Source organism: Kribbella yunnanensis, assembly GCF_039529655.1.
Lineage (GTDB): Bacteria > Actinomycetota > Actinomycetes > Propionibacteriales > Kribbellaceae > Kribbella > Kribbella yunnanensis.
The window spans coordinates 345,338-460,680 of record NZ_BAAANF010000003.1 but is presented as its reverse complement, the minus strand read 5'-3'; the positions used below and the strand labels follow the sequence as shown (position 1 = coordinate 460,680).

Below are 115,343 nucleotides of genomic sequence, written 5' to 3'. Positions count from 1 at the left end.
AGGGCCTGACCGGTGCTGGGTACGACGGCCACACCTTCTGGGACACCGAGGGTTTCGTGTTGCCGGTGCTGACCTACACCATGCCGGATGCGGCAGCCGACGCGCTGCGCTGGCGGCACTCGACACTGAGCCTGGCGAAGGACCGGGCCGACGTACTGGGTCTGCGTGGTTCGGCGTTCCCGTGGCGGACCATCCGTGGTCAGGAGTGCTCCGGCTACTGGCCAGCTGGTACGGCGGCCTTCCACATCAACGCGGATATCGCGGAAGCGGTGATGCGGTACCACCGCGCCACCGGTGACGACCAGTTCGTCGAAGAGGTCGGGCTGGAGCTCCTGGTCGAGACTGCGCGGCTCTGGGCCTCACTGGGGCACCATGACCGCCATGGCCGATGGCATCTGCCCGGAGTGACCGGTCCGGACGAGTACAGCGCGGTTGCCGACGACAACGTCTTCACCAATCTGATGGCCGCGCGGAACCTCCGGGCCGCGGCTGAACTGGCTATGCAGTTCCCCGGTGTTGCTCGCACACTCGGTGTCGACAGTGAGGAAGAGGCGGCTTGGCGCGACGCGGCCGCTGCGGTCTACATCCCGTACGACGAGGAGCTCGGCGTACACCCACAGTCCGAGGGCTTCACCAGCTATGCGGATTGGGACTTCGAGGGCTACAAGGACAAGTACCCGCTGCTCCTGCACGCGCCGTACTTCCAGCTCTACCGGATGCAGGTGGTCAAGCAGGCCGATCTGATTCTGGCGGCGTACTGGTGTGGTGACGCGTTCACAGCCGAGCAGAAGGCCCGCGACTTCGAGTACTACGAACGCCTGACTGTGCGTGACTCGTCGTTGTCGGCCTGCGTGCAGGCTGTGATGGCGGCTGAGGTCGGTCATCTGGATCTGGCCTATGACTACGCCTACGAGGCCGCACTGATCGACATGCGCAACCTGCACAACAACACGGGCGACGGGCTGCACATGGCGTCCCTGGCCGGTGCCTGGACCGCACTGGTCGCCGGCTTCGGCGGACTGCGGGACCGGGACGGTGTGCTGGCGTTCGACCCGGCTTTGCCGCAGGGGCTGAGCGGACTGTGCTTCTCGGTCCGGTGGCGTGGTGTCAGATTGACGGTGGACATCGACTCGGGGTCGGTCACCTACTCGGTGCGCGACGGCGAGGACGCCAGCATCACCCTCCGGCACGCGGGGGAGGAGCTCACGGTCACGGCCGGTACGCCGGTCACCCGGCAGCTGGCCAAGCGGATCCCGCTCCTTGGCCGGCCGACCCAGCCGGTCGGCCGCGAACCTCGCCCGGCCTACGCGGGCGAGGACCGCTGAAGCTTCAGATCACTTCTGGCAGATCACTTCTTGGCGGCGAGCCGCTCGGCCGTGCCGACCAGCATCACCGAGGCGATCACGGCGGCGATGAAGCCGAGCACGTTCAGCTCGAAGATGCCACCGGTGCCGAGGATGTTCGCGATCGTGCCGCCGATGACGGAACCCGCCAGGCCGAGCAGCAGCGTGGCGAGCAGGCCGAGCCGCTGCTTGCCCGGGGTGAAGAGCCGCGCCAGCGCCCCGATGATGAGTCCCGCGACGATGAAGCCGATCATGTTCTGTTGCCTCCGAGTCTGAACTGGTCTGAGACCAGTCTGACGGTCAGAGGGTCTCCAGACAGTTGGAGATCACCCTGATCGGCCCCGGAGACCACCCTGGGATCAGGTCGAGGCCTGAGCCTCGAGGAGTGGAGTGTTCTCCTGCAGATGCGGCACTCGCTCCAGCCGGCTCAAGGCCTTCGCCATGGCTCGCTGGGCCGCCGTTTGGCTCGGCAACATCGTCTCGAAGGCCAGTTGGCACGGACTGCCGGTTCTGAGTAGCTCTGCGTAGAACTCGATGTCCTGCAGGTCCACCCGCTCCTTGAGGAGCAGTTTGGTGGCTTTGCCGCAGCGCAACAGCCCGGCGTACAGCGTCTGGGGCGCAGGTGTCTTCACAGCGACCGCCTGGTCGGCCAGGGCCTTCAGGACGAAGTACTCCGCGCTGGCGGTCTTGTCCCGCAGGTAGCGCAGGCCGGCCACCTCGCTCGCGTCGTCGGTCAGACCGCAGACCGCCCATCCTGGCGGCACGATGAGTGCCTGCGAGGACGGGACATTGCCCGGCAGCTTGACCTGCGGCGACAGGATGCCGCTGTTCGAGACCGCGGTCTGCGCAGTCTTGGATGCGTTGTCGGTCGGACTGGCGAACGGTGCAGGCAGCACCCGCGTGTTCCACTTCGCATCCGGTACGACGATCACTGCCAGGTTGCCGGTGTTCTTGAGCAGCAGTGTGGTCCGGGAGACGTCGGTTGCCGCCTCGAGCCGGACCCCGTCCGCTGCGGTGAGCGCCGGAAGCCGACGGGTCGATTTCGTGCAGTCTGTTGCTGCCGGCTTTGTCGTGGGCTTCTTGCTGCCGGCTGTCGGCTTCGGCGCCGCAGTGGTCGGTACGTCTTCACCGACGTACTGCGAACCCGCTGCGTTTGAGCACCCGGCCGCGCCCAGTGCCAGGATCACCAATGCCACCACTGTGGGCATGCCCGCCCGACTGCTTCCCGCCTTCACGATGTCCCCCCTGGATGGTGCCACCGAGCTCACTAGGTCCCCACCTGCCCGGCTCACAGCGTTGTCTTGTGCCCAGTGTCGCACCGTGCCGTAGCTGACGCCAACGTCCGTCCCGGTACCCTGCCCTGTGATGGACGTGACGCGATCGCAGCTGCTGCGCTCCCTGGTGATCCTGGGTGCGCTGATCGGCCTGCTCGCGCTGCACGGACCCGGTGAACAGCCGCAGCCGTCCGCGGTCACTCAGACGGCCGTCACGGTGCCGCTCGGAGTGCATGGTGCTGTGGAGCGGCTCGAGCAGGTAGCCATGGTGGCGCCACTCACTCTGGCTGTGGACACCTCCGATCACCAGCACCTGCTGGTGCCCTGCGCCCTGCTGATCGGCTCTGTACTGCTCCTCGGGCTCGGGCTGCTGCTGTCCCGGCAGCGGTTCGGTGACGTGCCGCCGCGGTCACCGGGCCGACGCCTGCCCTGGCTGCGCGCGGTGGTTCCAGACGCTCCAGATCTGACGAGACTCTGCATCCTGCGGACGTGACGGTCAGCTGCTTTCGCTGCTGATCTCACTCGTTCACGCATCACTGCGTGCTGTCCGGAAGGAAGCCGTCATGCGGCTGTCACTTCGCGGCGTAGTCGCCGCTGCACTCTTCGCCCTCGTCCTGACCGGTTGCGGTACTGCCGAGTCCCCGACCGCGGGCACCCCCAGTACCCCGCCGACCACCCAGCCCACCGTTGCGCCGACGACCGCGCCGACCAAGACACAGTCCAGTACGCCGACCCCCGTCGTACCGGCTGCAGATGTCAGCGTCGACGTGAAGATCGCCGGCGGGAAGATCTCCACCGCCGATGCCGTGGTGAAGGCCAAGACCGGCCAGAAGGTCCGCATCACTGCTGTCAGCGATGTGCCCGAATCACTCCACGTCCACGGCTATGACAAGACGCTGGACCTCAAGCCGGGCAAGTCGGTGTCGGTGGAGTTCACCGCTGACGACAAGGGCGTCTTCGAGGTCGAGACGCACGAGAGCGGCAAGCTCGTCTTCAAACTGCAGGTGACGTGATGTTGCCGCTGCACGGGATCGGCGGCCGCCAGGACCTGCCGATCCCGTTCGGGCTGGCGGTCACCGGCGCTGGCATCGCGATCGCGTTGTCGTTCGTGATCCTGGCCGTCGCGTGGCGGTCGCCGAAGTACCGCGGTGCGGCCAGCGGTACGCCGCTCCCGGCCGGACTGCGCACCGCACTCGATTCGTCGTGGTTCCGCTGGGCGGTCCGGCTGTTCGGCCTCGCCCTCTTCGGGTACGCCGCGATGGCCTTGCTGGCCGGAGTGGACCGGCTGACGAACCCGATCTTCGGATTCGTCTACATCCTGGTCTGGGTCGGCCTGGTGCCGGTGTCCCTGCTACTTGGTCCGGTGTGGCGCACTCTCAACCCACTCCGCACACTGCACCTGCTGGCCTGCCGAGTGCTCCGCCATGACCCGCGGCGCGGTCTGCTTGAGCTCTCACCACGCGTGGGGCTCTGGCCGGCCGCCTTCGGCATCTTCGCGTTCGCCTGGCTCGAGTTGGTCGCACCGGACCGCGCAACGCTGCTGGTGGTACAGGCCTGGCTCGCTCTGTACGTCGTCTATGTCATGTTCGGCGCCGTGTTGTTCGGGGACCGGTGGTTCACCGCTGCGGACCCGTTCGAGGCCTACGCGACCCTGATGGCCAAGCTGTCGCCGTGGGGACGCCGGAGCGACGGTGTGATCGTCCTACGCCGTCCACTGGAGAACCTGGACAGCCTGACACCCAGCCCGGGTCTGGTCGGACTAGTGGCGGCACTACTCGGCTCTACCGCGTACGACGGCTTCTCGCGATCGAGCAGGTGGATCGGCTGGGCCCAGAACTCGGGGTACTCGCAGACTCTGCTCGGAACGCTCGCACTGGTCGGCTTCGTGGTGTTCGTCCTGGTCACCTACTCCGCGGCCACTGTGCTCGCAGGACGGATGTCGGACAGCTCACGGACCAGACTGCCGGGCTTGTTCGCGCACTCGGTGGTGCCGATCGTTCTGGGCTACGTGGTCGCGCACTACTTCACTCTGCTCGTCCTGGAAGGTCAGCGGACGATCAACCAGCTCAGCGATCCACTCAGCCGTGGCTGGAACGTCTTCGGCACTGGCCTGAACGGTGTGAACGCAGGCATCACCAACCACACCACTGCGGTCGCGTGCGTCCAGGTCGGTGCTGTAGTGATCGGCCACCTCCTCGGCGTGATCTCGGCCCACGACCGAGCAGTCGCACTGTTCCCACGTGGCCGCGCGCTAGCCGGGCAGATCCCACTCCTGGTGGTCATGGTCGCGTACACGATGGGAGGCCTACTGCTGCTCTTCTCGGCCTGATCCGAACCTGGCTGAGGCTGATACCGCCGAGGACAAGGGCAAGGCCGAGGACCTGACGCGGGGTCAGGGACTCGGCCGAGAAGAGCAGTCCGAGCAGTACGCCGGTCACTGGGTTGAGCAGTCCGATCAGGCCGACGGTGGCTGCGTCGAGATGGCGTAGCCCGGTGAACCAGGCGGTGAAGGCCAGTGCGGTCGCCACCAGGCCGACGTACGCGAAGCCGGCGATGGCGGGGAGGTCGAGGGTGGGCGGTCGGCCTTCGAAGAGCAGCGCGAAGGGGATGAGGACCAGTCCGCCGGCGATCAGCTGCCAGGACGTGGTGGCCAGTGGCCCGTCGGCGCGGCCCCACTTCTTGGCGAGGACGTAGCCGCAGGACGACATCGTCAGTGCGGCAACCGAAGCTGCCACTCCACTCAAGTTGATCGCGCCGCCGCCGCCCAGCAGCAGACAGACACCAGCGAAGCCGGCCACCGCACCAACCAGTACGGCGGCTGCGGGGCGCTCGGAGAGCAGGGCCCAGGCGAACAACGCCATCGTCATCGGTGCTGCGGACATGATGGTGGCGGCCACGCTGACAGGTAGCAGCTGTGCGGCCAGGTAGACGAGTGCGAAGAACGCGCCCATGTTGCACACGCCCAGCAGGAGTGAGCGCCACCACCACACCCCCTGCGGTAGCCGACGCGCCAGGGCGAGCAGGAGCAGTCCGGCGGGCAGTGCGCGGAACACAGCGCCGTACAGGGGGTATCCGGCCGGCAGGTACTCGTGGGTGACGAAGTAGTTCGTGCCCCAGGCCACCGGTGCGATCGCGGTCACGGCGGCCCACCGGTAGGTATTTTCCATGGAAGACATTTTATCTTCCCGGGAAGATATAGTCGAACCGTGGACCATGTGGCGCGGATTCAAGCGGAGTGGCAGCTCGAACGGCCGGACGTCGACACCAGTCCGCAGGGCGTGATCGGCCGGTTGCACCGGATCGGACAGCACCTGACTGGTGAGCTGACGCTGCTCTACTCGCGATTCGGGCTGACCGAAGGCGAGTTCGACGTACTGGCCGCGTTGCGCCGCGCCGGAGCGCCGTACGAGCGGGCGCCGGGGGAGATCGCCGTACACACGATGGTGACGACAGGTGCGGTCACCAAACGCGTCGACCGGCTCGAATCGGCCGGTCTGGTCGTTCGGCGGCGCAGTGACGACGACGGGCGCGGACGGGTGGTCCGGCTGACCCCTGCGGGCCGTCGGCTGATCGACCGCGCTTTTGCTGCTCACATGGACAACGAAAGGCGTCTGGTCGGCGTCCTAATGCCTGATGAGGCAGCTCGGCTGGAGGAGATCTTGGCCACGTGGCTGGCCCGGATCGAGGACACGGCACAATAGGCGTGCCCGCGGTTCCGGAAATCTTGACCGCGGCATGACATTGCGTCACGGCATTCCGGTCCGGTACTGGGCCGGAGACCCGGTAACCTCCAGGGTGACCACCGCTGCGTTCATGTCCGGTCGGTCCATTCAGTCACAGCAGGAAGGTCAGCTTCACACCATGGGTTCCACTGTTAGCCGGGTGCTCGCGATGCTCCCGGCTCCGGCACGCAAGATCCTCGGGCGGAGCAAGCGGGCCGTGACCGAAGGTGGCAAGACACTGGCCGCGAACGTCGACCGCAAGCGCCGCGAGGCCGCACTGCCGCCGACCCCGGAGGTTCCGAAGTCCGAGGTCCGGTTGTTCGTCGGCCCGGCCAACTTCGCCGGTCAGGGCACCACCTGGGCCCGGGCGGCCGAGCGCCACCTCGAGGGCGTCAAGGCCAAGAACATGCAGTACGCCGGTGGTGCGTACCGGTTCCCGGCCGATATCGAGGTCGAGCGCGAGCTGCTGGACGACCGGGTGTGGCAGGACCGCCAGGTCGAGTACCTGACCAAGGGCAACTACACCCACGTGCTGATCGAGGCCGGTCGCCCGGTCTTCGGCACCCGCTTCGCGCGGAACGCCGTCGGTGACGTGAAGACGCTCAAGGAGGCCGGTGTGAACGTCGGCCTGGTCGCCCACGGCTCCGACGTCCGCCTGCCGAGCCGGCACGCCGAGACGCACCAGTGGTCGCCGTTCCACGAGCGGGACGACTTCTTCGTCCGGCTGGAGGCCCAGGCCAAGCGCGAGGGCACGCTGTTCAACACCTTCGACGGGCCGACCTTCGTGTCCACCCCGGACCTGCTGGTCGACGTACCGGGCGCCAAGTGGCTGCCGGTCGTCATCGAGCCGGACCGCTGGGCCAACGACGAGCCGGTGCTGGAGCGGGAGCGTCCGATCGTCCTGCACGCACCGACCAACCCGCGCTTCAAGGGCACCGAGTACGTCGAGGCGGCCATGCAGCCGCTGCACGACGCGGGCCTGATCGAGTACCGGCGGCTGACCGACATCCCGAGCGAGGAGATGCCGGCCGCGATGGCCGGCGCCGACATCGTGCTGGAGCAGTTCGTGCTCGGCCCGTACAGCGTGACCGCGTGCGAGGCGATGGCCGCCGGCCGGGTGGTCGTGGTGAACGTCGACGAGGACGTGCGCAAGCACGTCAGCTCGGTGACCGGCCGCGACCTGCCGATCGTGCACGCCGACCCGACCACCATCGGCGAGGTCGTCGAGCAGATCGTGGCCGACCGTGAGGCGGCCCGCGCGGTCGCCGCGCGCGGCCCGGAGTACGTGCGCGCAGTGCACGACGGAACCATGTCCAGCGCAGTTCTCGGGACCTGGCTGACGCCGGGCGCGAGCAAGTAGAGAAAGCCAATCATGACTGACCTGCAGGAGTTCGCCGGCGTGGACATCGCTGTGATCGTGCCGTGCTACAACGAAGCCGTCGCCGTCACCAAGGTGGTGACCGAGCTGCGCGCCGCGCTGCCGACGGCCAGCATCTACGTGTACGACAACAACTCCACGGATGACACCGCGGAGCTGGCCCGGGCCGCCGGTGCGATCGTGCGGCACGAGTCCCGCAAGGGCAAGGGCAACGTGGTCCGCCGCGCGTTCTCCGACGTCGACGCCGACGTCTACGTGCTGATCGACGGCGACGACACGTACGACGCCGCCCGGGCGGGCGATCTGGTCCGCGTGCTGCTGCAGGGGCCGTACGACCACGTCGTCGGTGTCCGCAAGCACACCAACGAGGAGGCGTACCGGCCGGGCCACACCCTGGGCAACCGGGTGCTCACCGGTACCGTCGGCGCGCTGTTCGGCCGGCAGATCACCGACATGCTGAGCGGCTACCGGGTCTTCTCGCGGCGCTACGTGAAGTCGTTCCCCGCGCTGGCGCAGGAGTTCGAGATCGAGACCGAGCTGACCATCCACTCGCTGCACCTGCGGGTTCCGGTGGCCGAGCTCGCGATCGGCTACAAGGAGCGTCCGACCGGTGGTGAGAGCAAGCTGCGCACCTACCGCGACGGCATGCGCATCCTGCGCTGGATCCTCAGCGTCACGCGGCTGGAGCGGCCGACGCTGTTCCACGGCATCCTGGCCGCGGTCTTCGGCGTGGTGTCGCTGATCCTCGGTGTACCGGTCATCGTCGAGTACGTCGACACCGGTCTGGTGCCGCGGTTCCCGACCGCGATCCTGGCCTCGACGATGGGCATCGTCGCGATCCTGGTGCTGGCCGTCGGGTACGTGCTGGACGCGATCACTCGCGGACGGCAGGAGGCGGCCCGGCTGGCCTATCTCCGGCTGCCCGCACCGCAGACGATCGACGCTGCACCTGGTGAGCTCCCCGTCCCGGTCGTGCCGGCCGAGGCGGAGCAGGAGTCACCCCAGGTCGTCTGACAGCAGCTTCTTCAGCGCGGCGCGTTCCACACGGAGCGCGTCGCGTTCTGCTGTGACGGCAGCCAACTGCTGCTCCTGCGTCCGCCGGACCAGCCCCTCGACGATGTGCTCGTCAACGAGCCGCAGTAGCGTCCGGCCGGTCAGCGGCCCCGACGTGCGCGAGCGGTCGAGGTAGGCATGCAGCTCACCCACCTCGTCATCGACGCGCCGGCAGATGACGGCTGCGCCCCATGCGGTGTCTGCGAGTGGATGTGCCTCCGTAGCCTGCAGCCCGGCTGTCACGAGCTTCTGGATCAGTGACCCGACTGGCAGCTCGTGGGGCGCCCACGGCAGGAGCAGCAGCACCACATCACCGGGTGCAGTCTCCGACAGGTCGCCATCCGCCGTGACGGCGATCAGAGCGTCCTTGGTCGGCACATCGGCCACCTCCATCAGCGGCGGCCAGGCGTGCTCGGAACCGGTGCGGTCGACGACTGTCCCGCCTTCGGGCAGCCAGGACCGGACGAGTTCGTTGAGCTGCATTCAGAACACCCTTTGCAGGACGAGGAAGCCGGTCGGAGCGCCCCGGAAGCCGTAGGGAACGAAGCGGTCCACCTGCAGCCCCACCGGCTCCAGCAGACTCTGGTACCGCTGCAGTGCGCGGGTGCGCTGGTAGAACGACCAAGTGCGGTCCACATCGGACTCATGGTCCACGACCAGGAGCAGTCCGCCCAGTCGGACCAGTGCGGCCAGATTCAGCACTGAGGCCTCCCACAGCGCGTCGTCCATGATGTGGAAGAGCACATCGATGCTGTAGACCACGTCATACAGGTACGGCGGCTGCCAGTCCGCGAGAGGCGACAGGTGGAAGCTGCTGTGGCCGGTCGCGTTCGCACGGCACAGCTCGATCGCATGCTCGCTGACGTCGATCCCGTCGACCGCATGGCCGAAGCGCGCCATCGAATGCGCGAACCAGCCTTTGCCGCAACCGGCGTCCAGGATGCGCAGCGGGGCGGCGTACTCGGTCCGGTCGCCGATGATGTCGAGCAGCCGGCCGAGCCGGACCGAATAGAAGATCTCGTTGCTGAACTCGTCGTACCCGGCGTCGCCGCCCGAGCGCAGCGCCCCGAGTCTGCGGTGCCGGCGATCCCAGTGCTCGATCGTCTCGTCCGCTCCGAGTTGATCCACGAATTTCACCCTACCCTCGTACCCACAGAACAACCTGACCCTCTGTTACGCTCCTGCTACTGGCCGCTCTGCCCCGAGCCACGAGTACGACGAATCACGGGGGAGCCCTTGCGAACGTGGCGAGCCTGGCGCTGGGCCCCTGTGCCGGCGGCCGCTCTGGCGGCTGCGGCGACGTTCGTCGCGTCGGGCATCATCCGCGGCACGTATCCGTTCGGTGCGTTGCCGCGGAACACCAACGACCTCGGCCAGCAGTTCGTCCCGATGCATGCCTATCTGCGCGACCTGCTCACCGGACAGGCACCGGGTGACTTCCTGCTGAACTGGTCCAGCGGGTACGGCGTCCCGTTCATCGGCGACTTCATGGGCTACCTCGGGACCAGCCTGTCGTGGATGGTGCTGCTGTTCCCGCGGGACCGCATCGACCTGGCGATGTACGTGATCGCCATTGCTGCGATCGGCGCCGCCGCGGCCGCCATGACGGCGTACCTGCGCTTGCTGAAACCTGCCGGGCCGCTGTGGCTCGCGGCGCTCGCCGGAGTGTCCTACGCGACCTGTGGCTGGGCGATCGACGATGCGGCGTACATGACCGAGTGGCTGAACGGTCTGATCGCTTTCCCGGTGATCTGTCTGCTGTGTGAGTGGATCTGGAGCAAGCGGTCGCTGACAGCGCTGGTGGTGACGCCGTTCGTCGTTGCGCTGCTGTGGATGTCGCACTTCTACACGGTCTACATGGCGACTCTGGGCGCAGCAGTGGTTGTGCTGGCCCGGGTGCTGTCTGATCCAGACGGTGGTTTGTTTACCCGTCGGGTTGAGGGCGGGTTCCGATGCCTGGTGGGAGTTGGCGTGGGGATCGCACTGGCCGCTCCGCTGCTGTTGCCGACGTACTGGCTGGTGCAGACGGCGACACCGAGTCCGGACGAGGTGTTCACGCCGCTCGGCTGGACGGAGTTCCTCTCGCGGTTGCTGCCGGGCTCTGAGGGCGTTGGCACGTCACCCGGGCTGGCTGTCGGCACCCTGATGCTCCTGCTCGCGTTGAGCTTCCCGTTCAACCGTGCCGTGCCGGGGTCGGAGCGGTTCATCTGGACTGCGTGTGTGGTGCTCACTGTGGTGAGCCTGCAACTGCAGTACCCGCACAGGGTGTGGCACGGGTTCGACTCACCGAACGGGAGCCCGTACCGGCAGGCGTTCGTGGTGGCCGGGATGCTGGTGGTGCTGGGGTGGATGTCGCTCGCATCCGGTGTGCGGAACCTCCTGGCGGTGGCCGTGCCGCTGGTGCTGGTTGGCGCACTGTTCGCGCAGGTGTCCGACCTGCCGACGATCACACCGACCACGCGCGACGTCGTACCAGTGGTTGCCGGTGTCGCCGTACTGGCGTTCCTGCTGACGCGGTGGCGTCCGGGAAAACAGCTGTGGGTACGACGGATCGCGGCGGGGCTTCTGATCGCTGCCGTGCTTGTCGAGACCACGTTGTCGTCGGTGGCGATCGACGAGGCTCGGTCGAAGTTCATGCGCGACTACCAGCCGTGGGGCGCCAAACAGGAGTCGATTCGCGCACTGGTGCAGTCTGCCGAGGACTGGCCGCAGCAGCGCGTCTCTGCGAGCCAGTACACGACTGTGAACGACCCGATGCTGATTGGCGGTCAGGGCGCCGAGTACTACACCAGCACGATCCAGCAGTCGTTGTCGGAGGCACTGGTCGACCTAGGCTTCGGCTACAGCTCCTATGGCCGGGCTCCGATCGATCCGAAGAACCCGGTGATCGACTCGGTCTTCGCGGTCGGTGCGCGAGTGCAGGAAGGGCCGCGGGGGACGTTCACGCTGATTAAGCGGCAGGCGGGTCCGTTGGTGACACTGCGACCGGAGAAGCCGTGGGAGTCCACGGATCCCGGCGCATTCGGCGTACAGGAGACTGCTCTGGGTGCTGATGTCTACACCGTCCCGAAGGTGCAGGTGCGTGCGTCCAAGGGCGCTACGGCTGCACAGCGGGACTGGGGGATCGGTATGCGGCCGCTGCCGGGTGCTGATGATCCTGTGGAGCTCAGACTGACCGCCTCCTGCCAGCCGGGGGACGGTGTCTATCTGCGCGGCCCGGAGTTCGTCGGCGACGTGATGATCAGTGGTGACGGCTGGCGGCAGGTGCTGAAGCCTTCGGCGAAGCGCCCGGGTACCTATACCGGCGCTCCGGTGCTGTGGGTGGGCAGGGCGCGCCCCAACGGCGTGGCCGATGTTCAGATCCGGGTGTCCGGGCCGACCCGGCTGCCGGTCGGCGCGATCGGCTGTCTGGACCCGGAGCGGCTGAAAGCAGCGGTTACCGCGTTGCAGGGCAGCAAACCGGCTGAGGTCGAGGTCGGCGGGCATGACGTCGTTGCGCGGTTCAAAGCCGGGCAGGCTCGGACCATGGTCCTCGGCGTCGTGAACACACCGGGCTGGCAGTGCTCGGTCGACGGCAAGGCCGCCAAGGCTCCGGAGTCGCTGTCGGGGCTGATCGCCGTACCGGTCGGGCCCAAGGCGCGGAAGGTGTCCTGCAACTACGTGCCACGCGGTCTGGAGGCCGGACTGGTCCTGGCGGTCGGCGCACTGGCTGTTCTGTGCGCACTGGCCGGGATCCTGATGGTCAGTGAGAGGCGTCGACCGTAGGTTTGCAGGTGGATTGCAAGGTCCGCGGACGACTGTGTTCGCATGACGACAGTCAGCGTGGAGCAGCGGCTCTCGTGCCGAGTGATCGGCCCGCTGGAACTCGAGGTGGACGGCGCAGCGTTGGCGCTCAACGGCGTGCAGGCACGACGTCTGCTGGCTGCGCTTGTCCTCGCGGAAGGCCGCCCGGTGTCCGACCCGGAGCTGGCGGACCTGATGTGGCCGAACGGCTGGCCCGAGAACGCGCGGAAGGCGTTGCGGGTGTTGGTCTGGCGGTTGCGGACCGCGCTGGGTGCAGCTGGGGAGCGCCTGGAGCGAACGCCATCGGGGTACTGCTTCGCGGTGCCCACCGACCACCAACAGTTCGCCGACCTGGTCGCATCTGGTCTGTATCGGTTGTCCATCCGCGATGCGATCGGTGCGATCCAGGACCTGGAAGCTGCCCTGGAGCTCTGGCGGGGTGAGCCCTGGCAGGACCTGGCCGGCTCTCCGGCGGTGGTCGGCGCACGGACCAGACTGGTCGAGCTGCACGAGCTGGCCCTGGAGGAGGTCGAAGCTGCCCGCCTGGCCTTCGGCAACCCCTGGGTCGCTCTGCGGTCGTTGACCCGACTCGTTGCCGACAGCCCGTACCGGGAGCGCCGGTGGGAGCTGCTGGCACTCGCCTACCTGGAGACGGGCCAGCCGGAGCGGGCTGCCGCCGAATTGCGCCGGTTCCGGGCACTGCTCGCCGATCAGCTCGGTCTGGATCCCGGACCGGCCCTGGTGGCGCTGGAACGGCGGTTGGGCCCACCACCGCAGGCGCCGCGCCCCCGCCCGGCCGCCTGGCGCTGGAGGTAATGCCTAGCGCGGCCGTCGGGCGCCGCTATGGTGGCCGGGTGCTGGAGTGCCGGGTTCTGGGGCCCGTTCGAGTGCTGGTTGACGGGGCCGCGGTCGAGGTCGGGGGAGCGCTGCCCCGGCGGTTGCTGGCTGCACTCGCGCTGGCGGACGGCAAACCGGTCTCCGACGACCGGCTCGCCCAGGCGATGTGGGACGACCAGCCACCGGCCAAGGCAGCGGCCGCGATGCAGGCGTACGTCTCGAGACTGCGGTCCGCCCTCGGGACGACGTACCGGGATCGGCTGGGCCGCACACCGGCTGGCTACTTCCTGCACGCCGACGAGATCGACGTACGGCGTTGTGGCGAGCTGATCGAGGCTGCGCGCGGCCAACTGGCCGGAGACCGGCCGGAGCAGGCCCGGACCCGGCTCACCGAGGCACTGGACCTGTGGCGGGGTGAACCGTACGCCGAGCTGCCGGATGAGATCGCTGGGGCAGAGCGCGGGCGGTTGACGGAACTGCGCGAGGTGGCGCTGGAGGACTTGGCGGCCTCACGGCTCGGGACCGGGGACGCGGCCGAGGCCGTCGTACAGCTGGAGCAGTTGGTTCGCGAGCAGCCGCTGCGTGAGCGTCGCTGGGCGCTGCTCGTGCTCGGGCTCTACCGGTGCGACCGGCAAGGTGATGCGCTCGCGACACTGCGCAAGGTGCGGTCGTTGCTGGCCGAACAGCTTGGCGTCGATCCAGGGCCTGAACTGCTGGAGCTGGAACGACAGGTGCTCGCGCACGACCCGCGACTGCGGTTGGCCGCGCCGATGCGTGTCGTACGGCCAGTGCCGATCAGGCGGCCGTTGACGACGTTCCTTGGCCGCTCTGCCGAACTGGCGGTCCTCACATCGCGACTGGACCGGCATCGGCTCGTGAACCTGGTTGGCCCGGCCGGAGTGGGGAAGACGCGGCTCATGGTCGAGTACCTGGCCACGCTGGGGCCGGCTGCTGATCCCTGGGCGGCCCGGCTGGCCGACGTACCGGACGGGTCTGGTGTCGCTGCCGCCGTGGCTGATGCGGTCGGTGTGGTGGTCACTGGTGATCCGGTCGCTGCGATCGTTGACGGGATCGGTACGGCGTCGGCGTTGCTGGTGCTGGACAACTGCGAGCACGTGGTTGCGGCAGCGGCCGAGCTGGTCGACCAACTGACTCAGAGTTGTCCGGGGCTGCGGATACTCGCAACGAGTCGTGAGCCGCTCGGTGTCGACGGTGAGATCACTGTGTCGGTCCAACCGTTGCCTTGGACCACTGACGCTGGTGAGCCCGCTGTTGAGCTGCTGGTGGATCGCGTGCGGGCAGTGCGACCTGGCTGGGAGCCGAACCCGGGTGAGCTCGTTGCTGCCCGACGGATCGCTACTGCGCTGGACGGTCTGCCGCTGGCCATCGAGCTGGCGGCCGCACGGGCCCGGGTGCTCGGGCTCGGCGAGATCGCGGACCGGCTCGACGACAGGTTCGCCGTACTGGGACCGGTGCCGCGAGGTTCACTCGCGTGGCACACGACGCTGGAGGCTGCGATCGGCTGGAGTGTCGATCTGCTCGATCCGGCTGACCGTGAGCTGCTGCTGAAGCTCTGGGCGTTTGAGGGTGGTTTCACGCTGGAGGCGGCCGAGACGATCTGGCCGGGCCGGGAGACCGCCGTACTGGAGTCGCTGTCCGCTCTGGTGACGCGGTCGGTGGTAGTGGCCGACACATCGACCGAGCCGACGCGGTACGTGCTGCTGGAGAGCATCCGTGCCTACTGCCGCAGCATCGACCCGGATCCGGCTGAGACACGGCTGGTGCAGGCCCGCTGGGTGCGGCTGCTCGCCGGACGCTGTGCGGACTCGATCCGCGGCACCCAAGCAGGCGCCTTCGTGCGCATGATGAGTCGTGAGCTGCCCAACCTGCGGGCCGGCTTCGCCCATGACCTGTCCGCCGACCCGGACACAGCGCTGCTCACTGCGGTGTCGTTGGGCGTCTACCTGTACCGCGGGGTTCACCACGGCGAGGCGATTCGGATGCTGCGTTCGGCGCTCGCTGCTGCGCCCGACGCCTCGGTGCTCGATCGGATTCGGGCACTCAACACACTGACGGCGCTGACGTACTTCTCGGGCGATCAGGCGGGTACGGCGGAGCTGGTCGACGTGGTGCTCGACCTGATCCCGCAGATCGCGGCTGACGCTTCGCCCCGCGACTATGCCGAGGCCCTGTTCTTCCTGGCGATCGGATGTGCGCTGACTGCGCCGCTGAAGGTCACGCAGGAGGTGACTGGGCAGCTGATCGAGTACTGCGAGCGGTTGGGGATCGAGGTGATGATCCCGGCCGCCATGTCGGTCCGGACCGTCGCATTGCTGAAGCAGACGACCGACAGCGCCGCGATGATCGAGTACGCCGATGTGTTGCAGGAGCAGAGCCGCGGTTGGAACAAGGGCTGGGCCAATCAGGTCGTGGGGGAGCTGTACCTGCGGCACCCGTCGCTGCGGCCGGACTCTGCTGAGCGGGCGCTGGCTGCGCTTCGGACTGCGCTGGCACGGTTCCTGCTGCACGAGGACTACCCGTATGCGCTGAACACGTTGCGGATCGGTGCACTGGCATTGGTCCGGGTCGGACGGCCGCTGGAAGACGCCGTGCGGCTGCTGGCCGCCGTACAGGCGCATGCAGAGCGGCTGGGCCTCAAGACACCGGGGCTCTACATCGTCGGTGAGCCGTGGGTGGAGCGGGAGCTGGGGCCGGTCGAAGCGCAGGAGCCGGTCCCGTGGAGCGCCATGGTTGCGATGCTCGCCGACGACTGACTCTCTGGTGCAAGTGCGTTGCAAGGCGTGCTCGGCAGTCTGTGCGGCATGGAGTTCGTGACTGGGACTGGGGAACGCCGGCTGGACTACGTACGGCGTGGGCGGGGTGCGCCGCTGTTGCTGATCCAGGGCATGGCAGCGCATCACGAGTTGTGGGGGGACGAACTGCTCTCCGCGTTGGAGGCCAGGTTCGACATCGTCGCGTACGACCATCGGGGGATCGGGCGTGGTGACCGGGCGGACGAACCGTTCACGGTGGCGGACCTGGCCGACGACGCGGCCGCGGTGATCGAGTCGGTGGGGTGGACCGACGCGCACGTCCTCGGGGCGTCGCTCGGCGGGATGGTGACGCAGGAGCTGGTACTGCGGCACCCGGGGGTCGTGCGGTCGATCGCCCTCGGGTGTACCTGGGCCGGCGGATCCCGGGGGGTGATCTCGGAGACGTCGCGGCGGATGGTCGACGCGATCGCCACCCGGGACGTCGAGCACGGACTACGCACGAGCTTCGAGGCGAACCTGTCCCGCAGATACGCCGCGCAGGAACCTGGCGCTCGCGAGATCTACCGTCGTAGAGCGCTCTCTGTGAAGGTCCCGGTACCCGTCGTGCTGATGCAGTGGGCCGCGGCTCAGGCGCACGACACCACGGGCCGGCTCGGCTCGATCGACGTACCGGCGCTGATCCTGCACGGCACCGCCGACGCTGGGATCCCGGTAGAGAACGCTCTCCACCTTCACGATCTGTTGCCCGCGGCGCAGTTGGAGCTCTTCGAGGGCGCCGGTCACCTGTTCTGGTGGGAGGACCCGGAGCGCACCGCGGCGCTGCTGATCGCCCATTGCGCCGGCTGATCTCTGGGCACGGTTGCGCGGAACCTATTCCGGTCCAGCTCGCGTCCTTCGGCGTGGGGGTGGTGTTGCGCCGAACGATGGGTGGGTAACCTGCCCTGGTCGTTGGCTGATCGGATAGGAGATGATGCCGACCGTGACCGAACCAGGAAGCCAGCCCAAGCATGACCGGCTGCCGCCGTCGGAGGCCGATCCGGCCGTCGCGGGGCTGACCGTCGGGCTCGGTGGCCGGTCCGGCCGGTTCTCGCGGCTCAGCTCGTCCTGGTGGACGCCGCTGCGGATCGCGCTCGCCGTGTGCACGATCACGTTCGCGCTCGGCGTGCTGCAGAAGGCGCCGTGTATGGACGCCGGCTGGGACCGGCAGAGCTGGCGGCCGTTCAAGGCGCTGTGCTACTCCGATGTCGGCTTCCTCTACCAGGAGCGCGGATTTGCCGAGGGCAACCGGCCGTTCCTGGACACCGGCGACTACCCGGTCCTCGAGTACCCGGTGCTCACCGGCGCGTTCATGGAGGTCGCGGCGCAGCTCACCTGGCTGGTCACCGGCGACCCGAAGACGGACCTCACCGCCGAGCAGAAGCGCGACACCGCCGGTGTGTTCTTCATCGTCAACATCGCGCTGCTGTTCCTCTGCGCGCTGATCACCGTCGGGCTCACGGTGGCGACAGCACGTGGCGTCGCATCCAAACCCGGCGCCGCTCGCGGCCAGCCCCTAGATGCCCTGTACGTCGCCGCCGCGCCCGTGCTCGCGGTGACGTCGACGATCAACTGGGACCTGTTCGCGGTCGCCCTCACGGCCGGGGCGATGTTCGCCTGGTCGCGCGGCAAACCGATCTGGTTCGGCGTGCTGATCGGGCTCGGGACCGCGGCGAAGTTCTATCCGTTCCTGCTGCTCGGACCGCTGCTGATCGTGTGCCTGCGCGGCCGCAAACTGTGGCCGTTCGTCCAGGCGGTGGTCGCGGCCGTGGTCGCCTGGGGTCTCGTGAACGCGCCGATCTACCTGCTCGCGAAGAACGAGTGGCTGTCGTTCTGGACGTTCAACGACGCACGGGAGAGCGATTACGGCTCGATCTGGTACGTGCTGAAGCTGGCCAAACACGAGGTCGCCGACGTCAACCAGCTCAACATCGTGATCTTCGCGGGCCTGTGCCTGTCGATCGCGATCCTCGGCCTGATGGCGCCAAGACCACCACGCTTCGCCCAGCTCGCGTTCCTGGTGGTCGCGGCGTTCCTGCTGATCAACAAGGTCTACTCACCGCAGTACGTGCTCTGGCTGCTGCCGCTGGTCGCGCTAGCCCGGCCGCGGTTGCGGGACTGGCTGATCTGGCAGGCGTGCGAGTGCTTCTACTGGATGCTCGTCTGGATGCATCTCGCGCAGTTCCTGCAACCTGGCAACCCGGATGTCCCCGATCGCATCTACTGGCTGTCAGTCATCCTGCGGATGGCCGGCACGCTCTGGCTGATGCTGGTCGTCGCTCGCGACATCCTGCTGCCTGAGAAGGACCCGGTGCGCCAGGGTGATCTCGTCGACGATCCAAGCGACGGCGTGACCTCGAAGGCTCGGCCCCGAGAGCTCGCTCCCGCCTGATCTCCGCGGAGAGCGCTCTCTGTGATCAGAGGGCGCTCTCTCGTGGTCAGACGGGTCAGCCTCGCGATCAGCTTGGCGGTCAGAGGTTGAGCTTGGCGACGTCCAGGTTGCCGCCGCTGACGACGGCAGCGGTCACGCCGTCGAGCTGGATCTTGCTCTCCAGCAACGCCGCGAACGGCGCCGCGGCTGCCGGCTCCAGCGCCAGCTTGGTGCGCGACATGACGAGCCGCGTCGCCGCGAGCAGCGCGTCCTCACTCACTCGTACGACGTCATCGACGTACTGCTGGATGAGCGGGAAGTTGCGGGTACCGCAGATCGGCGCGGCCAGCCCGTCCGCGATCGAGCGTGCGGTCGGCAGCCGCTGCGGTTCGCCGGCCTCGAGACTCCGGCTCACGACATCGGCCTGCTCCGGTTCGATCCCGATCACGCGGATCCCGGGCTTCACGAGCTTGAGCGCCAGCGCGACTCCGGAGATCAGCCCACCACCGCCGACCGGCACGAGCACGGTCTCGAGATCGGGCCGGTCCTCAAGCAGCTCGAGCCCGAGGCTCCCGTGTCCCGTGATCACCTGCTCGTCGTCGAACGGATGAACCCCGGTGAGATCGCGCTCTCTCCGGATCCGCTCATAGGCCGCGAGCAGATCGCCATCGACGAGTTCGACCTTCGCGCCGTACCCGCGCGCCGCATCGACCTTCGCCGGTACGGCGGTTGTCGCCATCACCACGGTCGCCGGGATCCCTGCGTCCCGGGCTGCCCAGGCCAGCGCCCCGGCCGCGTTCCCCGCTGACACGGTCACGACCCCGCGCTCGCGCTCCTCGGGCGTGAGCTGCAGCAGCTTGGTGAGCAGTCCGCGAACCTTGAAGCTCCCGGTTTTCTGGAACAGCTCGGCCTTGAGCACGAGCTCTCCACCGAACTGTTCGTCCAGCGCAGACGAACTCAGCATCGGCGTCCGGTGGATGCGACCGCGCAGCTGCTCAGAGGCAGTGCGGATCTCCTCGAGTGTGGGCATGGCCCGACCCTATGCCGACGCTGTCACCGGCCCTTAAGTGCAGTAAATTCATCGACAAACGACCGTATTCTGAGACGGGCCGCGGAGAGCGCTCTCGGGGATTTACCGTCGTTGTCATGAGGCCGATGCTGACCGTGATCGTCGATCCCAACGACCGTTGGATGGATCGTGCCGCCTGTAGCGGGCAGGCCGGTGCGTACGACGAGACCGCGACCCGTTTCGAGCAGCGCAAGGCGCGCGAGCTGTGCCTGACCTCATGCCCGGTGCTGAACGAGTGCTACGAGTGGGCGCGCCGGACCCGGTACACGGGCACGGCGGCCGGGATCACGTTCCTGGACGGCCGCCGACGCGGTCACCCCGAGTCGGCGGCCAGCTGACCAGAGTCGGCCAGCTGATCAGAGCCGGGCGGCGATGGCGGCGACGAGGCTGTCGGCCGCCGCCGGGTGCTCGGGGATGAAGAGATAGGGCTCGATCAGTTCGAGCTCCATCAGCAGGAATCGGCCGTTGACGACGACCCCGTCGACCCGGGCGTAGGTGGGCTGAGAACGCGCCGCGGAGAGCGCGATCTTGGCGCTCTCGAGGATCTCGGGCGTCGGTTCCTCGACCGCGACCGCGCCACCGAACATGTGCTGCACCCGGTAGTCACCAGCTGCCGGGCGCTTCACCACCGCGTGGCTGTACTCGCCGTCGAAGAAGAGCAGGGACCACTCGCCGGCGGTCTGGATCTCGGGCAGGAACGGCTGCACCAGGTACACGTCGTCGGGCAGCTCCGTCATCGCCTGGTCGAGCTCCGTCGAGCCGGCCAATCCGCGGACGGTGTTGAATGCCGCCCCGCTCACGGTCGGCTTGATCACGATCTGCTGACCGTCGAGCCCGGCGACGACCTCACGCAGGCACGCACCGGCCGCGACCTGCGACGGGACGATCGCGACGCCCTGTTCGCGCAGTTCGAGGAGGTAGCGCTTGTCGCTGTTCCAGCGGACCAGGTCGGTCTCGTTCAGGACCAGTACGCCGGACTTGTCGAGCAGCCCGAGCCATTCGGTGAACTCGACCTGCCGCTTGTAGTAGTCCCACACCGAGCGCAGCAGCACGGCGTCGTACGCGGACCAGTCGATCGAGGGGTCGGTCCAGACCACCGGTTCGGGTTCGAGGCCGGCCGCGCGGAAGGCGTCGAGGAGCGAAACCTCGTCCGGCAGCAGATCCGGCCAGTCGGCCGAGGTTGCGATCGCGATGCGTTTGGTCACGCTGCTCAGTGTTGGTTGGCGGTCAGCCTCGCGTCAAACTGCTTTCCGGCGACTGAACGGTGACGGAAAGTAGCGGCAGTGGTAACGATAACAACGGCGGCCAGATAGATCAGGCCTTGCCGGCTGTCGTGACCGACAGTCGCGTAGGCCAGGTACGCCGCCAGTGGTACGGCGATCCATTCGGGCCGCCGAGAGAGCGCTGCCAATGCGATCAGCGGTACGCCGTACCAGGGGTAGGTGGGAGTCGCGATCAGCAGTGCGGCGCCGTACAGCCAGCAGCAGGTGACGGCCAGTGGCTCGCGGCCGCGGCGCCAGAACGCGAGCACAGAGAGCGCTCCCGCGACGAGAACGGCGACGAGCTGCCGAGCCTCAGGAGGCAGCAGGAGCGAGAAGATCGCGAACCGCGTGCTGCCGTCGGAGAACCCTTCCTGGGTCAGGTAGCCGGGCAGGAAACCGAGTACCAGGGCACCGGAGGCCACCAGGTACGGGAGGTAGCTGGAGAGGAAGGTGCCGAGGGCAACGACCGACTGACGGATCCGGAACGCGGGCAGCAACAGCAGCGGCAACAGCTTGACGCTCGCGGCCGCACCGAGCAGGATCGCGGCCAGCCGGGGGCGGCGAGTTGCGACCAGCACGGCGGCCGTGATGAGCAGCGCACCGAGAACATCGACATGGGCCGCACTGCCGGCCTCGAGAACCACAATCGGTGACCAACCCCACAGCGCCGCCCAGCGTCTGTCCCGGCCAGTTGCGGCGAGTAGCCAGGTGAGTGCAACCGCGAGCAGACCGGCCGCGATCTGCAGCCCCAGCGTTCCCGCGGACCACGGCGTGACGGCCGCGACCGAGGCGAAGTACACCTGCGCGATCGGCGGGTAGATCGTCGGCACCCGCGGCCGGTTGATCCGGGTCCGCGGATCATCGGCGGCAAGCGCCGACACCGCCGCAGGATCCGTCGGAACGCGCGGGGGAGCGCTCACTCCCGATCTTTGCTCCGGCGACAACCCCGGGAACAGCAGCGGATCCCGCAAGTCCGCCAGTGCGTCATCCAACGGAACATGCGAGTACGGCGAATGCCCGGCCAACTGCACGCGCCCGTCCCACACGTAGCGGTACGAATCCGTGCTCGTGATCGGCGCATGTGTCAGCCCCGGGACCTGGCACAGCGCCGCAACCACAACGACCGCGGCAACCCCGAGCCCGCGCCCAAACCGCCAGATCGCCCCGCCCACCAGCAGACACCCGAGCACCAATGTCAGATTCGGCCACCAGTTGACCGCGTGTGCCCAGATCGTGAGTACGGCGGTCCCAACCGCCGTACCAGCGATCAGCCAATGGCCTGCGGTGCGCCTCTCGGGCCGCCTCAGGGGCGCCGCATCGGGCGGCTCATTGGGCGTCATGCGGTGCGGCGGAGGGTGAGAAAGGCCCGGTGTGGTGTGCGCCAGTCCTCGATCGGGTGCAGGGCGGCAGCGCGCGCGTGCCGGAGCAACGTGCGACTGCCGATTCTTGCCCACGGCAATGGTGTCGACCGGCGGCCGCTGGAACTGCGCAACACGATCGGGGCGGTGTCGTCGAGGTCGTCGTCGGGATCGACCTCGACCAGGACAAGACCGTTGGGCCGCACCAGTTCGGCGCAACGGCGCAGCAGATCAGCCGGATCACCACCGATCCCGATGTTGCCGTCCATCAACACCACGCTGCCCCAGCGCCCCTCGGCCGGCAGCCGATTCTGCACCGGCCGCTGCAGCGCGACCGCACCTCGCGACGTGGTCAACGAGATTGCCTGCGGCGACACATCAACGCCGAGTGCGGGGATCCCCTGCTCGGCGAGCGCTGTCACGATCCGGCCGGGACCGCAGCCGATGTCCAGCACCGGTCCCTCACATCGGCTCAGTGCGAGCCGATCGACCTCGTCCGCCGGGGACTGCCAGCGGTCCAGTTCCGACAGCGATGGCAGCGTCCGCCCATCGATGCCGGTGGCAACCACTCGCGCCGTACCGCCGAGCGCCTGCTCGAACAGCATCGCCGGATGCGCCGTGTGCTCCAGCCGCCGGAACAATCGCGACATTCGCAGCGCCGGATATTCCGCGGCGATCGCCGCCGCATCCCATGGAGTGTCCATGTCCCGCAGAGTCGGTAACTGAAGAACGCGCTTTCCGCGTTTCTCGAGACGCATCAGCTGATCGCGGCCGGTGTGATCGGTCGACATCGGTACGCCGATCAGCGCCTGATCGTCCGGTTCGCGGAGCCCGAGACACCAGTACCCGCCATCCTCGGTCAGCCCGAGAACGGCGTCGTACCCGGGCCAGTTGAAGCCCAGCAGTTCGGCCGGCAACTGCGGTGTGTCCATGCCGACCAGCAGCATCGGCGATCCGTCGAAGGAGTCCTCGAAGGCAGCCGCCAGCCGTTCGTCGAGACCGTCGCCACGCTGCCGGATCACCTCAAATCCCGGCGGCAGCCACGGCCCCGGCCGCCCCTCGAGAACCAGCACCCGCCGCGCTGCCGGAGCCGCCCGAACCGTGTTCAACGTGTCGACCAGCGAAGCCCGCGCAAGTGCAGCCGCCTCCCGCGGCGTGAACTCGCTCTGCAGCCGAGTCTTGACTCGCCCCGCAACCGGTTCCTTCGCGATCACGATCAGCGTGCCCGTCGGGGTCATGCCTTCAGCACCTTCGACATGTCCAACACTGCTCGCGCGGCACCGATCGGCGTACCGGTGACCTTCGAGCGACCCGAACGTGGCAGGTAGTCGACGTCGACCTCGGCGATCCGCCAGCCGGCGTCCGCCGCCCGGACGACGGTCTCGAGGGGATAGCCCGAGCGCCGATCCGTCAGCGCGAGGTCCAGCAGCGCGGTCCGCCGAGCGGCGCGCATCGGCCCGAGATCGTGCAGGAGAACACCCGTCCGTTTCCTGATCCGCCGGGACAGCTCAGCATTCGCCAGCCGCAGATGCCACGGCCAGACCGCCCGAGAAACCGCTCTCCGACGGCCGACCATGAGATCCACGTTCCCGGCCAGAACCGGCGCAGTCACCCGGACGAGCTGGCGCGGATCCAGCGACGCGTCGGCATCCATGAACGCGACCACGTCGGCCTCGGCCGCCTCCAGGCCGGCGTGACACGCGGCGCCGTACCCACGGATCGAGCACCGTACGACGGTCGCCCCCAACCCCTCGGCGATTTCGGCCGAACCATCGGTCGAACCGTTGTCGACGACAACAGCCCGGACACCGTCCGGAAGCCGGGTGAGTACCCAGGGCAGAGCCGCGGCCTCGTCGAGGCACGGCAGTACGAGATCGACATCCACCCTTCGACCGTAGGGACGATCGGGGGTTCCAGGTGGCTGCCGGCGGCTACAGATCGCTTACGGTGAGCGCTCTCCCGGGGTCCGGGTCCAGCGCCGGGGCGGCCGGAAGTCCTACGCTCTGACCGTGGCTACTCGTGTACTCGTGGTCGATGACGACCCGACCGTGTCCAACGTCGTCTCGGCGTACCTGACCAAGGCCGGGTACGACGCTCGCGTGGTCGCGGACGGAACCGCTGCCGTCGAGGTCTGGCAGCAGTGGAAACCCTCGGTCGTCGTCCTGGACGTGATGCTGCCGGGCATGTCCGGCTTGGAGGTGCTGCGCCGGATGCGTGCGTCCGACGACGGCGCCGCGGTGATCATGCTGTCTGCGCGCGGCGAGGAGGAGGACCGGCTGGTCGGCCTCGAGTTCGGCGCCGACGACTATGTGGTCAAGCCGTTCAGCCCGAGAGAACTGACGCTGCGCGTACAGGCGATGCTGCGGCGCGAGGAGCGACTGGCCGGCCTCGACCTCACCCCGACCAAGCTGAGCGCCGGCCCGATCACGATCGACACCGCGGCCCGGATCGCGATGCTGGATGGGAGAGCGCTCTCGCTGACGCATCGCGAGTTCGACCTGCTGGCGTACCTGGTGTCGCATCCAGGAAAGGCGTACACCAAGGCCGAGCTACTGCGCCGCGTGTGGGGCTGGGACTTCGGCGACTCATCGACAGTGACCGTCCACGTACGCCGGCTCCGCGAGAAGATCGAGGCGGACCCGTCCGATCCGCAGCTCGTGCTGACCGTGCCGCGCACGGGCTACCGGTTCGCGGGAGAATCCGAATGAACCGCGACACGATGACGATCCTCGCGCTCACCACCTTGTGGACGCTGGTGGTCGCGGTTGTCGGCGGCGTGATCCTGTACCAGTTCCGGCGCCGTTCGCTACGGGTCACGATGATCGTCGCCGCCCTGGCGCCGATGGCCGCGGCTCTCGCCGCGGTACTCCAGAGCGTGCGGGCGATGTTCATCTCCGAACACGACTCGTGGGTCGTTCTCTGGACACTCGCCTTCGCGGCCCTGCTCGGACTCGGCATGTCCGTCCTGCTCGGACATTGGATCAGCGCGGGATCGCGCGATGTCGGACAACGCTTGCGGCGACTGGGTACGACGTACGAACCCTCGGATCGCCAGACTGGCGCCGTACCGGCGGAGTTGGCTGCGCTGACCGACGAACTCGAGATGACGCGCGAGAAACTGGCCGCGTCCCACGCGAGAGAGCGCGCTCTCGAAGCGAGCCGCCGGGAACTGGTCGCGTTCATGTCCCACGACCTCCGGACGCCACTGGCCGGACTACGAGCGGTCGCGGAAGGCCTCGAGGACGGCGTGATCGACGACGTACCGGGAGCGCTGCGGCAGATGCGGTCCACGGTCGATCGAATGACCGGGCTCGTCGACGACCTGTTCGAGCTGTCCCGGCTGTCGGCGGCCGCCTTGCCGCGAAAGCGGTCCGCGGTGAGCCTGCGCGAACTGGCCGAAGACGTGGCCGGCGAAAACAGCGAGCATGCTCGAGCCTCGGGAGTAGAGCTCACCGTGTCGACCCCAGTAGGCGACGATCGCCTCGCCGTACAAGGCGATCCGGACGAACTGACCCGCGCGGTCACGAACCTGGTCGGCAACGCGATCCGCCACACAACCCGGGGCGGAACAGTCACCCTGGCCGTCGATCGCGAACCCGACGGCCGCGTGCGCCTAGCCGTGACCGACGGCTGCGGCGGCATCCCCGCAGACGACCTGGAACGCGTCTTCGACATCGGCTGGCGCGGCGACGAGCAGCGAACCCCAGTACCAGCATCCGCCCCCGCCTCGACCGAACCCGCATCCTCGGGCGGCGGCGGCGGCCTGGGCCTGGCAATAGCTCGCGGCGTCGTCGAATCCCACGACGGCCAGATCGGCGTCACCAACATCGCCGGCGGCTGCGCCTTCCAGATCGACCTTCCCCCAGTCCCCGCCAACGTCGGCTAACGCGCGTCTCCAGAGACCTGGAGGTTCGCGCGGTCAGGCCGGGGCGATGGATCTTCGGGAGGTCCATGGCCGCCAACGCCACATCACACCAGTCCGTCGCCCAACCGCCCTCGCCCCGCTGCTGTTTTGAGGGCGGAGCGGGCGGCTGTGATTGCGGGGTGGTTGGTGGTGCCTTGGCGGTAGGCGAGGTGGGTTCGGCGGTGGATTGGGAGGGGGGTGAGGCTGACGTTGGGGGGTGGGGTGGTGATGGCTAGGTCTGGGACGAAGGCGGCGCCTTGGTTGGCGGCTACCAGGGCTAGGACGGTGGTGAAGTCGTCGGCGTGGTGGCGGATGTGGGGGGTGAAGCCGGCGGCTTCGCAGGCTCTGATGGTGAGGGTGTGGCAGAGGGTGCCGGGGGTGCCGGCGATCCAGGGGGTGTCGCGGAGGCCCGTTAGCGGCTGGGGATGGCGGGCGGCCAGGTAGACCGCTTCTTCTAGGAGAGGTTCGGTGTGCAGGCCGGGGTGGGGCTGGGCTGGGACGTGGTCGTATTCCTGGACCAGGGCGATGTCCACGGCCTCGGTGCGGAGGGCGTCGGGGACTGAGGCGGGGTCCAGTTCGATGACGGTGAGATCGAGGCTGGGGTGTTCGGCGCTTAGGGCAACTATCGCCGGGGTGACGACGGCCGGGATCGCGGTGGGGAAGGCGCCGATCCGGAGAACGCCGGAGAGCGCTCTCGCTGCGTTCTCCAGGGCGGTCTCTGCTGTTGCCAGCAGCGCGAGGATCGCCTCGGTGTGCTCGACGAGGCCTTGGGCGGCGGGGGTCAGGGTGACTCGGCGGCCGGTGCGTTCGAGCAGCGGTACGCCGGTTTCGCGTTCCAGGGCGGTGAGTTGCTGGGAGACCGCGGAGGGGGTGTACGCGAGCGCCTCGGCGACGGCGGCGATGGTGCCGCGGCGGGCCAGTTCGCGGAGCAGGCGGAGTTTGCGGACGTCGAGCATAAGGGGAGCTTACGCTCAAGGGTAGAAATGTGAACTGGACCTGATGGGCGGTTCCGGGTGATCGTCGGACCATGGCGTTCACAGGACTCTTCGTACCCCTGATCACTCCGTTCTCCGAGGACGGCGAACTCGCCGGAGACGCGCTGGAAGCGCTCTCTCATCGCGTTCTCGACGAGGGCGCGACAGGCCTCGTTGCCCTGGGCACCACCGGAGAGCCGGCCACCCTGACACCGCAGGAGCGCCAGCGCGTTCTCGAGATCTGCTCGGCCGTCTGTACTGAGCGGAATGCCCCGCTGATCATCGGCGCGGGCTCGAACTCGACCGCTGCTTCCATCGAGGAGCTGAGGACGAGCGGTCGTACGGCGAGCGCAGCGCTGGTCGTGGTTCCGTACTACACACGGCCGTCCGAGGAAGGAGTCATCGAGCACTTCCGGCAGCTTGCCGCGGCGAGCCCGGTGCCGCTGGTGATCTACAACATTCCGTACCGGACCGGACGGACGCTGAGTGCGGAGACGTTGATCCGGCTCGCGGAATTGCCGAATGTCGTCGGGTTCAAGCACGCGGTGGGCGGGATCGACGAGGACACCATCACCTTCCTGAGCCGCGTCTCTTCAGACGTGAGTGTCCTGGCCGGCGACGATCTCTTTGCCGGTCCGATGCTGGCGCTCGGGGCCAGCGGGGGAATCCTCGCCAGCGCAAACGTGGCACCCCGGGCGTACGCCGACCTGATCGCGGCCTGGCGGACCGGCGCGCTGGAGAACGCCCGAGAGAGCGCTCACCGACTGGTCCCGCTGGCGCGCGCACTCTTCGCCGAGCCGAATCCGGTGGTGATCAAGGCGGTTCTCGCGGCGCAAGGCCGGATCCCGACTGCCGACGTACGGCTGCCCTTGCTGCCTAGTGAGCTGGCAACCGACCCAGCCAAGCTCAGCCAGGTCCCGGCGCTGGCCGAGTGGTTGCGGCCAAGCTTGCAAGAAGCCTGAGACTGTCAGTGGTCACCGGGTACTGAGGTCAGAGTCGGAGGTCGATGACGAGCTTGCCTGTTGCGTGACGGGATTCGACGAGAGCCAAGGCCTCGTCGGCGTGGTCAAGCGGGTAGGTGGCGGTGATGTTGGGGTCGAGTTGTCCGGTCACCATCAGCTCGGCGACTCGTTCGAGGCTGTCGCGGTCGAGGCGACGGTGGACAGTGACGCCACCGAGTTCGGAGACCGAGGGCTCGCCGACGGCGATCAGGAGTTCGGGCTTCTTCGCTAGGTCGGCGACGCTGCGCAGGGAGTCTCCACCGACCGCGTCCACGACTGCGTCGAAGCCGTCGGGAGCCAGGGACCGGAGCTGAGCGATCACGTCGCCGGAGCTGTAGTCGACGAACTTCGCCCCGGCGGTAGCCACGAGGTCGCTTTTGGCGGCACTGGCTGTGCCGGTCACCACGAGGTCGCGATTGCGTGCGAGCTGCGCCAGGGCGAGTCCGACGCCACCACCGATGCCGTTCACGAGCAGCGATGCGCCGGCAGGCAGTTCGAGTTGGTCGAGAATGTCGAGCGCGGTCGTGCCGGCGACCGGGATCGTTGCCGCCCAGGTCTCCGGCAATGCGTCGGGGATGCGGGCGGTCGACGTACCGAGCAGGAGCGTCGTGCCGACGTACGTGCCGGCGCCGGTCAGGGCGAATCCGGTGACCCGGTCGCCGACCGCGAGGCCGCTCACGTCCGAGCCGAGGGCGATAATGGTGCCGGCGGCCTCCATGCCGAGCACCTGCGGGAAAGGCAGCTCGCCATTCAGCCCGGGGACGTGTCCGGAACGCAGGTGATGATCCAGCGGATTGACTCCCGCGGCCGCAACCCGGATCAGCACCTCGTCCGGACCTGGCGTCGGATCGGCTCGGTCGAAGAACTCCTGAACCTCGGGTCCGCCGAACGCCGTGTACCCCAGTGCCCTGCTCATCGCAGATCTCCTCCTCGCTCCGAGCCCGCCGATCGAGCCGGACGAAGCGAAGCTATTCCCTCACATCAATGTGAGAGGCAATCCGCTGTGATGCAGGACACCTGGACTAGTTGCCGCTGGCAAGCAGATCGGCGAGGCCGGTACGGAGATCGAGAGAGGGCTTCCAGCCGAGCTCGTCGCGGAGCTTGGCGGAGGAAGCAGTGATGTGGCGGACATCGCCCAGGCGGTACTGGCGGGTGACGACGGGCTCTGGACCGTCGTAGGCGCGGGCTAGTTCGGCGGCCAGGTCGCCGATGGTGCGGACGGTGTCCGTGCCGACGTTGTACGCCGTGGAGGGCGGCTGCTGGGGGAGCGCTCTCGCGGCCGTGGTCACGGCGGTGGCGATGTCATGCACGTGGATGAAGTCGCGGCGCTGGCGACCGTCTTCGTAGACCCTCGGTGCTTCGCCGCGTTCGAGGGCTGAGCGGAAGATGGCGGCAACACCGGCGTACGGCGTATTGCGCGGCATGCCGGGGCCGTAGACGTTGTGGAAGCGGAGCGCGGTGACTCGGCCGCCGGTTTCGCGGGCCCAGGACGCGGTTAGGTGTTCGCCGTTGAGTTTGCTCGCGGCGTACGCGTTGCGGGGATCCGGGGGAGCGCTCTCTGCGATCAGGCCGGGGCGCAGTGGGCAGTCGCAGAGCGGGCAGGGCGGGTCGAACTGCCCGGCGTCCAGATCCTCCGGCCGGCGTGGACCCGGCGCGACCTGGCCGTGCCGGTCGCAGTCGTAGCGGCCTTCGCCGTAGACGACCATCGAACTGGCGTAGACGAGGTGGCGGATGTTCGCGCTGGCGAGTTCGCGGAGCAGGACGGCGGTGCCGAGGCTGTTGCTGGAGACATAGTCGTCGATGTCGTTCAGATCGACGCCGAGGCCGACCTTGGCGGCCAGATGGATCACGGTGTCGATACCGGGGAGCGCTCTCTGAAGATCTTCGGCGTTCCGGATATCGCCGACCAGCAGATCGTCGCTCGGGGCCGGAGGCGTCCGGTGAACGTCGGGGCGGAGGGAGTCGAGCACGAGAACGTCGTGTCCCTCGGTGGTCAGCTGGGTGTGCACATGCCGCCCGATGAAACCGGCGCCGCCCGTCAACAGAACCCTCATCGCACAACCACCTCATCACGCCGGCCCGCGTCAGTGGATTCCACCGCGTGGTGGCAGGTGCAGTCGGTGGTGGAGGAGGGGAGACGGGGGATTACTTGGGTGAGCAGGGATTTGAGGCGGTCGATGCTTTCGGCGAAGACCTTGTAGACCTCCGCCTCCGTCACGCCTTCGCCTTGCTGGAAGCCTGCGTCGTGATCGGTGACGACGGCGAGCGAGGTGTAGCAGAGGCCCAGCTCGCGGGCGAGGGCTGCTTCGGGGGCGCCGGTCATGCCGACGACGGACCATCCCTGGGCGGCGTGCCACAGGGACTCGGCGCGGGTCGAGAAGCGCGGGCCGTTGATGACCACCATTGTTCCGCTCGGTACGACGTTGCCGGTGGCAATGATCGTCGCTCGGCCGACCGGACAGTACGGGTCGGCGGCCGACGTGTGCACAGCAGCGTCGTCGTACACGGTCTGCGGCCGGCCCCACGTGCGGTCGACGTACTGATCGGGGACGAGGAAGGTGCCGGGGGTCAGCGAAGGGCGCAGCGAGCCGACGGCGCACGGAGCGAGGACCTGACGGACGCCCAGTGCGCGCAAGGCCCAGAGGTTGGCGCGGTAGTTGACGCGGTGCGGCGGGAAGCGGTGGTCGGCGCCGTGTCGCGGGATGAACGCGACCGAACGACCGGCGACCTCCCCGACGACCGGGGGTTCGCTGGGCGGCCCGAACGGCGTACTGACCTCGACACGGCGCGCGTCCGCCAGGAACGAGTAGAAGCCGGAACCACCGAGCACACCGATATCAGCCATGAATCCGACGCTAAATGCGTCCGGACCGCCGATGACGCGATTCGGCCGGACCGTGAGCGCTCCGTAAGGGGTGGTCCAATGTTGCAGTGAAGGTGACCACGGCATTGCTCGCGATCGGCCTCGTGCTGCTGCTGTTCGGCGGCTACGCGAGCTGGACCGCGGGCCGCCTGGACCGCCTGCACCATCGTGTCGAGCTCTCCCGCGCCGCACTGGAGACGGAGCTCGTCCGCCGCGCCGCACTGGTCGCAGAGCTCGCCGGAGCGGGGATCCTGGACCCGGCCTCGTCGCTACTGCTCCTCGATGCCGCGCACCGCGCGCGCACTGCGTCGCCTGACGACCGCGAGCAATGCGAGTCCGCGCTGACCCGAGCAGTCAACGCGACCGGGACCAACATCGAGCCATGGTCGAGTGAGCTGGCGCTGGCGATGCGCCGGGTCCAGCTGGCCCGGCGCTTCCACAACGACGTCGTCGTCTCCACCCGCGACCTCCGGCAGCGCCGCATGGTCCAGTGGCTCCGACTGGCCGGGCGCGCTCCGATGCCGGGCACCATCGAGCTGGAGGACGGGCGTTGACGGACTTCGAAGCCGAGCTCGAGCGCTACAGGCATGAGCTGCGGGTGCACTGCTACCGCCTGCTCGGTTCGTACGACGAGGCCGAGGACATGGTGCAGGAGACCTTCCTCCGAGCGTGGCGCCGACGCGACACCTTCGAAGGCCGGTCCAGCGTCCGCACGTGGCTCTACCGCATCGCGACCAACGCCTGCATCGACGACGTACGGCGCCCGCAGCGAGTCCTGCCGCACCAGCTTGAGCCCGCGTCGTTCCCGGCCGCGGCTTTGCCGGCCCGAGACGACCTGCCTTGGCTGCAGCCGTTCCCCGATGTGTTGCTGGACCGAGCCGAAGAGCCGGACGCCCAGCTGGTACGACGGGAGACGATCGAACTGGCGTTTCTGGTCGCGATCCAGCACCTGCCACCGCGACAGCGCGCCGTACTGATCTTCCGTGATGTCCTCGGCTGGTCCGCCAAGGAAACCGCAGCGGTGATGGACCTGACCATTGCTGCGGTCAACTCGGCACTCCAGCGCGCACGGCCGGTACTACGCGACCAGCTGCCACCGCATCGGGTCGAGTGGACCGCTACGCCGTCGACCACTGAGGAGCAGGCGTTGCTGCGCAAGTACGTCGATGCGTGGGACTCGGGCGACCTGGATGCGCTGACCGCGCTCATGCACGAGGACGTGCGGATCACGATGCCGCCGTACCCGTTCTGGTTCGAGGGGCGTGAGGTGGCGCGACAGACGATCGCCGTGAACCTGGACCCGGCGTACCGGGGTCACTGGCGCTACCTGATCACCTCCGTCAACCGTCAGCCCACGCTCGCCGCCTACCTGCGCGAGCCGGGCGACACGGTCTTCCGGCCGTTCGGTCTGGACGTCTTCCGGATCGAGGGCGGGCTCATCGCCGAGCTGACCGCGTTCGAACGCACCGACTTCGACCGCCATGAGCTGCCGCCCTACTTGGCCTCCGCATAGGTCTTGACGGTCGCGGTGCTGAACGCGAACCGGGTCGGAGTAGGACCAAAGGTAAGCGTGCCGGCCAGGTCGCTGGCGGTCTGGATCGCCGCAGCAACCTCAGGGGCCTCCTCGGTCGGACAGTGCACGATCACCTCGTCGTGCTGGAAGAAGACGAGCTCTGCCTTGAGCGGACCCAACGCCTGCCGCAGCGCCGCGAGCATCAGCAACGCCCAGTCGGCCGCGCTGCCCTGGACGACGAAGTTCCGGGTGAAGCGGCCGCGGGCTCGCGCATGCCGCGAGTCGGTCTGCGGCTCGTCGACCGGTGGCCCTTCGAGGGTGGCGTCGTCGAGTGGCGCGCCGCCCGGCGGACAGGTGCGACCGAGCCAGGTCCGGACGAGCTTGCCCTCCTCACCCGCGCGGGCGGCATCGTCGACGTACGCGACCGCTTGGGGGAATCGCTTGCGGAGCATGGCGAGGTTCTTGAGCCCGTCACCGGAGGTCTGGCCGTAGATCGCGCCCAGTACGGCGAGTTTGGCCATCGCGCGGTCGCCGGAGAACGCCTGGTCCGACACGGCTTTGTAGAGGTCACCGGGATCACTGGCGACCTCCATCAGCGCGCGGTCCCGGGAGATCGCAGCGAGGATCCGCGGCTCGAGCTGTGACGCGTCGGCGACCACCAGACTCCAGCCGGGGTCAGCAACCACTGCGCGCCGGATCACCTTGGGGATCTGCAGACCGCCACCACCGTTGGTGATCCAGCGCCCCGAGACTGTGCCGCCGGGGACGAACCCGGGCCGGAAGCGGCCGTCGTGCACCCAGTCGTTGAGCCAGGACCACCCGTTCGCCGTGTAGATCCGGTAGAGCTTCTTGTACTCGATCAAGGGCTCGACGGCCGGATGATCGATCGTCTCAAGCTCCCAGCGCCGCGTGGTCTTCAGCTGGTACCCGGCCTGTTTGAACGCCTTCAGTACGTCGGCCGGCAGGTCCGGCCGGACCCGGCGCCCGAACGCGGCCGACACCTCGTCGGCCAGCTCGGTCAGCCGACGCGGCTCACCGGTCCCACCGAACCGCTCACCGAGAAGCTCGGTCAGCATCTCGCGATGCGCCGACGCACTCCACGGGAGACCGGCGCGATCCATCTCGGCGGCGACCAGCATCCCGGACGACTCCGACGCTGTCAGCAACCGCATCCGATCCGGGTGCTCCGCATCCCCGTGCCGCCGGAGCTGATCGGCGTACACGCTGAGCAGCGCCTCGAACGCGATCGGCTCCTCCTGGATCTCGAAGAGCGACGACTGCTCACCCGGTACGACCGCCCGCAGCGGCGGGTCAGGTGGGACCGGCGCACCGCTCATTCTGGCCCAGGCGGCCGCGGCAGACCGTGGTTCGCCGAGGCGGCCGGCGTGACCGAGCAACAGGCCCTCACTGTTCTCGATGTCGTAGCAGCGCTCGACGCGGACGCCGCTCGCGAGCAGGCGCGGGTAGATCTCGGCCGAGGCCCGCCACACCCATCGCGTCACCTGCGGCCGCGAGCCGACCGCGGCGGCGAGATCCGGCTCACGCAGTACCGGGCCGGCAGGCTGCCCGTCCGGATGCAGGGCGACGAGCACCGCCCCGCCACCCTCCTCCGGCGCAATCGCCCACCGCTCATCCATGTCCGCATCCTCACACCTGCCACCGACAGAAAGCTGCTATCAGGCCAATGGTGAGAGACTGGACTTATGTGGCGGACGGGGGATCTGGAACCGGCGGACGGGACCAAGACCGAACAGGTCGAGGCCCTGGTACTGCGGCGGATCGAGCGCGGGGAGTTGTCGATCGGCTCGCGGTTGCCGTCGGAGCGGGTGCTGGCCGAGCGCCTCGGGCTCAGCCGAGTGACGGTCGTGCGCGCTCTCGATCACCTGCGGGCGGACGGCGTACTGGAGACCAAGCGGGGTTCGGGGACGCATGTGCGGCCGACTGACCGACTGCTCGACCCGATTGCGCCGGCGTCGACTGTGAGTGCGGGAGACAAGCCGCTGCTCGATCTGCGGTTCGCGACGACCGCAGCACCGCATGACGTGGTCGAAGCCGCGGCGCAGATGGTCGAGGACGGTCTGCCACAGGCGATGGGTGGTGACGGTCCGCCGTCGGGTGGCTCTCTCGAGCTCCGTACGGCGCTGGCCGAGCGACTCACCTCTGAGGGCGTACCGACTGAGCCGGACCAGCTCACGCTGACTGTCGGTGCGGCGGCCGGTCTGAACGCCGCACTGGCCGGACTGGACCTCGGACCGGGCGTGGCGATCACCGAAACACCGACGTACCCGGCCGCCTTTGACCTGCTGCGGAAACACCGGCTGGACGTTGCCGGGTGGCCGGCTGGGGTCTGGGACACCGATCAGCTCGCGCACCTGTGCAGACGGCACCGGCCGAAGGTCATCTACCTCCAGGCCGACAACCACAATCCGACCGGCCTCAGCCTCCCGGCAGACCGCCGTACGACGGTTGTTGAGATCGCCCGGCGTTATGGCGCCGCGCTGATCAGTGACGAGACCATGCGACCGTTATGGCTGGCCAGTGGGAAGCAGGCGGACCCGCTGAGTCGCTATCCGCGCACAGTGAGCGTCGGGTCGTTGTCGAAGACAGTGTGGGGCGGACTCCGGGTTGGCTGGGTCCGCACTGGTAAGCAGCTCAGGAGGCGGATCAACACGGCCGCACAACTCAGCGTGGCGTCGCCGAGTGCGCTGGATGACCTGCTGGCACAGGCGATCGTGCAGAAACTCGACAAGGTGATCAGCAGGCGCCGTACTCGTCTGCGGGCCAATCTGAATGCACTGGAGGCCGGGCTGAAGACGCTGGACGGCGTGACTTGGGCCACGCCGACAGGCGGTATGACGCTCTGGCTCGAACTGACCGACGTACGGGCCCGTCGGGTGCTGGACGCAGCTCGCGAACACGGTCTCCTGCTCGGTTCCGGCGACCTGTTCACGCCGGACGGGACTGATCGGCGGCACATCCGGATCCCGTTCACCGCTCCGCCGAGCACGCTGCGCCTGGTGGTTGCCCGGCTCGGCGACGCGCTGGCTCAGTCCAGTTGAATCAATGTGGACTGAAGGTCGGTGCCTTCGGCCACCTAGCCTGGTTGACGAGCCCCACGACCAGGAGGAACGCAGTGAGTGAGAACGTGAACCCGCAGACCGGCACCGCGAAGGTCAAGCGCGGCATGGCCGAGATGCTCAAGGGCGGCGTGATCATGGACGTCGTCACCGCCGAGCAGGCCAAGATCGCCGAGGACGCCGGCGCGGTCGCGGTGATGGCGCTGGAGCGGGTTCCGGCCGACATCCGCGCCCAGGGTGGCGTCTCCCGGATGAGCGACCCGGACATGATCGAGAGCATCGTCAACACCGTGTCGATCCCGGTGATGGCCAAGGCCCGGATCGGTCACTTCGTCGAGGCGCAGGTCCTGCAGAGCCTCGGGGTCGACTACATCGACGAGTCCGAGGTGCTCACCCCGGCCGACTACGCCAACCACATCGACAAGTGGAACTTCACCGTCCCCTTCGTCTGCGGCGCGACCAACCTGGGCGAGGCGCTGCGCCGGATCACCGAGGGCGCGGCGATGATCCGCTCCAAGGGCGAGGCCGGTACCGGTGACGTCTCCAACGCCACCACGCACATGCGCCAGATCCGCCAGGAGCTGCGCAAGCTGCAGAACCTCCCCGAGGACGAGCTGTACGTCGCCGCCAAGGAACTGCAGGCGCCGTACGAGCTGGTCAAGGAGGTCGCAACCCTGGGCAAGCTCCCCGTGGTGCTGTTCACCGCCGGCGGCATCGCGACCCCGGCCGACGCCGCCATGATGATGCAGCTCGGCGCCGAGGGCGTCTTCGTCGGCTCCGGCATCTTCAAGTCCGGCAACCCGGCCCAGCGCGCCGAGGCCATCGTGAAGGCCACCACCTTCTACGACGACCCCGACGTGATCGCCAAGGTCTCCCGCGGCCTCGGCGAAGCCATGGTCGGCATCAACGTCGACGAGATCCCGCAGCCGCACCGCCTCGCCGAGCGCGGCTGGTAGCCGACTACACTTCGCCGACGGCGCGATCGAATTCGTCAAGGCGCTCGGGCTCGATCAGGTGGATCTGCTCGGCTGGTCGTTGGGCGGCATCGTGGCGCAGTACGCGACCCGTCGCAGCCCCGCGCTGGTTCGCAAGCTCATCGTGGCCGGCAGCAGCCCGGGCAGCCCCGTCCCGGGGGCCGAGCCGATGAGCGACAAGGTCCGCCAGATCATGGCGAAGCCCGGAGGCGGCGACGACGAAGACATCCTGTACCTGTTCTTCCCCGAGACCGAGCGCGGACGCGCGGCCGGCCGCAAGCATCTCGATGCGGTGGCTCCGCGGCTCGCCACCGGGGTCAGCGCCATCTCGGACGCCGCGGGCAAGGGACAACTCGTCGCCGTTGCCAAGCTGCAGTCGATCCCGTTCGATCAGACCCAAGCCGATCTGGAGAGCATCAGACAACCCGTCCTCTACGCCAACGGCGCCCAGGACACCATGTTGCCCGCGCTCGCCTCCTACGTAGCGGTACAGCATCTCGACTCTGCCGTCCTCGTGCTCTACAGCGACGCCGGCCATGGTTTCCTGTTCCAGCACGCGAACGACTTCGCCACCCAGGTGAAGAACTTCCTCACCAACACTCAAGCCTGACCCGCCACCGCGAGTCTGTGGGTCAGGAGGCCGGCTGTTTGGCGCTTCGGCGCTTAGGGCCTGGGCGCCGTGCGTCCGCCGCGCGAGCCTGCGCTGCCATGCCGGCAACGAAGTCTTCCTTGGTTAGAGGCCCGACGGGCAGCGCGGTCGTCGCTCCCGGCCGGAGTCCGTCAAGCAGCAGTGGCAAGAATCGGCGCCAGGCGTCCGGCGCCACGGGACCGAACAGCCGCACGACCTCACCCAGCAATGTTGCGAGCACCGCGAGATCGGAAACCACCACATCGTCGCGGATGGAGCCCTGCTTCTTGGCCTTCGCCAGGAGCGTGTTCAGGCTGTCGCCGATCCGTCGATGTACCTCCAGCATCGGCGTCGACTCGGGATCGGTGGCCAGAATGTCCCTGAGTACCTGCTGGGTTGCCTGCGGCTCGACCGTAGCCTCGAAGAACTTGGCCAGCCCGGCCCAGCCGTCCGGGACCAAGGCTGCGGCCTCAGCGGCCTGAAGCATCGACTCCAGCGACGATTCCAGCGCCGCGAACGCCAGTTCGGTCTTGTCCGAGAAATGGCGGTAGGCGGTGCCGACACCGACCCCCGCCGCGCGCGCGACGTCGTCGAGGGTCGGCGCGAGCCCACGCTCGTTGAACAACCTCAGTGCTGCATCGACAAGCGCCTGACGGTTCTGGGCAGCATCGCTGCGCACGCGCGTCCCCCTTCGGGCGGAGTGATTACCGGAGAAACATCTCCACTAGGCTAGCGCCGTCCCTTGCGCCAGGCGGGCAATGTGGTCCCACTTCTCGAACTCGGCGATCCTGCTCGCGTACTCCGCTCGCATCGGCTCGATGCCGTTGATACCGAAGAGCACTCGCAGCGGAGGCTCCGGGGCGTCGACGATCGCGAGGATGGCATCCGCAGTGGCCGCGGGATCGCCGGTCACGAACGGACTGTTCGCGGCGCCTGCCATGAGTTCCTGGCGCACCGCGTCGTACTCGGGCATCGGCTTGACCTCCGGAGCCTTCGCGCCAAGGTCAGTGGCGAACGTCAGCGGCTCGACCAGCGTCACGTGGATACCGTGACCGGCGACCTCGGCTGCGAGCGCCTGACTCATGGCTTCCAGTGCCCACTTGGATGAGTGGTAGAGGCCCATGGTCGGGCGCGCGACCAGGCCGCCGTACGACGAAACTTGGATGATGCGGCCGTGGCCCTGTGCTCGCATACCGGGCAGTGCCGCCCGTGTGGTCCACAGCGGTCCGAAGACGTTCACCTCGTACTGGGCGCGAATCTGCTCCTCGGAGACTTCTTCCACCGTCCCCAGCAGAGCCTGGCCGGCGTTGTTGACGAGTACGTCGATGCCGTCGAAGTGATCCTCGGCGGCGTGAATCGCCTGCCTGGCCGCCGCGGCGTCGGCGACATCGAACTCAAGCGCGAGTACCTGCTCGCCGTACTTGGCGACCAGGGGCTCGAGTGACGCGGCGCTCCGCGATGTGGCGGCAACCTTGTCGCCGCGTTCCAGGGCGGCAGTGACCCAGTGAAAACCGAGGCCCCGCGATGCGCCGGTGACGAACCAGGTGAGGGGGGTGCGTTTTGTTGACATTGCGCTGTTCCTTGTCTTCGAACGGTGATCCCGGCCAGCGATCTGCTCAACCGGAGATCAATCTCCATTTAAGGTAACACGGGGCCCGTTGTCCGCATTCCCGCCAGCGCGCTACCGTGGAACTGAAACCGGAGGTAAATCTCCGGTTACTCGAGGAGGCCTAGGTCATGGGATCGAAAGTGAGCCGGCTCTTCGGCTCGAGCAGGCGGCCGGCCGTCAGTGCGCTGGCTCTGTCGCTGGCAGTCGGAGGGACTCTGGTCGCTGTCGCAGGTGGACCGCCCGCAACAGCTGAGCAGGCCTACCGCACCGCCGCTCGCAAGACCGGCAACGACTCGTTGCTGCGCCAGGCGTACGTCGACGCTCCCGGACACTGCAACTTCACCCCCGGCGAGGTCCTGGCCTCGGTCGAAACCATCATCGCCCGCATCGAAACCAACCGCTGGCCGTACACCGCGCCGAAGCCAGGCGCCGGCTACAACTGACGATCCTTGGTCGACGTCAGCCGCGCAGTGGGCGGGTTTCGGTCCAGTCGACCAGGAGGCGGCGTACGGCGAAGTACCAGGTGCCGTCGAGTTTGACGAACTCGTCCAGGTAGCGGATGGAGGCGACCATCAACGTACGGCGGTCGCCGTCGACCGTGACGTGATGGGCAATCGTGTAGCTCTCGCCGGTGGCGTGGTCACCGTCGAGCTCGACGGTGCTTTGACCGTTGAAGTGCGTGGTCGCGGCGTACTGGTTGAGGTTGTCGAACACCGGCGCGAGTGCGTCGCGGCCGTGGAGTTCTTGGGTCGGTACCGAGGACTTGGCGTCCATGTGGACCACGAAGTGGGTGTCCTCGGTGAACAAGGCCATCTGGCCCTTGGCGTCCCGGCGGTCTGCGCAGTGGGCGTAGGCGTCGAACAGTTCGCGGATCGCGAGCCGGTCGGCGGCTTCCTCGGGTGCGAGTGTGGCGTGGGATCTCATCATTTCTCCTCGATCATCTATTTTACACATGTAAAATAGATGCGCTGGGCACGGCGGGACAAGAGCGATGGTGAGGCGATGAGCGAGCAGATGGATCCACGGACAGTGCGCAGTGATCGCGTGCTGGCCGCGGCTGTGGTGGAGCTGGCGGCTCGGCAACCGGTCTCCCGGATCCGGGTCGCGGACCTGGTCGCGGCGGCGGGTGTTACCCGGCCGACGTTCTACAACCGCTATCGCACTCCACTCGACCTGTTGCTGACGGTTCTGGACGCTGACCTGGCAGTCGTCTACCAGCAGGAGGAGCTGTGGCAGGCGACAGCGGACCTGACCCCCGACGAGGCGCTCCGGCGGGCAACGGGTGCGGTCGTCGATCACGTCATCCGGTATGCCGAGGTCTATCGGCAGGCACTCGGGGACCCGGCGGACCGCGGGGTCTACGACGCGCTGGTTCGTCATTTCACCGAATACAGCCTGGCGTTCATGGCACGCGCTGCCACGAGTCCCGGCGTACCGGCTGCCAACCGTGACCTGATGGCGCAGTTCGTTTCCCACGGCTTCGTGGGTGTGATCAGCGCGTGGCTGGCGGCCGGGGGACTGACCAGAGACGACCTGGTTGACGCTGCCGTCGCGTGCGCGCCGGCTTGGTGGCGTTGAAGCGAGTTCAGCGAAGGCTGGTGCCCGTGAGTTCCTCGGAGACTTGCCAGATGCGCTGGGCTTGTCGGGTGCTGTGGAGCCGGGAGTAGAGCTTCTGTTGGGCGGGTGGGCCACCGAGGTGGCCGGGACCGCTGGGGCCGTAGAAGGCGCCGGGCTTGGCATCGGGTGACGTGGCTGCGTAGAGGGCGGGGAGCTGGGCGCTGTGGACGGTGCCGACAAGGATCCCGCGGGCGGACAGGGCGCGGATGACCCGTACGCCGAGGGTGTCGTGGTCGCGCCCGAGTTCTGGACGAGACGCGAGCAGGTTTGTCGGGGCGATGCCGGGGTGGGACAGGTTGCTGGTGATGCCCCAATCGGAGGAGTGGCTGCGACGGTTGAGTTCGAGGCCGAAGAGCCCGAAGGCGATCTTGGACTGGCTGTAGGCCCGGCGGCCGTCGTACTTGCGTTCCCAGTTCAGGTCGTCCCAGTTGATGGCGTGCTGGTTCGCGGCGACGCTGAGCTGGGAGGTCACCCGTGCCCGGCCGGCGCGGAGCAGCGGCAGCAGGTGAGCGACGAGGGCGAAGTGGCCGAGGTGGTTGGTGCCGAACTGCAGCTCGAACCCGTCGGCGGTGACCTGCCGATCTGGAGGAGTCATGACGCCGGCGTTGTTGATCACGAGGTGGATGGGTCGGTCCTCCTCCAGCAGGACTTTGCCGAGTTCTGCGACCGAGGCGAGTGAGGACAGGTCGAGAGTGCGCAGCGATACGTTCGCCTGCGGGACCTGATCGCGGATCGTGGCGATCGCCGCCTCGCCCTTGCGAGGGTTGCGGACCGGCAGGACGACTTCGGCTCCGGCGGCGGCCAGGCGCATCGCGATGCCGAGTCCCATGCCGTCGCTGGCTCCGGTGACGACGGCGCGCCGGTGGGAGAGGTCGGGGACGGTGATGTCGATGGGCTTGCGTGGCATGGTTTCTGCTCCTGAGCGTCGGTGCCGTTGCTAGTACTGTCACCGACCCCGGCAGTGCTATCCAGGACTTCCCGATCCACCGATAAAGGTGCTAGCGGCAACAAATCGGCCAAAGGGGGATCGGCGATCCGTGGTTGCCGGGATCCCGGGCCGGTAGAAAGGAGACATGGAGATCGATCGAGCCGGTCTGGCGGAGTTCCTCCGGCGCCGCCGCGGGTCGCTGCAACCTGACGACGTCGGCCTGCCGCGTGGACAGCGCCGTAGGACCAGTGGGTTGAGGCGTGAAGAGGTGGCCGCGCTGTGCCATATGTCGACCGACTACTACGCGCGGCTCGAGCGGGAGCGTGGACCGCATCCTTCGGAGCAGATGATCGCCTCCATCGCGCAAGGACTCCACCTGTCCCTCGATGAGCGCGACCACCTGTTCCGGCTCGCCGGGCACCACCCGCCGGCGCGTGGCGCCGACAGCGAGCACGTCAGCCCTGGTCTGCTACGGATCTTCGACCGCCTGCACGACACGCCCGCCGAGATTGTCACCGAGCTGGGCGAGACGCTTCGGCAGACCCCACTCGGCATCGCGCTCAGTGGAGATCTGACTGCCTACAGCGGTCCGGCTCGGAGCCTCGGCTACCGCTGGTTCACCGACCCCGCGACCAGGCAGCTGTATGCGCCCAGCGAGCATGCCTTCCTCGCCCGCATGTTCGTCTCCGGCCTGCGTGCGGTGTTCACGGCGCGGGGGCGTGGTTCCCGGGCGGCCCAGTACGTCGACCTGCTGCTCGCCGAGAGCGCGGAGTTCCGGCAGTTGTGGCAGGAGCACGAAATCGGTCTGCGTCCCAACGAGACAAAGCACTTCGTCCACCCCGAGGTCGGTGCCCTCGAGCTGACCTGCCAAACGCTCCTCGATCCGGAGCAGTCGCATCTGCTGCTCGTTTACACCGCGATCCCGGGAAGCGAGAGCTACGAGAAGCTGCGACTGCTGTCCGTCCTGGGGCCGCAGGTGCTTGGCTGACTGCTCGGTTCGACTGGTTGACGTGGTCGTGCCGGCTGTAGCAGGATCGACGGAGGCGTTGACTGACGCCCAGCCTCTGAGGATCTGCCCCAGCCGGGTCTTCGTGATGGCGAAGGGGAATCTGCCCTCACTGTCGCTTGAATGTCCAGGCCTGTTTCGAGTGTCGCGCTGCTGGGGAGCGAGGACATGTCGAGGAGGCTTGTCATCATGACCAAGCAGGGCAGTTTCAAGCGTGCGGTACGGCGCCATGCGGAGCGGACCGGTCAGCGGTACACCGAGGCGCGGGCTGATCTGGAGCTCGCCGAGACGCAGGCGTTCGTCCACGACCGTCCCTTCGAGCACGAGTCGCTGACTGCGCATCTTGAGGCGCGGTACGGGATTCGGATCACCTCGTTGGCGTCGATCGACGATGACCCGAACACGCGTCCGCGGGACTCGTGGCCTGGGCACTACCCGGCCACGCTGCTGGTGAAGCGAGCGGACGGGCCGCCGTGGATCGCCCGAATCTTCTCTTCGCCGGCCGACCAGGTCAGCCGGGTGGAGGGAGATGCGGAGATTCTGCGGTTCCTGGCCGCGCACGATTTCCCGGCCGAGCGGGTGGCTCATGAGGAGCCGGTGTCGGTGTACGACGGCAGTGGTGTGATCGTCACTGAGTTCGTCGAGGGTGGTCGTCCCGACGGGTCGTCGATCCAGCGCGAACTTGGGAGCCTGCTGGGGCGGTTGCACAGTCTTCCTTCGGGGGAGGGGGCGGTGGCTCGGGCCGGCGGTTCAGACGAATCCGGGGGTGGTCGTCATGTCGGTCGGCCCAAGGAGGATCTTGCTGCGGCCATGAGTTTTCTCGTCAGTGTTGAAGACTCCGTCGGGTCTGGGGGGCGAGAAAGTTTCGAGTGGCTGCGTGATCGTGTCGAGAACGCTGATGACGGCGAGGGGCTCCCGGAAGCCTTCACGCATGGGAACTATCACGCCTGGTCTGCGGTGGGGACGCCGGGAGACCTCGTCATCGTCGGCTGGGCCGGATCTGGCCGCGGCCCGCGATTGCCAGCGCTGGCTTGGCTTCTGACGACTGCGGCAGAGTCCGACCTGGCACTCGTCGACGAGGTTGTCCGTGGCTACTCCGAGCACGTCCAGCTCACCGCTGACGAGATCGACAGGCTCCCGCAGGTGCTCGACATCAAGCCGCTGTGGCTGGGTTGCATCGAGTACCGACAGGCTGTGCGCAGCGGGTCCACACCGACCCTGGCAGCAGGCTGGCCGGCATGGGCCGCTGATCGCACCGAACGCAACGAGCACATCGCCGCCCGAGCGGTTGCCGCGTTGCGCAGCTAGCCGGTCAGCCGGCCAAGGAGGCCTTCACCTGGCGGGTGGGTTCATCCGCCAGGACCTCGGTCAGGTCCGCCTCCAGACCGTCCAGTGCGACCCGGATGACGTCGGCCGGGTCGTTCTTCGGTACGTCGTACGCCGCCATCATGTCTGTGTCGGTCGCCGCCAGCAGTAGCCCGCTCACCAGCGTGCCCTGACCGGCGAGTTCGTGCCGGATGCTGTTCGTCAGGCTCCATTCGGCGGCCTTCGCGGCCGCGTACGCGCCGGCCTCGGGCATGCTCACCAACGACAGCACCGACAGCACGTTGAGGACGGCGCCACCGCCGTTGGCTCCGAGCACCGGCGCGAATCCGCGGACCATCCCGAGGGTGCCGAAGAAGTGCGTCTCGAGTTGCCGCCTGACGACTTCGAGTTCGCCGCCGATGAGGTTGTCGTTGCCGCCGATGCCCGCGTTGTTGATCAGCAGATCGACGTCCGGGGCCAGGGCCACTGCCGCTGTCACCGCGGCCGGATCGGTGATGTCGAGGCGTACCTTCTCGACCCCAGGGACGTCGATCGACTCGGGGTTGCGAGCCGCCGCGTAGACCTTCCGGGCGCCTCGCGCCAGCAGTTCCTGGGCGAAGTGGCGGCCGAGACCACGGTTGGCCCCAGTGACGAACGCAGTACTTCCGGACAGCTTCATAAGTTTCACTCCAGGGGATGGTCGATGTTGACAGAGACCACCGTAGGAAGCAGGAGCCGCTACACCCGATGCTCAATTGGTGCAGATCAATATCCGTTTGTAGCACTCAGCTAGATTTGGTGACATGGACCTGTTGGCTGACGCATTGGCGGTGGGCGGCGTGCGTGGAGCACTGGGCGCGCGCGTCGAGGCCGCCGATCCGTGGGGCGTCTTCTGGGACCCGGTCGACCGGGCCGTCATCTATGCCATCACGTCCGGCACGGCCTGGCTGAACCTCGAAGGGCGTGACCCACTGCAGCTCATGCCTGGTGATGTGGTGCTCCTGCCGACCGGTGCAGGCCATGTGGTCAGCAGCGCGCCTGGGACCCGAGCGCCCGCCTGTAGCTATGTGGTGCCCGCAGACGCGAGTGCGAACGGTGCCGTCCTGCGTCTCGGCGAAGGAGAGGTTCGGACGCACCTGCTGGGCGCGTCCTACGAGTACGATCCCGCCGTCTCGATGCCGGTGCTCGGCGCGTTGCCCGCCGTGGTTCACCTGCCGGCCGAGCACAGCGGCACGTGTTTGGACGACACGATCCGGTTGCTGGCAAGGGAGCTCGCGCACCCGCAGATGGGGACCGCGATCGTTCTCGACAGGCTGATCGACATCCTCCTCATCCAGCTGCTGCGGGTCTGGCTCGCCACTCGTCCCGAGGAGGCCAAGCACTCCTGGTTGGGGGTTCTCGACGATCCGCTGCTCAGTGCGGCGCTGACCAGGATCCACGGCGAGCCGGCCAAACCCTGGACGACCGCGCAGCTCGCGGACGAGCTGGCGGTGTCCCGGGCCACCCTGTCCCGCCGCTTTCAGGCCCGCACCGGTCAGAGTCCGGGCGCGTACCTGACCAACTGGCGCATGGACGTCGCCGCCAGCCGGCTGCGCGAATCCGACGACACTCTGGAGACGATCGCCCGTTCGGTCGGCTACAGCTCGGTGTACGCGTTCAGCCGGGCCTTCACCCGCGCCCGTGCGCAGTCGCCAGGGCGCTATCGGACTGCGGTGCGGCAGGTGTAGCTCGTGGCTTGGCGGGGGTCGCCGGTGCCGTTGTAGTAGGACCTCAAGGGATAGCGGCACAGGTCGCGGGAAGCGCCGGTGTAGGTGACAGCGGCGATGGTCTCCGGGGCCTTGCCCTTCTCGACCCAGTCGACCACTGGCTTCAGCTGGTCGGCCGGGGCCGCGCCGGCGGCCGGGCCGCAGTGCTCGGCGCCGGGCGCGAGGAAGACCCGGTAGAACTTGTCCACGTTGGCGGCGCCGCCCATTCGCCGTACGACGTCGTGGCGGTACTTGAGCGTGCCGCCGTAGTGGATGACCGAGTCCTCGGTGCCGTGCCAGGTGACGAGCTTGCCGCCGCTGTTGCGGAAGGCGGTGAGGTTGGCCTCGTCGGTGCCGAGGATCCGGTCGTACTCCCGCTTGGACTGCCGGAAGAGCTGCTCGAACTCGCGATAGCCGACAGTGCTGAAGTCGAAGGCCGGATCCTTCTTGACGAAGTACTTCACCCAGTTCTCCGCGAGCTTGAACGGTGTCGCCGCGGTGGCGGCCAGGCTCGTGCTCGGGTCGTAGCCGGGCCACAGCTGGGCACCGGTCCGGGTCTTCGGCCCGGCCCAGATCTTCCGTACGACGTCGGCCGCGCCCTTGGTGATCGTGATGGTCCTGCCCTTGCACTCGATCTGCTGACCGATCAACGTGCCCGGATCGAAGCGGCACTCGGCGGGCTCGCGGATGATTCCGTCCACCAGTCCGTCGGCGGGATCGCACTGCGCGATCGCGGCCCGCTGGAACGCGTCGAGCTCACAGCTTGTCGGGTGGACGCCCTCGACGTTCATCACGACCTGCGGCCAGAGGTCCGCCATGACGAAGCTCGGCATGCTGATCGCGGGTGCGGCCGCGCTGATGCCGTCGTAGTCGTTCGGGTAGCGCTGGGCGTTCATCATTCCCTGGCGGCCACCGGTCGAGCACCCGTTCCAGTACGAGTACGCCGGCGCCTTGCCGTAGTACTCGCGGGTGACGGCCTTGCCCGCGACGGCCAGGTCGTGCAGCGAGCGGTAGGCGAAGTTCTTCAGGAGCTCACGATTGACGCGTCCCTTGCTGTCGAGCGCCCACTTCGACGGGTCCTCGAAATCGAACCCGACGCCACCGTCGGTCTGCGCCGCGGCGTAGCCGTCCTTCACCGCGAGCGCGAGCGGTCCGTCGCCCTGGTGCATCGAGTACCCACCGCCACCAGTCGCCTGGAAGCGGCCGTTCCAGCCGGTCAACGGCAGCCACAAGCGGACCAGCACGTGATCACCGGCCCCGGGGTGGGTGAGCTCGACCTTGATCTCACAGAACGGCGGTACGCCGGTGATCGGCGGGACGCCCCATTCCGGCGGGTACTCGATCGTGCCACCGGGCTTCGGCGCCGCACTGGTTGCCAGCACCTTCGCACCCGGCACGGACGGCCTCGCGACCGCCGCACACCCAGCGGCCGGTTCGGTCGCGGAGGCCTGGACCGGGACGAGCAGGGCGCCGAGGGACAACACCGCCAAGATCATTCGCCTCATCCCGGAGACGTTAGACGCCGTCAGGGGTCAGCTCGGCTTGCACTCGAAATCGAACTTGTCGGGGTCGGTGGTCTCGTACTTGCTGGTCTGCCAGGTGATCGCCGCGGCTTCGCGGATCGTGAAGAAGTGCTCCTTGAACTTCTCGTGCACGTTCGGGTCGGTGATCCGCAGGATCACCTCGTCGTTGTAGAAGGGCGACTTGTTGTTCAGGTTGTGGCTGCCGGTGAACACGACCTTCTGATCCGGCTTCCCGTCGTAGTAGCCGTCGATCAGGATGTTCTTCTCGTGGGTGCCGCACTGGTTGGTGCTGAACTCCCGCACCTCCGGGCCGTGGTACTTGCCGGTCGGGGCGCGCAGGAGTCCACCGCGCAACGGCCCGTCCTTGGCCTGGCTGAGATCGGTTCCGACGATGTCGACGTAGCAGCCCTGGTTGTCGAGCTTCCACAGCTGATCTGCGACCTCGGTCCCGCCGGCGCCGCGGATGGTGTTCGCGGCGACCCGGACGATCGTCCGGTGCCCGTCGTCGGTCCCGCCGGAGTTGTTCTTGTCGCAGCGCACGTGTTTCAGGATGTTGGCGAACGTGACGTTCCCCTTGGCCCGCGGCGAGTAGTACAGCTTGAACTTCCCGTTCTCCGCCGGCGGGTTGGACTCGTAGTAGTTCGGGTCCTTCTTCGCGGCCCTGAGGTCGTCGAAGTAGTTCTGGTACTGGTCGTAGAGCCAGCTCTCGGCAATCCCGGTGTAGGCGGTGTTCCACATCTTCGGGCCGGAGTGCGTGTTGAGATTCGAGCTGGTCTGGACGACGACGTTCGTCACGCCGTGGGTCTTCTCGAACAGGTAGAACTTGTTGTGCATGATGTGCTCGCCGATACACGAGGTGTGCTTGTTCTTGGTCGCGGGATCCGGATAGCCGCCACCGCAGTGCTGGATCCAGGACGGGCTCTTGGCCGCGGCTTTCACCTTCTGGTACGGGTCGGACGCCTCGTCCACCGAGTCGGCGATCACCCGCACGCGGACGTTGTCCGACTTCATCTTCTTGACCAGGGCCTTGGCGACCTCGCCGTCGTTGAACCGGTACGACGCGATCGTGATGTCGGAGTCCTTCTCGGCTCCTTCGATCAGATTCACCAGGTAGTCGCGGATCCGGTACCGCTCGTTCGTCGTGCCGTTCGGATCGTTGGCGACGAACATCTCGGGCGTCGGGGGTGCGTCGTCGTCCTCCTTGGCCTGCACCGGGCCGACAGCCAGCGCCGACGTCGCCGCGACGATTACGAGGGTCTTGAGCAGCTGTGCTGGTTTCATACCGGCGACCGTACGAAGGCCGGGTATGCCGCCGTTATCGGCCGCAGATAGCCGATCGATAACGCCCACTTCTAGCGTTTCGCCGATCAACCAACGGAAGTGGGGAACGAGATGAGAACTCGACTGGCGCTGGCGTCGGCGGCGACGGTGGCCGCTGTGCTGGTGACGACAGGCGGTGTCAGCAGTACCGCCGCGGCCGGCGGCGACTGCCGGCACACCTCCGAGGGCCTGCCGATCGACAACGACTACGTCTACCTGTACACCAGGGCGAACTGCGCGGGTGCCCACGACGCCAAGGACGACTCCACGAAGGACGAGGACTACGGCGACGGGAAAGGGCAGGTCAAAGACTTCGACAACCAGGCCGGTTCACTGATCAACCACAGCGACTGGACCATGGAGTTCTACACCCGCACGAAGTGGAGCGACCAGGGCGATCGATTCTGCGTTCGTCCGCGGCACTACGTGACCAAGCTCTACATGTACGGCGACGGCAAGCAGGAGGCGGGCAACTGGAGCAACAGCATCAGCTCCCACCGCAAGGTGAATCCGGCGGACTGCAAGCGATTCTTCGGCTGGCGCATCAAAGTGCGCAAGTGACAGGACCCGACCGTCATCTAACCTGGAGTGATGGTCGAAGCTGGGGTGGAGATCAGGGTGCTGGGCCCGGTCGAGGCGACCGTGGCAGGACAACAGGTGAGCCTCGGTGGCCGCCGGTCGCAGCAGGTGCTGGCCGCACTGCTGATCGAAACGGGGCGGCCGCAGTCGGCCGAGCAGCTCATCGACGCGGTCTGGGACGACAACCCCCCGGCCTCGGCGCGCACACAGCTGTCGATCCATGTCTCCACACTGCGGCGCGCCTTCGCCGGGGCCGGGTGCCGTCACGAACTCATCGAAACCACGTCCAACGGCTACCGGCTGGACGATCAGGAGGTCCGGATCGACCTGGTGGAGGCGGAGCGGTTGCAGGCCGAGGCGCAGCTCCGCTCCGATCTGGAGGAGGCAGCCGACCTGCTCCGGGCAGCGCTGGCGTTGTGGCGTGGTGCCGCATTGGAGGATCTGTCGACCCGGGCGATGGCTGCTGCCGTACAGCGAGTGGCGGAGCTCCGGCTGAGCATCGCCGAACAGTTGTACGACATCGAGCTCACACTGGGCCGGCACCGGCAGAGCATCGGTGACCTGACAGCTCTGGTCACAGACCAGCCACTGCGTGAGCACCTGCGCGCGCAGTTGATGACAGCGTTGTGGCGGTCGGGCCGATCGGCCGAGGCTCTGGAGTGCTACCGGTACGGCGCTCAGGTGCTGATCGACGAGTTGGGTATCGAGCCGGGACCGGAGCTGCGTGACCTGGAGCAGGCGGTCCTCAGCGGTTCGGTCCGCCCGGCCCGGCGCGAAACCCTCGTACCGGCGGAGTTGCCGCTGGGCGTGCCGACGTTCACCGGACGGGAGGCCCAGGTCGGCCGCGTTCGCGACCTGCTGACGACCGCTGAGCCCCAGGCGGCTGTGATCGTGGCGGTGGCCGGTCCAGGCGGTATCGGCAAGTCGGAACTCGCGGTGCATGCCGGGCATCTGGTCGCCGACTCCTTCCCGGACGGGCAGTTGTACGTCGACCTGCGCGGGTCCACCGCCGATGTCGAGCCGCTGGACCCGGCCGAGGCGCTCGCCCGGTTACTCCGTTCGCTCGGGGCCCCGGACGGGTCGATCCCGGTGGATCCGGACGAGGCGGCGGCCAGGTTCCGGTCGATGACGAACGAGCTCCAGTTGCTCGTCGTACTGGACAACGCACTAGATGCCGCCCAGGTCGAGCCGCTGATCCCGGCCGGCCGGTCCTGCCGGACCATCGTCACCAGCCGGCGCATCCTGTCCGGACTCGTCGGCGCCGTGCACGAGCCGCTGGAGGTGCTTCCGGCCGCCGAGGCGGTCACGTTGCTGGGCCGCCTGGTCGGTCCGGCGCGGATAGGCCACGGAGGCGCCGCCGCCGAGATCGTCCGGCTGTGCGGCGGTCTGCCACTGGCGATCTCCATCGCTGCGTCCCGGCTGATCTCCCGCCCGTCCTGGTCCCTGCAGACACTGGCCACGCGGCTCGCGGCCGCCCACGAGTCCCGGCGGCTCGCGGAGTTGCAGACCGGCGACCGGGGCGTCCGGGCAAGCTTTCAGGTGAGCTACCAGGAACTGGGCATCGCACAGCAACGGATGTTCAGGCTGTCCAACCTGATCGAGGTCCCGGACGTCGACGTCCGGGTCGCCGCGGCGCTCGCGGACGTCGACACCGCGTCGGCCGAGGCGCTGCTCGAGGATCTCGTCGACGTCCAGTTGCTCGAGAGTCACCGGCCCGGCCGTTACCGGACGCACGACCTGCTGCGCCTCTTCGGCCGTGAGCGGGCCCGCGCGGAGGATGCCGAGCCAGTTCGCCGGCACGCGGTACGGCGTGCGTTGCATGGGTATCTGGCCACCGCACGGACGGCGTGCCGACGGCTGAACGCCGATGCCGTCTGGCGGACCGAGGTCGAGCCGCGGGTGCTCGATGCCGAGGGCATCGAGTTGCGCGATCGCGACGAGGTCTACGACTGGCTCGACGCCGAGGCAGCCAACCTGTCGGCGGTCGTGCGCCAGGCCTCGAACCTGGACCGGTCCGCCGGCCCTGCACTCGCGGCCGCGATCTGCTCGGCAGTCGGCTTGGGACTGGCCCTGCGCGGCCGGCATCGCGACAAGCTGCGGTTGGGTGAGCTCGTGCTGGCGGCCGCAGAGCGGACCGGCGAACCGCTGCAGAAGGCGGTGGCGCACGAGACCATCGGGTCTGCCCTGGTGCGATGTGGTGACTACGGTGTCGGCCTCACTCATCTGACCCGGGCGCAGGCGAGCTACCGGGCGATCGGCAACGAGGCCGGCGAAGCGGTTCAGCTGGCCGCCCTCGCATCGGCGTACCGGCTGCTCGAGCGGTACGACGAGTCGATCGCGCACTCGCGGCAGGCGATCGAGCTCAACCGCCGGATCGGCCGGCCCACCGCGCTGGCCGACAGCCTCACCAGTCTCGGCCTGACCTATCGGCACGTCGGCCGGCCTGCCGACGAGATCCGCGCACACTCCGAGGCCCTGGCCATCGCGGAGCCCCTCGAAGAGACCAACTGGCTGACCAACATCATCTGCAACCTCGCCGAAGCGACCCGGCTGGCCGGAGAGCCCGAGCAGGCACTGGCGTACTTCCAGCGGGCCCATCAGGTCAGCCGCCGTTCCGAGGCGGCCGAGACGTCCCTCGACGCCGAGATCTGGTGGGGGCTCGGACGCACGCACGCCGACCTGGGCTCCGCGCGGACCGCTCGCTCGTGCTGGCAACGATCCGGGGCGATCCTGACCGAGCTCGGCCTGATCACCGCCGGCGAGCAGCAGGCGATCGAGGGCTCCGAGACACCGGTACCGCCGGACCTGATCGGCCGCAATACCTGATCCGAGTCAGTGCCGTAAGCGGTAACGGGCCTGGACTATTCTGGCGGCATGCACAACGCCCTGGCCCTGGACGAGCGGACTGCTCGCGAACTGCGCGGGCTGGCTCGGGTGTTGGTGCGGTCCGGGTATGCGGACCACGCGGCGATCACTGCTGCGCTGACCGAGGCGGTCCAGGAGGACGCTCCGGCTATGGACGCGTCCGCGTTGGTGCCGCTGCTGATTGGTGAGGCGCTGATTGACGTGACCGAGGAGGCCAAGGCGTGGCCGGAGGTCACTGACCCGGACCGGCTGGACGCCGTACTGGCTGAGTTGGAGGCGCTGGGACTGGTGGTGGTTCGGTATACCGCCGACCACCATGAGGCGCGGCAGGTGCTGGAGGCTGCTGCGGATCCGCAGGGGCTGGTGTTCTTCACTGACACCGATGTCTGGCACGCGGTGGACTTCGGCATGCTTGAACTGAAGGTCTGGCACCCGGACACCGCCAACGTGGCACCCGGGGAGCCGTTGCTCGAGGACGTGCTCGCACTGCTCAACGAGCGCGAGCTCCCGGCCGTCTTCGACGAGGGCCGGATCGAGGTCACGCTGGACTGGCAACGGCGGGTGTCGTTGTGACGTACGTGACCGTTGGGTCGGTGGTGAAAGCGGTGTACTGGGAGACCGTCCCGGACAAGTACCAGCCGCCGAGGAAGTTCGCGGTCCGGGCCGAGGCGGCGAAGTACGCCGAGGAAAATGCGCTCTGGTTCGACATGTATGTGCACTTCGATGACGGTCAGGTGGTCCAGCTCAGTGCTGCCGGCGGTGAGTCGGCGGCCGAGGACCTGCACCCGGGCGACGTCGTACTGCGGGAGTCGTACCGCATCCAGGAAGGCAGAGTCGTGGGGACGACTGTCTATCCGGATCTGGCAGCCGCGACCGCTGCGGCGCCGGCGGGGCAGCGGACCGGGATCTACCAGACCGTGTGGGTCGGGCCGAAGGAACACGAGCTTGTCGGAGCGAGTGGCTCGGTGGACAAGACATGACGACCTTTGTCGAGCCGGGCTCCGTGGTGAAGCACGTCGAGTGGGAGGCGGTGCCGGACAAGTACGCCGGGCCGCGGGTCTTCGACAACCCGGCTGATGCCTCCAAGTACGCCGCGGAGACGTACGGTCGGGTCAACGTCCTGGCCACCTTCCCGGAGGGCACGGTCTCCATAACACAGGACGTGGCGCCCGGTGACGTCGTACAGCGGGTGCAGTTCCGCCTTCAGCGCTGGTACGACATGACCGTCCGGGAGCAGTACGACGACCTGCAGGCCGCGATCGCCGCCGTACCGGCTGGTCGGACGATCGGGGTGTATCAGGTGCTGTGGATCGGTGCCCCCGGGACTGACGGCGTACCGGTTGTGGGGGACACACTGCAAGTCAGTGGAGGAGAGCAGGATGAGTGAGCCGGTGATCGGTGTGTTTGCGCTGCAGGGGAATGTGCGGGAGCACCTGGAGATGCTGACGCGGGTGGGGGTGGAGGCACGGCCGGTACGGCGTCCGTCCGAGCTCGCGCAGGTGGATGCGATGGTGCTGCCCGGCGGTGAGTCGACCACGATGGAGAAGCTGGCGCGGGCGTTCGAGCTGTTCGAGCCGCTGCAGAAGCGGATCGCGGACGGGATGCCGGCGTTCGGGACCTGCGCGGGGATGATCATGCTCGCGAACGAGATCACCGGTGGTATCGCCGGCCAGGAGACACTCGGCGGGCTCGACGTGACGGTCCGGCGGAACGCGTTCGGGCGGCAGGTGGACTCGTTCGAGGCGGATCTCGAGTTCGCCGCGTTCGAGACGCCGTACCACGCTGTGTTCATCCGGGCACCGTGGGTGGAACGGGTCGGACCGCAGGTCGAGGTATTGTCGACGGTGAGCTCGGGCCCCGCCACGGGTAGGATCGTCGCGGTTCGCCACGACCGGCTGCTGGCCACGTCGTTCCATCCGGAGATGACCGGGGACGCGCGGCTGCACGGCTATTTCGCCGAGCTGGTCCGGGAGCTCTAAGTCTGTTCGGCGGTAGAAGGGTTGGGTTCGCGATGTCAGGCCACTCCAAATGGGCCACCACGAAGCACAAGAAAGCGGTCATCGACTCGAGGCGCGCCAAGCTCTTCGCGAAGCTGATCAAGAACATCGAGGTGGCCGCCCGGACGGGCGGCGGTGACCTCGCGGGCAACCCGACCCTGTACGACGCGGTCCAGAAGGCGAAGAAGTCGTCGGTTCCGAACGACAACATCGACCGCGCGGTCAAGCGCGGTTCCGGGGCCGAGGCAGGTGGCGCGGACTGGCAGTCGATCACCTACGAGGGCTACGGCCCGAACGGTGTCGCGATGCTGGTCGAGTGCCTGACCGACAACCGCAACCGCGCCGCGGCCGACGTCCGCACCGCGATGACCCGCAACGGCGGCTCGCTCGCCGACCCGGGCAGCGTCGCCTACCTGTTCCACCGCAAGGGCGTCATCGTGGTGAACAAGGAGCAGGACGGCAAGTCCTACACCGAGGACGACGTGATGGAGGCCGTCCTCGAGGCCGGCGCCGACGAGGTGAACGACCTCGGCGAGTCCTACGAGGTGATCAGCGAGTCCAGCGACCTGGTCAAGGTCCGCACCGCGCTGCAGGACGCCGGTATCGACTACGAGTCGGCCGACGCCTCCTTCGTCCCGTCGATGACGGTCGAGCTCGACGCCGAGGGCGCGAACAAGATCTTCCGTCTCATCGACGCCCTCGAGGACAGCGACGACGTCCAGAACGTCTACGCGAACTTCGACGTCTCCGACGAAATCATGGCCGAGGTCGGCTGACCTCCAGCTCCACCTGACCGCCGCGACCCCTGAGGGGTTTGCGGCGGTTGCCGTATCTGATCAAATCTTTTTGCTGAGATCTTTCTTTAGTCGGGAAAGCTGCTTACCGTGAGCAAGTGGACACCCTCCGGGGTCTGCGCTCCGAGTAACCGCCCCTACTAAGGAGTCGCTGTGAGGAAGTTGATCAGTCTTGTGGTGGCGCTGGTCGCGCTGCTGGTGCCGGGAGTCGTTTCGGTTGGTTCGGCGGTGGGTGCTACGACTGCCTGTAGCTACACGAACTGGGTGCAAGGGCAGTGGTATGTGACGGGCAATATCGTGAAGTTCGAGGGCTCGTACTACATCGCCGAGTATGACAATCCGGGGTATTCGCCGACGGTGAGTACCTGGTACTGGGATCCGTACAACTGCGATGGCGGGAGTACGAGTGGGTTCCCGGTGAGTGAATCCCTGTTCAATCAGATGTTCCCGAACCGGAACTCGTTCTATACGTACTCCGGGCTGACGACTGCGATCTCGGCGTATCCCGGGTTCGCCAATACCGGTGATGACACGACCAAGAAGCGTGAGGCTGCTGCGTTCCTGGCGAACGTTAATCACGAGACCGGTGGGTTGGTCTACATCAAAGAGATCAACGAGGCGAACTATCCGACGTACTGCCACCCGGAGTTGCCGTACGGCTGCCCGGCTGGGCCGAATGCGTACTACGGTCGCGGGCCGATTCAGTTGAGCCATAACTTCAACTACAAGGCGGCCAGTGATGCGCTCGGGCTGCCGTTGCTGACGAATCCGTGGCTGGTTGAGCAGGACTCGGCTGTCTCGTGGAAGACCGCGTTGTGGTTCTGGAACACGCAGACCGGTGCCGGCACGATGACTGCGCACAATGCGATGGTCAACAACCAGGGCTTCGGTCAGACGATCCGGACCATCAACGGTTCGATCGAGTGCAACGGCGGTAATCCGGCGCAGGTGGAGGCCCGGGTCAGCGCTTACCGGCGGTTCACCGGGCTGCTCGGTGTGACGCCGGGCGACAACCTCTACTGCTGACACCCCGTCGGGCACCCATGGCGTCTGTGGGTGCCCGGCTCTCCTCAAACCGCGACGGGCTCTATAAGGTAAGGCTTGCCTTATAGGGACGTCGAAAGGAAGAGGCCAGATGAGGGTCGTCATGCTCGGGTATCAGACCTGGGGCCACCGCACGCTGCAGGCGCTGCTGGACTCGGGTCACGAGGTGGCTCTCGTCATCACGCACCCGAAGAGTGAGCATGCCTACGAGAAGATCTGGGACGACGACGTCGCCGAGCTCGCCGAGAAGCACGACGTACCGGTGCTGCTCCGCAATCGACCCGATGACGCCGAGTTGCTGGATGCCATCGCGGCCGCCCGCCCGGATCTGATCGTCGCGAACAACTGGCGGACCTGGCTGCCGCCGAAGCTCTTCGATCTGCCGCCACACGGCACTCTGAACATCCATGACTCACTGCTCCCGAAGTACGCCGGTTTCTCGCCGATCATCTGGGCGCTGATCAACGGCGAGGAGAATGTCGGCGTCACCGCGCACCGGATGAGCGCGGAGCTCGATGCCGGCGACGTCCTGATCCAGCGGTCGGTGCCGATCGGGCCGACCGATACGGCCACCGATCTGTTCCACCGGACCGTCGACCTCATCGGTCCGATCGTCCAGGAGTCGCTCGAGCTCATCGCCTCAGGTGCCGGGAACTGGGTGCCTCAGGATCGCTCTGAGGCGAGCTTCTTCCACAAGCGGTCGCTCGAGGACAGCCGGATCGACTGGAAGTGGCCCGCGGAGCGGCTGGAGCGGCTCGTGCGGGCCCAGTCGGATCCATACCCGAATGCCTATGCGTTCCATCGCGGCGAGCGGCTGCGGATCGTCGACGCGGCCGTCTCAGAGGCCCGGTACGGCGGGACGCCCGGCCGGATCTTCATTCGGGAGGGCGACGGCGTGGTCATCGTGGCCGGTGCCGACGCGTTCAACGGTCGTTGTCCGGGACTGTTGGTGCGCCGGGTGCGGACCGATGACGGAACCGAGTACGCGGCGACCGAGTACTTCCGCACCATGGGTGGCTATCTCACATCACACCCCTGATCGTTCAATTAAGGTAAGCCTTCCCTTAGTATTTCGGTCGCGGCTTCGCTGAGTCGCTGTTCCGGACTGCGATGGGGAGGCACGGCGACTGTGTCGGGCAACTTGCGTACTACTTCGGTGCCACAGGTATCGCTGCCACTGGACTTTCCGCGCCCGTCCCACCCAGACACCCCGGAGCCGCGGGGAGTGCGGACGGCGGAGGTGCCGGAGGCGGACGAGCTGACCGGTCTGACCGCCTTCGCTGCCTTGCTCTACCGGTACGGCGGGGAGCCGACGAGCGTGGTGGCCGTGGCGCACGCCGGGCGGCCGGTGCGCGTGGCTGTCGACGGCGGTCTGACGTTCGCCGCGCTGCGCATACAGATCGCCGACCTGAGCTTCGATGACTCGCACGGCGGCTCGCTGGACCTGGCCCTCTCCAGCTCAGCCGGGCAGGTACGAGCGGACTACCGCACCGACCTGTTCAAGCCCGACACGATCGACCGCATCCTCGGTCACTACCGCACGCTGCTGGCTGACGCGCTAAACCGCCCTGACACCCCAGTCGCGGACCTGAACCTGCTGGCCGACGAGGAGCGGGACCAGATCCTGGTGGGCTGGAACGACACCGAGCACGACGTACCGGCGTTGACCTGGCCGCGGATGTTCGCCGACCAGGTCGCTGCGCGTCCGCACGAGATCGCTCTGATCCATGACGACGTTCAGCTCACGTACGCCGAGCTGGACGCGCGGGCCGCGCAGTTGGCGCACGCCCTGGTGGCGCGCGGCGCAGGACCCGAAAAGGTTGTCGCGCTCGCGGTACCGCGCTCGGCGGACATGATTGTTGCGGAGGTCGCCGTACTGAAGGCGGGCGCTGCCTATCTGCCTGTCGACACGGACTATCCGGCCGACCGGATCGCCTACATGCTCGCGGACGCGCAACCGGTCTGTGTCGTCACCACTGCGGAGGTAGCGGCGGACCTGCCGCCGGACTCGCTGCTGCTGGACTCACCTGAGACGGCTGCCGAGCTGGCTGGCTATCCGACGCAGGACCCCGCAGCCGCATTGACGATCGACCATGCGGCGTACGTGATCTACACCTCTGGTTCCACCGGTCGGCCCAAGGGTGTGGTGCTTTCACACGCTGGTGTCGCGAAGCTGGTCGCCACTCAGCAGGAGCGGTTCGGGATCGGGCCGCACAGCCGGGTACTGCAGTTCGCCTCACCCAGCTTCGATGTGGCGTTCTGGGACCTGTGCCTCGGGCTGCTCTCGGGTGGCCGGCTGGTCGTCGTACCCGCAGACCGTCGAGTACCGGGTGCACCGCTTGCGGACTACGCGAACGAGCACGGCATCACCTTCATGATTCTGCCGCCGGCTCTGCTGGCTGCGATGCCCGACGACGTCCTGTTGCCGCCGACAGCGACCCTGCTGGCTGGGACAGAGCGTGTCTCACCCGAGCTCGTCAGTCGCTACGCGCGCGGCCGGATGATGTTCAACGCCTACGGTCCGACTGAGGCCACCACGAACTCCACTCTGGGTCTGTGCGACCCGGACATCCCGTCCGGCAGCATCGTGCCCATCGGCGTACCTGACCCTGGTACTCGGGCCTACGTCCTCGACGACCGGCTGCGGCCGGTCCCTGCTGGTGTCACGGGAGAGCTCTATCTCGGTGGCGCCGGACTGGCCCGCGGCTACCTCGGTCGCCCCGCACTGACGGCAGAGCGGTTCGTCGCGGACCCGTTCGGTGCACCTGGCGAGCGCCTGTACCGGACTGGCGACCTCGTGCGCTGGAAGGCCGACGGACGGCTGGAGTTCCACGGACGCGTCGACAGCCAGGTGAAGATCCGCGGGTTCCGGATCGAACCAGGTGAGATCGAGTCGGTACTGCGTGCGCACCCGTCGGTCGACCAGGCAGCCGTCGTCGTTCGCGAGGACCGTCCGGGCGAGCGCCGCCTCGCCGCGTACGTCGTACCGTCGCTCGACGGCGGTTCCGACGACGGCGGTGTCGCCGACTGGAAGGACCTGCACGAACTCCTCTACTCCGCTGCCGGTTCCGACGCGTTCGAAGAGAACTTCGCCGGCTGGAACAGCATGTACGACGGCCTGCCGATCCCGCTCGCGGACATGCGCGAGTGGCGGGCGTCGACGCTGGACCGGATCCGCGCTGTGCAGCCGCACCGGGTTCTGGAGATCGGTGTCGGTAGTGGGCTGCTGCTGTCTCAGCTGGCTCCGGACTGTGCGGACTACTGGGGTACAGACCTGTCCGAGGAAGCCGTGCGTGCACTGGAGACGCAGGTGTCCGCAGTGCCGGGTCTGGCCGACAAGGTCAAACTGCTGGCCCGGCCCGCCGATGACCTGTCCGGACTGCCCAGGGGCCACTTCGACACGATCGTCATCAACTCTGTCATCCAGTACTTCCCAACGGGCGAGTACCTGACCGACGTACTGCGGGGTGCTGCCGAACTGCTCGCACCTGGTGGTGCGCTCTTCGTTGGTGACGTGCGGAACCTGCGGCTGTTGCTCCCACTTAGCGCGGCCATTGAGACGCGGCGGGTTCAGGACGGCGACAAGGAGGCGCTGCGGTCGGCAGTGGACCGTGCAATCGCGTGGGAAGGCGAGCTGCTCGTTGACCCCGACTACTTCGCAGCACTCGATGGATTCACCGCCGACATCCGCGTCAAGCGCGGCAAGCATCACAACGAGCTCACTCGCTACCGGTACGACGTCGTGCTGCGAGCTGGCGAGGTTGTCGCACCAGCGGCCGCCGAGTCGGACTGGTTCGCCGTTGATTCGCTCGACGAACTGCTGGCCGGTGTGGCCGGGCCGGTGCGGGTCACCGGTATCCCGAACTCCCGTCTCGCTGAGGACCTGGCTGCGCTCGAGGCCCTCGAAGACAGCAGCCGGCCGGCCATTGCGACGTACGGCGTCGATCCGGAGGAGCTGCACGAGACGGCGGCTCGGCACGGGTACACCGCCGTACTGACGTGGAACGGTGACGCGGAGGACGGCAGTCTGGACGCAGTCTTCGCGCGCGAGGACGTCATTGCGCCGTACCGGGCAGGTGGTCGGCACCCGCTCACCAACCGCCCGGCGCCGTTCCGGAACGCCGCTGCGTTGATGGCTGCGCTGCGGTCGCATGCGTCCGAGTACCTGCCCGACTACATGGTTCCGGCTGCGTTCGTTCCGGTGGACAAGCTGCCCGTGACACCTAGTGGCAAGCTCGATGCGGCTGCGCTGCCAGTGCCCGACTACACACGGCTCAGCGCCGGGCGGGCTCCTTCGTCGGCCCGCGAGCAGTTGCTGTGCGACCTGTACGCCCGTGCGCTCGGTCTGCCGTCGGTCAGCATCGACGACGACTTCTTCGCGCTCGGCGGCGACAGCATCATCGCTGTGCAGCTACTGATCCTGGCCCGGCGCTCCGGACTGGAGCTGACCACACGGGATGTGTTCCGGCATCGCACTGTTGCCGAGCTGGCCACAGTCGTTCGCACGGCCCAGTCCGACGACGCTGACGTACTGGCGTGGCAGCAGCCGGCCGCGGATGAGCTCGCTGCGCTGCAGGGTGAGCTGTCGGTGGATGAGGTCCTGCCGCTCGGACCGCTGCAGGAGGGCTTCTTCTTCCACGCTCTGGTCGATGGCACCGAACACGACGCGTACGTCGTCCAGCAGGTCATCGAGCTGACCGGGCCGGTCGACGGATCGCTCCTGCGCACTGCAGCGCAGCGTCTGCTGGATCGGCACGCGCCGCTGCGTGCTTGCTTCCGGCAACTACCCGACGGGCGTCCGGTCCAGCTCATCGCCTCCGGTGTGGAAGTCCCGTGGCGTGAGACTGACGACGCCTCTGCCGCTACCGAAGAGCGGGCGCAGCGCTTCGACCTGTCCCGGCCGCCGTTGATGCGCTGCGCGCTGATCCGGCTCGGTGCAGAACGCAGCCAGCTGGTCCTGACGTTCCACCACATCATCGCGGACGGATGGTCGCTGCCCGTCCTGCACCGCGAGCTCCTGGCCCTGTACGGCGACAACCCGGTCCCGCTGCCCGAGGTTGCGCCGTACCGCGCCTATCTCGGCCGCATCGCCAGTGCGGACCGTGAGGCGGCTCGGGCTGCGTGGCGGACCGCATTGGAGGGTGTGGACGAACCGACCCGTCTGGTGGAGGCACCCGCGCCGGCTGGTCCGATTGAGCCGGCCCAGGTTCGCATCGAGCTGTCCGAGCGCGTGACTGCTCAGCTCACCGCCCGGGCCCGGGAACGCGCCGTCACGCTCGGAACGATCGTGCAGGGCGCCTGGGGTCTGCTGCTCGGTCGCATGACCGGTCAGCAGGACGTGCTGTTCGGCACCACCGTCTCGGGCCGTGACGTGGCCGTTGACGGCATCGAGTCGATGATCGGTCTCTTCATCAACACGCTGCCGACTCGGCTGCGCTGGTCACCGGCTGACACGTTTGGCGAGCTGCTGGACCGGCTGCAGGAGGAGCAGAGCGCACTGCTCGACCACCAGCACCTGGGTCTGGCCGACATCCAGCGGGCCGCCGGACATGCAGGTGGTGGTGAGCTCTTCGACACGCTGGTCGTGTTCGAGAACTACCCCAGCAACGAGGGCGTCACCGACCCCACCGGCTCGGTTGCCCTTGCTGGACACGCCTTCCACGACGCTGTGCACTACCCGCTCGCTCTGATCGTCAAGCCGGGCCGGCGGCTCGACCTGCGGCTGAAGCATCACGTTCAGCGTCTCGACGCCGATGCGGTCCAGTCACTCGCCGACCGGCTCACACTGGTGCTGGAGGCGCTGGCCGGCGACCCTGCTCGCAAGGTTGCCAACCTCGATCTGCTGACCCCGAGTGAGCTGGCCGGGGCGCATCCGGTGGGGGAGACCCACGCCGTTCCGGCGACCACGCTGGCTGCGGCGTTCGCCGTACAGGTTGCGAAGACGCCGGACGCCACTGCGGTGGTGTTTGAGGGCGAGACGCTCACGTATGCCGAGCTCGACGTACGGGCTGAGGCGTTGGCTCGGCGGTTGCGCGCTCGGGGCGTTGGCCGGGAGCAGTTCGTCGCTGTCGCGGTGTCTCGGTCGGCGGAGCTGATGGTGGCGCTGCTGGGTGTTCTGAAGGCCGGTGCGGCGTACCTGCCGCTGGACCTCGACTATCCCGCGGATCGCCTTGTCTACATGCTGGCTGATTCAGGTGCGACGACTGTGGTCACCACCGATCGTGATGCAGCTCGGGTGCCTGCTGTCGATGGTCTGGACGTTCTGACGACGGACGCGGTGGAGGTGCTGCCCGACACGGCTGTGGTCCAGGCCGAGCCTGACGACGCGGCGTACCTGATCTACACCTCCGGCTCGACCGGTCGGCCCAAGGGTGTTGTCGTGACGCACCGCGCCATCGTCAACCGGCTGGCCTGGATGCAGGGTGCGTACGGTCTCACGGCCGACGATCGTGTGCTGCAGAAGACGCCGTCCAGCTTCGACGTCAGTGTCTGGGAGTTCTTCTGGGCGCTGTGTGAAGGTGCGGCCGTAGTGCTCGCCGTACCGGACGGTCATCGCGACCCCGCCTACCTGGCCCGGCTGATCCAGGCTGAGCAGGTGACGACCATGCACTTCGTACCGTCAATGCTGGAAGCGTTCCTGGTGACCGACGAGGTCACCGCGGATGCAGTGTGGTCACGCAGCCTGCGTCGCGTGTTCAGCAGCGGCGAAGCGTTGTCCGGTACGGCGTCCCGTCGGTGGAGCGAGCTGACCGGCGTACCGCTGCACAACCTGTACGGACCCACCGAGGCCGCCGTGGACGTCACGTTCCATGAGTACGACGGTGCGTCCGACACGACTGTGCCGATCGGCCGGCCGGTGTGGAACACCGGTCTGCGCGTACTCGACTCGTGTCTGCGGCCAGTGCCGGACGGTGTGCCCGGTGAGCTGTACCTGACCGGCGTACAGCTGGCCCGCGGCTACCACCAGCATCCTGCGCTCACCGCGGACCGCTTCGTTGCGGACCCCTATGCGACTGGCGCACGGATGTACCGCACCGGCGACCTGGTGCGTCGCCGTCCGGACGGGACGATCGACTACCTCGGCCGCACCGACCGGCAGGTCAAACTCCGTGGCAACCGGGTAGAGCTCGGTGAGATCGAGGCCGCGCTGACTGCTCACCCAGCTGTCGCCCGTGGCGCTGTAGTGGTGCGTGAACAGCGGTTGATCGCCTACGCGGTACCGGTGTCTGGTGCTGCAGTAGATGTGGCCGAGCTGCGAGCCACGCTGGCTGAGGTGTTGCCAGCATCGATGGTGCCCGAGGCCTACGTCGTATTGGACGACCTGCCGCTGAGCCCCAGCGGCAAGCTGGACCAGGCGGCGCTGCCGGCACCAGAGGCCGAACGCGCGGCGCGCCGGGAGCCGGAAGGACCTGCGGAGCGGCTGCTCACCGGGATCTTCGCGGCCGTGCTCGGCATCGAGGACCTGGGTCCTGATGACGACTTCTTCCACCTCGGCGGCGACAGTATCAGCTCTATCGGAGTGGCAACACGCGCCCGCGCAGGCGGCCTGGAACTGAGTCCACGCGACGTTTTCACGCACCGCACTCCTGCTGCGCTCGCTGCGGCCGCCCCTGCTGTTGTGGAGGCAGTGGCGGACCACAGCGTCGCGTTTGCACTCACGGATGCGCAGCTCGCTCACGTGCGTTCGTTTGCGTCCCCTGCGGTCGTGGAGGATGTCTGGCCGCTCGCTCCGTTGCAGGAGGGACTGTTCTTCCACTCGGCGTTCTACGAGGGTGCGATGGACGTCTACACCGTCCACGAGACCTTCGACTTCGCGGAGCGCCTCGACACCGACCGGCTTCGAGCCGCTGTCCGCACACTGCTGGTGCGCAACCCCGGTCTGCGCGCGGGCTTCACCAGTGAGGGCCTCGATCAGCCGGTGCAGTTCATTGTCGAGGACCCGGCGATCCCACTTGAAGAAGTCGACCTCTCCGGTCTCCCGGTCGCTGAACAGGACGCACGGCTGCGAGAGCTGACCGATGCCGAGCGCAACCGTCGCTTCGACCTTTCGGCACCGCCTTTGTTCCGGCTGCTGCTGGTGCGGCTGGACCAGGGCGACCGGCTCGTCATCGGCCGGCATCTGATTCTGTGGGACGGCTGGTCGGCTTGGCTGTTCCTCGACGAGCTGTTCGGCCTCTACAAGACCGGAACCGCTCTGCCTGAGCCGGGCAGCTACCGCGACTACCTGACCTGGCTGGAGCGTCAGGACGACACACTTGCCACCGCGGCCTGGCGTACTGCGCTCTCCGGTCTGGACGAGCCCACTCTGCTCGCCCCGACCGCACCTGATGGTCTGGACCCCGTTATCCCCGACCAGCTCGACGTACTGCTGCCTGCCGCGCTCAGCGAGCGGCTGCGCGAGGTGGGTCGCGTGCACGGTCTGACCCTCAACACTCTGCTGAATGCGGCGTGGGGGCTCACACTTGCTTCGGCAACTGGCCGCCCGGATGTCGTCTTCGGTACGACGGTCGCCGGCCGCCCGAGCGAGGTTCCGGACGTCGGCGAGATCATCGGTCTGTTCCTGAACACGGTCCCGACCCGCCTCCGTCTCGACGCGGCCGAACCGGTGCTCCGGCTGCTGCAGCGGATCCAGGGCGAGCGCCTGGACCTGATGCCGTACGAGCACCTCAGCCTCGGCGTACTGCAGGCCGAGACCGGCCACCGCAAGCTGTTCGACACGTTGTTCGTGCTGCGCAACAACGACACCGAGGAACGACTGGAGCTGCTGCGCACGCAGCACGGCGCGACCGCCGTCGCCAACGTCGACGCGACCCACTACCCGGTCAACCTCGTCATCACTCCAGGCCGCGAGATCGCTGTCACGCTGACCCACCGGCCCGACCTCGTCCCTACGCACGACGCGCAGGTGCTGCTCGACCGGTTCGCCCTGCTGGTCGATCGGCTCACCTCCGACCTCACCGCGCCCGTCGGCTCCCTCGACCCGCTGCTGCCCGCCGAGCGCAGCGCACTGCAGACGGAGTGGGCCGCGAGCCAGGTCCCGGACCCCGAGGAGACCATCGCCGATCTGCTAGCCACACAGGCGACCCGTACGCCGGACGCTCGTGCACTGGTCTTTGGCAACCGCACACTGACGTACGCCGAACTCGACGCGGCCGTGAACCGCATGGCCCGACTGTTGATCGAACGGGGCGCATGTCCCGAGCAGGTTGTCGCACTGGGGCTACCACGCTCGCTGGACATGGTTGTGGCGCTGTTCGCCGTACTGCGAACCGGGGCGGCCTATCTGCCGCTGGAACTCGATCACCCGGCCGACCGGCTATCGCTGATGCTGGCCGATGCCCGTCCGCTCTTGCTGCTCAGCACGACTGCTGTGTCGGCAACCCTGGACGGCGACATGGGCCGAGTCCTGCTGGACGAGCCAGCAGTGCAGAGCGAACTGGCTGGACTCTCCGACACACCTGTCCAGCGCAGCTTCAGTCTTGAGCACCCGGCCTACGTCATCTACACGTCTGGTTCCACCGGTCGCCCCAAGGGCGTTGTCACGCCGTACCGCGGCCTGACCAACATGCAGCTCAACCATCAGAAGGAGATCTTCGACCCGGCGGTCGCCTCGGCCGGTGGACGGCGGTTGCGTATCGCGCACACCGTGTCGTTCGCGTTCGACATGTCGTGGGAAGAGCTGCTCTGGCTGGTTGAGGGCCACGAGGTGCACGTCTGCGACGAGGAGCTGCGGCGCGACGCCGAGGCACTCGTTGCCTACTGCGAGCAGCACCGCATCGACGTCGTGAACGTCACTCCGACGTACGCGCGGCTGCTGATCGAGCAGGGTCTGCTGGAGGGTCACGTCCCACCGCTGGTGCTGCTCGGTGGTGAGGCCGTGTCGGACACGGTGTGGGCGGCGCTGCGCGACACCGAGGGGACCTACGGCTACAACCTCTACGGGCCGACCGAGTACACCATCAACACGCTGGGTGGCGGCACGTTCGACAGTGACACACCGACCGTGGGCAAGCCCATCCGCGGCACACGCGCGCACATTCTCGACACCTGGCTGCGGCCGGTACCGGACGGCGTACCTGGTGAGTTGTACATCGCCGGTATCGGTCTGGCGCGCGGGTACCTCGACCAGCCCGGTCTGACCGCCGAACGCTTCGTAGCTGACCCGTTTGGTGTGTCTGGCGAGCGCATGTACCGCACCGGCGACCTGGTACGCCGGACCGCCGACGGCAACCTCGACTTCCTCGGCCGCACCGACGACCAGGTCAAGATTCGCGGCTACCGGATCGAGCCCGGTGAGATCGAGACCGTGCTCAGCCGGCACCCACTGGTCGCCCAGGCCGCCGTGGTGGTCCGCGACGAACGGCTGGTGGGCTACGTCGTACCGGCTGCGGCTGACTCCGCCGAGCGACAGGCCGCCGAGGCTGCCCAGGTCGACGAGTGGCAGGAGATCTATTCCGACGAGTACGAGGAGATCGGCACCGCCGTCTTCACCGAGCAGTACGACGGCTGGGACAGCTCGTACGACGGTCAGCCGATCCCGTTCGAGGAGATGCACGAGTGGCGCGAGTCCACGCTGGCCCGGATCGAGTCGCTGCACCCGCGCCGGGTGCTGGAGATCGGTATCGGCTCCGGCCTGCTGCTGTCCCGGCTCGCGCCCGCGGTCGAGTCGTACTGGGGCACTGACTTCGCTGCGCCCGTCATCCGCAAGATCGGCGCCGACCTGCGTGCCCACGACCCGGAGCTCGCGGACCGGGTCGAGCTGCACTGCCGGCCGGCCGACGACCTGCCCGAGCTGCCGACCGGCTTCTTCGACACGATCGTCATCAACTCGGTCATCCAGTACTTCCCGAGCATCGAGTACCTGACCACCGTCATCAACGGTGCGATGGAGTTGCTGGCTCCTGGCGGAGCACTGTTCGTCGGAGACGTCCGCAACCTCCGTCTGGCCCGCACCTTCCACACCGAGATCCAGCAGGCCCGTGGAACCGCGGAGACCGAACTGGAGCGCGCTGTGGAGCGCGGACTGCAGCTGGAGAAGGAACTTCTCGTCGACCCCGACTACTTCACCACGCTGGGCTACGAGGTCGACCTGCGCACCAAGCGCGCGCTGCACCACAACGAGCTGAGCCGACACCGGTACGACGTCGTCCTGTACGCCGGGGACCCGGACCTGCAGCTCGGCGACGTACCGACCGTCGAGTGGACCACGCTCGCCGCACTACCGTCCGACGGGAGAGCTCTGCGCGTCACCGGGATCCCGGATGGTCGCGTCGGTGACGGTGTTGACCCAGAAGACCTGCACACCCTCGGCCAGCAGGTGCTGACGACTTGGGGCAAGGCGGTCGCGACGTACGACGCGGTCTTCGTGCCGGACGACGCGCGGCTGACCAGTGGGCTCTACCGCGCGGGCGGCGGCACAGCGCCGTACGCGAATGATCCGACCGCGGCTCGGGAAGCCAGTGCGCTGGTACGGCGGTTGCGCGACGACCTGGGGCGTGAGCTGCCGGACTACATGGTGCCGGCCGCCTTCGTCACGGTCGACGGTCTACCGATGAACTCCAACGGCAAGCTCGATGTACGGGCATTGCCGGATGCAGAGCCGGCGGTCGCGCTGGGCGGTGGACGTGGTCCGCGGACGCCGGAGGAAGAGGTGCTGTGCCGGCTGTTCGCGGAGGTGCTCGGACTGCCCGAAGTAGGGGCCGAGGACAACTTCTTCGATCTCGGCGGGCACTCGCTGCTCGCCACCCGGCTGGTCAGCCGTGCGCGCACCGAACTCGGTGCTGAGCTCGCCATCCGCGACCTGTTCGAGGCACCGACCCCGGCACTGCTGGCGGGACGCGCCGACAACGGCAAGCCCACGCGCCCCGCTCTGACGGCGTACGGCGAGCGTCCGGAGTACGTCCCGTTGTCCGCGGCGCAGCGACGGCTGTGGCTGATGGAGCAGCTGGAGAGCGCAGGGGCGGCGTACAACTTCCCGTTGGTGTTCCGCCTGCGCGGGGCACTCGACGTACCGGCGTTGCAGACAGCGCTGCAGGATGTGGCCGCGCGGCATGAGTCGCTGCGGACTCTGGTCGGTGAACACGACGGTGTGCCGTTCCAGTGGATTCGTGACGAGGCACAGCTGTCGTTCAGCGCTGTGGACTGTGCCGAGGGCGATCTGCCTGGGCTGGTCGAGTCCGCGCAGCGACGTACCTTCGACCTGACGCGCGAGTTCCCCTTGCGGGCAGAGGTGTTCCGGGTCGGTGCGGAAGACCATGTCGTGGCTGTGGTTCTGCACCACATCACCACCGACGAGTGGTCCGACCGTCCGTTCCTGGCCGACCTCAACACGGCGTACGCCGCCCGCATTGCCGGTGGCGAACCGGTGTGGGACGCGCTACCGGTGCAGTACGCCGACTACACGCTCTGGCAGGAAGAGCTCTTCGAGCAGCTGGGTGAGCACCAGCTCGCGTACTGGAGTGAGGCGTTACGCGGCGCCCCGGACGAGCTGACCCTGCCGCTGGACCGTCCGCGCCCGACCGACCCCAGCGGCCGCGGTGCCATCGTCCGCTACGAACTACCCGTCGAGACGGGGCGTGCGTTGCGCGAGCTGTCCACTACTACCGGCACCAGCATGTGGATGGTGGTGCAGGCTGCTACCGCCGCCCTGCTGCATCGGTTGGGAGCGGGCGACGACATTCCGCTGGGTGCGCCGATCGCGGGTCGTACCGACAGCGGTCTGGATGACCTGGTCGGCTTCTTCGTGAACACCCTGGTACTGCGGACTGATCTGTCCGGCGCACCGACGTTCCAGGAGTTGCTGGCGCGGGTCCGGGAGTCGTCGCTGGCCGCGTTCGAGCACCAGGACGTGCCGTTCGACCGGGTCGTCGAAGCGGTCAACCCGCCGCGAGTCACCGGTCGTAACCCGCTCTTCCAGGTGATGCTCGGGTACCACCATCGTCCTGAGGGTGATCCCGAGGCTCTGCTCGGGCTGCCCGCGGAGTGGTACGAGATGGAGACCGGTGCGGCCAAGTTCGATCTGAACTTCACCTTCGTGGACGAGTCGGACGTATCCGGCCGCCTCACGCTCCTGCTCGAGTACGCGACCGACCTGACCGATGCGGCGACTGCAGAGCTCCTGTGCCGCCGGATGGAGTCTCTGCTCGAACAGGTCGTCGCCGACCCCAGCCGTCGAGTCGGCACGTTCGATGTGCTCTACGACGACGAGCGCGCCCTTGTCCTCCAAGGCTTCAACGACACCGAGCATGCGATCGTCGACACGACACTGCCGGAGTTGTTCCGTGCGCAGGTGGCTCGTACGCCAGAGGCGACTGCTCTCGTCTTCGAGGGCGAGCAGCTGACGTACGCCGCGCTCGATGCGCGAGTGGAGACGTTGGCTCGCACACTCGCCGCCAACGGTGCACAAGCTGACACCACGGTTGCTGTCGCGTTGCCACGTTCGCTTGCGTTGGTGATCACCCTGCTCGCCGTACAGCGTGCTGGCGCTGCGTATCTGCCGTTGGACACCAGCTACCCGGCTGATCGGCTGGCCTACATGCTCGGAGACGCCGAGCCGGTCTGTGTGGTTACCGACACTGACACTGACATCGCCACGGTCCTGGTCGCGCTGGACGGAACGCCTGAGCAGCCGGCCGACGCGCCGCTGCCGCAGTCCTACAACCCACTGCAGGCTGCGTACGTCATCTACACGTCTGGCTCGACTGGTCGGCCGAAGGGTGTGTCAGTTCCGCACCGGGCGATCGTCAACCGCCTGCTGTGGATGCAGGACACCTACCGGCTCGAGCCCACCGACCGGGTGCTGCAGAAGACACCTGCCGGGTTCGACGTGTCGGTGTGGGAGTTCTTCTGGCCGCTGATCACAGGTGCTGCTCTGGTGGTCGCGCGTCCGGAAGGACATCGGGACCCGGTCTACCTGGCTGAGCTGATTCAGCAGGAGCAGATCACCACGACCCACTTCGTCCCGTCGATGCTGCGGGCGTTCGTGGATGAGCCGGCCGCTGCGGCGTGCACCTCGTTGCGGCAGGTCATGGCCAGCGGTGAGGCGTTGCCTGCGCCGTTGGCCGCGCGGTTCGCCGAAGTGCTGCCCAGCAGCAAGCTGCACAACCTCTACGGCCCCACCGAGGCCGCAGTCGACGTCACCTCCCACGAGGTCGCCGCCGACCCGACCACCGTCCCGATCGGGCGGCCGGTGTGGAACACGCAGACCTATGTGCTCGATGCGGCCCTGAACCCGGTGCCCCCGGGTGTGGCCGGTGAGCTGTACCTCGCGGGTGTCCAGCTGGCGCGCGGCTACCTCGGACGCCCCGGGCTGACGGCTGAGCGGTTTGTCGCGAACCCGTTCGCAGTGGGTCAGCGGATGTACCGGACCGGCGACCTCGCGCGGTGGCGGCAGGACGGTGAGCTCGAGTACCTGGGTCGTGTGGACGACCAGGTGAAGCTGCGTGGTTTCCGCATCGAGTTGGGTGAGATCGAGGCTGCGCTGAGTGCCCACCCCGCCGTGGCGCAGGCGACTGTGATCCTCCGGGACGAACAGTTGGTTGCGTATGTGGTGTTGGCAGACCCGGTGGGATCTGCGGAGTTGCGGGCGCACGTAGCGGTCTCGTTGCCGGAGCACATGGTTCCGGCTGCGGTGGTTGCGCTCGATGGCCTGCCGTTGACTCCGAACGGGAAGCTGGATCGGCGGGCGCTGCCGGCGCCGGATTTCGCGGCCGAGGTGGGCGACGCGCGACCGCGTACTCCGTTCGAGGAGACGCTGTGTGCGCTGGTGGCTGAGGTGCTTGGCCTCGAGCGGGTGGGCGTCGATGATGACTTCTTCGCGTTGGGTGGGCACTCGCTGAGTGCGATGCGACTGGTCAGCCGGCTTCGGGCGAGTGTCGGGGAGAAGGCGTCGCTGCGCACGATCTTCGACGCACCCACACCGGCCAAGCTCGCCAGACACCTTGAGGTGGCCCAGAGCGTCGTACGGCCTGCGCTCGACGCGGCGCGGTCGGTACCGGAGCGGCTGCCGCTCTCGTCCTCGCAGCAGGGGCTATGGCTGCTACACCAGGTAGAGGGGCCTAATCCGACGTACAACCTCCCGTCGGTCTGGCGGCTCACCGGTCGACTCGATCGAGCCGCACTCGAGGCTGCACTGAACGACGTCGTCGCACGGCACGCACCGCTGCGCACCGTGTTCCCGGCCGTTGACGGCGTGCCGTTCCAACAGGTCCTCGACCACGCCGAGCTCCCGCTCACCGTGGCGGACTACGCCGACCTCGCGACCGAGGCGGCGTACGCGTTCGATCTGGGACAGGAGATCCCGGTGCGGGCAGTCCTGTGCGAGGTGGGACCGGACGAGCATGTGCTGTTGCTTCTGCTGCACCACATCGCCACCGACGAGTGGTCGGACCGCCCGCTGCTTGACGACCTGTCCAGCGCCTACGCGGCGCGCGTCGAGTGTCGCAGCCCGGAGTGGGCGCCACTCCCCGTGAGCTACGCCGACTACGCCTTGTGGCAGCAGGAGCTGCTGGCGGCGACCGAGACTGGTTTGGTCGAGCATTGGCGCCGGACGCTCGCCGAGCTACCGGTCGAGCTGAACCTGCCCGTCGACCGTCCGCGTCCAGCGGAGTCGGGCGGGCGGGGTGGCACGGTCGGCTTCGCGGTCGCACCGGCTGTGGAGAGCGCACTGCGCGCTCTGGCACGGGAGAACGGCGTCAGCATGTTCATGGTGGCTCACGCTGCTGTCGCGGCGCTGCTGCACCGACTCGGTGCCGGGACGGACATCCCTCTCGGCGCGCCGGTGTCGGGCCGCGGCGACAAGGCGCTCGAAGACCTCGTCGGCTTCTTCGTGAACTCGCTCGTCCTGCGAACGGATCTGTCCGGCGACCCGACCTTCACCGAGTTGCTGATGCGGGTCCGCGAGACCGACCTGACGGCGTTCGAGCACCAGGACCTGCCGTTCGAGCGGCTCGTGAAGGCGATCAAGCCGGAGCGCTCGCTCGCCCGGCACCCGCTGTTCCAGGTGATGGTTGCCCACATCGCCAACCAGTCCGGGGGCCCGCAGATCCCCGGACTGTCCGTACGGCGCGAGTCGGTCGGCCAGGAGACCTCGAAGTTCGATCTCAGCTTCGACTTCGTCGAACAGCCTGAGGGCGACGGTATCCAGGGGTGGATCGAGTACAGCGCCGACCTGTTCGACCGGTCGACCGCAGAACTCCTCGGCCGTCGGTTGGAGTCCCTGCTGGAACAGGTCGTCGCCGACCCCGCAGGCAGGGTCAGTTCTCTCGACGTCCTCAGCGCTGCCGAGCGGCAGGCTGTTCTGGAGACCTGGAACGACACTGCGCTCTCGCCGGCCGAGCGGCTCGAGACTGTGCCCGCTCTGTTCGCCGCGCAGGTCGCAGCAAGTCCAGACGCGATCGCCGTCACCGACGACCACAACACGTGGACCTTCGCCGAGCTGGACGCCCGCACCGAGCAACTGGCCCGGGTGCTCGCCGGACAGGGCGCAGGGCCGGAGCGGCTCGTCGCACTGGCCCTGCCGCGCACAGCTGACTACATCGCGGCGATCCTCGCGGTCATGAAGGCGGGTGCCGGCTACTTGCCGCTGGACCCCGACCTGCCCGAGTCACGCCTCACCAGCATGCTCACGGATGCTGACCCGGTCCTGGTCCTGTCCACCACGGACACCGCCCTGCCTGCCACGGACATCCCCGTACTGCGTCTCGACGCGTTGGCCGGACTCTCGGAAGCGACTCCGACGGCGCCCGGCCCGGACCACCCGGCGTACGTGATCTACACGTCCGGATCGACTGGTCGGCCCAAGGGCGTTGTCGTCACCCAGGGCGGTGTCGCGAACCTCTTCCACAGCCATCGCCACGACCTGCACGATCTGGCGAAGGAGCGGGCCGGTCGCAAGCACCTACGGGTGGCGCACGCTTGGTCGTTCTCGTTCGACGCATCGTGGCAGCCGCAGTTGTGGCTGCTGGACGGGCACGCGCTGCACATCGCGGACGACGAGACACGACGCGATCCGGAACTGCTCACGGCATTCATCCGCGACCGCGGCATCGACTTCATCGAGGTCACGCCGTCGCTGCTGACTCAGCTAGCCGACAGCGGGCTGGTCGGTCCGGACGGCGAGTGCCCGCTCGCAGTGGTGGGCTTCGGTGGCGAGGCGGTTCCGGAGTCGCTGTGGAGTCGGCTGGCCGCACTGCCGAACACCGAGGGCTTCAACCTGTACGGGCCAACCGAAGCGACCGTGGACGCACTGGTCGGCCGGGTCAGCGACAGCGCACGTCCGGTCGTCGGGCGGCCGGTCCACGGCTCTCGCGCCTACGTGCTCGACACAGCGCTGACTCCGGTTCCGCCGGGTGTCACCGGCGAGCTGTACCTGTCCGGTCCGGGGCTCGCGCGTGGCTACCTGGGCCGGCCGGAGCTGACCGCCGAGCGGTTCGTCGCTGACCCGTTCGGTGCGCCGGGTGCCCGCATGTACCGCACGGGTGACCTCGCTCGCTGGACGCGGGACGGGCTGCTGGAGTTCGGTGGACGGACCGACCATCAGGTCAAGATCCGCGGCTACCGGATCGAGCTGGCCGAGATCGAGGCTGTGCTCGACAGCCACCCTTCAGTCAGCCAGAGCGTCGTCATCGCTCGCGACCAGCGACAGCTCGTCGCCTACGTGGTCTCCGATGCGGACCCGGCCGAGTTGCGCGCGCACACCGCGGCAGCGTTGCCCGACTACATGGTTCCGGCGGCGGTCGTCGTACTGGACCGGCTGCCGGTGCTGTCGAACGGCAAGCTCGACCGGGCGGCCCTGCCAGCGCCTGACTTCACCCTGGCGGGTGGTGGGCGGACTCCGGAGAACGAGACCGAGTACGTCCTGCGAGAGCTGTACGGCGAAGCACTGGGGTTGCCGGCCGAGGCGGTCGGAACCGAGGACGACTTCTTCGCGTTCGGTGGCGACAGCATCATCGCCATGCAGTTGGTCGCCCGGGCCCGCGCCCGTGGGCTGCGATTCACTCCACGGCAGCTGTTCCAGCACCGCACAGTAATCGCACTGGCTGCAGTGGCGACGGTCGCCGAGCACGTGGTAGTCCACGACGACGGTGCGGGTACGGTCCCGCTCACGCCGATCATGCGTGCCATGGTGGAGCGCGGCGGTCCGATCGCGGGCTACCACCAGGCCGCCCTGCTCCGCACTCCGGCAGAGCTCACTCAGGCGAGCCTGCGGGCTGTTCTGCAAGCTGTGGCCGACCGGCACGACATGCTGCGTGCCCGCTTGATTCGCGAGCCGGAGCCCGTGCTGTCCGTGCCGACGCATGCAGACGTGAGCACGTGGCTCACCCGAGCCGACGTGCGCGGTGCCGACGAGGAAGCGTTGCGTACGGCGATCTCTCAGCACGCACTGACTGCGCGGGCCGGGCTTGATCCCGATGCGGGCGCCATGGTCCGGGCAGTGTGGTTCGACGCCGGCCCCGAGACGCCGGGCCGGCTGCTGATCCTCGCGCATCACCTGGTGACCGACGGCGTGTCCTGGCGCGTGCTACTGCCTGACTTCGCTGCCGCCTGGTCCGCCGTACGAGAAGGCCGTACGCCGGAGCTGGCGCCGGTGGAGTTGTCCTTCGGTCGCTGGTCCCGTCGGCTCGCCGCGCGGGCCGTGGAGTCGGCGGCTGAGGACGAGCTACCGCTGTGGACCTCGATCCTCGCGGAGGGCGCAGGTCTACCACTGGCCCGCCCACTCGACTCAGTACGAGACACCGTGCGCACCACGAGCTCCCTGTCGCTGACGCTGCCTGCGGGAGTGACCGGTCCGCTGCTCAGCCGGGCACCGGCTGCTTTCGGTGCGGGTGTGAACGATGTGCTGCTGACCGCGTTCGCACTGGCCGTGGGGGAGTGGCGAGCACACTACTTCGGTACGGCAGCCGATGCGCCCGTGCTGGTCGATCTCGAAGGGCACGGTCGCGAGGCGGAACTCGCGGGCGACGCCGATCTGTCGCGGACGGTCGGCTGGTTCACCAGCGTCGTACCGGTGCGGCTCGACCCGGCCGGGCAGGACCTGGAGGTGGCACTGGGCCGCATCCGGGAACACCTGGCTGCACTGCCCACGGCTGGTATCGGTCACGGGCTCCTGCGCCACCTCAACCCGAAGACCGCATCTGTGCTGGCCGAGCTCGACGAACCGCAGATCGAGTTCAACTACATGGGTCGGTTCGACCTCCCGGAAGCGGCCGACTGGTCGCCCGCGGCCGAGGACAGCGCTGCGGAGCTGGATGCGGATCCGGAGATGCCGATGTCGCATGCGCTCACTCTGAACGCTCTGACCGCGGACCGTCCTGACGGCCCCGAGCTGATCGCGCAGTGGGCCTACGCCTCCGAACTCCTCACCGAAGACGCCGTACGGGACCTGGCCGAGACCTGGTTCCGCGCATTGGAAGCAGTCGTGCAGCTGGCAACTGAAAGGCAAGGACAGTGAGCAACCCCTTCGAGAACGCCGACGGCGTCTACCTGGTGCTGATCAACGAGGAGGGCCAGTACAGCCTGTGGCCGAAGTTCGCCGCGACTCCGGCGGGCTGGACGGTCGCCCACGGCCCGGCCGGCCGTCAGGAGTGCCTGGACCACATCGAGACGCACTGGACGGACCTGCGCCCGAAGAGCCTCACCCAGGGGTGACCAATCGCCGTACCCGTGGGTAACATGACCGGTATGGCGACTCAGGTAGTGGAGATGTGGGGCCGGCTCAAGGCGGTTCCGGGCGGGGATCGCGTGTTCTCGCGAGCCTTCACGTGGAAGGCGCCGTACTTCCGGTCGATCCGCCCGCGGTTCGTCCAGGTCGGCCCCAACTACGCGTCCCTCGTACTGCCCAAGCGGCGAGCGGTCCAGAACCACATCGGCACCGTGCATGCGATCGCAGTGTGCAACGGACTGGAGGCGGCCATGGGCGCACTGGCCGAGGCGACCATTCCGACCGGCAAGCGCTGGCTGCCGAAGGGCATGGAGGTCAGCTACCTGGCCAAGTCCACCTCAGACCTGACCTGCTCGGCCGAGACCGACCCCGACGACTGGACCACCGGCCCCGACGTACCGGTCCGCGTCAAGGCCACCCGCGACGACGGCACCGTAGTCGTCGAGGGCACCATCCACCTCTGGGTCACCGACCGCAAATAGCCAGCGAGCGGTACGGCGGCTCACGTAACCTCGGCGGGGTGACGGATGCGCTGCGGGTTGTGGATGTTGCCGAGGAGCATGTGGACTCGGCGTGGCAGGTACGGCAGAGGTCGTTCGGGCCTGGTGGGGACAAGGACGAGTGGCGGAAGACTGCGCTGGAGTTCGCGCAGGACGGCCGGTACCTCGGAGTGCTCGACGGGGACGAGTTGGTGGCGGCTGCGCGGATCTGGCCGTTCGAGCAGTGGTGGGGTGGTCGGCGGATACCTATGGCTGGTGTGGCTGGGGTTGTTGTGGCGCCGGAGTATCGCGGGCGTGGGGTTGCCAGCCTGCTGATGCGTGCGGTGCTGAAGCGCAGTGTGGAGAAGGGGTATCCGCTGTCGGCGCTCTACCCGGCGACCACCGTGCTGTACCGGCATCTGGGGTACGAGTTTGGTGGTGGGCGGTATCAGTTCACCTTCCCGGCGGCCGATCTGCGGACGCTGGGTGGTCGTGGGGTGCAGGTGCGCAAGGCTGGTAAGGCGGATGCGCAGCTGTTTATCGAGCTGGCTTCGAAGCTGCATGCGGCTGAGCGGTCTAACGGTCCGCTGATCTGGCCGCTCAGTGAGGTCGAGTCCTGGCTGGGTGACGACGACAACTTCGCGTACGTCGCTGACGACGGCTTTGTCGTCTATAACTGGTCCGACGGGAACCTGTCCGTCGACGAGATGGTGGCCGGCTCTGAGGAGACCGCTCGGGCGCTCTGGGCGACTGTCGGGTCTGGTGCGTCGATTGCGCGCAGTGTGTACGTCCACACTGCGCCGACCGACCCCGTGCATCTGCTCGCCGAGCACGAGGCCGAAGCGCAGGCACGAGTTCAGCGGTGGATGCTGCGGCTCATCGATGCCCCGGCTGCGATTGCACAGCGCGGGTACGCGGCGGGCGCCGTACTGGATCTTTCGGTGCGCATCGAGGATGCCGATCTGCCAGCAAATGCTGGGGATTGGCGGCTGTCGGTTGCGGACGGCACCGGTTCGCTCGTCGCCGCGGAGCCAGCTGAGGACGCGGTCCGGTTGGGTGCCCGTGGGCTTGCCGCGCTCTATGCCGGTACGCCGGTCGCTGCGCTCCGTGGAGCCGGACTGTTGTCGGGTGGATCGGCGGCGGCCGATGCTGCGCTCGACAACGCGTTCGGCGGGTCGACGGCGTACATGATCGACTACTTCTGAGCGGGCGGCGCGTCGATTTCCCGGCTGTCCGGAGTGGCCGTTAGGGTTGTCGAACAAACGTTCGGAGGTTGTTCATGCGGGTGCTCGGCGTCGACCCTGGGTTGACCCGGTGCGGTCTCGGCGTCGTCGAGGGCACGCCGGGCAGACCACCCACGATGGTCGCCGTCGGCGTGATCCGGACACCGCCCGATTTGGACGTATCCCAGCGCCTGGTGCGGATCGAGGCCGAGCTGCTCGAGTGGATCACCGAGTACCGGCCGGAGGCGGTCGCGGTGGAGCGGGTCTTCGCGCAGCACAACGTGCGGACGGTGATGGGCACGGCCCAGGCCTCCGGGGTGGCGATGGTGGTGGCCGCGCGCAGTGGGCTGCCGGTCGCGTTGCACACCCCGAGTGAGGTCAAGGCCGCGGTCACCGGGTCCGGGCGGGCCGGCAAGGAGCAGGTGACCACGATGGTCACCCGGATCCTGCAGCTGCCCGAGCGGCCGACACCCGCCGACGCCGCCGATGCGCTGGCGCTGGCGATCTGTCACATCTGGCGTGGGGGTGTGGCGAGCAAGCTGCAGCAGGCGGCCGCCTCGCGGTCGAATCTCGAAGCCGCGGCGCAGGCACAGTCCCGCCTGCAGGTGGCCCGGCTGCGGGCCGCCGTGGCGGCGCAGGAGGGCAAGCGATGAGTGCCATGAGTAGTGCCATGAGTTGTGGAGGTGCGCGGTGATCGCGTTCGTGCGGGGGCCGGTGGCGGCCATCGGAGTGGACAGTGCCGTGGTCGAGGTCGGGGGAGTGGGCCTGCAGATCCAGTGTGATCCCGGCACGCTGGCCGGGTTGCGGCCCGGCCAGGAGGCGCGGATCGCGACCTCGATGATCGTGCGCGAGGACTCGCTCACGCTCTATGGTTTCGCCGATGACGATGCGAAGAGCCTGTTCGAGTTGCTGCTGACCGCGACCGGGGTCGGCCCGAAGCTGGCCCAGGCCGCGCTCGCGGTGCTCGAACCCGATCAGTTGCGCCACGCGGTGGCCACCGAGGACCTCGCCGTACTGGTGAAGGTGCCGGGGATCGGGAAGAAGGGCGCCCAGCGGATCGTGCTGGAGCTCAAGGACAAGATCGGTGCACCGTCGCGGACGGTGACCGGGCGGCCGCTGCAGACGCAGGAGGCCTGGCGAGCGCAGGTGCACGCCGGTCTGGTCGGTCTCGGCTGGTCCGCTCGCGACGCCGAGGACGCGGTCACCGCGGTGTCGCCACTGGCCGCCGACAACCCGAACCCGTCGGTACCCGACCTGCTGCGCGCTGCGCTGCGCGCACTGTCGAAGGCCTAGGCGATGGAAGACAACATCCGCCCCCTGGTCTCCGCGGACGCGGTGGACCTCGAGGAGCGCAAGATCGAGTCGGCGCTGCGGCCGCGCACGCTGGCCGAGTTCGGTGGCCAGCGCCGGGTCAGCGAGCAGCTCGAGCTGGTCCTGCACGCGGCCCGCGGCCGGAATCGGACGCCGGACCACGTGCTGCTGTCCGGTCCGCCCGGCCTGGGGAAGACGACACTGGCGATGATCATCGCCAGTGAGATGTCGGCCCCGCTGCGGGTGACGAGTGGCCCGGCGATCCAGCACGCCGGTGATCTGGCCGCGATCCTGTCCGGGCTCAACGAGGGCGAAGTGCTGTTCCTCGACGAGATCCACCGGATGTCACGGCCCGCCGAAGAGCTGCTCTACATGGCGATGGAGGACTTCCGGGTCGACGTGATCGTCGGCAAGGGACCGGGCGCGACCGCGATCCCGCTGGAGATCCCGCCCTTCACGCTGGTCGGGGCGACCACCCGGGCCGGCCTGCTGCCGGGGCCGCTGCGGGACCGGTTCGGTTTCACCGGGCACCTGGAGTTCTACGACGCCTCCGAGCTGGAGAAGATCGTCAACCGGTCGGCCGACCTGCTCGAGGTCGACATCACCCCGGAGGGTGCGGCCGAGATCGCGTCCCGGTCCCGGGGCACACCCCGGATCGCGAACCGGCTGCTCCGCCGGGTGCGCGACTTCGCCGAGGTCCGCGCCGACGGGATCATCACGCTGGCGCTCTCGAAGGCCGCCCTCGAGCTCTACGAGGTCGACAAGATGGGGCTGGACCGGCTGGACCGCTCGGTGCTGGACGCATTGTGCCGCCGGTTCGGCGGCGGGCCGGTCGGCCTGTCCACACTGGCCGTCGCGGTCGGTGAGGAGCGCGAGACGGTCGAGGAGGTGGCCGAGCCCTTCCTCGTCCGCTCCGGTTACTTAGCGCGTACGCCGCGGGGCCGGGTGGCGACTCCCGCAGCGTGGCGGCACATCGGGCTCAAGGTGCCAAAAGGTGCAACTTTCGCGGACACACTGTTCGACGAGACCGAGTAACGTAAACGTGACCCGGTGTTGTGACGCACTTGTTGACGCTCAGGGTTAGACTCCCCGTTGGCCTGACCTGAGGTCATTCCGCTGCGACCTGTGCGCTTCTGCAGAGCGTGCCGGTAGCCCGTTTTCCCCGATCGACGAAGGACTCTGAGACCCGATGCAACTCCTCGCCGTACCGATGGCCTCTTCCGGGGGTGGCGGTATCACGCTGCTCATCCCGCTGATCCTGATCGTCGGAATGATCTGGTTCATGAGCCGCACGCAGCGTAAGCAGCGTGAGCGCCAGGCCCAGACCGTCGCCTCGCTGAGCCCGGGCACCAAGGTGATCACCACCAGCGGCATGGTCGGCATCGTCGAGGAGACCGACGACGAGTACGTGACGCTGGAGATCTCCGACGGCGTGCTGATCCAGGTCGTCAAGGCCGCCATCGGCCGGGTCATCCCGGAGGAGGGCGCGACCGCCGACGAGGCTGCCCCCGAGGAGGCCACTGCCACCGAGGAGGTGGCCGACGTGGTCGAGGCGCCAGCTGCGGACAAGGACCCGGTCGACGTACCGGATGCGGGCCGTGACAAGGCTGACGTCAAGGCGCAGGACGCGCCGAAGACGCCGCCGACGCACACCGAGAACTGACCCCTCACTGACGGCCTGCGGCGCGCCCCGCGTCCACGAGACACCGGGGCGCGCCCAGAAGCACAAAGGTTGAATCTGACGTGGCAACGACGACGACATCCCGCCCCGGTCGGCTCCTGATTGCCCTGGGAGTCATCGTGGTCCTGCTGTTCGGGATCATGGCGCTCACCAAGACCTGGAAGCCCAAACTCGGTCTCGACCTGCGCGGTGGCACGACCATCACGCTGACTGCCAAGAACTTGGCGGGCGGCGGTGAGGTGACCGCCGAGCAGCTCAACGAGGCCAAGAACATCATTTCCCAGCGCGTGAACGGTGCGGGTGTCGCAGAGGCCGACATCACCACCTCCGGCCGGAACCACATCACTGTGGCCGTGCCCGGCGCGACGCGGGACTCCTTGGTGGCCCAGGTCGGCCAGACCGCTCTGCTGTTCTTCCGGATCGTGTACGACGCGCAGCCGGCGAACCCGATGCCGCAGCCGTCGACGACGCCGACCCCGAGCGGGAAGCCGAGTGGCAAGCCGTCCACGACGCCGAAGCCGAGTACGTCGATCAAGCCCAGTGGGACGCCGACCGCGAAGCCGAACGGCCGGGCCTGGAGCAGTGCGCTCGGCCAGGCCACGCCGACGCCCACGCCGAAGCCGAGCACCCCGAAGCCCAGTACGCCGAGCACTCCGCCGGCCGCCCCGGGCGCGCACAAGGGTGACCCGCTGACCTACGTCCCCGATGCGGCCGCGCAGGCTGCCTTCGCGGCGTACAAGTGCGGTGACAAGCAGGACGACGACCCGGCCAAGCCACAGTTCTCCTGTGACAAGGGCAGGACCTACAAGTACCTGCTCGGCCCCGCGATCCTGAAGGGCACCGACCTGTCGGACGCCTCGGCCGGGATCCCGCAGGGTGGCTTCCAGTGGCAGGTCAACCTGAACTTCACCGGTGAGGGTGGCGACAAGTTCCTCAAGGCCACGCAGAACATCTCCGCGCGCGGCGAGGGCCAGAACCTGTTCGCGATCGTGCTGGACGGTGTCGCGATCTCGACCCCGAGCGTCTCGCAGCCGATCCCGGGTGGTTCGGCGCAGATCACCGGAACCTTCACCGAGACCGAGGCCCGCGACCTGGCCAACGTGCTCAAGTACGGCGCCCTGCCGGTCGCGTTCGACACCTCGTCGGTCGCGACGGTCTCGCCGCAGCTCGGTGGCGAGCAGCTGAGCGCGGGCATCTACGCCGGTCTGGCCGGTCTCGGCCTGGTCGTGCTCTTCTCCTTCCTGTACTACCGCGGTCTCGGCCTGGTGGTGGTCGCCTCACTCGCGGTCGCCGCGGTGCTGACCTTCGCGCTGGTCGTCCTGCTCGGCAAGGCCATCGGCTTCACCCTGACGCTGGCCGGTATCGCCGGTCTGATCGTGGCCATCGGTATCACCGCGGACTCGTTCGTCATCTACTTCGAACGACTACGCGACGAAGTGCGCGAGGGCCGCAGTCTGCGGTCGTCGGTGGAGACCGGCTGGGCGCGCGCCAAGCACACGATCATCGCGGCCGACTCGATCTCGCTGCTGGCCGCGCTGGTGCTCTACATCCTGGCCGTCGGCAGCGTCCGCGGCTTCGCGTTCACCCTCGGCCTGACCACGCTGATCGACCTGGTCGTGGTCTTCATCTTCACCAAGCCGCTGGTCACGCTGCTGGCCAAGACGAACTTCTTCGGTCACGGCCACAAGCTGTCCGGTCTGGATCCTGAACACCTCGGCGTCGAACGGCTGCCGGGCCACAGCGCGGGGCCCGCCCCGCGGAAGAAGACGCCGGCCACGCGGAAGCCGGTCGGAGGGGAGGTCTGATGTCGAAGCTCGGACAGCTCGGGAACAAGCTGCACCGCGGTGAGGTCTCCTACGACTTCATCGGCAAGCGCAAGATCTGGTTCGTCGTCTCGATCGCCCTGGTGGCGATCTCACTGGTCGGCCTGTTCGCCCGTGGCCTGGAGCTCGGCATCGAGTTCCGCGGCGGCGTGGAGTACGAGGCCAAGACCCAGATCACCAGCGACACCGTCCAGAAGTTCACCGACGCGGTGAAGGCGACCAACATCGAGGGTCTCGGCGACCCGGTCGTCACCACGATCAACAACGACCGGGTGCGGGTCCAGACCAAGCCGCTGACCCAGGACGACGTACCGAAGATCCGGTCGGTGATCGCCAAGGAAGCCGGGATCAGCCCGGACCAGGTGACCTCGAACCAGATCGGCGCCTCCTGGGGCAACCAGATCGCCAACAAGGCGATCTGGGCGCTGGGTGTGTTCATCCTGCTGGTCTTCTTCGTGATCTGGGCGTACTTCCGGGAACCCAAGGCCTCCGCGGCCGCGATCATCGCCCTGGTCCACGACGTGCTGATCACGGTCGGCGTCTACGCGCTGATCGGGTTCGACGTCACGCCGGCCACGGTGATCGGCGTCCTGACGATCCTCGGGTACTCGCTGTACGACACCGTCGTAGTGTTCGACAAGATCCGCGAGAACACCCGCGGGATCACCGGCTCGAACCGCTACACCTACTCCGACGCCACCAACCTCGCGGTCAACCAGACCATCGTGCGGTCGATCAACACCACGCTGATCGCGCTGCTGCCGGTCGGGTCGATCCTCGTCGTCGGCACCTGGGTGCTCGGCAGCGGTCCGCTGAAGGACCTCTCGCTGGCGCTGTTCGTCGGTATCGCGGTCGGGGCGTACTCGTCGATCTTCATCGCTCCGGCGCTGCTCGCGACCTTCAAGGAGCGCGAGCCGGGGATGCAGGCGCTGAACCGCCGGGTCACCGCGAAGAAGGCGCAGAGCAAGGACGGCGCGACCAAGTCGAAGGCGAAGTCGGCCGAGAGCGAGCTGGTGCCGGCAGCACCGGGCGCCTCGCCGGTTCAGGACACCCCGCGGGCGACCGGCTCGGTGCCGGCCCCGGCGGCGCGTCCGATGAACGCCGGTGGCGCCGGGCGGCCGCAGCCGAGCCGCAAGCCGCGGTCGAAGCGCGGTAAGTGATGTCGCGGACGTTGGAGCAGGTTCTGGCCGACGGCATCCGCGACATCCCGGACTACCCGCAGGAAGGGGTGGTGTTCAAGGACATCACCCCGCTGCTGGCCGACCACACCGGTTTCGGCCAGGTGGTCCAGGCGCTGGCGGCCGCGGGGCAGGACGACGACGGTAACCCGGTGGTCGACAAGGTGGTCGGGATCGAGGCGCGCGGGTTCATCCTCGCCGCCCCGGTCGCGCTCGCCCTCGGCGCCGGGTTCGTCCCGGTCCGCAAGAAGGGCAAGCTGCCGGCCGCGACGTACGAGGAGTCCTACGCGCTGGAGTACGGCGAGGCGACGATCGAGGTCCACCAGGATGCGTTCGCCCCGGGGGACCGGGTGCTGGTGATCGACGACGTACTGGCCACCGGTGGGACCGTGGAGGCCTGTCTGCGGCTGATCCGGCGCTGTGAGGCCGAGGTCGTCGGTACGGCGGTCCTGCTGGAGCTGTCGTTCCTGCCGTGGCGCGAGCGGTTGGCCTCCGAGCGGATCACTTCGCTCCTATCTGTCTGAAATCGGATAAACTCTCCGTGACGGGTCAATGACCCGGCGTGTTGTCCACGGGGTGTTTCTCTGTCGTTGGCCGGTGACCCCTAGACTGGTGCTCTGTCGGCGGAGGGACACAACGTGGGCGAAGACCCGGCGATGACGTCAGCGGTACCGAACGTAGTACCGCAGGAGCCTCCGCGCGCCCCGGCACCGGTGCGCCCGGCTCCCGTGTCACCGCCGCCGGCCGCCCAGCCGCCGCGGATCGCCCCGGCTCGCGTCCGCGCCCGGCTCGCCCGTCTCGGCGGGACCCGGCACCCGAACCGGGCGCCGATGCTCGAGCCGCTGTTCCGGGTGGTGCGGGCGACGCACCCCAAGGCCGACCTGGCGATGATCGAGCGCGCCTACCGGACCGCGGAGAAGTACCACACCGGCCAGCTGCGCAAGAGCGGTGACGCCTACATCACGCACCCGCTCGCCGTAGCCACCATCCTCGCCGAGCTCGGTATGACGGCTCCGACGCTCTGCGCCGCGCTACTTCACGACACGGTCGAGGACACGCCGTACACGGTGGCCGAGCTGACCAAGGACTTCGGCGAAGAGATCGCCATGCTCGTCGACGGTGTCACCAAGCTGGACAAGGTCAAGTACGGCGAGTCCGCGCAGGCCGAGACGATCCGCAAGATGGTCGTCGCGATGGCCAAGGACATCCGGGTGCTGGTGATCAAGCTCGCCGACCGGCTGCACAACATGCGCACGCTGGGCTTCCTGCGCCAGGAGAAGCAGGAGCGGATCGCCCGCGAGACGCTGGAGATCTACGCCCCGCTGGCGCACCGGCTCGGTATGAACACCATCAAGTGGGAGCTCGAGGACCTGTCGTTCTCGACCCTGCACCCGAAGGTGTACGACGAGATCGTCCGGCTGGTGGCCGAGCGAGCTCCGTCCCGCGACGAGTACCTGGCGTCGGTGATCGACCAGGTGCACGAGGACCTGCGCGCCGCCAAGGTGAAGGCGACCGTCACCGGCCGGCCCAAGCACTACTACTCGATCTACCAGAAGATGATCGTCCGCGGCCGCGAGTTCGGCGACATCTACGACCTGGTCGGCATCCGGGTCCTGGTCGAGTCGGTCCGCGACTGTTACGCGGCCCTCGGCATCCTGCACGCGCGGTGGAACCCGGTCCCGGGCCGGTTCAAGGACTACATCGCGATGCCGAAGTTCAACATGTACCAGTCGCTGCACACCACCGTGATCGGACCGCAGGGCAAGCCGGTGGAGCTGCAGATCCGGTCGTTCTCGATGCACCGCCGCGCCGAGTACGGCATCGCCGCGCACTGGAAGTACAAGGAAGACCCGAACGCGCCGTCCCCGGAGGTGGCCGGCCCGCCGACCACCGAGATCGGCGGACCGAACGAGATGCCCTGGGTCCGGCAGCTCGTCGACTGGCAGCGCGAGACCTCCGACCCCTCGGAGTTCCTCGACTCGCTGCGGTTCGAGATCAACAACTCCGAGGTCTACGTCTTCACCCCACGCGGCGACGTGATGTCGCTGCCGACGGGATCGTCACCGGTCGACTTCGCGTACGCCATCCACACCGAGGTCGGGCACCGCTGTATCGGCGCCCGGGTCAACGGCCGGCTCGTGCCGCTGGAGAGCACCCTCGAGAACGGCGACGTCGTCGAGGTCTTCACCTCGAAGGCCCAAGGCGCCGGCCCCTCGCGGGACTGGCTGGCCTTCGTCAAGAGCCCGCGCGCGCGGAACAAGATCAAGCACTGGTTCTCCAAGGAGCGCCGCGACGAGGCGATCGAGCACGGCAAGGACGCGATCGCCAAGCAGCTCCGCAAGGAGGGCTTGCCGCTCCAGCGCCTGCTGTCGCACGAGACCCTGACCGCGGTCGCCAACTCGCTGCGGTACCCCGACGTCACCGGTCTGTACGCCGCGGTCGGCGAGAGCCACGTGAGCGCACAGGCCGTCGTACGGCGGCTGATCGAGACGTACGGCGGTGAGGAGGGCGCGGCCGAGGACCTGGCCGAGGGCCTGCGGTTGCCGGCGACTCGTGAGCGCCGGAAGCGGACTGCTCGGGGCGATGCTGGTGTCATCGTCAAGGGTGCGACCGACGTGCTCTCGAAGCTGGCCCGGTGCTGTACGCCGGTTCCCGGTGACGAGATCATCGGCTGGATCACGCGTGGCGCGGGCGTCTCGGTGCACCGGGCCGACTGTGCGAACGTGGAGAACCTGTCCACCCAGCCGGAGCGGATCGTCGAGGTCGAGTGGGCCCCGACGGCCCAGTCGCTCTTCCTGGTCGCCATCCAGGTCGAGGCACTCGACCGGGCCCGCCTGCTCTCGGACATCACCCGCGTGCTGTCTGACTACCACGTCAACATCCTGTCCGCGGCGCTCACCACGACCCGCGACCGGATCGCGAAGTCCCGCTTCACCTTCGAGATGGGCGACCCAACGCACCTCGGTCACGTCCTGAAGGCAGTGCGATCGGTCGAGGGTGTCTTCGACGTCTATCGGGTGACGCAGTAGTTCCCACTCCGTTTGGGGCACCCGGCAGACTGCTTGGTATGGGTTTCTCGGGTGTGGTCGGGCGGCGGGGGCTGCTGATTGCGGGAGCGGGGTTGCTGGTCGGCTGCAGTTCGTCGAAGGCAGGCGCCCCGCCGACCAGCCCACCACCACCTGCCTCCAGCACGCCGCTGCCCTCCACTACGCCGCCGTCTTCTTCCGGTACGCCGCCGCTGCCTTCCGTGCGCGCGTGGGTGCCGGGACCGAGCGAGGTGGCGCCAGAGGCGAAGCGGGTGGCCGTGGCCGCGGTGGTCGAGGAACTGCAGCGGGATCCAGCGGTCGTCGAGGTGATCGACGCCCAGTACGGCGGCATCCTGAGCAGCACCGCAAGTGTCCTGGTGCCGTGCCGGGTGTACTCGATCACCGACGGACGGGTCGTGACCGGTGGCACGACCGTCGATGTCCGCCTCACCCGGTCCGGCGACAACTGGCGAGTCACGTCGCTGCACCCGGCGAAACCAGGACCGGCGGCGGCGAATCTCTCGGCCGTGGCCCGCCAGGTGCTGGCCAGCAAGCAGATTCTGTTGCCACCAGCATCGATCGCGGACGTCAGGTCCGGCCAGGTCCACGACACCGTGCTGACCGCGATGCTCGAACTGGCGAAGACCTACCGGATCGGCGTCAGCGTGATCCGTTCCGGCCACCCCATCAACGTGTTCGGTACCGACCGGCCGAGTGACCACCCCCGCGGCCGCGCCTTCGACACCTGGCAGATCAACGGCCACGCCGTCGTCTCACCAACCACGTCCCGCAGCCTGATTTCGACGTACATGAAGGCATCCGAACGCGTAGGTTCGTACAACGTCGGCGGTCCCGTCGTGCTTTCCGGCGCCGCCTTCTTCTCCGACCAAACCCACCACGATCACATCCACGCGGGCTTCCGCGTCTAGTCCCATTCCCAGGAGATCCCGAGTAGGCCGGGTTCGGTGGAGGGTTCGATCAGGTGGGCTCGGCCGTCCGGGGTGAGCATCAGGTCTTGCCGCAGTACGTCGGCGCCGTCGGCGTGGCGGTGGCGGAACTCGTTGACGCGGACGGGGAGAGCAGCTCGGTCGAACTGGACCTCGAGCACGTAGTGGGTGCCGCCCCACTCGTCGAAGCGGTAGTAGTTCGACGACGGTAGGCCGGTGAGGTCCTCGATCTCGTAATGGACGACGGCTGTTTCGCCGGTGGCGAGGACGCGGTCGAGGAGTAGTTCGGCGAGGAGTGCGCCGGCCTCGGGAGCGCGGGCGATACGGCCGGTGCGGCAGCCGCTGAGGCCGTGGATGTTGAACTGTGCGATGTCGCAGCCTGGCTCGCCCTGGTGGGCGATGATGATTCGGTCGACGGGCTGGACCGCGACCACGCATTGGGTGACGCGGCGATATTGGACGGCGCGATCGGGGCCGTGCTGGACCTCTTCGAAGACGGTGACGTTGCGGAGTCGCCCGTGGGCGTCGCGGCGGAGACGATCGAGCAGGCGGCCGAGAGCCTCGGCGTACTCGACGACGGCGTACGGGCGGTGGGATGCGACCAGGTCGGATCGGGCCGGTTGAATGCGGACGGTCAACCAGCCGGGTGGGACCTTGAGGAGTTCCTCGAGCGCGGTGATGACGGCCAGGGAGTCGTCGCGGGGGACTCGGCGGCCGCTCTGCCAGGTGCTGAGGGTGGCGATCCCGACGTGCAGGCCGCGGTCGGCCAGGTGGGTGCGGATGCGGTTCAGGGCGAGGCCGCGATGGGCGATCGCCTGGCGCAAGGCCGCGGCGAACGACGTGTCCGGGGTGACGGCGGGGACCGAACCGGTCATGCACCGAAGTGTAAACGTTCACAGCACAGTGCGATATTGCCCAGTCACGCGCTGTTCACGCCGCCTTGGTATTCACAGCGGTTTTCGGGTCGCGAGTTACTCCTTGCCGCCGCTGCGGCAGGTCCTGACCATTGACGCCACCACACCCCATTAAGGAGGGTTCATGAGCAGGCTCCGCCCCCGCCGCTCCTGGTCATTGCTGCTGGCAACCATGTTGGGTCTGGCCACCCTGGTCCCGCTCGCGCCGGTCGCATCCGCCGCGCCCGGTAGCTACTACCTCAGTGTGAACGGACAGTCCCAGCAGAAGTCCAACTGGTGCTGGGCCGCTACCGGTAACAGCATCGCGGCCTTCTACGGCAAGAACTACTCGCAGAACCAGTTCTGCAACTACGCGTTCGGCAACAGCCCGAACGTCACCTGCCCGAACAACCAGGCCACGCTGGGCAACGACCAGCGGGCGTTCAGCGCGATCGGGATCAGCTCCGGCAGCTACGTCTCGCAGACACTGAGCTTCAGCACCCTGGTCACCGAGATCGCCGCCGGCCGGCCGGTGATGACGCGGATCGGCTGGACCTCGGGTGGCGGGCACATGATGGACATCATCGGCTACGACGCGTCCGACTCGACCATCAAGTACTACAACCCGTGGCCGGACGACCCGCGGTACAACTACTCGACGTACAACTGGTACCGGTCCAACTCGCAGTTCACCTGGACGCACTCGCTCTACCGGATCGGAGCCTGAGATGGGCGGCTTCAAGCAGTTCCTGTTCCGCGCGGCCGCCGTAATGACTGCTGGTCTCGGTTTCACGCTGACCACCGCCGCCGTCGCGCACGCCGCCGGCCCGCAGCCGGTGCCCGCGAGCGAGTTGTCCAAGGCAACCAGCGCGGCCGGTTCGCCGACCGCCCTCGGCCTGCTCTCCAAGGCCGCACCGGCGGCTGCCAAGGCAGCGACAAAGCTCGCCGACACCCGGCCCGTCTACGCCCTCAACCCGGCCTTCGTCCGCGACGCCTCCGCACCGGTGGCAACCTTCTGGTACGCCGCCACCACCGCGACCCGCGGTACCGAGCGCCTGACGGTCTACACGGCTCCCGATGCCAAGGGCACGTGGCAACCGGTCAACGTGGCAACCGGTGACACCGAGGCCCGCATGTTCACCGCAGCCCGCGGTGGCCTCGTCTTCACCGAACCGCAGATCGGTGCCTGGTACGCCCTCACCGGCGACCGGATCCGCCCGCTCAACCAGTCCGCCACTCAGTCCATCGGCACCGCGCCCATCACGGTCGCCGCCTACCAGGAGCTGGTCGCCACCCGGTACGCCGACAAACTCCCCGGCAGCGCCTACTCCGACAACGGCACAGCCGGCGGCTACGACACCACAGCCGCCGTCAGCACCACGAACCACAACCTCGCCGTCCCAGCCGCCGCAGCAGGCATCGCCCTCCTGGTGGCAACCGCCTTCGTGATCCGGCGTCGCCGTACCGCCTAACTCTCGACCCGCTCGATACGCGCCGGGACAGTCTTGTGCCAGGGACTGGCGAAGAACTTGTCCCGGCGGGTGTTCGAGGTCAAGGTGTTCAGCGGTACGCCGACGGTGCTGCCGTCGTACGCGAGTCCCATGCCGTTCGGCAGCGAGATGTGGCCGGGCTGCATGATCTCGTTCACCTCCACCGCTGTCCGGGCCGAACCGGTTTCGGTGACGATCCGTACGACGTCTCCGGTCGCGATCCCGAGCGCGGTCGCGTCGGCAGGACAGAGCCGGAGCGCGCCTTGTTGATCGCGGCGGCGCCAGTCGGGGTTGCGGATGATCACGTTGGCGGTGAAGGACCGACGTTCGCCGGCGGACAGGATGAACGGGAACTCCGCGCTGGTGTAGTTCGGCTCGATGTCGTTGATGGCGGCCAGTTCCGCGAGCAGGACCGGGATCGCGGCGTGGATCTTGCGGTCCGGATGCTGCAGGTAGTTCCAGGCATCGTCGTACTCGTCGTCGGCGAACAGCACGCCGCTGCGTTCGGTGCGGAACGCCTCGAACAGTTGCTCGCCGAGGTCGAAGCCGCGCGCGGTGAACCCGGCTTTGGCGACGGCGTCGGGCTGGGCGATCGCGCAGAGGTGTGCCATGCCCCAGATCAGTGCCATCGGTTTCTCGCCGAGCGGGAGGGTTTCGCCGAGCGTGCGGTAGAGGATGTAGGGGACCAGACCGGCGAGCTCGGGATCGTTCTCGATCGCTGCGAAGAAGGCGAGGCCGAACGCCTTCCGGCTGACGCGAGCCGCAGCGGTGAGGTCGGCGATCAGGGTGCGGTCGACGACGCCGAGCCGGTCGATGACGTCGGCGTAGATCTCGGGCTCCGGCCGGGTGCCGGGCAGCGGATCCATCAGCGGTGCGCGGACCTGGAAGGTGTTGTGCGGGAAGTGCAGCGTGAACAGCGACGCTTCGTACTTCTCGAACTGGCTGGCCGCGGGCAGCACGTAGTCGGCACACCGAGCGGTCTCGGTCATCCCGACCTCGACTACGACGGACAGGTCCAGCTTCCGCATCGCTTCGCGGAAGCGCTCCGAGTCGGCCAGTGAATGCGCCGGGTTGGAGGCGTCGATCCACATCGCGCGCAGCCGGTCGGGGTGGTCGGTGAGGATCTCGTCGGCGATCGCGTTGCAAGGGACCAGCCCAGCAACGATGTTCGTGCCGGTGACCGGTGTGGTGCCGTTCGAGTCCGGGCGGCCGAGCTTGTCGGCGACACGACGGGCGGACGGTACGGCGACCGCTTCGAAGAAGGCCTGGAGTGCCGCCTCGGCGATGAGTCCGGTGACCGCCCGCGGCGCCTTGGCGAAGGTACGACGCAACGGCCTCGCGCCCCGGCGCATCGCCGTACGGCCGATTGCTCGGCGTACTCGGAGTGCGCGCGGCGGACCGTCGGCGCGAGGGACCGGATGCCAGCGACCGGCGATCGGGAAGACCCAGGAGTGGATGTGCATGCCGCCGGGTTTGGCGAAGTTGCCGGTGAGGATCCACAGCATCTTGTTCAGATACGAGACCAGAGTGCTGTTCGGCGCCTGCTGGATACCGAGATCCTCGTACGTCGCGGCGCTGTCCGCGGCGGCGATCCGGCGAGCCGCCGTACGGATGAGGTCTGCGGGTACGCCGCAGCGCCGGGCATAGTCGGCGATGTCGATCCCGCGCAGCGCGTCGAGGACCTCGTCGATGCCGACGGTGTGTTCGGCGAGCCAGGCCTTGGCAGTTAGGTCCTCCTGGACGAGCGTCGCGGCGAGTGCGGACACGCACCAGGCATCAGTGCCGGGCTTGGTCTGCAGATGGATGTCAGCGAGTGCCGCGGTCTCGCTGACGCGCGGGTCGATGACGATGAGCGCCCGGTTCGGGTCGCGGGCGAGTTCCTTGAGGACCGGTCGGGTCCTGACCAAGCCGTGGGACTGCCACGGGTTCTTGCCGATGAAGACCGCGACCTCGGTCTTCTCGAAGTCGCCCGAGGTGTGGTTGCCGTAGAGCTGCCGATCGACCCAGCCCTCGCCGATCTTCTCCTGCGCCAGCGCGTTGGACATGTACTCGCCGCCGACCGCGTGGAAGAGCGCGCGGCCGTACGCCCCACCGAGGTGATTCCCCTGCCCGCCTCCGCCGTAGTAGAAGAACTTGTCGCCGCCATACGTGTCCCGTACGGCGGCCAGCCGCGCGGCGATCTCGTCCAGCGCCGTGTCCCAGCTGATCTCTTCGTAGCTGCCGTCCGGACGCCGACGCAGGGGAGTGTCGAGGCGATGCGGGTCGCTCTGGTACTTGTCGAGCCGCAGCGGCTTCTCGCAGGTGTAGCCGGCCGAGGCGGGATGATCCTTGTCGCCGCGGATCTTCACCAGCTGCCGATCCGCCACCTGCACCTCCAGCCCGCAGTTGCTCTCGCACAGGATGCAGGCCGTCCTTGCCCAGTCAGAAGTCATCGCGCGCACTCCGTCAGTTGTGGCTACTTCCCAGTAACTATGGTCTCTGACATACTGCTCAGTCAAGGAGGGCGGTGGAGTGAGTAAACCGGGTGAGACCAGGCAGCGGATGCTGATGAGCACGGTCACGCTGCTGCGTGAGCGCGGGGCGCGTGGGACGAGCATCGACGCCGTCCTGGCGCACAGCGGGGCTCCGCGCGGGTCGGTGTACCACCACTTCCCAGGTGGGCGGGCGGAACTGGTGACGACCGCAGTCCGGCAGGCCGGCGACTTCATTGGGTCGGTGTTCGACGCGGTCGCGGACAGTGGTGACATCCGGGGCGGGCTGGAGCTGTTCGCACAGTTCTGGAAACAGGCGCTGGTGGACTCGGACTTCACGGCGGGCTGTCCGGTCGTCGCACTCACGGTGGACGGGCATGACGACGTACCGGGGGCCGGTGTCACCGTGGCGGAGGTCTTTGCTCGGTGGCACGACGCGAGTGTCCGGTTGCTCGAACAGCACGGTTATGAACCGGCGCGCGCCCAACGGCTGGCCACGCTGAGCGTCGCGGCGATCGAAGGCGCGGTCATCCTGTGCCAGGCCAGGCGCAGCGCCGACCCACTCGACGAGGTTCTCGTCGAACTACTGGCGATCCTGGACTGACATGCCAACCGTTGCCGAGTGCATGATCACCATCCCGAAGACCCTGCCGCTCGACACCACCGTCGAAGCCGTGCACGCAGCCTTCGAGGACACTCACGTTCACCTGCTCCTCTTGGTTGCCGACGGCATCCTGCACGGCACCCTTCTCCGCGCCGACGTCGCCACCGCTGCTGCCGGCACCCCTGCCTTGTCGCTGGCGACTCTCACCGACCGCACTATCGCGCCGCACGAATCCATCACCACAGCCCAGGAACGCCTTGCCGGGTTGGGGCAACGACGCCTGGCGGTCGTGGACTCCAGTGGCCGGCTGCTGGGACTGCTCTGCCTCAAGCGCGATCACACCGGCTTCTGCACCGACGCAGGCGTCGCCGCCCGAGCGCGTGAAAGCGATCACTCGGTCAGGTGATCGATGACGAACTCGCACCAGGATCTGGTCGCTACTGGGGTCGTGGTCCGGTGGGTCCCGGGAAAGGCGATCAGTTGCTTGTCCGAGGACCCCAGGCGATCGAACAACTCGAGTTGCCCGGCACGAGGGAAGAGTTCGTCGTCCCACTGCACGTGGAACAGGACTGGTACGTCGATCAGCGGAGCGTCCCGGGCGACTCGCGCCGCCGCGTCGATCGGGGCGGAGGTCAGGGGCGACTGTCGTAGTCCGTACTTGCCGAGCACTGCACAACGCAGCCGCTGACCTGCATTCGCTGCGTAGGGCAGTCCTAGACGAGTCCCCATCGACAGCCCAAGATAGGCGACCCGGCTGCCGTCGATCACATCCAGCGTGCTGAGTGTGTCCACGGTCGCGCTCCAGTCGTCCACCATGCCGTCGGTGACCGCGTCGACTCCCGCCATCGTCGCGTGTCTGTGTCGGTCTCGGCGTTGCTGGTCCTCGGGCCGGCGGTCGCCGTGGAACGGGCCGTCGATGGAAGCAACCGCCATGGACCATTCGCCGGCGAACCACCGGCCCAGATCCAGTTGCCGCGCGCCGCGCTTGTGCCCGCTGCCGCCGTGCCCCAGGAGCACGAGTGGGTGCGGATAGGAAAGGCCTGCTGGCAGCCACAAGATGCCCGGGACGACGTAGCCTTCCCGTACGAGGTTGAACCGTCGCTCGGTGACACCGCCGTCGGTGATCGGTTCGCCGATCCACTGCAGCACGTTCATCTGTCCTCCTTGGGAACGCGGTGGGTGCCGGTGGGGTTGACGTGGAGTACGAAGCCGTGGGGTGTTGTCCATTCGATCGTCTTGGGGTCGATTCGGCGTACCTTCCATCCGGGGGCGTGGGTCTTTACCCGGTGTCCGTAGCGGCTCAGCGGTATGAGGTTCTGGGTGTTGGTTTGGCCTGGTGGGCCGAGGGGGTTGTAGGGCTGGATGTGGTCGAGGTCGATGTTGTTGGTGGTTTCGCGGGTGCCGTAGGGGAACAGTTCGGTGGGGTGGGTGAGTTTGACGTGTTCGCGGATCTGGTTGGTGGTTTCGTAGGCGTCGGAGCTGATTGCTTTGTTGAGGTCGATGACTGGTTTGACGAGGTAGGGGCCGTGGCCGACGAGTTCGGTGAGCTGGGTGGCCAGTAGTGGCCCGATGTCTTCTGCGCGCAGGACTCCGGTGCCGGTGGTGAGGGTGTGGTCGGTGAGGTGTACGTAGATCTCGGTCTTGCCTGGGCGTGCCGGGGTGGGCCGGTCACCTGGCGGGCGGGCGTGGGCGTCGCGCTTGATCTGGGCCAGCCGGGCTGCGAGAGCATGCAGCTCGTCTGGGGTCATTGACTCGCCCGCGTCGGACACGCCGCCGCTGGCTCTGTCGAACGGCTCGGCTGTCCGGTCGTCACAGTGATCGAGAGGATCAGGGAGATCGCTCTCGCCTGGATGGGGCGCTTCACGATCGGCTTCGTCATCGGGGCCGGGCTCGTTGTCGGGGCCGGTCTCGTTGTCCGGGCCGGAGGTGACGTGGCGACCGGGATCCGGGCTCACACCGCTTGCCCGGTCAGCCGGCATCCCGTTGCCCGCAGCAACATTGCGGGGCGACCCTGCCGGGTCAGAGATGGCGGCAGACGCGGGCTCGGAGTCAGGCGCGGGAGTGGGGTCGATCGCAGATGCGCGGGCGGGTGTAGACGTGGGAGCGGGCGTGGACGCAGACGCCGTGGTGGGTGCAGACGCGGGTGTGGGTGCAGACGCGCGTGTGGGTGATGGCCCGGCAGCAAACGCTGGATTGGATGCGGGCGCGGGGCCGACAGCAGATGCAGGGGCGGGGTCCGACGCGGGAGTGGGGTCCGGCGCGGGACGGGAGTCAGGTGCGGGTGTGGGGTTCGGGGTGGGGGTGTTGTGTTGGTGTTGTTGGGCTTGGGCGATGAGTTCGTTGGTGTAGGCGGTGTCGGGCATGATGCCTACTGCTTCTGCGCGGCGGGCTTGGATGCTGCGCTTGTCGCCTTGGGCGAGCAGGGCGTCGGCGATCTCGTCGATCTTTGCCTTGTGCCGCCGGACCGCCGCTGAGGCGGCCTTGATCACGCAGGTCTTGGTGCCGTGCTCGTCGGACTGGCCGACCCAGACGCCGCGCTCGCGGGTCTTCTCGTCGGCTTCGGCTTTCGCCTGGGCGGGGTCGGCGTGCATCTTGGCGGCCTTGATGATCTTGGCCAGCCGGGTCGGCGAGATGGTGTCCAGCAGGTGGGCGACGCGCTGGTCGACGTACAGCGCGGCTTCCAGGGACAGCTTCTCGCAGTCGCGGGCGAGGTTGCGTGCCTTCCACGCCGTGATGTCCTCGGCCAGCACCCGGGCCCAGACGAACGGGAACCGGTGTCGCAAGGCCAGCGCGTTCGCGAGATAGTCCCGTGCCACTCCCGGAGACACCCCCAGCACCGCGCCGTACTCAGCGATGCAGAACTCCATGACCGGCGGACAGCCCTCACCACCCAGCACGACTGCACGCTCGCGCCCGTCACTCGCACGACGCCCCGGGCGATCCGGCGATGCGTCGGGGTGGAAACGATCGGCGTACGCGACAGCATGAACGAGGGACCGCGCGGCCGACCGGTACTCGGCCGCGCGCTCCTCGGCGGCCGACTCCAGCAAGTCGGCCGTCGAAAGCGTGGACAGCTCCTCCTCGAACATGTGTTCTAATATAGTCACAGAACGGTAACGAGGCAAATCCGCCTTGCAGACAAGAGAAAACGGGCATGGGGGGTAGCATCCCAGGGTGGCGCTGGCGTTGGTGGAACCGAGTGTCGACCTGTACGACGCTTGGTGGGAAGCCCATGAGGAATGGGGCCCGGGGCTTCACGAGGACGGATTCGGGGTGGCGGCGACGGACGACGTCGACTCGCCTGACGGGTTCGTCGCGTGGGTCGCGCGGTTGCAGGCATCCAGTGGGACCTGCCGGTGGATCGTCGAGGACGGGCGAGTGCTGGGCGGGATCGCCTTGCGGCATGAGCTGAATGAGCGGACCGGGCATATCGGGTATGGCATCCGGCCGTCGGCGCGCGGGCGCGGGCTGGCGACTTGGGCGCTCGGGGAGATTCTGAACGAGGCGCGGGCTCGTGGGATGGCGCGGGTGCTGCTTGTCTGTGTTGACGACAACGAGGCTTCAGCACGGACCATCGAGCGCAACGGTGGCGTGCTGGAGGAGGTCCGGGGGCCAGTGCGGCGGTATTGGATCGAGCTACCAGCGGCGGGGGAGTTTGGGGTTCTGGCAAAGGAAGGCGCCGACGGTTAGCTCGAGCGCGGGGTAGGCGCCCCAGAGGTCTGTTCGGCGGACGGGGATGATGTGCCAGCCGATGCGTGCGAGATCGGTACGGCGGGTCGCGTCGCGAATCTCCTGGCGATTCGACGAGTGCCAGGCGTCGCTGTCGTACTCCAACCCGAGCCGCCGGCCGTCGACCGGGTGGTCGGGGTAGCCGAGGTCGAGCCGGTACCGGTCGACCGGAACCTGCAGCTCAGGCCGCGGAAACCCCGCGTCGAACAGCCGAAGCCGCAACCACGACTCACCCGGCGAAGCCGCCCGCCCATCCGCCAGCCGCAACAGCAGCGCCGCCTGTGAGGAGCTGTCGGCGGCGAAGTAGGCAGGTGCCGCGGCCTGCAGCTCGTCGTGCGTGACCACCTGGGTGTGCAGGAGCGCATCGAGCGCCGACAACGCAAACGGCCGCGGCAGCCGCTGCGCCAACTCGATGGCGGTTGCGGCGGGCGAGGTGACCCGCAGCCCGCGCACTTCGATGCTGGGGCGGTCGTCGTAGGTCCACCGTGGCCGGATCGTGGGTTCCGGCCCGAGTGCGGTGGTGCCGATGCCGTGCAACCAGGCAGCAGCGTCGCCGATGATCACCGCACCCGCAGGTACGACGAGGCTCAGCGCTTCCGCGCGCAGATCAGGGGAGTCTGGCACCCGGGGATCGACGTACACACCGTGAATGAGCTGACGGATGTCGCCGCGCCCCAGGAGCCAGCGCAGTTTGCGGCCTACCTGGTGTGCGCGGAAGGGCAGGCCACAGAAGAAGTAGGGAGAATCGGCTGGCAGCATCCCAGCAGCATGACCCAAGATGGCGTCGGCGTGCTTTGAGTTATCCACAGGGGGAGCGATGGTGCGGAGTTTGACGCAGGGCGAGGCTGCTGCGCGGTCGGGGTTGCTGACTGTTGAGCGGTACGACGTGGCTGTGGATCTGACCGAGTTGCCGGATGGGACCAGCGTGCGCACGGAGTCGACGGTGAGGTTCACGTGTCGGGAGCCGGGTGCGGTGAGCTTCGTGGACTGTGTGGCTGAGGTGGAGAGCGCCGTACTGAACGGAGTGCCGTTGGGGGCGGCGGTGGATGGGCGGATCGAGCTTCCGGGGTTGCTGGCTGACAACGTGCTGACGGTGGTGGCGCGGGCGAGTACGGACGCGGCTCAGGGATTCAGCCGGGCGGTGGATCCGGCCGACGGCTCGGTGTATGCCTATACGGACTTCGAGCCGGACTACGCTCGTTATGCCTGGGCCTGCTTCGACCAGCCGGACCTCAAGGCTCCTTGGGCGTTCACGGTGACCGCACCGGCCGGCTGGATGGTGCTGAGCAACAGCAAGAGTGAGCAGGACGGCGAGCGCTGGACGTTCCCCGCGACGCCGCCGCTGTCGGCGTACAACACCGTGATCAACGCTGGGCCGTACTACGAGATCCGCCGTGACGGCGCCGGGCACGACCTTGGTCTGTTCGCGCGGCATTCGCTGAAAGACATTCTCGAGCGCGACGCGGACGAGCTGTTCACGCTGACCACGCAGGGGCTCGAGTTCTTCGCCGAGCAGTTCGGGATGCCGTTCCCGCAGCACAAGTACGACCAGGTCTTCACGCCCGAGTTCCCCGGTGCGATGGAGAACTTCGGCTGTGTCACCTGGATGGACTGGTTCCTGCGCCGCAGTACGCCGACCCGCGCGGAATGGGATCAGTTCAGCCGCTACCTCCTGCACGAGCTCGCGCACATGTGGTTCGGCAACGTGGTGACGATGCGCTGGTGGGACGACCTCTGGCTGAACGAGGCGTTCGCGGAGTTCGCCAGCAACTGGGCGGCGGTCCGGGCGACGTCGTACCAGGATGCCTGGACGACGCACCTGGTCACTGAACGGCTGAAGGCGTACTACGTCGACCAGGGGCCGACCACTCATCCGATCCGGCAGGCGGTGCCGGACGTGGCGGCGGCGGAGGCGACGTTCGACGCGATCACCTACCCCAAGGGCGCGGCGGCGCTGCAGCAGCTGATGACGTACGTCGGGGAGTCCGCCTTCGCCAAGGGGCTCACGAACTACTTCGCCAAGCATGCCTGGGGAAACAGCACGCTGCAGGACCTGATGGATGCGCTGGCGGCGGCGAGTGGCCGGGACCTGGATCGCTGGCGGGAAGGCTGGCTGGACACTGCGGGCACCGATCGCCTCACGCTCGAAGGTGACGTGCTGGTGGCGACCGGCCTGCCGCGCCCGCATGTGCTCGGCATCGGCGCTTACTCACGACAAGGCGCGATGCTCGAGCGGATCCAGCTCGTCGAGGTCGAGGCTGACGGTGAACGTACCCAGCTTGACCTGCCCGCCGCCGACTTCTACCTGGTGAACGACGACGAACTGACCTTCGCCTCGACGCGACCGGACCCGTCCGCGCGGGACACCTTCTACGCCGACGCGGCTCGCCTCCCGAGCGCGCTCTCGCGCGGCGTCGCGGTCAGCACGGCCTGGGACATGCTGCTGAACGGCGAGGCTTCGGCGACCGAGGTCGTGGACTGCCTGACCGCGGTACTCGCGGTCGAGACGTCCGCATCGGTGGTCGAGCCGTTCCTCAACCTCGCTGTCGAGGCCGCGACCCTGTGGAGCACACCCGATGAGCAGCCGGCCTTGGCGAAGCGAATCGCCGCTACCTGTCGTGCGCTGGGCCCCGAGTTCCGCAAGCCGGCGCTCCGCAGCTTCGCCCGTACGGCGGTCGATGCCGAGCAGGTCGAGTGGTTGCAGAGCGAAGCCGGCGAGGACGTCGATCTGCAATGGCGCGCGCTCGTCCGCAAGGCGCAGCTCGGCGTACCGGTCGCTACCGAGGCGGATGCGTTGCTGGCCAAGGATCCGGACCCCGAGGCATGGGTCAGCCGGCTTCAGGTCCAGGCGGCGACTCCCGACGCCGCGGAGAAGGCCGCGGCCTGGCACCGCATCGTGACCGAACGCGCCGTACCGCTCGCTTCCGCGTATCAGGTCGCGACGCCGTTCTGGAGTGCGGGTCAGGACGATCTACTCAAGCCGTACGCCGAGCGGTACCTGGAGCTCGTCCCGACCTTCCACGAGGGCGGTGGGGTGGCCGCGACGGCCTACACCAGGGCACTCTTCCCGCTGTACGGCGTCGGTCGTGCCTACGTCGACCGGGCGGAAGCGCTGGCGGCGCAATCCGGCCCGGTGGTCCGGACGAACCTGCTGGACCGCAGCGACCGGTTGCGCCGGATGCTGCGGTCCCGCGGGGTCAGCTGAATTCGGTCAGGGCGTTCTGGGCCTGGGTGAGCCATTCGCGGCGGGCCTCGATGGCTTCGCGGGCCTCGTTGGCCTTGCGGGTGTTGCCCTGGGCCTCGTGCTTGGCGGCCTGCTTCTCGAGGTCGGCGATCAGGGACTGCAGCTGCTTGACGGTGGCTTCGGCGCGGGCGCGGGCCTCCGGGTTGCTCTTGTTCCAGACCTCGTCCTCGGCGGACTTCACGGCCTGCTCGACAGCCCGCAGGCGGGCATCGATGGCGCGCATGGAGTCGCGCGGGACCTTGCCGATCGCGTCCCAGCGGTCGAGCAGGTCGCGGAGCTGGTCGCGGGCAGTCTTGGCGTCCTCGACCGGGAGGATCGCCTCGATCTCGACCAGCAGGGCCTCTTTGGCCTGCTGGTTCTGGATCTGCTCGGCGTTCTCCTCGGCCTGGATCGCGTCGCGGGCGCCGAAGAACGTGTCCTGGGCGGCCCGGAAGCGGGCCCAGAGCTTGTCGTCGACCTCGCGCGGCGCGGGGCCTGCTGCCTTCCACTGACGCATCAGCTCGCGGAAGCGGCCGGAGGTCGGGCCCCAGTCGGTGTTCGCCGACAGGGTCTCGGCCTCGGCGGCGAGGCGCTCCTTGACGGTCGCGGCCTCCTCGCGCTTGGAAGACAGCTCGGCGAAGTGCTGCTTGCGGTGCCGCGTGTACGTCGTCCGTGCCGACGAGAAGCGGTGCCAGAGCTCGTCGTCGCTGGCCTTGTCGAGCCGGGGCAGGGCCTTCCATTCGTCGAGCAGCTCGCGCAGGCGGGTGACGCCGTGCCGCCAGTCGGTGCCGGCGGCGATCGTCTCGGCCTCGGTGGCGATCTTGGTCTTGGCCGAGCGTGCCTCCTCGACCTTCGCGGCGCGTTCGGCCTTGCGCTTCTCGCGCTGGACGGCGAGCAACGGGGTGAGCGCCTCGAGCCGGGCCTTCAGCCCGTCCAGGTCGCCGACCGCCTGGGCGTCCTCGAGCGAGCTGTTGACCTTCTTCACCGCCGCCCGGGCGTCGTCCGGGGACACGGTGCCCGCCTGGACGCGCTGCTCCAGCAGCTCCACCTCGAACGCCAAGGCGTCGTACCGGCGGGTGTAGAAGGCGAGTGCCTCCTCCGGCTTCGCGTCCGGCCACTGGCCGACCGCCCGTTCCCCGTCTTTCGTCTTCACGAAGACGGTCCCGTCCTCGGCTACCCGGCCCCAGCTCTCTCCGGCCACAACTCGCCCCTTCCGGCGGTATGTACTGCGCTCGTGCCCATTCTGGTCGGCCCCTGGTTCAACCGCGTGGACAGGGCCCGTCCGGGCGCGTCGGGACCTGATCCCGGCGCTTATCCCTGAACAATCACAAACCTTCGGCCGTCACGCAATGCTGTTGCCTAACAATCCGGTTCGAAGTCGGTATCCGGGCACCGGTAGCCTTGGGTGGTCCAGCTGTGATTTGAGGAAGGTCTGTCGTGCTCATCGCCGGGTTCCCCGCGGGATCGTGGGGTACGAACTGCTACGTCGTCGCCACCGGCCAGGGCGCGGAATGCATCGTCATCGACCCGGGGCAGGACGCCACCGCCGGGGTCGAGCAGGTGGTCCGGGAGAACAAACTGAAGCCGGTCGCCGTGCTGCTCACACACGGTCACATCGACCACATGTTCTCCGTACTGCCGGTCTGCGGCACGTACGACGCGACGGCCTGGATCCACCCCGACGACCGGCACCTGCTGGCCGACCCGATGGCCGGTATCAGCCGGGAGACGGCGGCGATGCTGCTCGGCGGCAAGCACGAGTTCGCCGAGCCGGACGACGTCGCCGAGCTCAAGGACGGTCTAGGTCTCGAGCTGGCCGGGCTGAACTTCACCGTCGACCACACCCCGGGCCACACCAAGGGCTCGGTCACCTTCACCACGCCGTACCTGGGTCCGGAAGACGTGCCGGCGGTGCTGTTCTCCGGTGACGTGTTGTTCGCCGGGTCGATCGGCCGGACGGATCTGCCTGGCGGCGACCATCCGGCGATGCTGCATACGTTGGCCACCAAGATCCTGCCGATGAGCGACGAGATCGTCGTCCTGCCAGGTCATGGTGGCCAGACCACGATCGGCCGGGAAAAGGCGACCAACCCCTACTTGCAGGACCTGGAGATACCGAAATCATGAGTGGAAAGGTGACCCCTCTCAGCGGGTTCCCCGAATTCCTTCCGTCCGACCGGATCGTCGAGCTGGAGTTCCTCGACACCATCCGGGAGACGTTCGAGCTGCACGGCTTCGCGTCGATCGAGACCCGCGCGGTGGAGCCCGTCGAGCGGCTGTCCAACCAGGGCGAGGACGCCGACAAGGAGATCTACGGCGTACGGCGGCTGGGCGCGGCCGCGGACGAGAAGTCGGACCTCGGCCTGCACTTCGATCTGACCGTGCCGTTCGCGCGGTACGTACTGGAGAACTCCGGCAAGCTGGCGTTCCCGTTCCGCCGCTACCAGATCCAGAAGGTGTGGCGGGGTGAGCGGCCGCAGGAGGGCCGGTACCGCGAGTTCACCCAGGCCGATATCGACATCGTCGGCGACGGCACGCTGCCGTTTCACTACGAGGTCGAGTTGCCGCTCGTCATCGCCGACGCGTTCAGCAAGCTGCCGATCCCGCCGTTCCGGATCCAGGTGAACAACCGGCAGATCCCGGAGGGCTTCTACCGCGGCCTCGGGATCGAGGACGTGGCGTCGGTGCTGCGGATCGTCGACAAGCTGGACAAGATCGGCGCGGACAAGGTCACGCAGCTGCTCACCGCCGACGGCGGCCCGGCGCTGTCCGCCGAGACGGCCAAGCAGGTGCTCCGGCTGGCGGAGATCTCCAGCGCCGACGCGTCGTTCGTCGAGCAGGTGCGGGCGCTCGGTGTCCAGCACGAGATCCTCGACGAGGGCCTGGAGCGGCTGGCGGCGATCATGACCGCCGCCAACGAGCACGCCCCCGGTCTGCTGGTCGCCGACCTGAAGATCGCGCGCGGCCTGGACTACTACACCGGCACCGTCTACGAGACCCAGCTGATCGGCCACGAGTCGTACGGGTCGATCTGCTCCGGCGGTCGCTACGACTCGCTCGCCAGCGACGGCAAGACGACGTACCCGGGTGTCGGGATCTCGATCGGCGTGTCCCGGCTGATCACCCGGTTGATCAGCCAGGGCCTGGTCAAGGGCTCCCGCAGTACGCCGACCGCGGTCCTGATCGCCTTGACCACCGAGGACGAGCGCGCCGAGGCGATGCGTACGGCGGCGGTGCTGCGGGGCCGGGGGATTCCGGTCGAAGTGGCGCCGGCGGCGGCGAAGTTCGGGAAGCAGATCAAGTTCGCGGACCGGCGGGGGATCCCGTTCGTGCTGTTCAGCACCGAGAACGGTCCCGAGATCAAGGACATTCGCAGCGGTGAGCAGGTGGCGGTCGACCCGGCCACCTGGGCGCCGCCGGCGGACGACGTACGACCAAGTATCGAGACCATTCAGGAGAACTCGTGATCCGTACCCATTCCGCAGGCTCGTTGCGTGCCGAGCACGCCGGGCAGACCGTCACGCTGGCCGGCTGGGTGGCGCGGCGGCGTGATCACGGCGGCGTGGCGTTCATCGACCTGCGCGACTCCAGCGGCACGGTCCAGGTCGTCATCCGCGACGAGGAGGTCGCGGGGCCGCTGCGCTCCGAGTTCTGCCTGAAGATCGTCGGCGAGGTGAGCCCCCGTCCCGAGGGCAACACCAACCCGAACCTGCCGACCGGCGAGATCGAGGTCATCGCGGCCGAGGTCGAAGTGCTGAACTCGGCCGACCCGTTGCCGTTCCCGGTCGAGGAGCACCACGCGACGCCGGTCAACGAAGAGGTCCGGCTCAAGTACCGCTACCTCGACCTGCGTCGCCAGGGCCCGGGTGCGGCACTTCGGCTGCGCAGCCAGGTGAACAAGGCGGCGCGCGACGTACTGGCTCAGCATGACTTCGTCGAGATCGAGACGCCGACGCTGACCAAGTCGACGCCGGAAGGCGCTCGTGACTTCCTGGTCCCGGCCCGGCTGCAGCCTGGCTCGTGGTACGCGTTGCCGCAGTCGCCGCAGCTGTTCAAGCAGCTGCTGATGGTGGCCGGGATGGAGCGGTACTACCAGATCGCGCGTTGCTACCGCGACGAGGACTTCCGCGCCGACCGGCAGCCGGAGTTCACCCAGCTCGACATCGAGATGAGCTTCGTCGACCAGGACGACGTGATCGCCCTTGCCGAAGAGGTGCTGGCCGCGCTCTGGAAGCTGATCGGGTACGACGTCCAGACCCCGATCCCGCGGATGACGTACGCCGAGGCGATGGCGCGGTTCGGTTCCGACAAGCCCGACCTGCGGATGGGCCTCGAGCTCGTCGAGTGCACCGAGTACTTCAAGGACACCCCGTTCCGCGTCTTCCAGGCGCCGTACGTCGGCGCTGTCGTGATGCCTGGCGGTGCGGACCAGCCGCGGAAGCAGCTGGACGCGTGGCAGGAATGGGCGAAGCAGCGTGGTGCGCGCGGTCTCGCGTACGTGCTGGTCGGTCAGGACGGCGAGCTCGGTGGTCCGGTCGCGAAGAACCTGTCCGCGGAAGAGCGCACCGGTCTCGCCGACCACGTCGGTGCGAAGCCGGGCGACTGCATCTTCTTCGCCGCCGGTCCGGTCAAGACGTCGCGTGCGCTGCTGGGTGCGGCCCGGCTGGAGATCGGCCGCCGCGGTGGCCTGATCGACGAGTCGGCCTGGTCGTTCCTGTGGGTTGTCGACGCGCCGCTGTTCGAGCCGGCCGACGACGCGACCGCTGCCGGTGACGTCGCGGTTGGCTCGGGTGCGTGGACGGCCGTGCACCACGCTTTCACCTCGCCGAAGCCGGACTCGCTGGAGACGTTCGACACCGACCCGGGCAACGCGCTCGCCTACGCCTACGACATCGTCTGCAATGGCAACGAGATCGGTGGCGGGTCGATCCGTATCCACCGCGAGGACATCCAGAAGCGCGTCTTCAAGGTGATGGGCCTGACCGACGAGGAGGCGACCGAGAAGTTCGGCTTCCTGCTCGACGCGTTCAAGTTCGGCGCGCCGCCGCACGGCGGGATCGCGTTCGGCTGGGACCGGATCACCGCGCTGCTGGCCGGCACGGAGTCGATCCGCGACGTGATCGCGTTCCCGAAGTCCGGCGGTGGGTTCGACCCGCTGACCGCGGCCCCGGCGCCGATCACCCCGGCGCAGCGCAAGGAAGCCGGCGTCGACTTCAAGCCCTCCGCGGAGACGAAGGCCTGACGCTGTTGCGTACTTGAGCAACAGGCGACTCCTGGTGCGAGGGTGACGGTGTGGCGGCTCCGGCCGCCGCACCCCGCCCCTCCTACCGCCCAGGAGTTGCCATGCTCAAACGCGTTCTCGCGTCTGTTATCGCTATCACCGCCGGCAGTTTCGCCATCACTGTCCCGGCGTACGCCGCCCCCTTCCAGACCACCGCGACCAACCTGAACATCCGGTCCGACGCCTATCTGTCCGCGGCCGTGGTCAAGGTGCTGGCCGGCCCGACATCGGTCGAGGTCGACTGCCAGAAGTCCGGTGACTCGGTCACGGTCGGATCCCGTACGACGACCTGGTGGGCGCATCTGCCGGCTCATGGCGGCTACGCCACGGTCGCGTACATCGACACCCCGGGCACGAAGCTTCCCGGCGTACCGGATTGCCCGCAGGATCCGCCGCAAACCGGTGACGTGACACTGGCCGACGTACAGGCCATGTTCGGCAGCCGGATCGCGAACCCGTCGCTCGTCCAGACCGGGCTGCCGTCGCTGAACCAGGCGATGCGGGACGCGAACATCAACACGGTGTATCGCAAGGCCGCGTTCCTGACGACGTTGGTGCACGAGTCGCGGCTGGAGTACAACATTCGCGAGATCGGCGACACCCGGCTGTACGGCGGTCGTGGGTACATCCAGTTGACGGGTGACTTCAACTATCGCCCGGCCGGCCAGTGGCTGGGCATCGACCTGATCAACAACCCCGAACTCGCTCGGGACATCCGCTACAGCGCGCAGATCGCCCGCTGGTACTGGACTGTGGCGCGCAACATCAACCCGTACGCCGACCAACTCAAGATGGGCCGTGTCAACGCCGCCATCGGCTACCCGGCCGGCGCCGAGGACCAGCGCCGCTGCGACACCTTCCGCACCGCCATCGCCTACCTGAGCGGCCAGCCGGCACCTGCGGTGAACTGCAGCCGGACGGCGAAGATGTCCGGTGACACCACGAGGCTCACCCGCGCCCAGTTCGACGCGCTGGCCAAGGTCCCCGGAGCTCCCGGCACGGTCGGCTGATCAGCAGGGTCACTGTGCATCAGGATCGAAGGGGTTGAGAACCGGCGGGATCTGGTGGAAAGTAACCGTGACGTGTGGTTAGCAGGAAACAATTCACCAGATTCCGCCCTTTCACTCCGCCCCAGGAGCTCCACATGGTTCTTCGCCGTCTCACTACTCTGCTCGCCGGTCTCGGCATCGTGGCGGCCGGCCTGGTCACCGCGACCCCGGCGCACGCAGCCGTCTTCTCCACCTACGGCAGCGGCGTCAACGTCCGCGCCGACGCCTACCTGTCCGCCGCCGTCGTCACGACGCTGCCCGGCCCGACCTCGATCGATGTCGACTGCCAGAAGAAGGGTGACCGCGTCACCACCTCCGAAGGCACCAGCGAATGGTGGGCACATGTCCCCGCACTCGGCGGGTACGTGACGGTCGTGTACATCTCGATCCCCGAGGACAAGCTCCCCGGTGTCATCGAATGTGGCGGCGACCCGGAACCGCCGACCGGCGACATCACGCTGGCCGACGTACAGGCCATGTTCGGCAGCCGGATCGCGAACCCGACGATCGTCCAGGAGGGCCTGCCCTCGCTGAACCAGGCGATGCGGGACGCGCAGATCAACACCGTCTACCGCAAGGCCGCCTTCCTGGCCACGCTCGTGCATGAGTCGCGGCTGGAGTACAACATCCGCGAGATCGGCGACACCCGCCCGTACGGCGGCCGCGGCTACATCCAGCTGACCGGTGACTTCAACTACCGCCCGGCCGGCCAGTGGCTCGGCATCGACCTGATCAACAACCCTGAACTCGCCCGCGACATCCGCTACAGCGCGCAGATCGCCCGCTGGTACTGGACGGTCGCGCGCAACATCAACCCGTACGCCGACCAACTCAAGATGGGCCGAGTCAACGCCGCCATCGGCTACCCGGCCGGCGCCGAGGACCAGCGCCGCTGCGACACCTTCCGCACCGCCATCGCCTACCTGAGCGGCCAGCCGGCCCCCGCCGTCAACTGCAGCCGCACCGCCAAGACCCTGGGTGACACCTCCACGATGACCCGCACCCAGTTCGAAGCCGCAGTCAACGAAGGCACCAGCAACCGCGGCTGACCCGAACCACCCCGCGACCCGGCCGGACCCCCCGAGGGCCCGGCCGGTTCGTTGTCCCTCACCCGAAGGTCTTGAACCAGATCTGCTTGCCGGACTTGTCGAACGCCCGGACATCGACCTCGACCGCGCCGTGCTCGGCGACCGCGTCCTCCAGCGCGCCCTCGACGTACCCTGAGGTGTCCTCGACCATCACCGTGAACCATCCGGATGCGCCCTTGGCGCCGCGGATCCGCAGCTCCACCAGAACCACGCTCGGGTGAGCACGGAACGAGTACGACGCGTGGGCCACCGGCTTGCTGCCGGCCTTCGTGGTCGACCAGCTCCAGGTGCCGGGAAGCAGGTTCTGCGGCGAGAGCGTGTTGTCCACAACGTTTCCTTCGCGCAGCAACTCGCCGTCCAGGCACTGGTACCACATGTTCGAATCCCGGGTGGTGAAGGTCTGCAGCAGCCGTTTGGAGTCCCGGCGACCGGTCGCGTCCGGGAGGCTGAGCCAGGTCGCGGTGCGGAAGTTCGCGGTGTCGGCGGCGTCCGGTTTCTCGAGGTGATTCGGGTGGCCGATGGCGTTGAGCTTCGGTGTCATGCACTGGCGGGCGGCGGCCCGGATCTCGGTCTTGGTGGGCGCGGGGATGGAGTTGAGCGGAATCTGCATCGACTCGCCGGCCGGCACCTGGACGATGCCGGGGGAGCCGGCCGGATCCGCCGTACTGTCGCCGGTGTGGCTCAGGTAGACGACGCCGGTGGTGATGATCGCGATTCCGCAGGCGGCGGCGAGGATCGGGGTCCAGGACGGCGTCCGGTGGCGTTTGCGGGCTTTGCGGACCAGGTCGTACTTGAGGTCGGTGGCGTACCCGGGGTCGAGTTGCTCGACCGGCGGGGGGATGGTGAGGTTCATCGGTGCTCCTCCAGCAGGGCGGGCAGGCGGCGGCGGGCCCGGAAGAGCCGGGCCTTCACGGTGCCTTCGGCGACCCCCAGGACCGCCGCGGCTTCGGCGAGCGTCAGCTCTGCCCAATAGACGAGCTCGACGGTCTCGCGCTCGTGGGCCGGAAGGGCAGACAGGGCTGCCCGAACGGCCTGGATGTGTTTCTCGGAGTCGACGCGTGCGGCGACTGCCTCGGAGTGGTCGGGGTGGTGCAGTGGCGCCGGTTGGCGGAGCAGGAACTGGGCCAGCCGCCGTCGGGAGCGGACGCTGTTCCGGAGCTCGTTGCGGGCGATCGCCAGCAGCCAGGGTTTCGCCGTACCGTGCTGCAGCGGTCCGACATCCGAGCGGCTGAACTGCTTCCAGGCGGTCACAAACGTCGCCTGTACGGCGTCATCGGCGTACGCATAGGAGCCGGTGTGCCGGACCGCGTAGGCGTGGACAGCGGCGGCGTACCGGCTGAACAGTTCGCCCAGCGCCTCCGGTTCCTGGCGGCGCAGGGCGTCCCACAGGTCGTCGTCGCCAGTATCCGGCGGAGGGCGATCGACCGGCCGCGAAATCGTCGTCATACCCATCAGGGTCCACACCCGGGAGTGTGGTTGCCACTGGTTAGATCGGGCGGGCGCGCACCCAGCTGGTGTCGGGCGTGAGGTACTCCGCCAGCTGTAGCCCCGCCTCGGTCAGCTGACCGGTCAGGTGCTCCTCGGTGAGGTTCTGGGTCAGCAACTGCTGCGACCAGGTCCGGCCGTTGCGGGTGTGCGTGATCGTCGCGGCAACCTTGTTGCCGGGCAGATGCTCGACGTCGGAGATCTCCATCCGGCTGTGCTCACGCTCCAGCACGACGGGTTCGGCGAGCTGTGTCGGCAGTTGCTGCTGGATCAGCACCGATCCGCCCGGGCGAACGTGGTGGGCGCACGTCTCGAGCAACCGCAGCCGTTCGGCGTCGTCGGCGACGTTGATCAGGTAGGACATCATCAGTACGACGTCGAACTGCCGGTCGAGCCGCAGTTCGCCGATGGTCGACTGGATCGTCTCGGTCTCGGGGATTCGGGCGATCATCTCGGCCGACTCGTCCACCGCGACCACTTGGTGCCCGCGGGCCAGCAGTGGTCGGGTGATGCGTCCGGTCCCGCAGCCGAGCTCGAGGATGCTGCTCTTGGGGTCGATGGCTTTGTCGATGAATTCGTCCTCGCCGTTGGCCTCCGCTTGCTCGTACATCTCGATCGCACTGCCGTCGGGAGTGTGCGCGCCCGGCCCGCTACCGCCTTGTCCGACTCTCATACTTCAAGTCTTTCAACCCCGGGCAAACCGTCCACTCTTTCGGTCGACGCCGAAAGTACTACGCTCAGCAGATGGGTTCCGGCGTACCGATCGAGCTGCTCGCGCACCTGCGCCGCGCCCGGGATGTTGCCGACCGCAACTATGCCGAGCCGCTGGATCTGGCCGCACTCGCGTCGGCTGCCGGGGTCTCGAAGTACCACTTCCTGCGCTGTTTCGCCGCCGAGTACGGCGAAACGCCGATGCAGTACGTCACGCGACGCCGGATCGAGCGTGCCGCCGACCTGTTGCGTGCCACGAATCTGACGGTGACCGAGGTCTGCTCGTTGGTCGGGTACACAAGCCTCGGCACGTTTTCCCGTCGCTTCCGCGAACTTGTCGGCGTACCACCGACGACGTACCAGCGCACGCAGTCCGGCGCGCGGATCCCCGGCTGCTACGTCTTCATGCTCGGCCTCAATTCCGCAATTCCGGAGAAGCAACCCGGGCCGTCCGCGACCTACCGTCGTCTGGACACCACCAATCACGAGGAGACACCGTGATCACCAACGTGCACCTGGTCACCGTCTACGTCCACGACATCGACGAAGCCAAAGCCTTCTACACCGACACCCTCGGCTTCACCCTCAAGAACGACATCACCCTCAGCGAAGACTTCCGCTGGGTCACCGTCCACCAACCCGACCACCCCGAACTCGAACTGGCCCTGATGCTCCCCGGCCCACCCATGGACCCCGAGTCCGCCGACGCCATCCGCCGCATCTTGGCCAAAGGCATGATGCACGGCGTAGGCCTGGCCACCGACAACTGCCACAAAACCTTCGCCGACCTCAAAGCCAAAGGCGTAGACCACATCCAAGAACCCTCCGACCGCCCCTACGGCGTAGAAGCCGTCCTCCGAGACTGCTCCGGCAACTGGCTGGTCCTGGTAGAACAACGCCCGTACACCGCCACCGACTTCGCCTAGCCCCCGCGTGCAACGCAGTCGCTCCTCCGCCACGCCAGCTACGCGCGCTCCCGCCCACCCCCGGCTCATCGCCGTCCGCCTCCTGCGGGCCTGCCGCGCTCAGCTACTCGCGACAATCGCGCCACCGAAGCGGTTAGTGGGTGGTGCAGGTCCGGACCGCAACGCCATCACAACTGTTGATCGCGGGCACACCTACGCGGGGCAGTCAGCCGCAGGTGCATTTGTGATGGCCTGTAGGTCCGTGGTCGGACGCGAGCGGCCGCCAACGCCGGCGGCGGCGGGCGGGGCGGTAGTTTGCTCGGATGATCATTTTGGTGGATCCGGCGGGGGCGCAGCCGCCTTATGAGCAGGTCAAGGAACAGATTGACGGGCTGATTCGGAGTGGGGAGTTGGCTCAGGGGACTCGGTTGCCGACGGTTCGGCAGTTGGCGGGGGAGTTGGGGCTGGCGGTTAATACGGTGGCTCGGGCTTATAAGGAGCTCGAGGCTGATCGGATGATCGAGACTCGGGGGCGGAACGGGACTTTCGTGCTGGCGTCGCGGAGCCATACGAATGATGCGGGGACGGCGGCTGCGGCGACCGCGCTGGTTCGCGCCGCGAAGGAGGCGGGGATCAGTTTGGCTGAGGCTACTGAGATTCTGCGTCGGGCCTGGTAGAGATCCGATCTCCCGGAAACGATTCCAACCACATCCGGCCAACGTTGTAACGAGGTCTGTACACGCTCTCACGGGGTTGCTACTGTCCGGCCAGATTTGACATCGATGTCAGCGACAGGGGAGTGGTCACGATGGTCTCGAGACGAACGTTCCTGGCGGGCAGCGGTGCGGTGACGGCAGGGGGTATCGGGCTGGTCCCGGGGCTCACCACGGCTGCACAGGCTGCTTCATCGACGTCCGGCAGCCCCGCCCGGCTGCTGCCGGCCTTCAACCGCCCTCAGCACCTGCACTACGGCGATGCGAGCAAACTCAGCGGTCAGGACCAGACCTTGCTGACAACGTTGCAAGGCATCGTCAACCGCGCCAGGCCCGAGTTGTACTTCCTCTACGACACCGGCACCCAGAGCACGCCGGACACCAAGTGGCTGACCGACATGCGTCTGCCGACGACGGCGTACCAGAACCCGCTCGACCTGGTGGCGAAGTACCGGCACCGGGTGCGCGGTGCGATCGTCTACGACCCCGCCGTACCGGACTCGCTCAACGTGGCGACCACGCTGGCAGGCCTCGAGGACTCCGTTGTCGCCAACGCCGATCAGGCCAAGGCGCACGGGCTGAAGATCGTGCAGGACCTGCGCGGCAAGTTCGATGACGACCGCGTGAAGACGTACCGGTGGCAGCTCGACAACCTGTTCCCGCGGGTCACGCACAAGCTGCTCGCCGGGCTGCCGCCGACCCGGGTGGTCGCGGTGGAGAACGTGCAGTGGCAGGAGATCGCTCGCGAGACGCGCCAGATCCGGGACTCGTCCAACCGCGGCAACTACGACCTCGACGTGTCGGCCAAGCTCGGCAAGGGCAAGGTGTATGTCCGGTTCCAGGACTCGTTCGGTGATGACGGCTGGGGGCCGTCGGTCTCCGAGGTGTGGGTGAAGGCGAACGGCGTCGAGATCGCGCACTTCAAGCCGAACACTCCGGAGGAGGAGCAGTACCTCTTCGACGGCGCGAACTCCAGCATCGGCGGCGAGGCCAACCGCTTCAGCGACGGTGGCGGCTACTACATCTACGCCTTCGACCCACCAGCCGGTACGACGTCCCTCGTGGTGACCGTGACGATGTGGAACCAGTACCTGGTGTCGATCACCGACACCGCGCCCACGCGGATCGAACCGTTCGCGTACTTCCGCGACTACGTGGTGGCCACCAAGGCCCTGGTGAGCTGGCTACCGCCGAGTGGTGCGACGGGCGAGCTGCTGATCGAACACTTCGCCAAGTGGCCGACACTCGCGCCGTACATGGGCTGGTTCGCGAACGACGTCGCCGGTGAGTGGGACGGTGTCGACCTCGCGTCCAAGGGCGGTACGCCGGTGATCGCGGCGGACTTCTACATGAACGGGACTGTGCATGCCGGGTTCACCGCACCGATCTCGGAGAAGGTTCGTCCGGTGCGGCGGATCACCAAGCCGAAGAGCAAGGTCTATCTGACCTTGACCTTCGGCGAAGGCGACAACATCCAGTACTGCCAGCGCCACATGCGCGATCTGTGGGACGACCCGAAGCGTGGCGAGGCTCCGGCGAACTGGACGATCAGTCCGATGCTGCTGGAGACCGGGCCGGGGTTGTTCAGTCACTTCCAGCGGACTGCGACGGCCAACGACCTGCTCGTCTGTGGACCGTCCGGTGCGGGCTATACCTACCCCGGTTCATGGGTGCCGAGCGAGTTCACCCAGTTCCTCAAGCTGACCGGCTCGCAACTACGCCGTACCGGCATGGATCAGGTGTACTCGTACAGCCACCGTGAGAACGACAAGTGGGTCGTGCTCTCGGAGGAGATCGCCGCCGGGTTCGCGAAGTACACACCGCTGAAGGGCATCATGCAGACCTGGGACGGCGACCTGCTCGCGGTTCGCCAGGGCGGTCTGCCGATTGCCGGCCAGTGGGGTGCACCGGGCAAGGCAGGGGAATACAAGGCTGCGTTGGATGCCCAGGTGGCCAAGTGGGACGGCGCCAAGCCCTTGTTCATCTCCGGCGGTATCAACGCCTGGAACTGGACGCCGTCCGACATTGCCGAGCTGGCCGGCCTGCTCGATGACAGGTACGAACTGGTGCTGGCCAACGCGTTCTTCGACCTGATGAACCGCGTGCTGCCCTAACTAGCGGAACAGCTTGTGGGCGTTGTGGAGAGCGTTGGCCGCGACCTGTCGGCCCAGAGTCGCGCCGACAGTGTCAGCGGTCCGCGTGTGGATACCGGACCAGACGCGCGCGTCGACGTTCTCCACAGTGAGCTGATGCCAGCCCGAGTAGGTGCGAGTCACGCCTGGTGCAGTCGGACTGCCGATCGTGTACGGCTTGGCCGTCTGTGCGCCGACCAGTGTGGTCAGCACCTGCTCGGCCGAACCGGAGTAGGTAGCGTGACCGCTCGGATAGTCCGGGTGCGCCGGCGTCTCGTGCAGGGGCGTCCAGTCTGCGTCGACTGTCGCACGCAACGCGGTGACCGGGCGCCAGCGCTGGTAGCTGTACTTGGTGTCAGAGGTGGCGATCTGCGTGTCCACCGAGGCGACATGGAACAGCGCGACCAGCTTGGCGCGCTGTGCCAGCGGTCGGCTCGCCGCCTCTGCCACTGCGACCCGCAGCGGTGCGGTGTAGAGCACGTACGACGATCCGTACCAGAACTGCGCTGTGTCGGTCTGAGCCTGCGTACGCGTCGTGCTGTTGAGAGCTCCGTCAGCGCGCACCTCAGCCAGGTCCCGGTTGTACCGCGGACTGCCGAGTGCCGGCGGCGGTCCGGGACGGAACTGGCTGGCGGACTTCAGCAGGAACGGCTTGGCCAACCGGTTCCCGTACTGCGTCCCCGGGGCGTACTTCGACGGTGTCGGCCGCCAGACACCGGCGTCGGTAGACGGCGGTGTGAACGGTGCGTTGACCGACGCCGGGTCCAGACCGTCGTCGACGCGGGAGGCCAGCACAGCCTTAGCCTGCTGGCGTCCGGCCGCAACACCATTGGTCTCGTCGGCGCCATCCGGCACCCGGGCCAGTGTGGTGGCCAGTGCCTGGTCCAGCTCGGCCTTGCGCGCAGGCACCAGCGTCACCAGGGTTTCGTGGACTGCGCCGGCCAGTGCAGCTTCGCGGTACGACGGTGCGGCCGGCCGCACCAGCGCGCGACTGGCGGCGAGCCAGCCGATCGCCCAGGTGCGGTTGTTGGTCACCTGCGTCGGCGCACCGGCCGCGGCGATCGTGTCGGCCGTGACGTCGTACCACTCCAGGGCGACGTCGACCGGTTGCTGCTGCACTGTGCCCGCCGCCGGTCCGGCGAGCACCGTTGAGAGAGTCACGGCGGGAACGGCCGCCAGGACAAGAACCTTACGGAGTGTAGTCACATCCCGTATCTTGTCAGCTCCGAAGAGTTCCCAAAGTGCTATATCACTACTTGAGAACTAGACATTCACCAGTGGTGGGCGACGTCCACCACCAGGCGGCTGCTCGAACCCGGTCCGGTCAACGTCGTGACCCGGAACGGCAGCCGGGCGCGGACACCGAGCCCGACAGTCGTCTGGCCTTCGAAGCTTCCGGCGTACGCGACCTGCCGGAACGTGTCGTAGCCGCGGACGTCCGGGGCCTTGAACGGTTTGCCCGACGGCGCTCGGACGATGATCTGCAGCTTCGCGCCGCCGCGTAGCGGGACGACGAAGCCCGAGCCGTCCTGGGTGACGTTGCTGACGTAGCGAACGTCGTACCCGGGACCTCGGCCTTGGAGGTCGACGACCAGCCGGTCGAAGCAGGCATGCCGTCCGGTGCGGACGCCTGTTGCCGGTGACTGGACCATCCGGGCGTTCGCTTCGGGCAGCGATCCCCAGCCGGACGGGCAGGTTGCGGTGGTCGTGGCGGAGGTCTGAGGGGCGGGGGACGAGCCGGGAGCAGCAAGGGCGACCGCAGGGATTGCGGCTACCGCGAGCGCTGCGACGATCGTCTTGATGGGGATGCGGTTGATGTTCATGATGGTCCCCCTCTCAGGACATACTCGTTGGACGCTGGTACCGCGGGATTGGTTGACTGCGAATATGACGCCTGACGAACTGCTCGACGTGTTCCACCGCCGCATCCGGCTGCCGGACGCGGACACCATTCCCGGCTGGAAGGTCGAGCACGACGGCCTCGTGCATCGCTCGTACGTCGAGGGCCCGGAAGGCGCGGGTTTTGTCGAGACCCCGCGCGGGCTGGGCGACGATCCGGACGCCGTCATCGCGGGCGAGCTCGCGTTCTTCCGTGAGCGCGGACTGTCCTTCGAGTGGAAGACCTACGCGTACGACGAACCGGCCGACCTCGGTGAGCGGCTGGTCAGTGCGGGGTTCACTCCGGACGACCCCGAGACGCTGATCCTGGGCGAGGTCGACCGGATTCTCGAGCGGCCGTCCGCCCTGCCGTCGAAGGCGGTACTGCGGGAGGCCGACGGGCCGGAGGACTTCCACCGGATCGCCGTACTGATGGACTCGTTGTGGCACAACGGACTGACCGGGGTCGAGGAGCGGCTGGCGGCCGAGGCACGGATGTTCCCGGAGCGGTTGTCGGTGTTCCTGGTCGAGGACGCACTGCGCGGTGCTGACGGCCCGGTCGCGTCGGCGGCCTGGATCCGGTTCCACCCGGGCACGGGATTCGCCAGCCTGTGGGGTGGCGGCACGCTACCCGAGTGGCGGCGCAAGGGCCTCTACAGCTCGCTGCTGGTGCACCGGGCGCGGCTGGCCAAGGAACGCGGGTATGAATTCCTCCGCGTGGACGCGTCGGATGACTCTCGCCCGATCCTGCAGAAACTGGGCCTGTACGGCGTCACCACCACCACGCCGTACGAGTGGTCGCCGGAGACACGCTGACCTGAGTCTCGGAACGACACG

At 67.9% G+C, this 115,343-nt stretch carries 96 protein-coding genes and 1 pseudogene (1 of these 97 cut by a window edge); 64 read left to right on the top strand and 33 right to left on the bottom strand.

Annotated features, from left to right (window positions below; genetic code table 11):
* Positions 1-1,325 carry the 3' portion of a glycoside hydrolase family 65 protein gene (locus tag ABD231_RS06775; RefSeq protein WP_344146682.1) on the top strand. 1,042 nt of this gene lie to the left of the window's left edge, so only the last 1,325 of its 2,367 coding nucleotides appear in the window; its start codon lies off the left edge, out of view; its stop codon occupies positions 1,323-1,325.
* A gap of 23 nt (positions 1,326-1,348) precedes the next feature.
* Here ABD231_RS06775 and ABD231_RS06770 read toward each other — a convergent pair whose 3' ends face one another.
* Positions 1,349-1,597 carry a GlsB/YeaQ/YmgE family stress response membrane protein gene (locus ABD231_RS06770; RefSeq protein WP_344146680.1) on the bottom strand — a complete coding sequence of 83 codons (249 nt, stop codon included), beginning with the start codon at positions 1,595-1,597 and terminating at the stop codon, positions 1,349-1,351.
* 105 nt (positions 1,598-1,702) lie between these two features.
* Complete coding sequence (locus ABD231_RS06765) at positions 1,703-2,551, bottom strand: hypothetical protein (RefSeq protein ID WP_344146678.1); 849 nt, start codon at positions 2,549-2,551, stop codon at positions 1,703-1,705.
* A gap of 157 nt (positions 2,552-2,708) precedes the next feature.
* Between ABD231_RS06765 and ABD231_RS06760 the strand changes: the two genes are divergently transcribed.
* The 3 genes from ABD231_RS06760 to ABD231_RS06750 all read left to right on the top strand — a co-directional run bounded on the left by ABD231_RS06760 (position 2,709) and on the right by ABD231_RS06750 (position 4,946).
* Positions 2,709-3,110 (top strand): hypothetical protein, encoded by a 402-nt coding sequence (locus ABD231_RS06760; protein WP_344146675.1) that lies wholly within the window; start codon positions 2,709-2,711, stop codon positions 3,108-3,110.
* 70 nt (positions 3,111-3,180) lie between these two features.
* Entirely contained in the window at positions 3,181-3,630 is a 450-nt protein-coding gene (locus ABD231_RS06755; protein ID WP_344146672.1) for a cupredoxin domain-containing protein, read from the top strand.
* Complete coding sequence (locus ABD231_RS06750) at positions 3,630-4,946, top strand: hypothetical protein (RefSeq protein ID WP_344146669.1); 1,317 nt, start codon at positions 3,630-3,632, stop codon at positions 4,944-4,946. The genes ABD231_RS06755 and ABD231_RS06750 overlap by 1 nt, the downstream gene beginning before the upstream one ends.
* Here ABD231_RS06750 and ABD231_RS06745 read toward each other — a convergent pair.
* Positions 4,897-5,784, bottom strand: coding sequence for a DMT family transporter (locus tag ABD231_RS06745; protein ID WP_344146666.1), 888 nt, complete (start codon positions 5,782-5,784; stop codon positions 4,897-4,899). The two genes, ABD231_RS06750 and ABD231_RS06745, sit on opposite strands and share 50 nt — an antisense overlap.
* 39 nt (positions 5,785-5,823) lie before the next feature.
* On the opposite strand from ABD231_RS06745, the gene ABD231_RS06740 reads away from it, so the two are divergent.
* The 3 genes from ABD231_RS06740 to ABD231_RS06730 all read left to right on the top strand — a co-directional run bounded on the left by ABD231_RS06740 (position 5,824) and on the right by ABD231_RS06730 (position 8,731).
* A complete protein-coding gene (locus tag ABD231_RS06740; protein ID WP_344146663.1) occupies positions 5,824-6,318 on the top strand; it encodes a MarR family winged helix-turn-helix transcriptional regulator in 495 nt (164 codons plus the stop codon).
* A gap of 160 nt (positions 6,319-6,478) precedes the next feature.
* A complete protein-coding gene (locus ABD231_RS06735) occupies positions 6,479-7,699 on the top strand; it encodes a hypothetical protein (RefSeq protein ID WP_344146660.1) in 1,221 nt (406 codons plus the stop codon).
* A gap of 12 nt (positions 7,700-7,711) precedes the next feature.
* Positions 7,712-8,731: a glycosyltransferase gene (locus ABD231_RS06730; RefSeq protein WP_344146657.1), complete on the top strand. Its 1,020-nt coding sequence runs from the start codon at positions 7,712-7,714 to the stop codon at positions 8,729-8,731.
* Here the strand turns inward: ABD231_RS06730 and ABD231_RS06725 are convergent.
* Positions 8,714-9,253, bottom strand: coding sequence for a hypothetical protein (locus tag ABD231_RS06725; RefSeq protein ID WP_344146654.1), 540 nt, complete (start codon positions 9,251-9,253; stop codon positions 8,714-8,716). The two genes, ABD231_RS06730 and ABD231_RS06725, sit on opposite strands and share 18 nt — an antisense overlap.
* A complete protein-coding gene (locus ABD231_RS06720; protein ID WP_344146651.1) occupies positions 9,254-9,898 on the bottom strand; it encodes a class I SAM-dependent methyltransferase in 645 nt (214 codons plus the stop codon).
* A 108-nt stretch (positions 9,899-10,006) separates the two neighbouring features.
* Between ABD231_RS06720 and ABD231_RS06715 the strand changes: the two genes are divergently transcribed.
* The 5 genes from ABD231_RS06715 to ABD231_RS06695 all read left to right on the top strand — a co-directional run bounded on the left by ABD231_RS06715 (position 10,007) and on the right by ABD231_RS06695 (position 18,592).
* Positions 10,007-12,535 carry a YfhO family protein gene (locus ABD231_RS06715; RefSeq protein ID WP_344146648.1) on the top strand — a complete coding sequence of 843 codons (2,529 nt, stop codon included), beginning with the start codon at positions 10,007-10,009 and terminating at the stop codon, positions 12,533-12,535.
* 42 nt (positions 12,536-12,577) lie between these two features.
* On the top strand, positions 12,578-13,369 hold the full coding sequence (locus tag ABD231_RS06710) for an AfsR/SARP family transcriptional regulator (protein ID WP_344146645.1): 792 nt from the start codon (positions 12,578-12,580) through the stop codon (positions 13,367-13,369).
* 71 nt (positions 13,370-13,440) lie between these two features.
* Complete coding sequence (locus tag ABD231_RS06705) at positions 13,441-16,164, top strand: ATP-binding protein (RefSeq protein ID WP_344146642.1); 2,724 nt, start codon at positions 13,441-13,443, stop codon at positions 16,162-16,164.
* A gap of 48 nt (positions 16,165-16,212) precedes the next feature.
* Positions 16,213-17,010 carry an alpha/beta fold hydrolase gene (locus tag ABD231_RS06700; RefSeq protein ID WP_344146639.1) on the top strand — a complete coding sequence of 266 codons (798 nt, stop codon included), beginning with the start codon at positions 16,213-16,215 and terminating at the stop codon, positions 17,008-17,010.
* A 124-nt stretch (positions 17,011-17,134) separates the two neighbouring features.
* Complete coding sequence (locus ABD231_RS06695; RefSeq protein WP_425554151.1) at positions 17,135-18,592, top strand: glycosyltransferase family 87 protein; 1,458 nt, start codon at positions 17,135-17,137, stop codon at positions 18,590-18,592.
* A gap of 79 nt (positions 18,593-18,671) precedes the next feature.
* On the opposite strand, the gene ABD231_RS06690 is transcribed toward ABD231_RS06695, so the two are convergent.
* Positions 18,672-19,601: a threonine ammonia-lyase gene (locus ABD231_RS06690; RefSeq protein ID WP_344146633.1), complete on the bottom strand. Its 930-nt coding sequence runs from the start codon at positions 19,599-19,601 to the stop codon at positions 18,672-18,674.
* Between the two features lie 116 nt (positions 19,602-19,717).
* Between ABD231_RS06690 and ABD231_RS06685 the strand changes: the two genes are divergently transcribed.
* Entirely contained in the window at positions 19,718-19,978 is a 261-nt protein-coding gene (locus ABD231_RS06685; protein WP_344146630.1) for a WhiB family transcriptional regulator, read from the top strand.
* 18 nt (positions 19,979-19,996) lie between these two features.
* Here the strand turns inward: ABD231_RS06685 and ABD231_RS06680 are convergent, their stop codons facing one another.
* From ABD231_RS06680 to ABD231_RS06665, 4 genes are read right to left on the bottom strand one after another with little or no spacing between them, the layout of a single operon-like run.
* Positions 19,997-20,845 carry an ATP-grasp domain-containing protein gene (locus tag ABD231_RS06680; RefSeq protein ID WP_344146627.1) on the bottom strand — a complete coding sequence of 283 codons (849 nt, stop codon included), beginning with the start codon at positions 20,843-20,845 and terminating at the stop codon, positions 19,997-19,999.
* Positions 20,846-20,850: 5 nt separating this feature from the next.
* On the bottom strand, positions 20,851-22,242 hold the full coding sequence (locus ABD231_RS06675; RefSeq protein ID WP_344146624.1) for an MptA/MptB family glycosyltransferase: 1,392 nt from the start codon (positions 22,240-22,242) through the stop codon (positions 20,851-20,853).
* Complete coding sequence (locus tag ABD231_RS06670; RefSeq protein WP_344146621.1) at positions 22,239-23,498, bottom strand: DUF2064 domain-containing protein; 1,260 nt, start codon at positions 23,496-23,498, stop codon at positions 22,239-22,241. Before ABD231_RS06670 ends, ABD231_RS06675 begins: the two co-directional genes overlap by 4 nt.
* Positions 23,495-24,145, bottom strand: a complete 651-nt coding sequence (locus ABD231_RS06665) for a glycosyltransferase family 2 protein (RefSeq protein ID WP_344146619.1) — start codon at positions 24,143-24,145, stop codon at positions 23,495-23,497. The genes ABD231_RS06670 and ABD231_RS06665 overlap by 4 nt, the downstream gene beginning before the upstream one ends.
* 124 nt (positions 24,146-24,269) lie before the next feature.
* On the opposite strand from ABD231_RS06665, the gene ABD231_RS06660 reads away from it, so the two are divergent.
* Together ABD231_RS06660 and ABD231_RS06655 are read left to right on the top strand one after the other, a co-directional pair.
* Positions 24,270-24,968: a response regulator transcription factor gene (locus tag ABD231_RS06660; protein WP_344146617.1), complete on the top strand. Its 699-nt coding sequence runs from the start codon at positions 24,270-24,272 to the stop codon at positions 24,966-24,968.
* Complete coding sequence (locus tag ABD231_RS06655; protein ID WP_344146614.1) at positions 24,965-26,146, top strand: sensor histidine kinase; 1,182 nt, start codon at positions 24,965-24,967, stop codon at positions 26,144-26,146. The genes ABD231_RS06660 and ABD231_RS06655 overlap by 4 nt, the downstream gene beginning before the upstream one ends.
* Before the next feature lie 83 nt (positions 26,147-26,229).
* On the opposite strand, the gene ABD231_RS06650 is transcribed toward ABD231_RS06655, so the two are convergent.
* Positions 26,230-27,120, bottom strand: a complete 891-nt coding sequence (locus tag ABD231_RS06650) for a LysR family transcriptional regulator (protein ID WP_344146611.1) — start codon at positions 27,118-27,120, stop codon at positions 26,230-26,232.
* Positions 27,121-27,191: 71 nt separating this feature from the next.
* On the opposite strand from ABD231_RS06650, the gene dapA reads away from it, so the two are divergent.
* The gene (dapA, locus tag ABD231_RS06645) at positions 27,192-28,100 is read left to right on the top strand and encodes a 4-hydroxy-tetrahydrodipicolinate synthase (protein WP_344146609.1); all 909 of its coding nucleotides are present in this window, start codon (positions 27,192-27,194) and stop codon (positions 28,098-28,100) included.
* Positions 28,101-28,128: 28 nt separating this feature from the next.
* Here the strand turns inward: dapA and ABD231_RS06640 are convergent, their stop codons facing one another.
* From ABD231_RS06640 to ABD231_RS06630, 3 genes are all read right to left on the bottom strand, one after another.
* The gene (locus tag ABD231_RS06640; protein ID WP_344146606.1) at positions 28,129-29,055 is read right to left on the bottom strand and encodes an NADP-dependent oxidoreductase; all 927 of its coding nucleotides are present in this window, start codon (positions 29,053-29,055) and stop codon (positions 28,129-28,131) included.
* Positions 29,056-29,161: 106 nt separating this feature from the next.
* Positions 29,162-30,193 carry an NAD-dependent epimerase/dehydratase family protein gene (locus ABD231_RS06635; protein WP_344146603.1) on the bottom strand — a complete coding sequence of 344 codons (1,032 nt, stop codon included), beginning with the start codon at positions 30,191-30,193 and terminating at the stop codon, positions 29,162-29,164.
* On the bottom strand, positions 30,190-30,984 hold the full coding sequence (locus tag ABD231_RS06630) for an S-methyl-5'-thioadenosine phosphorylase (RefSeq protein ID WP_344146600.1): 795 nt from the start codon (positions 30,982-30,984) through the stop codon (positions 30,190-30,192). Before ABD231_RS06630 ends, ABD231_RS06635 begins: the two co-directional genes overlap by 4 nt.
* 86 nt (positions 30,985-31,070) lie before the next feature.
* Here ABD231_RS06630 and ABD231_RS06625 point away from each other — a divergent pair, with 86 nt between their 5' ends.
* Both ABD231_RS06625 and ABD231_RS06620 read left to right on the top strand, forming a co-directional pair.
* Positions 31,071-31,556 carry a hypothetical protein gene (locus ABD231_RS06625; protein ID WP_344146597.1) on the top strand — a complete coding sequence of 162 codons (486 nt, stop codon included), beginning with the start codon at positions 31,071-31,073 and terminating at the stop codon, positions 31,554-31,556.
* The gene (locus ABD231_RS06620; protein WP_344146594.1) at positions 31,553-32,515 is read left to right on the top strand and encodes an RNA polymerase subunit sigma-70; all 963 of its coding nucleotides are present in this window, start codon (positions 31,553-31,555) and stop codon (positions 32,513-32,515) included. The genes ABD231_RS06625 and ABD231_RS06620 overlap by 4 nt, the downstream gene beginning before the upstream one ends.
* Here the strand turns inward: ABD231_RS06620 and ABD231_RS06615 are convergent.
* Positions 32,497-34,152 (bottom strand): bifunctional 3'-5' exonuclease/DNA polymerase, encoded by a 1,656-nt coding sequence (locus tag ABD231_RS06615; protein ID WP_344146591.1) that lies wholly within the window; start codon positions 34,150-34,152, stop codon positions 32,497-32,499. The two genes, ABD231_RS06620 and ABD231_RS06615, sit on opposite strands and share 19 nt — an antisense overlap.
* Positions 34,153-34,218: 66 nt before the next feature.
* Here ABD231_RS06615 and ABD231_RS06610 point away from each other — a divergent pair, with 66 nt between their 5' ends.
* The 3 genes and pseudogenes from ABD231_RS06610 to ABD231_RS06600 all read left to right on the top strand — a co-directional run.
* Positions 34,219-35,574 (top strand): aminotransferase-like domain-containing protein, encoded by a 1,356-nt coding sequence (locus ABD231_RS06610; protein WP_344146588.1) that lies wholly within the window; start codon positions 34,219-34,221, stop codon positions 35,572-35,574.
* A gap of 74 nt (positions 35,575-35,648) precedes the next feature.
* Complete coding sequence (gene pdxS, locus ABD231_RS06605; RefSeq protein ID WP_344146585.1) at positions 35,649-36,548, top strand: pyridoxal 5'-phosphate synthase lyase subunit PdxS; 900 nt, start codon at positions 35,649-35,651, stop codon at positions 36,546-36,548.
* A gap of 16 nt (positions 36,549-36,564) precedes the next feature.
* Positions 36,565-37,176 (top strand): annotated as a pseudogene (locus ABD231_RS06600) (alpha/beta fold hydrolase); the annotation flags it as partial.
* Positions 37,177-37,198: 22 nt separating this feature from the next.
* On the opposite strand, the gene ABD231_RS06595 reads toward ABD231_RS06600, so the two are convergent.
* Both ABD231_RS06595 and ABD231_RS06590 read right to left on the bottom strand, forming a co-directional pair.
* Complete coding sequence (locus tag ABD231_RS06595; protein WP_344146582.1) at positions 37,199-37,873, bottom strand: TetR/AcrR family transcriptional regulator; 675 nt, start codon at positions 37,871-37,873, stop codon at positions 37,199-37,201.
* Between the two features lie 45 nt (positions 37,874-37,918).
* Positions 37,919-38,764 (bottom strand): SDR family NAD(P)-dependent oxidoreductase, encoded by an 846-nt coding sequence (locus tag ABD231_RS06590; protein ID WP_344146579.1) that lies wholly within the window; start codon positions 38,762-38,764, stop codon positions 37,919-37,921.
* A gap of 167 nt (positions 38,765-38,931) precedes the next feature.
* Here ABD231_RS06590 and ABD231_RS06585 point away from each other — a divergent pair, with 167 nt between their 5' ends.
* Complete coding sequence (locus ABD231_RS06585) at positions 38,932-39,246, top strand: hypothetical protein (RefSeq protein WP_344146576.1); 315 nt, start codon at positions 38,932-38,934, stop codon at positions 39,244-39,246.
* Between the two features lie 16 nt (positions 39,247-39,262).
* Here ABD231_RS06585 and ABD231_RS06580 read toward each other — a convergent pair whose 3' ends face one another.
* Positions 39,263-39,727 carry a nuclear transport factor 2 family protein gene (locus tag ABD231_RS06580; RefSeq protein ID WP_344146573.1) on the bottom strand — a complete coding sequence of 155 codons (465 nt, stop codon included), beginning with the start codon at positions 39,725-39,727 and terminating at the stop codon, positions 39,263-39,265.
* Between the two features lie 78 nt (positions 39,728-39,805).
* On the opposite strand from ABD231_RS06580, the gene ABD231_RS06575 reads away from it, so the two are divergent.
* Positions 39,806-40,381, top strand: coding sequence for a TetR/AcrR family transcriptional regulator (locus ABD231_RS06575; protein WP_344146570.1), 576 nt, complete (start codon positions 39,806-39,808; stop codon positions 40,379-40,381).
* Between the two features lie 7 nt (positions 40,382-40,388).
* On the opposite strand, the gene ABD231_RS06570 is transcribed toward ABD231_RS06575, so the two are convergent.
* Positions 40,389-41,327 carry an SDR family oxidoreductase gene (locus ABD231_RS06570; protein ID WP_344146567.1) on the bottom strand — a complete coding sequence of 313 codons (939 nt, stop codon included), beginning with the start codon at positions 41,325-41,327 and terminating at the stop codon, positions 40,389-40,391.
* 166 nt (positions 41,328-41,493) lie between these two features.
* Between ABD231_RS06570 and ABD231_RS06565 the strand changes: the two genes are divergently transcribed.
* A complete protein-coding gene (locus ABD231_RS06565; RefSeq protein WP_344146564.1) occupies positions 41,494-42,336 on the top strand; it encodes a helix-turn-helix transcriptional regulator in 843 nt (280 codons plus the stop codon).
* 141 nt (positions 42,337-42,477) lie between these two features.
* A complete protein-coding gene (locus tag ABD231_RS06560; RefSeq protein ID WP_344146561.1) occupies positions 42,478-43,662 on the top strand; it encodes an aminoglycoside phosphotransferase/kinase family protein in 1,185 nt (394 codons plus the stop codon).
* A gap of 4 nt (positions 43,663-43,666) precedes the next feature.
* On the opposite strand, the gene ABD231_RS06555 is transcribed toward ABD231_RS06560, so the two are convergent.
* Positions 43,667-44,338, bottom strand: a complete 672-nt coding sequence (locus tag ABD231_RS06555; protein WP_344146558.1) for an SDR family oxidoreductase — start codon at positions 44,336-44,338, stop codon at positions 43,667-43,669.
* 124 nt (positions 44,339-44,462) lie between these two features.
* Between ABD231_RS06555 and ABD231_RS06550 the strand changes: the two genes are divergently transcribed.
* Positions 44,463-45,386: an AraC family transcriptional regulator gene (locus ABD231_RS06550; protein ID WP_344146555.1), complete on the top strand. Its 924-nt coding sequence runs from the start codon at positions 44,463-44,465 to the stop codon at positions 45,384-45,386.
* On the opposite strand, the gene ABD231_RS06545 is transcribed toward ABD231_RS06550, so the two are convergent.
* Positions 45,359-46,909, bottom strand: coding sequence for a tannase/feruloyl esterase family alpha/beta hydrolase (locus ABD231_RS06545; protein WP_344146552.1), 1,551 nt, complete (start codon positions 46,907-46,909; stop codon positions 45,359-45,361). The genes ABD231_RS06550 and ABD231_RS06545 overlap by 28 nt on opposite strands.
* 27 nt (positions 46,910-46,936) lie before the next feature.
* Positions 46,937-48,208, bottom strand: coding sequence for a phospholipase D-like domain-containing protein (locus ABD231_RS06540; RefSeq protein WP_344146549.1), 1,272 nt, complete (start codon positions 48,206-48,208; stop codon positions 46,937-46,939).
* A gap of 111 nt (positions 48,209-48,319) precedes the next feature.
* On the opposite strand from ABD231_RS06540, the gene ABD231_RS06535 reads away from it, so the two are divergent.
* From ABD231_RS06535 to ABD231_RS06430, 22 genes are all read left to right on the top strand, one after another.
* A complete protein-coding gene (locus tag ABD231_RS06535) occupies positions 48,320-48,808 on the top strand; it encodes a hypothetical protein (RefSeq protein ID WP_344146546.1) in 489 nt (162 codons plus the stop codon).
* A 30-nt stretch (positions 48,809-48,838) separates the two neighbouring features.
* Positions 48,839-51,652: an AfsR/SARP family transcriptional regulator gene (locus ABD231_RS06530; RefSeq protein WP_344146542.1), complete on the top strand. Its 2,814-nt coding sequence runs from the start codon at positions 48,839-48,841 to the stop codon at positions 51,650-51,652.
* A 48-nt stretch (positions 51,653-51,700) separates the two neighbouring features.
* The gene (locus ABD231_RS06525) at positions 51,701-52,264 is read left to right on the top strand and encodes a DUF6891 domain-containing protein (protein WP_344146539.1); all 564 of its coding nucleotides are present in this window, start codon (positions 51,701-51,703) and stop codon (positions 52,262-52,264) included.
* 20 nt (positions 52,265-52,284) lie between these two features.
* Positions 52,285-52,671, top strand: a complete 387-nt coding sequence (locus ABD231_RS06520) for a hypothetical protein (protein WP_344146536.1) — start codon at positions 52,285-52,287, stop codon at positions 52,669-52,671.
* Positions 52,668-53,078: a hypothetical protein gene (locus ABD231_RS06515; protein WP_344146533.1), complete on the top strand. Its 411-nt coding sequence runs from the start codon at positions 52,668-52,670 to the stop codon at positions 53,076-53,078. The genes ABD231_RS06520 and ABD231_RS06515 overlap by 4 nt, the downstream gene beginning before the upstream one ends.
* On the top strand, positions 53,071-53,670 hold the full coding sequence (pdxT, locus tag ABD231_RS06510) for a pyridoxal 5'-phosphate synthase glutaminase subunit PdxT (RefSeq protein ID WP_344146530.1): 600 nt from the start codon (positions 53,071-53,073) through the stop codon (positions 53,668-53,670). Before ABD231_RS06515 ends, pdxT begins: the two co-directional genes overlap by 8 nt.
* Positions 53,671-53,702: 32 nt before the next feature.
* Complete coding sequence (locus ABD231_RS06505; RefSeq protein WP_344146527.1) at positions 53,703-54,464, top strand: YebC/PmpR family DNA-binding transcriptional regulator; 762 nt, start codon at positions 53,703-53,705, stop codon at positions 54,462-54,464.
* 171 nt (positions 54,465-54,635) lie between these two features.
* Entirely contained in the window at positions 54,636-55,508 is an 873-nt protein-coding gene (locus ABD231_RS06500; RefSeq protein ID WP_344146524.1) for a chitinase, read from the top strand.
* A gap of 109 nt (positions 55,509-55,617) precedes the next feature.
* Positions 55,618-56,565: a methionyl-tRNA formyltransferase gene (locus ABD231_RS06495; RefSeq protein WP_344146521.1), complete on the top strand. Its 948-nt coding sequence runs from the start codon at positions 55,618-55,620 to the stop codon at positions 56,563-56,565.
* Between the two features lie 186 nt (positions 56,566-56,751).
* Positions 56,752-74,976 carry an amino acid adenylation domain-containing protein gene (locus ABD231_RS06490; protein WP_344146518.1) on the top strand — a complete coding sequence of 6,075 codons (18,225 nt, stop codon included), beginning with the start codon at positions 56,752-56,754 and terminating at the stop codon, positions 74,974-74,976.
* Positions 74,973-75,173: an MbtH family protein gene (locus ABD231_RS06485; RefSeq protein ID WP_344146515.1), complete on the top strand. Its 201-nt coding sequence runs from the start codon at positions 74,973-74,975 to the stop codon at positions 75,171-75,173. The genes ABD231_RS06490 and ABD231_RS06485 overlap by 4 nt, the downstream gene beginning before the upstream one ends.
* 33 nt (positions 75,174-75,206) lie before the next feature.
* Entirely contained in the window at positions 75,207-75,668 is a 462-nt protein-coding gene (locus ABD231_RS06480) for a hotdog fold domain-containing protein (RefSeq protein ID WP_344146512.1), read from the top strand.
* 38 nt (positions 75,669-75,706) lie between these two features.
* Positions 75,707-76,870, top strand: a complete 1,164-nt coding sequence (locus tag ABD231_RS06475) for a GNAT family N-acetyltransferase (RefSeq protein WP_344146509.1) — start codon at positions 75,707-75,709, stop codon at positions 76,868-76,870.
* 74 nt (positions 76,871-76,944) lie between these two features.
* Positions 76,945-77,541, top strand: a complete 597-nt coding sequence (ruvC, locus tag ABD231_RS06470) for a crossover junction endodeoxyribonuclease RuvC (RefSeq protein WP_344146506.1) — start codon at positions 76,945-76,947, stop codon at positions 77,539-77,541.
* A 37-nt stretch (positions 77,542-77,578) separates the two neighbouring features.
* Positions 77,579-78,181: a Holliday junction branch migration protein RuvA gene (ruvA, locus tag ABD231_RS06465; RefSeq protein ID WP_344146503.1), complete on the top strand. Its 603-nt coding sequence runs from the start codon at positions 77,579-77,581 to the stop codon at positions 78,179-78,181.
* 3 nt (positions 78,182-78,184) lie between these two features.
* A complete protein-coding gene (ruvB, locus tag ABD231_RS06460; protein WP_344146500.1) occupies positions 78,185-79,234 on the top strand; it encodes a Holliday junction branch migration DNA helicase RuvB in 1,050 nt (349 codons plus the stop codon).
* A gap of 154 nt (positions 79,235-79,388) precedes the next feature.
* Positions 79,389-79,862, top strand: a complete 474-nt coding sequence (gene yajC / locus ABD231_RS06455) for a preprotein translocase subunit YajC (protein ID WP_344146497.1) — start codon at positions 79,389-79,391, stop codon at positions 79,860-79,862.
* 80 nt (positions 79,863-79,942) lie between these two features.
* Complete coding sequence (gene secD, locus ABD231_RS06450; RefSeq protein WP_344146494.1) at positions 79,943-81,685, top strand: protein translocase subunit SecD; 1,743 nt, start codon at positions 79,943-79,945, stop codon at positions 81,683-81,685.
* Entirely contained in the window at positions 81,685-82,863 is a 1,179-nt protein-coding gene (gene secF, locus ABD231_RS06445) for a protein translocase subunit SecF (RefSeq protein WP_344146491.1), read from the top strand. The genes secD and secF overlap by 1 nt, the downstream gene beginning before the upstream one ends.
* On the top strand, positions 82,863-83,405 hold the full coding sequence (locus ABD231_RS06440) for an adenine phosphoribosyltransferase (protein WP_344146488.1): 543 nt from the start codon (positions 82,863-82,865) through the stop codon (positions 83,403-83,405). The genes secF and ABD231_RS06440 overlap by 1 nt, the downstream gene beginning before the upstream one ends.
* Before the next feature lie 132 nt (positions 83,406-83,537).
* Complete coding sequence (locus tag ABD231_RS06435) at positions 83,538-85,910, top strand: RelA/SpoT family protein (RefSeq protein ID WP_380155690.1); 2,373 nt, start codon at positions 83,538-83,540, stop codon at positions 85,908-85,910.
* Between the two features lie 38 nt (positions 85,911-85,948).
* A complete protein-coding gene (locus tag ABD231_RS06430) occupies positions 85,949-86,836 on the top strand; it encodes a hypothetical protein (RefSeq protein ID WP_344146486.1) in 888 nt (295 codons plus the stop codon).
* Here the strand turns inward: ABD231_RS06430 and ABD231_RS06425 are convergent.
* On the bottom strand, positions 86,833-87,729 hold the full coding sequence (locus ABD231_RS06425) for a hypothetical protein (RefSeq protein ID WP_344146484.1): 897 nt from the start codon (positions 87,727-87,729) through the stop codon (positions 86,833-86,835). The two genes, ABD231_RS06430 and ABD231_RS06425, sit on opposite strands and share 4 nt — an antisense overlap.
* A gap of 163 nt (positions 87,730-87,892) precedes the next feature.
* On the opposite strand from ABD231_RS06425, the gene ABD231_RS06420 reads away from it, so the two are divergent.
* Positions 87,893-88,474, top strand: coding sequence for a papain-like cysteine protease family protein (locus ABD231_RS06420; RefSeq protein WP_344146481.1), 582 nt, complete (start codon positions 87,893-87,895; stop codon positions 88,472-88,474).
* Between the two features lies 1 nt (position 88,475).
* Positions 88,476-89,219, top strand: coding sequence for a hypothetical protein (locus tag ABD231_RS06415; RefSeq protein ID WP_344146479.1), 744 nt, complete (start codon positions 88,476-88,478; stop codon positions 89,217-89,219).
* Here the strand turns inward: ABD231_RS06415 and ABD231_RS06410 are convergent.
* Positions 89,216-91,669, bottom strand: coding sequence for a molybdopterin-dependent oxidoreductase (locus tag ABD231_RS06410; protein ID WP_344146477.1), 2,454 nt, complete (start codon positions 91,667-91,669; stop codon positions 89,216-89,218). The genes ABD231_RS06415 and ABD231_RS06410 overlap by 4 nt on opposite strands.
* A gap of 79 nt (positions 91,670-91,748) precedes the next feature.
* On the opposite strand from ABD231_RS06410, the gene ABD231_RS06405 reads away from it, so the two are divergent.
* Positions 91,749-92,312: a TetR/AcrR family transcriptional regulator gene (locus ABD231_RS06405; protein WP_344146474.1), complete on the top strand. Its 564-nt coding sequence runs from the start codon at positions 91,749-91,751 to the stop codon at positions 92,310-92,312.
* 1 nt (position 92,313) lies between these two features.
* Entirely contained in the window at positions 92,314-92,718 is a 405-nt protein-coding gene (locus ABD231_RS06400; protein WP_344146471.1) for a CBS domain-containing protein, read from the top strand.
* Here ABD231_RS06400 and ABD231_RS06395 read toward each other — a convergent pair.
* Both ABD231_RS06395 and ABD231_RS06390 read right to left on the bottom strand, forming a co-directional pair.
* Positions 92,703-93,467: a dienelactone hydrolase family protein gene (locus ABD231_RS06395; RefSeq protein ID WP_344146468.1), complete on the bottom strand. Its 765-nt coding sequence runs from the start codon at positions 93,465-93,467 to the stop codon at positions 92,703-92,705. The two genes, ABD231_RS06400 and ABD231_RS06395, sit on opposite strands and share 16 nt — an antisense overlap.
* Positions 93,464-95,401, bottom strand: coding sequence for a hypothetical protein (locus tag ABD231_RS06390; RefSeq protein WP_344146465.1), 1,938 nt, complete (start codon positions 95,399-95,401; stop codon positions 93,464-93,466). Before ABD231_RS06390 ends, ABD231_RS06395 begins: the two co-directional genes overlap by 4 nt.
* Positions 95,402-95,486: 85 nt before the next feature.
* Here ABD231_RS06390 and ABD231_RS06385 point away from each other — a divergent pair, with 85 nt between their 5' ends.
* Complete coding sequence (locus ABD231_RS06385) at positions 95,487-96,002, top strand: GNAT family N-acetyltransferase (protein ID WP_344146462.1); 516 nt, start codon at positions 95,487-95,489, stop codon at positions 96,000-96,002.
* Here the strand turns inward: ABD231_RS06385 and ABD231_RS06380 are convergent.
* Positions 95,949-96,800: a hypothetical protein gene (locus ABD231_RS06380; RefSeq protein WP_344146459.1), complete on the bottom strand. Its 852-nt coding sequence runs from the start codon at positions 96,798-96,800 to the stop codon at positions 95,949-95,951. The two genes, ABD231_RS06385 and ABD231_RS06380, sit on opposite strands and share 54 nt — an antisense overlap.
* Positions 96,801-96,858: 58 nt before the next feature.
* Here ABD231_RS06380 and pepN point away from each other — a divergent pair, with 58 nt between their 5' ends.
* A complete protein-coding gene (pepN, locus tag ABD231_RS06375) occupies positions 96,859-99,246 on the top strand; it encodes an aminopeptidase N (protein ID WP_344146456.1) in 2,388 nt (795 codons plus the stop codon).
* On the opposite strand, the gene ABD231_RS06370 is transcribed toward pepN, so the two are convergent.
* Positions 99,239-100,465, bottom strand: a complete 1,227-nt coding sequence (locus ABD231_RS06370) for a DUF349 domain-containing protein (RefSeq protein ID WP_344146453.1) — start codon at positions 100,463-100,465, stop codon at positions 99,239-99,241. The two genes, pepN and ABD231_RS06370, sit on opposite strands and share 8 nt — an antisense overlap.
* Positions 100,466-100,701: 236 nt before the next feature.
* Here ABD231_RS06370 and ABD231_RS06365 point away from each other — a divergent pair, with 236 nt between their 5' ends.
* From ABD231_RS06365 to ABD231_RS06345, 5 genes are all read left to right on the top strand, one after another.
* Positions 100,702-101,391 carry an MBL fold metallo-hydrolase gene (locus ABD231_RS06365; RefSeq protein WP_344146450.1) on the top strand — a complete coding sequence of 230 codons (690 nt, stop codon included), beginning with the start codon at positions 100,702-100,704 and terminating at the stop codon, positions 101,389-101,391.
* Positions 101,388-102,731 carry a histidine--tRNA ligase gene (gene hisS, locus ABD231_RS06360; RefSeq protein ID WP_344146447.1) on the top strand — a complete coding sequence of 448 codons (1,344 nt, stop codon included), beginning with the start codon at positions 101,388-101,390 and terminating at the stop codon, positions 102,729-102,731. Before ABD231_RS06365 ends, hisS begins: the two co-directional genes overlap by 4 nt.
* Positions 102,728-104,506, top strand: a complete 1,779-nt coding sequence (gene aspS / locus ABD231_RS06355) for an aspartate--tRNA ligase (protein ID WP_344146444.1) — start codon at positions 102,728-102,730, stop codon at positions 104,504-104,506. The genes hisS and aspS overlap by 4 nt, the downstream gene beginning before the upstream one ends.
* Before the next feature lie 101 nt (positions 104,507-104,607).
* On the top strand, positions 104,608-105,555 hold the full coding sequence (locus ABD231_RS06350) for a glycoside hydrolase family 19 protein (RefSeq protein WP_344146442.1): 948 nt from the start codon (positions 104,608-104,610) through the stop codon (positions 105,553-105,555).
* Positions 105,556-105,689: 134 nt separating this feature from the next.
* Entirely contained in the window at positions 105,690-106,643 is a 954-nt protein-coding gene (locus tag ABD231_RS06345; protein ID WP_344146441.1) for a glycoside hydrolase family 19 protein, read from the top strand.
* Positions 106,644-106,701: 58 nt separating this feature from the next.
* Here ABD231_RS06345 and ABD231_RS06340 read toward each other — a convergent pair whose 3' ends face one another.
* Genes ABD231_RS06340 through ABD231_RS06330 form a run of 3 tightly spaced genes read right to left on the bottom strand, consistent with a single transcriptional unit; the run spans position 106,702 to position 108,840 of the window.
* Positions 106,702-107,535: a hypothetical protein gene (locus ABD231_RS06340; RefSeq protein WP_344146439.1), complete on the bottom strand. Its 834-nt coding sequence runs from the start codon at positions 107,533-107,535 to the stop codon at positions 106,702-106,704.
* Positions 107,532-108,128: an RNA polymerase sigma factor gene (locus ABD231_RS06335; RefSeq protein WP_344146437.1), complete on the bottom strand. Its 597-nt coding sequence runs from the start codon at positions 108,126-108,128 to the stop codon at positions 107,532-107,534. Before ABD231_RS06335 ends, ABD231_RS06340 begins: the two co-directional genes overlap by 4 nt.
* A gap of 40 nt (positions 108,129-108,168) precedes the next feature.
* Complete coding sequence (locus tag ABD231_RS06330) at positions 108,169-108,840, bottom strand: class I SAM-dependent methyltransferase (protein ID WP_344146435.1); 672 nt, start codon at positions 108,838-108,840, stop codon at positions 108,169-108,171.
* Positions 108,841-108,911: 71 nt separating this feature from the next.
* On the opposite strand from ABD231_RS06330, the gene ABD231_RS06325 reads away from it, so the two are divergent.
* The 4 genes from ABD231_RS06325 (at position 108,912) to ABD231_RS06310 (ending at position 112,610) form a co-directional block, all read left to right on the top strand.
* Positions 108,912-109,379 carry a helix-turn-helix transcriptional regulator gene (locus ABD231_RS06325; RefSeq protein WP_344146432.1) on the top strand — a complete coding sequence of 156 codons (468 nt, stop codon included), beginning with the start codon at positions 108,912-108,914 and terminating at the stop codon, positions 109,377-109,379.
* A complete protein-coding gene (locus tag ABD231_RS06320; protein ID WP_344146429.1) occupies positions 109,376-109,804 on the top strand; it encodes a VOC family protein in 429 nt (142 codons plus the stop codon). The genes ABD231_RS06325 and ABD231_RS06320 overlap by 4 nt, the downstream gene beginning before the upstream one ends.
* A gap of 302 nt (positions 109,805-110,106) precedes the next feature.
* The gene (locus ABD231_RS06315) at positions 110,107-110,460 is read left to right on the top strand and encodes a GntR family transcriptional regulator (RefSeq protein ID WP_344146426.1); all 354 of its coding nucleotides are present in this window, start codon (positions 110,107-110,109) and stop codon (positions 110,458-110,460) included.
* Positions 110,461-110,591: 131 nt separating this feature from the next.
* Positions 110,592-112,610, top strand: coding sequence for a GxGYxYP domain-containing protein (locus tag ABD231_RS06310; protein WP_344146423.1), 2,019 nt, complete (start codon positions 110,592-110,594; stop codon positions 112,608-112,610).
* Here ABD231_RS06310 and ABD231_RS06305 read toward each other — a convergent pair whose 3' ends face one another.
* Together ABD231_RS06305 and ABD231_RS06300 are read right to left on the bottom strand one after the other, a co-directional pair.
* Positions 112,611-113,834, bottom strand: a complete 1,224-nt coding sequence (locus ABD231_RS06305; protein ID WP_344146419.1) for a vanadium-dependent haloperoxidase — start codon at positions 113,832-113,834, stop codon at positions 112,611-112,613.
* A gap of 65 nt (positions 113,835-113,899) precedes the next feature.
* Positions 113,900-114,451: an AMIN-like domain-containing (lipo)protein gene (locus ABD231_RS06300; RefSeq protein ID WP_344146416.1), complete on the bottom strand. Its 552-nt coding sequence runs from the start codon at positions 114,449-114,451 to the stop codon at positions 113,900-113,902.
* 64 nt (positions 114,452-114,515) lie between these two features.
* Between ABD231_RS06300 and ABD231_RS06295 the strand changes: the two genes are divergently transcribed.
* On the top strand, positions 114,516-115,322 hold the full coding sequence (locus tag ABD231_RS06295) for a GNAT family N-acetyltransferase (protein ID WP_344146413.1): 807 nt from the start codon (positions 114,516-114,518) through the stop codon (positions 115,320-115,322).
* Positions 115,323-115,343: the final 21 nt, after the last annotated feature.

Coding starts and splice junctions, on each gene's coding strand:
- ABD231_RS06770 (WP_344146680.1), bottom strand. CDS start 1,597: ATGATCGGCTTCATCGTCGCGGGACTCATCATCGGGGCGCTGGCGCGG.
- ABD231_RS06765 (WP_344146678.1), bottom strand. CDS start 2,551: ATGCCCACAGTGGTGGCATTGGTGATCCTGGCACTGGGCGCGGCCGGG.
- ABD231_RS06760 (WP_344146675.1), top strand. CDS start 2,709: ATGGACGTGACGCGATCGCAGCTGCTGCGCTCCCTGGTGATCCTGGGT.
- ABD231_RS06755 (WP_344146672.1), top strand. CDS start 3,181: ATGCGGCTGTCACTTCGCGGCGTAGTCGCCGCTGCACTCTTCGCCCTC.
- ABD231_RS06750 (WP_344146669.1), top strand. CDS start 3,630: ATGTTGCCGCTGCACGGGATCGGCGGCCGCCAGGACCTGCCGATCCCG.
- ABD231_RS06745 (WP_344146666.1), bottom strand. CDS start 5,784: ATGGAAAATACCTACCGGTGGGCCGCCGTGACCGCGATCGCACCGGTG.
- ABD231_RS06735 (WP_344146660.1), top strand. CDS start 6,479: ATGGGTTCCACTGTTAGCCGGGTGCTCGCGATGCTCCCGGCTCCGGCA.
- ABD231_RS06730 (WP_344146657.1), top strand. CDS start 7,712: ATGACTGACCTGCAGGAGTTCGCCGGCGTGGACATCGCTGTGATCGTG.
- ABD231_RS06725 (WP_344146654.1), bottom strand. CDS start 9,253: ATGCAGCTCAACGAACTCGTCCGGTCCTGGCTGCCCGAAGGCGGGACA.
- ABD231_RS06710 (WP_344146645.1), top strand. CDS start 12,578: ATGACGACAGTCAGCGTGGAGCAGCGGCTCTCGTGCCGAGTGATCGGC.
- ABD231_RS06700 (WP_344146639.1), top strand. CDS start 16,213: ATGGAGTTCGTGACTGGGACTGGGGAACGCCGGCTGGACTACGTACGG.
- ABD231_RS06695 (WP_425554151.1), top strand. CDS start 17,135: ATGCCGACCGTGACCGAACCAGGAAGCCAGCCCAAGCATGACCGGCTG.
- ABD231_RS06690 (WP_344146633.1), bottom strand. CDS start 19,601: ATGCCCACACTCGAGGAGATCCGCACTGCCTCTGAGCAGCTGCGCGGT.
- ABD231_RS06685 (WP_344146630.1), top strand. CDS start 19,718: ATGAGGCCGATGCTGACCGTGATCGTCGATCCCAACGACCGTTGGATG.
- ABD231_RS06675 (WP_344146624.1), bottom strand. CDS start 22,242: ATGACGCCCAATGAGCCGCCCGATGCGGCGCCCCTGAGGCGGCCCGAG.
- ABD231_RS06670 (WP_344146621.1), bottom strand. CDS start 23,498: ATGACCCCGACGGGCACGCTGATCGTGATCGCGAAGGAACCGGTTGCG.
- ABD231_RS06655 (WP_344146614.1), top strand. CDS start 24,965: ATGAACCGCGACACGATGACGATCCTCGCGCTCACCACCTTGTGGACG.
- ABD231_RS06650 (WP_344146611.1), bottom strand. CDS start 27,120: ATGCTCGACGTCCGCAAACTCCGCCTGCTCCGCGAACTGGCCCGCCGC.
- dapA (WP_344146609.1), top strand. CDS start 27,192: ATGGCGTTCACAGGACTCTTCGTACCCCTGATCACTCCGTTCTCCGAG.
- ABD231_RS06640 (WP_344146606.1), bottom strand. CDS start 29,055: ATGAGCAGGGCACTGGGGTACACGGCGTTCGGCGGACCCGAGGTTCAG.
- ABD231_RS06635 (WP_344146603.1), bottom strand. CDS start 30,193: ATGAGGGTTCTGTTGACGGGCGGCGCCGGTTTCATCGGGCGGCATGTG.
- ABD231_RS06630 (WP_344146600.1), bottom strand. CDS start 30,984: ATGGCTGATATCGGTGTGCTCGGTGGTTCCGGCTTCTACTCGTTCCTG.
- ABD231_RS06615 (WP_344146591.1), bottom strand. CDS start 34,152: ATGGATGAGCGGTGGGCGATTGCGCCGGAGGAGGGTGGCGGGGCGGTG.
- ABD231_RS06610 (WP_344146588.1), top strand. CDS start 34,219: ATGTGGCGGACGGGGGATCTGGAACCGGCGGACGGGACCAAGACCGAA.
- ABD231_RS06590 (WP_344146579.1), bottom strand. CDS start 38,764: ATGTCAACAAAACGCACCCCCCTCACCTGGTTCGTCACCGGCGCATCG.
- ABD231_RS06585 (WP_344146576.1), top strand. CDS start 38,932: ATGGGATCGAAAGTGAGCCGGCTCTTCGGCTCGAGCAGGCGGCCGGCC.
- ABD231_RS06580 (WP_344146573.1), bottom strand. CDS start 39,727: ATGAGATCCCACGCCACACTCGCACCCGAGGAAGCCGCCGACCGGCTC.
- ABD231_RS06575 (WP_344146570.1), top strand. CDS start 39,806: ATGAGCGAGCAGATGGATCCACGGACAGTGCGCAGTGATCGCGTGCTG.
- ABD231_RS06570 (WP_344146567.1), bottom strand. CDS start 41,327: ATGCCACGCAAGCCCATCGACATCACCGTCCCCGACCTCTCCCACCGG.
- ABD231_RS06565 (WP_344146564.1), top strand. CDS start 41,494: ATGGAGATCGATCGAGCCGGTCTGGCGGAGTTCCTCCGGCGCCGCCGC.
- ABD231_RS06560 (WP_344146561.1), top strand. CDS start 42,478: ATGTCCAGGCCTGTTTCGAGTGTCGCGCTGCTGGGGAGCGAGGACATG.
- ABD231_RS06555 (WP_344146558.1), bottom strand. CDS start 44,338: ATGAAGCTGTCCGGAAGTACTGCGTTCGTCACTGGGGCCAACCGTGGT.
- ABD231_RS06550 (WP_344146555.1), top strand. CDS start 44,463: ATGGACCTGTTGGCTGACGCATTGGCGGTGGGCGGCGTGCGTGGAGCA.
- ABD231_RS06545 (WP_344146552.1), bottom strand. CDS start 46,909: ATGAGGCGAATGATCTTGGCGGTGTTGTCCCTCGGCGCCCTGCTCGTC.
- ABD231_RS06540 (WP_344146549.1), bottom strand. CDS start 48,208: ATGAAACCAGCACAGCTGCTCAAGACCCTCGTAATCGTCGCGGCGACG.
- ABD231_RS06535 (WP_344146546.1), top strand. CDS start 48,320: ATGAGAACTCGACTGGCGCTGGCGTCGGCGGCGACGGTGGCCGCTGTG.
- ABD231_RS06530 (WP_344146542.1), top strand. CDS start 48,839: ATGGTCGAAGCTGGGGTGGAGATCAGGGTGCTGGGCCCGGTCGAGGCG.
- ABD231_RS06525 (WP_344146539.1), top strand. CDS start 51,701: ATGCACAACGCCCTGGCCCTGGACGAGCGGACTGCTCGCGAACTGCGC.
- ABD231_RS06515 (WP_344146533.1), top strand. CDS start 52,668: ATGACGACCTTTGTCGAGCCGGGCTCCGTGGTGAAGCACGTCGAGTGG.
- pdxT (WP_344146530.1), top strand. CDS start 53,071: ATGAGTGAGCCGGTGATCGGTGTGTTTGCGCTGCAGGGGAATGTGCGG.
- ABD231_RS06505 (WP_344146527.1), top strand. CDS start 53,703: ATGTCAGGCCACTCCAAATGGGCCACCACGAAGCACAAGAAAGCGGTC.
- ABD231_RS06495 (WP_344146521.1), top strand. CDS start 55,618: ATGAGGGTCGTCATGCTCGGGTATCAGACCTGGGGCCACCGCACGCTG.
- ABD231_RS06480 (WP_344146512.1), top strand. CDS start 75,207: ATGGCGACTCAGGTAGTGGAGATGTGGGGCCGGCTCAAGGCGGTTCCG.
- ruvC (WP_344146506.1), top strand. CDS start 76,945: ATGCGGGTGCTCGGCGTCGACCCTGGGTTGACCCGGTGCGGTCTCGGC.
- ruvB (WP_344146500.1), top strand. CDS start 78,185: ATGGAAGACAACATCCGCCCCCTGGTCTCCGCGGACGCGGTGGACCTC.
- yajC (WP_344146497.1), top strand. CDS start 79,389: ATGCAACTCCTCGCCGTACCGATGGCCTCTTCCGGGGGTGGCGGTATC.
- secF (WP_344146491.1), top strand. CDS start 81,685: ATGTCGAAGCTCGGACAGCTCGGGAACAAGCTGCACCGCGGTGAGGTC.
- ABD231_RS06440 (WP_344146488.1), top strand. CDS start 82,863: ATGTCGCGGACGTTGGAGCAGGTTCTGGCCGACGGCATCCGCGACATC.
- ABD231_RS06435 (WP_380155690.1), top strand. CDS start 83,538: ATGACGTCAGCGGTACCGAACGTAGTACCGCAGGAGCCTCCGCGCGCC.
- ABD231_RS06430 (WP_344146486.1), top strand. CDS start 85,949: ATGGGTTTCTCGGGTGTGGTCGGGCGGCGGGGGCTGCTGATTGCGGGA.
- ABD231_RS06425 (WP_344146484.1), bottom strand. CDS start 87,729: ATGACCGGTTCGGTCCCCGCCGTCACCCCGGACACGTCGTTCGCCGCG.
- ABD231_RS06420 (WP_344146481.1), top strand. CDS start 87,893: ATGAGCAGGCTCCGCCCCCGCCGCTCCTGGTCATTGCTGCTGGCAACC.
- ABD231_RS06415 (WP_344146479.1), top strand. CDS start 88,476: ATGGGCGGCTTCAAGCAGTTCCTGTTCCGCGCGGCCGCCGTAATGACT.
- ABD231_RS06410 (WP_344146477.1), bottom strand. CDS start 91,669: ATGACTTCTGACTGGGCAAGGACGGCCTGCATCCTGTGCGAGAGCAAC.
- ABD231_RS06400 (WP_344146471.1), top strand. CDS start 92,314: ATGCCAACCGTTGCCGAGTGCATGATCACCATCCCGAAGACCCTGCCG.
- ABD231_RS06395 (WP_344146468.1), bottom strand. CDS start 93,467: ATGAACGTGCTGCAGTGGATCGGCGAACCGATCACCGACGGCGGTGTC.
- ABD231_RS06390 (WP_344146465.1), bottom strand. CDS start 95,401: ATGTTCGAGGAGGAGCTGTCCACGCTTTCGACGGCCGACTTGCTGGAG.
- ABD231_RS06380 (WP_344146459.1), bottom strand. CDS start 96,800: ATGCTGCCAGCCGATTCTCCCTACTTCTTCTGTGGCCTGCCCTTCCGC.
- pepN (WP_344146456.1), top strand. CDS start 96,859: ATGGTGCGGAGTTTGACGCAGGGCGAGGCTGCTGCGCGGTCGGGGTTG.
- hisS (WP_344146447.1), top strand. CDS start 101,388: ATGAGTGGAAAGGTGACCCCTCTCAGCGGGTTCCCCGAATTCCTTCCG.
- ABD231_RS06350 (WP_344146442.1), top strand. CDS start 104,608: ATGCTCAAACGCGTTCTCGCGTCTGTTATCGCTATCACCGCCGGCAGT.
- ABD231_RS06345 (WP_344146441.1), top strand. CDS start 105,690: ATGGTTCTTCGCCGTCTCACTACTCTGCTCGCCGGTCTCGGCATCGTG.
- ABD231_RS06340 (WP_344146439.1), bottom strand. CDS start 107,535: ATGAACCTCACCATCCCCCCGCCGGTCGAGCAACTCGACCCCGGGTAC.
- ABD231_RS06335 (WP_344146437.1), bottom strand. CDS start 108,128: ATGACGACGATTTCGCGGCCGGTCGATCGCCCTCCGCCGGATACTGGC.
- ABD231_RS06330 (WP_344146435.1), bottom strand. CDS start 108,840: ATGAGAGTCGGACAAGGCGGTAGCGGGCCGGGCGCGCACACTCCCGAC.
- ABD231_RS06325 (WP_344146432.1), top strand. CDS start 108,912: ATGGGTTCCGGCGTACCGATCGAGCTGCTCGCGCACCTGCGCCGCGCC.
- ABD231_RS06315 (WP_344146426.1), top strand. CDS start 110,107: ATGATCATTTTGGTGGATCCGGCGGGGGCGCAGCCGCCTTATGAGCAG.
- ABD231_RS06310 (WP_344146423.1), top strand. CDS start 110,592: ATGGTCTCGAGACGAACGTTCCTGGCGGGCAGCGGTGCGGTGACGGCA.
- ABD231_RS06300 (WP_344146416.1), bottom strand. CDS start 114,451: ATGAACATCAACCGCATCCCCATCAAGACGATCGTCGCAGCGCTCGCG.
- ABD231_RS06295 (WP_344146413.1), top strand. CDS start 114,516: ATGACGCCTGACGAACTGCTCGACGTGTTCCACCGCCGCATCCGGCTG.